Genomic DNA, 115,343 nt, shown 5'->3' with positions numbered 1-115,343 from the left:
TTCGGTCGTAGCAGAATTTTCAATCCAATCATTGCGTGTGAAAGGACGAGGTAATGGCCAAACCGTTAGCGATCTACCATATGCGGTCTCGACGTGGGTAGACAGTCTAAACAAACTAAAGGCGCGGCCATTACCGGCTGAAGAACCAATGTCGCTGTCAATGACACCAGTCTCGTTTGGTAGTGTGTCAAAGTCATACGGTCAGGCAAGTCGAACAGCAGCACTGCCCGGCACAGGCATTTTGACAGTACAGGGGAGTATTTTGAAATCCTGGGCGGTGCAGCTTCGACTGGCGCGACCATTTACGAATTGGCTAACCGGACAAGTTGTTTCACCGCAGTTGATTGCGAATCAACAAATCATAACGGAATCGTTTCAAGAGATATTGAGTGGCAATGTGGGGCAGACGCATGCAACGCGTTTTGAGATGCAAATCGGTGACCACGATGTGATACCGATCGGCGACTATGACGCCGAGCTTGAGATTAAATTGGTCGCAGGACCGTAGAGATATAAGATGGGGGAATGTTACATGATGATGTTTAAATGCCGGGCAACGTTGGCAGTGTTGACAGTTGGGGTCACGATGCTGACTGGTGGATCGGTCTTTTCAGCTGAAAAGGATCAAACGGCAACTGTGCCAGCAACAGTTAGTTTTGCTGGGGCGGAAGAGCCGATTGCAATCGATCGCGTGAATCCAGCTGACGCGACAACCAAAGATCCGGCTGCACCGGCAAATATGCGCAAGGCGGGGATGCCGCTGACGATTGATTATGCGTCACCTTGGCGTTTCAAGACCCAGAAAGTGAGTTTGGTGGATCGCACTTATGTGGCCGAACGCGATTTGTTTGCTGGTAAAGAAGTTGCCAATCACGTGCAGGTTACTGATCAACGCGAGAAACTAGATGGCTGGGAATTGCAAATTCGCCAAGCGAAGCCGTTCACCCATACATCGGGTGCTGAGTTGAAGGGCGCAAAGTTGCATGTGGGGGCAACATCTGTGAAGTCAGCGGTTGAAGGGACTTTGGTGATGCCATCAAAGAGCGCAATTACGCTGAATGATGAGTTTGCCCGTTTAGCGAGTGCGAAAGCTGGGGATGGTTACGGGACCTCATCTTTGTCAATGGCGGATGTTAAGTTAACGGTGCCGGGTCAGGTAAAAAAGTTGGCCGGTAATTATTCAAGCGAGGTAGTTTATAAGCTCCTTGCAGCACCAACAGGAGCATAAAATAAGATGAAATTGGTTTGGGGAGTAGTTGTAATGATGTTGGCGGTGATGTTTGGGGAAACACCAGCGTCAGCGAATGAAATGCCGTTCGGCGTTCGCGTGATGGCAGTTGCTGAACAGCGTCCAGAAACGACGGGGTATTTCGACTTAGTTTTGGCACCTAATCAAGTGAAGGAAGTCCAAGTTTTATTGACGAACGAAACGGAGAAGCCACTCACGGTTGATATCACATCAGCCCAGGCGACCACTAATCGCAATGGGGTAGTCGATTATGAAACGGCGCAGTCAAAAACTTGGCAACAACTGGTTTCGGTGCCTAAAAGCATTACACTACCACCGCATGGACAAGAATTAGTAACAAGTACGATTCGTATGCCAAAAAACCAATTTGATGGGATAAAAGCAGGGGGCTTAACGTTCACTGAGCACAAAACACCAAATGATTCGGGGGAATCTGGTGTTCAAATTAAGCAGTCATATGCATATACGGTGGCCGTCTTAGTCCGGAATCACGAGGGGGATATCCCGGTTAAGATGAGTTCTGCGGGGGCAAAACTTAAAATGGTTGCTGGTGATAACATGTTACAAACGACGCTTGTAAATCCAATGCCGGCATTTCAACATGATATGCAGGTGCGGACACGTTTGTATCGGGGCGATAAGTTGATTTTGGATAAAACGCAAGCGGGGTTGCGTTTTGCACCAGATAGCCAGTATCAACACATGACAGTGCTTGATCAGTCATTAGCAGCCGGTCGGTATCGCGTGGTAACAGATGTGAAGACGGATCAAGGTAAGTGGCATTTCAATGATGGGGTGACCGTGACGGCTAAACAACAAGTCGGTGGGACGGTTGCCGAAGTGACACGGATGCCAATTTGGTTGAAGATTATGTTGGGCATTATCGGGGGATTGCTCATAATTATCCTTTGGCTAATCGTTTTGGTGCGACGTCGTCAGAAAAAATAGTAGATCATAGCGGTCGAGACACTCAGTGTCTTGGCCGCTTTTTTTGTTCACACAAATGAAATATTTGCCGTATTCTGTTCGGACTTTTAATGCTGTTTTGCCGTTGTTTTATTGCGCTGGTATCATATTCGTTTTTTATACTGGCGGTATCACAAGAAAATTAGAGTATTAGTGGGGATTTGAAATGAAATCAGATTTTAAAGGAGAGGTGCCACTGTTTAAAGCGGGCAGTGAAGGGACCCAAAAGAAATGGTTGATAAAGGGGATTGCAACCATCGCGATGCTAGGAGGGATTGCAGCAGCAAGTAACGCAAGCGGTGTTTCAGACAAAGTTGATGACATGTTCGAAGCGGCTGTTCACATGGCATTGGAGCCGGCGTCAGCAGCAACGGTTGCAAACACGACCATTGATAAGGCGACGGCGGTGCCAAGCCGTTCAACGACGTCAACTGGAAAAGAAACCGCCGATTATATCGTTAAGGGAAGTGCGAGCTATCAATCTAGTAATTCGAACAATGACTATTCGTGGTACAGCTTGTCGAATGGAAAACAGCAAACTGGGTTGGTTGTTTATAATACGGCGCTGGATACTAAGAACGACTTTACTGCCAGTGGGTCGTTTTACGTTGCAAATTATGGTGCAAATGCGGCTGATTACAACGGTATTCTATTGTCATCAATTTTGCCGGATACGCTTGGAAGCGGTACCGGTGGTGGAGGACTTGGAATTCAAGGAATTAAGAACGCCATTTCGTTTGGTATGGATATGTATTCAAACGTTAATGACTACAAAGACGCCAGTGGTACGTACCCGATGGTTGGTATTCGTACCACGGATTCAAGCGGTAATCTGACGCAAGCAACTGTGGATAGTTCATTGACGTCAGGAAGCGGTGTGTCAAGTTTGCCAGCCAGCAGTAAACCTGATGGTATTAACTCGGGAACAGGTGCCGCTTGGTCAGTAAAGTACACCGCCTCGACTAAAACATTGACGTTTAGTTTGGGAGGCAAAGTTACCAAGAGTATGACTATTAATACGACAACGATGCCGTATTTGTCATTTGCTCTAATTGGATCGGCTGGAGATAACACAACTGAAATGACGTCATCAATTCAGTCGGTATCAGGAACTAAGGCGTCAATGACAGTGCCAGTTACCTATAAAGACACGGCCGGTAATACGTTGTTGACTAGCACGAAATTGGACGTTGGTGACGGTCAGTCGGTTGGAATCAATGGTGCTTCTCCTAAAGCGTCAAGCGATACGTTTAGCTATGATGCACCAGCTGTGCCTGGTTACTACATTAAATCTGCAAATGATATTTCTGTTAAGGTCGGTTCGGGCACGACGCCATCTTTGAATTTGGTGTACGAAAAGTCGCCACAACAAGCCACAGTCACTAGGACTGGATTAAATGCGTCGAATGCGGTTAAAAATGGGACTACCGTCGCTGCAAGCGGTGTAACGAGTGGGGCGATTGCCATTGCAGATGCTAGCTTGGCGGTTGCCAGCTATAGTTATGTCGTGACTGCGCCAGATGGTAAGCAATACAGTACGATGAGTGAAGCACTAGCGGCTGGTACAAATGGTGTCTATGACAGCACAACTAACAGTTCGGGTGCTTCGGATGCAGCTGTACAAAGCTTCGGCGTTTCTTACTCAGCTTTGTCACAAAAGGCCAATTTTAGTTATTCAGGCGGTACGCCACTTTCTGGTGCGCCAACAGTTGCTTCGGGTGTAACGGATGGCTCATTGCCAGGTTCGTTATTTGTTTATGCGCCAAGTGGGTACCGTTTGGACAGTGTAAGTACAACGCTGGCTTCAGGAATTGGTGTGACTTATGCAACAACAATGCGTAGTGCCACGATTACGGGTACATTTGATGCCGATACAGCAACTGATCAGAACTCAACGATTGTGTTGAAGGCCGATAAGCAAACCGCGACATTGAAGCAGGTTGTTAATGCCAAAACATCGGATGTGGAGTCGGTAACCGGTGGCACTGACAGTAAAATTGCGTTTGGAGCAACCGATGCGACGCTGGCTAAGACAGGTTATACCTACAATGTTACTGGTGCGGATGGTAAAACGTATGACACGCTATCAGCGGCACTGGCAGCGACGCCTAATTACGATAATACGAGTAACGACGGTGATACAGACGCTAAGGCTCAAGTGTTCACGGTTAATTACACAGATACGCAAGCACCTACCATTTCGACAGGTAAGGATAGTTATCAAGTGACGACTGGCGCAGGGACGACGGCGGACAGTTTCTTGTCAGCGATTAACGCACAAGTAACTGATAACCAAATGGATGGGACCACGACACTGACATCAAACTACGCTGATGTTGTGAAGGATGAGCCAGGCACGTACACAGTGACGTTGACGGCAACTGATGCCACCGGCTTGAAGACGACGAAAACAATTACGGTCGTGGTAACGGAAACGTCACCATACGACCAAGAATTGGCTGTGTCATCAGCCGCCTCAAACTTGGAAACAATTTCTAACGATCCAACCAAGACAACGGCTGATGTGCAAACAGCCCAAAAGGCGTTGGATGATGCGATTGCAGCTGCCAAGAGTGACCGTGAAACAGCGAAGACAAACGCAGAAACAGCCGAGAAGAACGCGACTGAGCAAGGCGTCGCTGACGATAGCACGGTCATGGCAGCGCAAAAAGCGTTGGATGATGCGATTGCAGCAGCTGACAACAACACTGGGACAACGCAAGCGATTGTTGATGCGACAAATGCCTTAGATCGTGCCGTAGCGGTTGCCTCGGCAAAGGCAGTGGCGACTAATCCGGTTAGTCAAGAAACCGCCGTTGAGTCAGCCAAGGATAATTTGGACAAGGTATTGGCGAATTCAGCGTCGACAACTGAACAAATCATTGCGGCCCGTGATGCGTTGAAGGATGCGGTAAATGATGCACTGGAAGCTCGTAATAATGCGTTAACGGGTGCTGATACAGCAATAAATAACGCCGCATCATCAACGGCAGCACTTGATCCAGATGTCATCGCTGCGCAAAAGGCGTTGCAAGACGCCGTGGCTAGCGCTAATGCTGACACAGGCACGACGGATGCGGTGACCAAGGCGACCGAAGCCTTGAATAAGGCCGTGGCTGACGCTGAAGAAGGCCAAGAAGCTGCCCGTGCAGCCGCTGCTGCGGCGATTGCGGCGATGACACCGGTCTCTAACGAAGCGAATATCTTAGCTGCATATAAGTCACTTCAAGATATTTTGGATAACCAAAATGCAACCGCTGACGAAATTACCAATGCGACGACCGCTTTGGCAAACGCGACGGAAACTGAGAAGGACACCCGTGAGGATGCGGTTTCAGCTGCTAACACTGCCATTACGAATGCCCAGACAGGTGATAACGCGAATGATGAAGGCGTGAAGGAAGCAATTGAAAACCTACAAAATGTCATTGCCAATGCAACGGCTGAGACGGCAGCTGCTGATGGTAAGGTGCCTCTAACGGATGATATTGAAGCGGCGACGCAAGCACTTGCCCAAGCAATTTCTGATGCTGCGTCAGCGCGTGAGGATGCAGTGACGGCGGCCCAAGACATGATGAATGATACAGCGCCGGTTTCATTGGAACCTGATACAGCAACGGCTAAGGACGCGCTACAGAAGGTTTTGGATGATCCAAAGGCGACGGCAACCGACATTGAAGAAGCGATGCAAGACTTTAAGGATGCCATGGATATTGTGCGTGATGAGCGAACAGCAATCGATGGCGAGGCGACCTCTGCCATTACAACGGCTCAAAATTCGGATTATGCCGATGAAAAGGGCGTGCAGGATGCGATTGCGGCCTTAAAGGAAGCACAAGAAAATGCAGCGAACGATACTGGAACGACTGCTGACATCACCAACGCAATGAAGTCGTTGCAAGATGCGCTAGATGCAGCGAAGTCTGAGCAACAAAAGGCCATCGATGATGCGGAAGCGGTGGCAACGTCACCAGTAAGTCATGAGGCAGATGTTGTTGATGCGCAAAAGGCGCTTGACGACTTGATTGCTTCAGCTGAATCTGGTGGGGACGTGTCAATTGCGGATATTAATGACGCAGCTCAGGCACTACAAGATGCGGTCGACGCAGCTTCTGATGCACGTGACGATGCTAATGACGCGGCTGACCAAGCGGTGACTGACGCTGAAGCAACTAACCAAGCTGATGAGCAGAGTGTGCAAGATGCCATTCAAGCGTTGCGTGATTTGCAAGATGCCGCTAGTCAAGATGATGAAAATGCCCTAACGGCGGATATCGAAGCGGCAACCAAGGCCATCGCTGACGCTGTCGAAAAGGCTGCAGCTGATCAAGTGGCGGCACGTGATGCTGCTGGTAAGGTAGAGACAGCGCCGGTTTCGAATGAACAAGGTGTTAAGGACACCCAACAAGCATTGAATGATGTGCTTAACGATCCAGCATCGACGGTAGCAGAAATTGAAGCTGCCCAACAAGCACTTGAGGATGCTGTTAAGACAGCTCAGGATAATCGTGATGCGGCCAATAAAACGGCTGACAGTGTGATGGCCAATGCGCAAAGTGGCGATCAAGCTGGTGAGCCAGGCGTACAAGATGCCATCACAGCCTTGCAAGAATTGCAAAACAAGGCAGCAACAGATGACGCTGGGGCATTGACGGCCGATATCGAAGCGGCAACTAAGGCGGTGACGCAAGCAATTGCTGACGCCAAGGCTGCTCAAGATGCTGCTCGTGATGCAGCTGGTCAAGTTGAGACGGCACCAGTGTCAAATGAAGCGGGTGTTAAGGATGCCCAATCAGCTCTGGATAAGGTGCTGAACGATTCTAGTGCAACAGTCGAAGAGATTGAAGATGCGACAACGGCACTAGAAAATGCGGTGGATGCGGCCAATGAAGCCCGTAATTCTGCAAACACCAATGCCGATACAGCCATTTCACAAGCTCAAGGTACACCACAAATTAACGAACCTTCTGTGCAAGAGGCAGTTGAGAAGTTGCAAGAGTTGCAACAGAATGCGGCTAACGATTCAGCTTCCGCTTTGACACAAGACATTTTGGATGCCATTCAGGAACTTTCAGATACAGTTGCCGAAGCGGCACGTGATAAGCAAGAAGCTGTGCTGGCCGCTGAAAACGCGTTGAGCCAAACAAAGCCTGTTTCAAACGAATCGGCAACGGCTCAAGCAATTGCTGAGTTGCAAGCCTTGTTAGCTGATGATAATTCGACTGCTGAGGCGGTTCGTGACGCCACGAAGGCGTTGACTGCAGCGACTGCGAGCGATACGACCGAACGTAATGCGACGAACACTGATGCAGCGGATGCCATTTCGGCAGCCCAAGCGTCAACGGTTGCCACTGATGAATCAGTGTTGACGGCTATCCAGAATTTGAAGGATGCCCAAACTAAGGCAGCCAACGAAACGGTTGATGATGCTGGTCATGCCTGGGTGTCACAAGATATCGTGGATGCGATGCGCGCTTTGCAAGAGGCAGTGAGCGTTGCAGAACAAGCGCAAGACACAGCTCGTGACGAAGCATCGGCATCGATACAGGATGATAGCAAGACAAGCCCGGTAACGAATGAACCGTCTATCACGGATGCAAAGTCAGCTTTGCAAGATGTGATTAATGATCCAAACGCGACAGCAGCCGACTTGAACGATGCTATGGCGGCTTACCAAGATGTTATCGATCAAACGAAGACGCAACGTGACAACGCGAAGGACACTGCGACGGATGCCATTACGGCAGCGCAGAACAGCGATTTGTCAGCTGATCAAGGCGTGCAAGATGCGATTACCGCATTGCAAGACGTTATGAATCAAGCTGACGCAGATAGCGCTGATGCGTTGACAAGTGATATTCAAGACGCGATGAAGGCATTGCAAGATGCGCAAATTGCAGCGGTTGAATCACGCAATCAAGCAGCTGAACTTGCAGATCAGGTGAAGGGTCAAACGGCGCCGGTTTCACAAGAACCAGGTGTGCAACAGGCGGTCAGTGATTTGGATACATTGCTTAACGATTCAACTGCAACTGCGGACCAAATTAATAATGCCATTAAGTCATTGCAAGACGCCGTTGCGGAAGCGAACGATGAGCGCGATACAGTGAATCAGGCGGCAAATGATGCCGCCACAGCTGCTACGAATAGTGATCAGAGCCAATCACAAGCAGTTCAAGATGCGATTGCAGCATTGCAAGAGGCGCAAAAGAATGCTGCGGATGACCAAGGTACGAGTGAAGCGATTGCGACCGCAACAAAGCAACTGCAAGATGCGGTCGCTCAGGAAGCGGCGGACCAAGCGACTGAACGTGACAATGCTGCAGCTGCGATGGATGCAACAGCACCAGTTTCAAACGAAACAGCTGTGGCCACAGCGAAGAATGCATTGGAAGCGGTTTTGGGTGACCCTAAGTCAACGGCTGATGAGATTGCAGATGCAGTGAAGGCACTGACTGATGCAACGACGAGCGAAAAGGCGAACCGAGATACAGCTAACACAGCAGCGAACGACGCCATTACGAACGTGCCAGCCGAAGTGGCAAATGAGCCACAAGTTGCGGAAGCGGTCGATAATTTGCAACGATTGATGGATGAAGCCGCTAATGATTCAAGTGGTGCTTTGACAAAGGATATTGCTGCAGCGACTGAGGCGCTTGCTAAGGCCCAAAATGATGTTGTTGGTTACCGTGAACAAGCCCGTGATGCGGCCGCGGATGCGTTGACGCAGACAGCACTAGTCAGTCATGAGCCAGCCACGGCAGCAGCTATTGATGCGTTGAACGCCTTGATTAATGATCCAAACGCCAATTATGCAGACATTAAGCAAGCAACGGAAGACTTGTTGAAGCAAGTCGCTACGGATACACAAGAACGTGACGCAACGAGTGCTGCTGGAAATGCTTTGTTAGACCAAGCTGCGCAATCGGACTTGGCAAATGATCCATCGGTGGTTGAAGCTATGCATACGTTGCGTGATGCGATTGCAAATGCCGCGACCGATAGTAGCGATGACTTGACGGCTGATATTAAGGCAGCGATGCAAGCGTTAACTGATGCAATGACGTCACTAGTTGATGATGCACGCGAGCAAGCGCAACAAGCCATTGCAGATGCGAAGCCGGTTTCAAATGAGAAGGGTGTGGCTGATGCGATTAAGAAGTTGCAAACGTTGATTAATGATCCGAACGCCACACGGACGGCAATTGAAGCGGCGATGGACGCACTTAAAAATGCGGTTGAACCAGCTAAGGAAAGTCGTGAAAGTGCGAATAATCAAGCTGAGCAAGCCCTCCAAGCTGCGCAAAATAGTGCGGTTAGTGATGATCCCGCTGTTCAGGCAGCGATGCAACGTTTGCAAGATATTCTTGCAGCGGCGGCGACAGATAATCCGGATAATCTAACGGCAGATATTTTGGCAGCGATGCAGGCTTTGCAATCGGCAGTTGCAAAGGCGGAGGCAGCCCAAGCGACAACTAGCGCTGTGACAGCCCAAGCACCGGTACCAACGGCTGGTGGTCTAACGGATTCCTCAGTGCCAGCAGCAGTTGTCTCGTCGGCAACAGGAGAGGCACCGGCCACGCAAATGTTGTACGGCACGGCGCCAATTTATCAGAACGGTGGTTACCCAATCGTTGTTCCCGGCGTGCTACCATATACTGGGTATGAGGTAGGTAGTTCGTGGATATCTGGTGAAACGCCTGTAATGAGTCAGGTATTACCCTATCAAGCGACTGCGCCACGTACGTTGGCTGGCGATACTGAAGGGCGTCGAATTTTTGATCAAATTCGTCATCTAGATGGTCAACGCGTAAGTCGCGCTGGTCTTGATACAGCGATTGCCCATGAAAACAGATGGTTGCCAATTGGTATCTTCCTATTCTCATCAATCTTGCTGTTGCTTATCGCAAAGCGACGTAAGCAAGACGACAAGTAAGGTGTAAATTCTAGGAGAGTGATGTTTCTGAAAAATCAGAGATATCACTCTCTTTTTATTTGTGGTGGTCCTTCATGGTAAACTTAAATCAGATGACTTTTAACTAGATGCAAAAGGAGTGTCGACGAAATGTTTACTGATAAAAACATTGTGCTCATCGTCAGTGGGGGCGTTGCAGCATATAAGTCAGCCATTTTTGCCCGCTTGTTAATGAAGCAAGGGGCAAATGTAAAGGTCGTGATGACCCAGGCGGCAACTGAATTTGTAACCCCAAAAACATTTGAGGCACTAACGCAACACTCAGTTGTGACTGATTTGTTTGATGACCACAATGAAAGTATGATTGCGCACGTTAGCTTGGCTGACTGGGCGGATTATATTTTTGTCGTACCGGCGACTGCGAATATTTTGGCAAAGATGGCTGCGGGTATTGGGGATGACGCGGCAACGTCAGTGTTGTTGGCCCGCCACACGCCAGTGATTGTCGCACCGGCAATGAATGTCAATATGTATGAGAATCCAGCAACGCAACGTAACCTAAAGACGTTACGTGAAGATGGTGTCATCATCATTGAACCGGCTGAGGGGATGCTTGCTGAAGGATATGCCGGCAAGGGCCGTTTGCCTGAACCAGATGAAATTTTGGCGCTTGCTGATTTGAAGCTCCGTCAACAAACTGGTCGTTTGGCTGGTAAGAAAGTCGTTGTGTCGGCTGGTGGTACGGTGGAGCCGATTGATCCAGTTCGATTCATTACGAATCGTTCATCAGGTAAGATGGGTTATGCGTTGGCACAGGCAGCGGCTGAACAAGGTGCAGATGTGACACTTGTATCATCATCTGAGTTGCCAGCGCCGGTTGGCGTGGCGATGGTACCGGTGCAATCCGCCCGCGACTTGTTGGCAGCAATGACGGAGCGCTTTGAAGACACGGATGTTGCGATTATGGCGGCAGCGGTGTCTGACTACCGTGTTGCGACACCTGCCGATCAAAAGATGAAGAAAAACGCTGACCACGCTGGTTTGACGATAGATTTAGTTGAAAATCCAGATATTTTGGCGACTTTGGGACAACAAAAAACGACGCAATATTTGGTTGGCTTTGCCGCCGAAACGCAAGATTTGTTGACGTATGCGCAAAACAAGTTGGAAAAGAAGAATGCCGACATGTTGGTTGCGAACGACGTGTCTAAGGCGCAAGTTGGCTTCGGACATGACACAAACGAAGTGACGTTGTTGCAACGTGATGCTGCACCAGAAAAGCTACCGCTACAATCTAAGTTAGCTTTGGCCCGAGATATTATGAGTCGTATTGCAACGCAAGTGGAAGGAAAATAAGAAATGGCAGTAATTGGAATTGATAAGATGAGCTTTTTCTCACCCCACCAATACATCGATATGGTGGATTTGGCAAATGCTCGCAATGAAGAACCGGATAAGTATTTGATTGGTATTGGTGAAACTGAACAAGCGGTTGTGCCGCCAACTCAAGACGTGGTCACGATGGCAGCTAATGCGGCTGACCAATTGTTGACGGCGGAAGAGCGTACGGAAATTGACACGATTATTTTTGCTACTGAATCAGGAATTGATAATTCAAAGTCAGCCGCAGTTTATGTACAACGCTTGTTGGGTTTGAATGAATATGCACGCACGATTGAAATGAAGCAAGCTTGCTACGCTGGTACGTATGGTTTGATGCAAGCCCGTGACTACGTGGCCTTGCACCCAGGTTCAAAGGTGTTGGTCATGGCATCTGATATTGCCCGTTACGGTTTGCACACACCAGGTGAAGTCACGCAAGGTGCAGGTGCAGTTGCCATGTTGGTAACTGAAAATCCACGGATTCTTGAATTGAACCGCGATAACCAGTTTATGTCACGTGACGTGATGGACTTCTGGCGTCCAGTGTATGCCGAAGAAGCTTTGGTTGATGGTAAGTACTCAGCTGAAGTTTACCGTGAGTTCTTCCGTGATTTGTGGTCGCGTTACAAGGAGAAGACGGGACGTTCAATCAACGATTTCAAGGCATACGCATTCCACTTACCATTCACGAAGATGGGTTTAAAGGCATTGCGCGACATTTTGCCTGAGGCGGATGAAGCCAAGCAAGCCGACTTGTTGAATGAATTCGAAGCAAGTCGTGTGTACAACAAGCGCATTGGTAACTTGTACACGGGTTCAGTTTACTTGAGCTTGTATTCGTTGTTGGCCAATTCAGAAGAATTGGCTGCGGGAGACCGTTTGGGAATCTTCTCATACGGTTCTGGTGCTGAAGGTGAGTTCTATTCAGCTATCTTGCAACCTAACTTCCGTGATGGCTTGATCGCCGGTCAAATGGATGCTTTGTTTGAGAATCGTGAGTATTTGACGATTCCAGCATACGAAGAAGTCTTTATGGCTGGTTTGCACGGTTCAGAAGATCGTGAGTTTGATATTACGGCTGACCCAGCCAAGTTTGTGTTGGCTGGTTTGAAGGATCAACAGCGCCAATACGTGGCACACTAACTCCGAGAAAAAATCAATAATTATGCGTGGCTTCATCAAACGCGCTGGGTACACTAATCGCAAAGACTAGTACAGGGGGAAGTGCCTATGCAAGATTATGAGTTACAAGTTGGCGACTTGGCCCATTGCGATGAAGCAAAGGGCATTGACCGGCCATTCATTGGGAAAGTGGTACGCTGTGAGGGGCAGACGTATGACATGGAAGTGGTGTATATTCCGGATTTGACGCACGCCAATGCATCGTTGCTACACACGCAAGTTCAGGTGGCCAAAACGGCGTCAGCGCCATTTGCTAATAAGGCGGACGCACCATTTATGTAGTTGTTGCTTGTTCGCTATTCGTCAGGTAAAATTATTTAGTAAGACTAAATAATAAAAGTTAGATGAAGAGGGAATTTTATGAAGCGCGTCTACCTAGCCGGTCCATTTTTTGATGATGACCAAATTGATCGTATTGAACGTATGGAAAAGGCTCTAGCAGCCAATCCAACGGTTTCAGAGTTCTTCAGTCCACGTACTGAGCAACACGATGAATTTGAATTTGGTTCAAAGGAATGGGCAAAGGCAATTTACAAGGGTGATAAGGATCACTTGGATCCAGCCGAAGTTGTAATTGCTGTGATTGACTATGAGGGTGAGCACGTTGATCCAGGTACTGCCTGGGAGATTGGTTACTCAGAAGCAACGAAGAAGCCGGTTATCTTGGTCAAGGAAAAGGAAGGCGGCATCAACTTGATGATGTCAGTGCCAGCTCATGCCTTCATCACGGATGTTGCGGACGTTGCCACGTATGACTTTGATGCATTGCCATCAAACGAATGGGAAGGTAAGACTTTCTAATTCGGGTTTTACCTAAATAGAAGACCTAAATAAAACGGCACTCACAAAAAGTGGGTGCCGTTTTTTGCTCGAAATAAGGTAAACTGTTTTAAGACATTAAAAAGAGAAAGGACATGACAACATGCAAAAACTAGGCCGGTTAATGTTGGCATGGTTTACAAAGTTCTGGGTGCCGTTGGCGATCACTGTCGGGATGTTGGCGGTTGCGGTTTCCGTCACGACGGTGATGCTCTATAAGCAACAAATTACGGTGCAGATTCCAAACCTAACGCTGCGTGAAAATCGCGGGGTAACGAGTACGCCAATTTCAGTACTTAAGCAGGGTGAACACTTGCAGATTTTGCAAGAAAACGACGGTTGGTATCAAGTGCGTCGTGAAGATGAATCAACCGGTTGGGTAGCTAGTTGGTTGCTGGAACGCACCAAGCCGTTAGATAAGGTGACACCGTTGTCAGAGGCCACAATTGTTTTGGACCCTGGTCACGGAGGAAATGACCCTGGTGCGGAATCAAATAGTGGTAAGTTTGAAAAGACATATACATTGCTGTTAGCTCAGCAAGTGGCGAAAACGCTACGTGCAACTGGTGCGCGTGTCATCATGACGCGTGATAGCGATAAACTAGTGTATTTGTCACAAATTCCAAAGGTAGCTGAAAATGCGAACGCGGATGCATTTATCTCATTCCACTTCGACTCTGTCACTGAGGCAAATGGTGCAAGCGGTTATACAGCTTACTATTACCATAAGGAAAACGGATCGAAAGATTTGGCGCAAGCGCTTAATGATGCGATGAAACCGAACATGCCATTGGAAAACCGTGGTGTTGAAAAGGCGGAATACGTTGTTTTGATTGATAATAAAGTACCTGCTGCGTTGCTTGAGAATGGGTACATCAACTCAGACCGTGATTTCAAGAAAATCAAGAGTCCGTCTTATCGCAAGTTAATTGCGCAAGACGTTGCGCAAGGTTTGGAAACGTATTTTGACAATCGGGTAAAAACCGTTAATTAATCACAGGTTCTTAGGGGTTATTGATAGAATTATTCGCGAAATTTCGATACCATTTCTTTGATGGGGAATGTGTTTAGAAATGAGGCATTTAATATGACAGCGATCAATACTGATAACGAGATTGCAATGGAAGTCATGCGTCTAGCTGGCGTTGTGGATGAAATTGCTTATCATCTAACGAATGTGATGTTTGGGGATGACCCAGTGAATTTCGATAAGGCGGCAGTTACAGCAGCCTTAGGTGATCTAGGCATTCAATTGCGTAATTTTGTGGACGCTGAAGTTGGACAGACACAAGAACATAGTTTAACCACGTTGAAAAATCAAATTAATGATATGAGTGCTGCGTTCTTGCAATTTGATAATGCAGCTGACTGGCAGGCCGTTCCGGCAGTATCCAATCGCGTAACTGAAATGGAACGTTTATATGCCCGTCTAATGTGCTATACGGTGGCACCATAGACCTTGACGCAATTTACTTTCTATTGGATAATAAGTCCCATAGATAAACCGATGAGAAAGCAAACTTGTGGTTGGTAGAAGAAAGCGAGCAGGGTCTGGTGCAAGCCTGTGGTTACTGAAGCAAGGGGACACTTTTTAGGTCGCAGCAATGCGCGTGTTGCCACGTTACGGCATGAGACCAAATTCAAGGTGGTACCGCGCTAAAAGGCGCCCTTGACGATACATGAAGTGTCGTTGAGGGTGCCTTTTCGTTTTGCACCATCGGAAACATGAGAGGAATTTTAAACATGGCTAAGCAATCATTCCAAAAGCCAAAGGGAACTGCTGATTTGCTCCCTGGTGAATCATTGAAGTGGCACTACGTTGAAGAAACGGCGCGCCTTTTGTTCGGCGACTACCAATACTCAGAAGTGCGTACGCCAATTTTTGAAAGCTTTGATGTTTTTGCCCGTTCTGCTGGTGATACATCAGACGTTGTGACAAAGGAAATGTATGACTTCAAGGACAAGGGTGACCGTCACGTTGCTTTGCGTCCAGAAGGGACTGCCGGAGTTGTTCGTGCGTTTGTTGAAAACAAGTTGTTTGGACCTGAGCACCAAAAGCCATACAAGATGTTCTACATCGGACCAATGTTCCGTTACGAGCGTCCACAAGCTGGCCGTATGCGTCAATTCCACCAAATTGGTGTTGAAGCATTGGGTTCAGATTCACCTGCTTTGGATGCTGAAGTTATCGCAATGGCAGTTGATTTGTTCCAAACGTTGGGTGTGACAAACTTGAAGGTTAAGATTAACTCTTTGGGTGACAAGGAATCACGTGAAAACTACCGTAATGCTTTGATTGACTTCCTGAAGCCACACTTTGACGAGTTGTCTGCTGACTCACAAACGCGTTTGGAGAAGAACCCATTGCGTGTCTTGGATTCAAAGGATGAAAAGGATCAAGCAATTGTTGCTGATGCACCATCAATCTTGGATTACTTGACGGCAGATGCCCAAGCGCACTGGGAAAAGGTGCAAGCCTACCTTGAAGCAATGGGAATCGATTACGAAGTTGATGCCAACGTTGTGCGTGGGTTGGACTACTACAACCACACGATTTTCGAGGTTATGACACAATCAGCAGCGCTAGGTCGTGGTTGGACGACGATCACTGGTGGTGGTCGTTACAACGGTTTGGTTGAAGAGTTCGGCGGACCTGAAATGCCAGGTGTTGGATTTGGTATCGGACTTGAGCGTTTGATGTTGTTGCTTGAAGCCGAGGGTGCAACGTTACCTGAACAAGCACCATTGGATGTTTACGTTGCAAACATGGGTGAAGGTACTGATGTTGCGGCGATGCAAATGGTTCAAGCAGTTCGTTCATTTGGTTACAGCGCAGAACGCGATTACCAAGATCGTAAGCTAAAGGCCCAATTTAAGACAGCCGACAAGCTTGGTGCCAGCTTCATTATCACGATTGGTGAGCGTGAATTGGCTGAGCAAACGGCAAACTTGAAGAACATGACGACTGGTGAAGAAATCACGGTGAAGCTGGCTGAACTTTACACGGGTCTGCCAGAGTTTATTGAAGTTGAAGAAGACGTAGAAGAGGAAAACTAATTATGAAGCGTACTAACTATGCTGGCTTGATTGATGAAGCCTACCTTGATCAAACTGTCACGCTACAAGGATGGGTGCAAAAGCGCCGTGACTTGGGTGGTTTGATTTTCGTTGATTTGCGTGACCGTGAAGGTATTGTTCAACTGGCCTTCTCAGAAGAATTTGGTGCAGATGCTTTGGCAGTTGCTGAAAAGATGCGTTCAGAATTCGTTATCGAAGTTGAAGGTGTTGTTCGTTCACGTGCTGAAGGTGCGGTTAACGACAACTTGAAGTCAGGTAAGATTGAAGTGCAAGTTGCTAAGGCAACGATTTTGTCAGAAGCTAAGACGACGCCATTCTACATTGAAGACGACATCAACGTCTCAGACGAATTGCGTTTGAAGTACCGTTACTTGGATTTGCGTCGTCCAGAGATGCAAAAGAACTTGCGCATCCGTTCAAAGATTACGGCTGCTACGCACGAGTTCTTGGATGCCAACGGTTTCATCGACATCGAGACGCCATACTTGGCTAAGTCAACGCCAGAAGGAGCTCGTGACTACCTAGTACCATCACGTGTTTACCCTGGTTCATTCTACGCTTTGCCACAATCACCACAATTGTTTAAGCAATTGTTGATGGGGGCCGGCTTTGACCGTTACTACCAAGTTGCCCGTGCCTTCCGTGACGAAGATTTGCGTGGTGACCGTCAACCAGAATTTACGCAATTGGACGTTGAAACGTCATTTATGACGCAAGACGAAATCATGGCATTGGTTAACGAATGGGTTGCCGCTATCATGAAGAAGACGGTTGATGTTGATTTGGATACGGCGCAAATTCCAGTATTGGATTACGCTGATTCAATGAAGCGTTTCGGAACTGACAAGCCTGATATGCGTTTCGGTATGGAATTGCAAGATTTGTCAGCGTTGATGGCTGATTCAGAATTTGGTGTCTTTGCTAACGCGGTCAAGAACGGTGGCCAAGTAAAGGCAATCGTTGTCCCTGGTGGTGCTGATCACTACTCACGTAAGGACATTGATAAGATGGCCCAATACATCGAGCGTTTCGGTGCCAAGGGGTTGGCTTGGTTGAAGGTGACTGATGAAGGCATCACTGGCCCAATTGCTAAGTTCTTGACGACGAAGGGTGACGACTTGTTGGCCCAAACTGAAGCTAAGGCAGGCGACTTGATTTTGTTCGCGGCTGATTTAGAAGGTGTTGTTTCAGCAACGTTGGATGCTCTGCGTCGTATGACGGCTAAGGAAATGGACTTGATTGACAACAGCAAGTGGGCTTTCGCTTGGGTTGTTAACTGGCCATTGTTTGAGCACCAAGCTGAGGAAGATCGTTGGATTGCGGCGCACCACCCATTCACAATGCCAAACGAAGAAGATTTGCCATTGTTGGAGACGACGGAAGGTGCTCACCAAGCACACGCCCAATCATACGACCTTGTGTTGAACGGATACGAGTTGGGTTCAGGCTCAATCCGTATTCACCGCATGGACATTCAAGAAAAGATGTTGTCAGCACTTGGTTTCACCAAGGAAGCAGCGCACGACGCATTTGGCTTCTTGCTTGAAGGTATGGAATACGGCTTCCCACCAATGGGTGGAATCGCCCTAGGATTGGATCGTTTGGCTATGTTGTTGGCCGGACGTGACAACATCCGTGAAGTGATTGCGTTCCCTAAGAACTCAAAGGCGACTGAGCCAATGACGGAAGCACCAACGCCTGTTGCCAAGGCACAAATCGTTGATGACTTGGGCTTGACGGTACCGGTTTACGCCGATATCGAAGCGCCAAACATGTCAGAAGAATAATCAATTCTTAATCGAGCGAGATTGCAGTTTTCTGTAAACTCGCTCTTTTTTGTTCATAAACCTTCTTTATAATTTATTTGCGCTGGCATTTTCGTGATAAAATCATAAAGTACAAATTGAAAGAAGCGAGAAAATGGACCAGATAGAACAGTATTTTAATCGACACCAGTACTCAAGTCGCATTGGTAGTGCGATGGTATATGCAGTCGCATCAGCGATTGCGTTGAACTTTTTTTGGACGCCCGGACACATTTATTCTTCTGGATTTACAGGGCTAGCCCAGTTACTAAACACATTGCTTGAACGTTTTGTGGGCTGGCATGTGCCGGTTGGTGTCTTATTGGTGCTGATTAACGTGCCATTGATGATTACTGCCTACCGCGCAATTGGTAAGCGATTCGCGATGTTTACGGCATTAGCTTTGTTGCTGGCCGCAATTGCCATGCGTTTAGTTTCGCAACCAGAGCAATTGTGGACGCACGATCCACTTGTCATGGCCATCTTTGGTGGTGCTGTTAACGGATTCGGAACGGGATTAGCGCTACGTAATGGACTCTCAACTGGTGGATTAGATATTATTGGTATTCTGGTACGTCGCAAGACTGGCATGAAGATGGGAGCGGTGAACTTAACGTTTAACTTCTTCATCTTGTTGGCCTCAGGATTCTTGTTTGGTCCACAATATGCGTTGTATACCGGTATTGGTCTGGTTATCAACGCCCGCGTCATCGATTTGGTTTATACACGTCAACAAAAGATGCAAGTGATGATTGTGACAGAAAAGCCTGATTTGGTTATCGAAGCCATTCAGCGTGATATTCGTCGTGGTATTACGATTGTGCACCACGCTGAGGGTGGATATAACCATCACCACAAGGAAGTGTTGTTCACGGTTATCTCAATGTATGAACAATATGACCTACGTGATGCCATTTACGAGGTTGATCCACAAGCTTGGGCATCACTCTGGCGCATCGATCGCACGTTCGGTCGTTTCTACGAGCCAAAGTTATAAACTAACGGTTTGTTAGGTACAAAAAGCTTAGGTACAAACATTTTAGGTGAGACTAAGTGAAGAGTGATAACAAATCGTCAGCAGTTTTGTATAAAGCGTTGACAACAGGTTCAATTCTGGTAAACTATTAAAGAACAAAAGTGTGCGACATATATAAAAGTTGGAAACTTCACACGGGAAGGGAGGGTAAACATTATGGCAAAGACTGTTGTTCGTAAGAATGAGTCTCTTGATGATGCTCTCCGTCGCTTCAAGCGTGGTGTATCAAAGGATGGTACCTTGCAAGAGTACCGTAAGCGTGAGTTCTACATCAAGCCATCAGTACAACGTAAGTTGAAGGCTGAGGCTGCTCGTAAGCGCAAGAACAAGAAGAGCCGTTAATTCGACTCTTGCCGGGCTACCTGCTGGTGGTCCGGTTTTGTTTTATATTCAAGTAATTAAAGGAGATTATGATTATGAGTTTGTTGGAACAATTGACTAACGACATGAAGGAAGCAATGAAGGCTAAGGACAAGGTGACTTTGGGCGTTGTTCGTATGGTAAAGTCTTCTGTTTCTAACGAGCAAATCAAGTTGGGTCACGACTTGACTGCTGACGAAGAATTGGCTGTTTTGTCACGTGAGATGAAGCAACGTGTCGAAGAGTTGGAATCATACAAGGATGCTGATCGTGAAGATTTGGCTGAAGAAATCCAAGGTCAAATCGACGTTTTGAAGCGTTACATGCCTGAGCAAATGTCTGAAGAAGAAGTCGTTGCTGTTGTTAAGGAAACGATTGCTGAAGTCGGTGCATCATCAAAGGCTGATTTGGGTAAGGTAATGGGCGCTTTGATGCCTAAGGTTAAGGGTAAGGCTGACGGTAAGTTGGTTAACCAAACTGTTCAATCATTGTTGGGCTAATTTAGGTCGAACTCTGATACGGGGGATGCCCCCGATACATATATATTTGCGGTATAATAGTAACCGTAAGAGAATAATTCGAATTAGAGGGATTACATTTTTGGCAGCACAAGTTGAAAAAGTTTATCGTTTTGAAAATGCTGAGCAAGAAATTGGTTTGGTCGGCGCACAAGACAGTAATTTGAAGTTAATTGAAGAAGGCATGCATGTTGCATTGTCTGTGTTTGGGGACCAACTAACGATTAAGGGTGAAGCTGACGCCGTTGATGCTGCTGAGGCAATCATTGCTGAATTGGCCGCTTTGATTAAAAAGGGCGTGAAGCTAAACGCAACTGATATCGTGTCAGCAATGAAGATGTCAGAACGTGGCACATTGGAATACTTTGGCGATATGTATACGGAAACGTTGATTCGTGATGCCAAAGGACACCCAGTTCGTGTTAAGAACTATGGTCAACGTCGCTACATCCAAGCCATTCGCAATAATGATATTACGTTTGGTATTGGACCAGCTGGTACTGGAAAGACGTATTTGGCTGTTGTCATGGCCGTGGCTGCTTTGAAGCGCGGTGATGTGGAGAAGATTATCATTACTCGTCCGGCTGTTGAAGCTGGTGAAAGTCTTGGTTTCTTGCCTGGTGATTTGAAGGAAAAGGTAGATCCTTACCTACGACCAATTTATGATGCGTTGCACGCTATTCTAGGTGCTGAGCACACGGAGCGTTTGATGGATCGTGGTACGATTGAAATTGCCCCATTGGCCTACATGCGTGGTCGTACGTTGGATAATGCCTTTATCATCTTGGATGAAGCGCAAAATACAACGCCACAACAAATGAAGATGTTCCTAACTCGTTTGGGATTTGGTTCGCACATGGTGGTGAACGGTGACGTCTCACAAATTGATTTGCCAAGTAAGGTGCGTTCAGGTTTGATTCAAGCCCGTCGTGTTTTGGTGAATGTGTCACATATCGAATTTATTGAGTTTGCGGCAGATGACGTTGTACGTCACCCAGTTGTCGGAGCGATTATTAATGCGTATGACGCCTTTGATGCAGCACAAGAAAAGGCAAAAGAAGCAAAAGAGAAGAAGGATTAAGATTATGGATTTGGCAATTATTGACCAATCAAAGCCCGGCGTTCCTGCCGAGCAAATTGAACTCGTTGAAAAGGTGTTGGACTATGCTGGTGAGTATATGAAGCTACCAGCAGATACCGAGATGTCAGTAACATTCGTTAACAATGACGAAATTCAACGTTACAACCGCGAATACCGTGGTTTGGACAAGCCGACTGACGTCATTTCATTCGCTATTGAAGAAGATGGTGATGACTTGCCATTGATGATGGATGAAGAAATGGCTGAAGATTTGGCTAAGAACATTGGTGACATTATCGTTTCTGTCGATAAGATTGGTGAACAAGCTGAATACTTGGAACACTCATATGAGCGTGAGCTAGGATTCTTGGTTGTACACGGATTCTTGCACTTGAATGGTTACGACCACATGCGCAGTGATGAAGACGAAAAGATTATGTTTGATTTGCAACGTGAGATTTTAGATAGTTATGGACTTACACGATAAGAAAAAGGCTGCTACACCAGAGCCACAAATTGAAAAAAATACGCACTTCCTCCAAGCCCTTGGTCATGCCTTAGAAGGTATTGGTCAACTTTTGGTTCGTGAACGAAACATGCGTTTTCATATTGTTGCGGCGATTGTAGTCTTACTTGTCGGCATCTATGTTAAACTAGGACGTTCAGATTGGTTGTGGATTTCAGTTGCCGTCTTTACGGTTATCATGGCTGAGTTCGTGAATACCATGGTCGAAGCAATCGTTGATTTGATTGTGGGTGAGCAATATCACCCGCTAGCTAAGGTGGCAAAGGACGTGGCGTCCGGTGCCGTATTGGCGGCGGTGGCTTTTGCCATTGTGATTGGTGTTTTGATTTTCCAACCCTACATCTTGCCAAACTTGCAGATGATTATTAAATAAGTTAGTTGTACGCGCGATGCGTGGATTATAGAAAGAATAGAGAATAATATACATGAGTGAACAAGGATTTAAGTCAGGTTTCGTTGCCCTAGTTGGTCGTCCAAACGTTGGTAAGTCAACGCTTTTGAACAAGATGATTGGTGAAAAGATTGCCATCATGTCACCAAAGGCACAAACGACACGTAACAAGATCCAAGGAATTTACACGACTGATGAAGGTCAAATTGTGTTCATGGACACACCGGGAATTCACAAGCCACACAACTCATTGGGTGACTTCATGGTGAAGACAGCGATGTCAGCTTTGCGTGAAGCTGACATGGTGTGGTTCTTGGTTAACGCCGACGAGCCACGTGGTGCCGGTGATGACTTCATTATCAACCGTTTGAAGGATACAAACACACCAGTTTACTTGATTATCAACAAGATTGATTTGGTAAACCCATCAGATTTGTTGGCAATCATTGCTGATTACAGCCAACAAATGGAATTTGCTGAAATCTTCCCAATTTCAGCTTTGAAGGGTGATGGTGTGCCTGAGTTGTTGGACTTTGCCATGGACAAGATGGAAGAAGGACCACAATACTATCCAGCTGACCAAATCACAGATCACCCAGAGCGTTTCATCATGAGTGAGTTGATTCGTGAGAAGGTCCTACAATTAACGCGTCAAGAAGTGCCACACTCAGTTGCCGTTGTGATTGATAAGATCGAACGTCAAGATGAGAACCACTTGCACGTGCAAGCCACGATTGTTGTTGAGCGTCCAACGCAAAAGAACATCGTTATCGGTAAGCAAGGTGCGATGATCAAGGAAATCGGTGTTCGTGCCCGTAAGGATATCGAACGCTTGCTTGGAGACAAGATTTTCTTGGAGACGTGGGTTAAGGTTGAAGAACGTTGGCGTGATAAGCCACAAGCCTTGCAAACTTATGGTTACAAGGAAGATTTAGATATTTAATGATGTGAAAAAGAGACTGACTAGTCTCTTTTTTATTAGGAGGCGGCATGGCGGAAGTATTTGAAGCGATTGTCATGTATCAACGTGACCACAAAGAAAAAGATTTGATGGTTAAAATGCTGACTAAAACGGCCGGCAAGCGCATGTTTTACATCAAAAATGGTAAATCAAAGCGCTATCAGTTTGCGGCAGATGTTCAACCAATGACGATTGCAACCTTCGAAGGCACCCTGAACCAAACGGGGTTGAGTTTCATCAATTCGGTGAAAGAGAGTCACCATTCGCGTGAGTTGATGATGGATGTCGAAAAGAATGCCTACATGACATACATTTTGGGATTGATTGACGCGGCCTTTGTGGACAATCAGCCAATCGAAAAATGGTTTAACTGGGCGAAACTGGCGTTGGAAAAGCTAGAAGAAGGACTCGACCCACAAGGTTTAGCGAATTACTTTGAAGTCCAGCTACTACCCGCATTTGGTCTAGATCCAACTTGGGGTGAATGCGCAGTCTGCGGTCGTCGTGATTTGCCACTTGATTTTTCTGAGAAATTGAATGGGACCATTTGCCAGATTCACTGGGACCAAGATGAAAATCGCATGAACGCAAATCCGCGGTCAGTTCGTATTTTGTCACAACTTGCCAAAGTTGACTTGAAGCAACTTGGCACGTTAAGTCTGAAGGCTGAAACAAAGCAAGATATGGCCCGTGTGATGGACAAGTTGTATGACGATCAAGTTGGGGTGCATTTGCGTGCAAAATCATTTATTCAACAGTTATCAGGCTGGCAAGCACGGCTAGCGACTCGCAATAATTCCGAGGGTCAAAATGAGACTTCTGCGGATTAATCACTTATAATAAATGTGTAGAAGAAAACGTTTTCAGATAGGAGATGGTTCTATGGACATTAATTTAGATGATTTGAAGGACAAGGCAGCTGACGCACTAGAAGGGGCTGACTTGAACGAGTTGAAGGATAAGGCCGGCGAGTTGCTCGGCGACAAGGCTGACATGCTAGATAACGTTGATATGGATGACGTGAAGGATAAGTTGTCAGGATTGCTTGGTAAAGAATAACAGTTAATTGACGACATGCTCAATTGGGTGTGTCGTCTTTTTTCGCATCCCGAACACCAACTAATTACAGTCCTGTGACATTATGCACAAACGATTAGTTAATGTGGTAATCTATTTCTTAGTGTTTTAGTTTTAGGGAGTAGTAGAAAGATGCAGAATTTGAAGCGAGCTTTGCGCGAGGCAACGTCACCAGCTAATATCCGGCGCGACTTAGCGCTAATGAATCGATTCCAGCGTGTGTACATGGTTGTCATCATGGCGGTCACGATTTGGGCGTTTGTTTACACGGGTGACTATTCATCATCAGGTTGGACGAGTTTGATTACCGGCCTTGTGTTGGCGTTCTATCTAATTATGCTAGCTAGTGGGCGTTTGACAAATTTCTTCTGGGGTTTGTTGACGAATGGTATTTGGCTGTTGATGTCAATTCACAATCACTTGGTTGGGGATATCTTGAACCAAGGATTCTTCTTTGTGATGCAATTCGTGGGGATGGCCGCTTGGTACAAGCAACTATCACAACAAGCTGATCATAGCCAAATTCAAGCTAAGCGTATTGGTCCGAAAATGATGGGGTGCCTAGTCGCAGGGGCAGTCGTCGTCTATGGCATTGTATTGACGGTTGCGAAGACAGCCCATGGCAATCAAGTTTACCTGGACTCATCACAACTACCACTTGGTATGCTGGCTCAAATTTTGGCAACGTATGGTTATTTGTCACAATGGATTGTCTGGTTGTTCGTTGATGCCGTGGGTTTGTTACTTTGGTGGAATCAAATTCAAGCCGGTGGTTCAGGTGCATTGGGGATGTTTGTCCTCATGATTGTGAAAACATTTAATGCGTTCTACGGCATGTACTTGTGGTCAAAGACTACTGAATATAAAGATTAATCGGCTCTACGATTTTTGGCGGTGTGAGAAATCATAACCGCTTTTTACGTTTTTTTCACCATAGCCTGTTTATATTACGCAATGAAATTTGCGGACGTTTTGTAACGATGATAAACTTAAAGTGTGGTCTATTAAAATACCAAAGCAGGTATTAATCACATGTTTTACATTGGACCAATCATCGGAATAATCGGCGTATTGTTGGCCGTTACACTTAAAAACCAAAACAAACAGCTTGGTCTAAAAGCACAAAGTGCCATCAGCTTTGTTGGTGGAGTTGTCATGCTTGGAATCGATTATGTGATTAATCCAGTTTTAACTAACGTCGATTTTGTTTTTCCTACCTTGTTCTTTGTAGGGGGCCTTACCTTGTTGGTTATCTCAATTGTCAAACCTAACAAAGGTTAGAAAGGGAGAACCTCAAACAAACGAACTCCCGATGATTTTATTAAAAATCAACTATTAATCATGACCGACTGGCAACATTTTGTTGTCAGTCTTTTTTTGATTTGGTCGGCGTCTGTTCACAATGACTAGCTATCATTATGTAAAATTAGGGATGCTAGTGGGAAAATGTGATGACAAAAAAATTTGATTTGAAGAAAGCCGAACAGGCGAAGTTGCAGTTGAGTGATCGCTACTACGCACAGCCAACAGTCAATCGACTGAACGGCTTAATTGATGCCGTTTTGGCGATTATAGCAACCATCATGGTGTTGGCATTGAGATTGCCAATAAAAGGGGCACATGATTGGACGACGATTCAACCCGTTCTGATTGGGATTGCGATATTTGTGGTGAGTTTTATCGTGGTGGTGAATCAATACGTGACGAACATGCGTATGTTTAATTTGATTCACAAAATTAATCCAGTTGGCATGTTGTTAGTCTTTAGCTGGTTAGTTGTGCTAGCGCTTTTGCCTTTTTTCACACGTTGGATGTTTGAGGATTGGCATAACCGGTATGCGGTGTTGGGGTACGGTATTATTTATGTCTTGGCAAGTGTGCTACAACAGACGTTATTACTGAATTTGGTTAAGACGAATTTTAATCCAGATGAAATGTCGACGGCAGCGAATAATTCATTGGCCCAGGTGTACTATTTCGCATTTAATAATCAAGCGCGCGTTACTGCTATCAGTGCGATTATCTTGCTAGTTGTCGCAACTATCTGGCCAACGTGGGGGTTCTGGTTGTTTATCTTGGTTCCGATAATTAGTTTCGTCCAGACAGTGTTCGAAGGTGAACTGAAGGACCGCATTAATGATCAAACAGCACGTTGGCAACCTGAAGAACAAGCCCACATGCAAGATATGTTGAACGCGGCTGACGAATCAATCAATGAAAAGTCGATGGCGATGCAAGAAAAAGTTTTGCAACGTTTATTCTGGCGTCGCTTGTCACCAGAAAAGCGCGCTGACGCACAAAAACGATTTGATGATTGGCGCGATGAACAACGCCGTGAGCAAGCTGAGGAACAAGCACAAGAAGCAGCTGAGCAAGCCCGTGAGCGTGCTCGAAAAGAAGCACATCGTCGTTCTTAATTAATCAGTCATGCGCGTTGACTTTTAAACGCTGAGTGATAAACTTATTACATGTAATAAGCGATGAAAGCAGAAGAATTGCGTGAACTCAGTCCAGCAAGTCACCGGTGATGTGAGGGTGATCTGAAAACGCGCAAGGGGCACTGCCGGAGCACAATTTAATCCAATGAAGCTGCTAGGAGTTTTCCTAGAAGTAGGGTGGAACCGCGAATTATCGTCCCTACATCAATCATTTTTAAAGGTGATTGGTGTAGGGCTTTTTATTTGCTCGAAGCCAACCACGAGAAAGGAATTTGTCAACATGAGTGCAAAAATGAGTGTGCAAGACATTATTTTGACGTTGCAAAAGTTCTGGGCTGATCAAGGCGCAATGCTAATGGAAGCCTACGATACAGAAAAGGGTGCTGGTACGATGAGCCCCTACACGTTCCTACGTGCCAATGGTCCTGAGCCATGGAACGCAGCTTACGTAGAGCCATCACGTCGTCCAGCTGATGGACGTTACGGGGATAACCCAAACCGTTTGTACCAACACCACCAATTCCAAGTGGTTATGAAGCCATCACCTGACAACATCCAAGAGTTGTACTTGGATTCTTTGAAGGCCTTGGGAATTGATCCTTTGGAACACGATATCCGCTTCGTTGAAGATAATTGGGAGAACCCTTCAATGGGTGCCGCTGGTATCGGTTGGGAAATCTGGTTGGATGGTATGGAAGTGACGCAATTTACGTACTTCCAACAAGTTGGTGGAATCCAAGTTGACGCCGTAACATCAGAAATCACATATGGTTTGGAGCGTTTGGCTTCATACATCCAAGACGTGCCAACGGTTTACGATTTGGAATGGGGTAACGGTGTCTTGTACGGAGATATCTTCAAGGAGCCTGAGTACGAGCACTCAGTTTACTCATTCGAAGAGTCAGACCAAGAAATGTTGTTGCGTCACTTTAACGAGTACGAAGCTGAAGCCAAGAAGGCCTTGGAAAAGGGCTTGGTTCACCCAGCATACGACTACATTTTGAAGTCATCACACACGTTTAACTTGTTGGACGCGCGTGGAACGGTTTCAGTTACTGAGCGTGCAAAGTACCTTTCACGTATCCGTAACATGGCCCGTTCAGTTGCGCGTGCCTTCATTGATGAGCGTAAGAAGCTTGGTTTCCCATTGTTGAAGGACGAAGCTTTGCGTGCGAAGTACTTGCCTGCAGATGAGGAGGAGAACTAAGATGGCTAACTTTTTGCTAGAAATTGGTTTGGAAGAAGTTCCTGCCCACTTGGTTACGCCCGCAATTAACCAATTGGTTGAGCGTGCCGAAAACTTTATGAAGGATGAGCGTTTGGCTTACGAGTCAATTAAGCCATTCTCAACGCCACGTCGTTTGGCAGTTTTGATTTCAGGTGTGGCCGAAAAGGCTGAAGACTTTACTGAAGAAGTAAAGGGACCTGCTAAGAAGGCTGCTTTGGACGCTGAAGGTAACTACTCAAAGGCTGCCCAAGGATTCGTACGTGGTCAAGGTATGACGACAGACGACATCACGTTCAAGGAATTTAACGGTAACGAATACGTTTACGTGACGAAGTTCGAAGCTGGTCAACCAGCTGCTGCTGTTTTGGCAGGCTTCAAGTCGGTTGTTGAGGCAATGACGTTCTCAACGACGATGAAGTGGGGCCGTCACACGTTCGAATACGTTCGTCCAATTCGTTGGATGGTTGCGTTGTTGGATGATCAAGTTGTGCCATTCGATATTTTGGGTGTTGCAACGGGTCGTTCATCACGTGGACACCGCTTCTTGGGTCACGATGTTGAAATCGCATCTGCTGACAAGTACGAAGAAGCGTTGACGTCTGTTTTCGTGCAAGCTGATGCTGAAGCACGTAAGGAAAACATCCGTGCACAAGTGCGCCAAATTGCCGCTGACAACAACTGGCAAGTGGTTGTTGACGATGATTTGCTTGAAGAAGTTAACAACATCGTTGAATACCCAACGGCCTTTGCTGGCGGCTTCGACGAAGGTTACTTGGAAGTTCCTGACGAAGTATTGATTACGTCAATGAAGGAGCACCAACGTTTCTTCCACGTTGTTGATGCTAACGGTGCTTTGTTGCCACACTTCATCTCAGTTCGTAACGGAAACGCTGAACACATCGACAACGTGATTGCCGGTAACGAGAAGGTGTTGGTTGCCCGTTTGGAAGACGCTAAGTTCTTCTACCACGAGGACCAAAAGCACGACATCGACTTCTACAACAACAAGTTGGAAGTTGTTTCATTCCACGCTAAGTTGGGATCAGTTGCTGCGCACACGCGTCGTGCCAAGGCATTGGCTGCTATCATTGCTAGTCGCTTGAACTTCTCAGCTGACCAACAAACGAAGTTGGCCCGCGCTGGTGAGATTTACAAGTTCGACTTGATGACTGGTATGGTCGGTGAGTTCGATGAATTGCAAGGTATCATGGGTGAGAAGTACGCCAACTTGTTTGGTGAAGACGCTGATGTGGCCCAAGCAATCCGTGAACACTACATGCCAATCTCAGCTGATGGTGAATTGCCAGCGTCAGATTTGGGTAAGGTTTTGGCTTTGGCTGACAAGCTGGATAGCTTGTTGTCATTCTTCGCTGGTGGCATGGTGCCATCAGGTTCAAACGACCCATACGCTTTGCGTCGTGCCGCTTCAGGTGTTGTGAACATCTTGGCTGACAACAAGTGGGAGTTGGATATTGACGGTATCTTGTCAGATTTGATCGATGACATCAATGCCGATGCTGCTAAGTTCGGTTTGCCAGAAGACGTGATGGCTGAGTTGCAAAACAATGTGGCTGCTGTTGTGAACTTCTTGACGGACCGTGTTGTGAAGGCGTTGCAAGATGATGGTGTTCGTCGTGACATCATCAACGCGGTAACGAAGAACGACTTTGCTGATACGACACAAATGTTCGAATCAGCCCAAGTTTTGGCAGCTCACGTGGCTGACGATAACTTCCGTGAAGGTGTTGAAGCTTTGACGCGTGTCATGCGCTTGACGACGAAGAACGCGACTGACGCTGTTGTTGATGTGACGTTGTTCGAGAACGATGCTGAAAAGGCTTTGTTCGAAGCTGTTTCACCAGTTGCTGAAGTTGCCGAAACGGATGCCAAGTTGGTTGCTTTGTTGAACTTGCAACCAGCCGTTGCAGCTTACTTCGACGAGACGATGGTCATGGTCGAAGATGAAGCGGTTAAGAACAACCGTTTGGCTACGTTGCACGCCGTTGCTAATGAAGCAACAAAGGTGGCTAACTTCCTCGAATTGGACGTTAAGTCAAATTAATTATTGATTAATGTGAAAGACCAGGCGCATTTTGTTGCCTGGTCTTTTTGTATTTATCAAAGTGGTTAGGATCGTTTGAAACACATTATCAAAATGTTAGTAATAGTATTACGATGAGAATTCGGTTAAAATATCTTTATAGTCATCGCGGACCAAATTGGTGGCCCGAGACGTATCTATTTATAAGAAAGTTGAGAAATACATGGAAGTTGGTATAGGTTATTGGATTGGTTTCTTCGCCTTTGTTTTGGTGATGTTGGCACTTGATTTGGGTGTCTTCCACAAGAACAATGAGGCACCAACCATGAAAGAATCATTGTTGTGGAGTGCCTTTTGGATTGGGCTAGCCTTCATTTTTGCAGGAGGCCTTTGGTTCTTCACCGGTGGTGATCATGCGCTTGATTTCGTGACGGCATATTTGCTTGAAAAGTCATTGAGTATTGATAACTTGTTTATCTTCATTTTGGTATTTGGCTTCTTCGGTATTGAATTGAAGTATCAACACCGTTTGCTATTCTGGGGTGTCTTTGGTGCCCTAGTGATGCGTGTGATTTTCATTTTTGGTGGCGCAGCCTTGCTACACCATTTCGCCTGGTTGATGTACATCTTCGGCGCGTTTTTGATTGTCACTGGTGTGAAGATGCTCTTCGAAAAGGAAGAAGCGCAAGATTTGAATGATAGTTTCATTATCAAGAGTTTGCGTAAGATTTTGCCATTGAAGGAAGATGTGGCCGAACCACATTTCTTGGTTAAGGAAAATGGTAAGCGCTACGCAACGCAATTCTTGTTGGCATTGTTGTTCATTGAAGCATCAGATTTGCTATTTGCCGTTGACTCAATTCCAGCTGTTTTGGCTGTTACGCAAGATACATTTATCGTCGTGACGTCAAACATTTTTGCGATTATGGGATTGCGTTCTTTGTACTTTGCATTGTCTGGTATTTTGCCAATGTTCCGTTACATTAAGTACGCGTTGGCGGTTATCTTGGCCTTTATTGGTGTCAAGATGGTCTTGAACGAATCAGCGAAGGCGTTCGATTGGCATTTCCACATCTCAAATGTGGTGTCATTGACGGTTATCGTTGGATTGTTAACACTATCAATTATTGCCTCAGTGATTGTATCGCGTGTACAAGAACGTCGTAAGTTTAAGGCTGAATAACAGCTTCTGGATCTACCTTTCGAGGTAGGTCCTTTTTTAATTCCACAAGCGATTTTTGCGCGTATACTGACGATATTAAATTTGTAGGGGATAAGAAAAATGACAAAGCAAATTATCACAACGACTAACGCACCAGCTGCAATCGGCCCATATTCACAAGCTGTTTTGACGAACGGAACGTTGTACGCTTCAGGACAAATCGGTTTGATTCCTAGCACCGGTGAATTTGCCGGGGAAACGATTTTGGCTCAAGCGACGCAAGTTTTTGAGAACATTGATGGTTTGTTGGCTGCGGCCGATATGACGCGAGCAGACATTGTTAAGGTGAGTGTTTACCTTGCTGATATGGCTGATTTTGCACCGGTGAATGAGTTGTACGCCGACTACTTTAGTGATGTTGACGCATTCCCAGCTCGTTCAGCTGTGGCAGTGGCAACGTTGCCAAAGAACGCCCGCATTGAAATTGAAGTAATTGCGAATAAATAGGTAACGAAAGCGTATGTGTCTGTTGATGCATACGCTTTTATGTTATAATGTAAGCGTTTACTAAAAAGATATATAATGAATGAAAGCGAGATCAACCATGGCATTGGAAAAGATTTTATTTGGTACTTATACGCGACGTGTTTCAAAGGGGATTTACGAAGCAGCATTGAACACGGAGACTGGTGAGTTGCAAGATGCCAAGTTGGTTGCTGAAGTTGGTTCACCAACATACCTTGCTTTGAGCAAGGCTAACAAGTTGTACGCGGTTGACAAGAACGGCGACCAAGGTGGTGTTGGTGTATTCGACTTTGCCAATGACGAAGCAACATTGACACAAGAGGTTTTGGCTGAAGGCGCTTCACCTGCGTACGTCGCTGTTGATGAAGCGCGTCAATTGTTGTACTCAGGTAACTACCACAAGGGTACGTTGGAAGTCTTCGCGATTGCAGGCGATGGGTCATTGACGTTGACTGATTCATTCCAATCAGAAGGATCAGGTCCACGCCCAGAGCAAGGCTCATCACACGTCCACTGGAACAACTTGACGCCAGACAACCGTGTGGCAGTCGTTGATTTGGGTGCCGACAAGGTGTTGACGTTTGATGTGTCTGACGAAGGTAAGTTGACGTTGGTTGCAACGCTTGAGACGGAAGCTGGCTTCGGTCCACGTCACTTGCGTTTTAGCCCAGACGGTCAATACGCATACTTGTTGGGTGAATTGTCATCAAAGTTGTCAGTTTTGAAGTACAACGCTGACGGATCATTCACATTGTTGCAAACTGTTTCAACGATTCCTGCTGATTGGACTGAGCACAACGGTGGTGCAGCTATCTACTTGTCAAACGATGGTAAGTTTGTGTACACGTCAAACCGTGGACACAACTCAATTGCGGTCTTTGCGGTTAAGGACGGCGGCGCATCAGTTGAACACATTCAATGGATTTCAACTGAGGGTGACTTCCCACGTGATTTCGCTTTGAACACAAGCAACGAGTTCTTGGTTGCAGCCAACCAAAACACAGATAACGTGACGGTTTACCGTCGCGATGCTGAGACTGGTGAATTGACGTTGTCACAAAAGGACTACGAAATTCCTGAAATCAGTACGTGTATTGTTCATCTAAGCTTGATACAATAAAGTCAGTTGCCAGCTGGTAACTGGCTTTTTATTTTTGGGGGATAGACTATATGAGCAACAACCAAAAACACCGGTCGATTTTGTATCGCTGGCTGTTAGATAATAAAATCATTTCAACGATGCTGGTTATTTTGCTGACGTTGGCCATTATTTATATGTTAAAGAAGGTTGATTTCATCTTTGCGCCAGTCGCTGGTTTGTTCGGCGCAGTGGGGGCACCGATTATTATCGCAGGTGTCTTTTACTACTTGCTAAATCCAATGGTTGATTGGGCCGAACGACGCTTTAAGTTACACCGCGCTGTGACAATTACGATTCAATTCGTTGTCTTGGCGCTGTTGATTATTTGGGGATTGGCCGTATTCATTCCGTGGATTACGGATCAGATTGCTGGATTGATTAAACACTGGCCAGAATACTGGCGCAGCATTGTTAAGACCGTTGATCATTTAACGTCAGATAAGCGATTCATGTCGGTCAATAAGTGGTTTAACGAGACGAATAATGACTTGACGACTTGGTTCAAAAACTATTCAGCTGAGTATGCAAGTAAGGGAATCAAGGGTGTTTCTTCAGTTGTTGGGACAGTAACAACGGTTGTCATCACCTTGTTAACGTTCCCATTCATGCTATTCTACTTGTTGAAGGATGGGCACCAAATGCCAGGCTACATGGCGAAGTTTTTGCCACCACAGGCACGACCATCTTTCCTGGAAACAATTGGTGAAATTAACAACCAAATTTCAAATTACATTCGTGGTCAATTGTCAGTTGCTTTTGCCGTTATGGTGATGTTTGCGATAGGCTATACGATTATTGGTTTGCCCTATGGCTGGTTAATTGCAATTGTTGCGGGCGTACTAAACTTGATTCCGTTCCTAGGATCGTTTTTGGCGATGGTGCCAGCAATTGTCGTTGGACTATTCGTTTCACCGATGATGTTAGTTTCAGTACTGGTGGTCTTTATGATTGAACAGACTTTGGAAGGTCGACTCATTACGCCAAAACTGCTTGGCAATTCGTTGCAGATTCACCCAGTAACGGTGTTGGTTATCCTGTTATCAGCCGGAAATATTTTCGGTTTGGTCGGTGTTATCTTCGGAATCCCGGGTTACGCCATTATGAAGGTGTTGTTGTATCGCTTGTACAAGTGGTGGCAAGAAAACTCCGGTCTATTTACGGAAGAAAACGAGTAAAGCATTTAATAAGGTTTACTAAGTATAGCGTGGTCATTTATCAGACCATGCTATACTTATTTTTGTATGCAATTAAACGCGTTGGGGGAGGGGAGCCTCCCCAGAATAGGAGATAATCATGAGCACGAATCACATCGTATTATTTGAGCCATTGATGCCAGCAAATACTGGAAACATTGCCCGTACCGCAACGGGAACTAACACAAAGCTTCACTTGATTGAACCTTTGGGATTCAAGTTGGACGACAAGCACGTTAAGCGCGCTGGATTGGACTACTGGGATACAGTTGATATTACAATCCACGAAAACTTGCCAGCCTTTATGGCTAGCTTGAAGGAGACGGACGAATTGTTCTTGATTTCAAAGTTCGCACCACGTGCTTATCACGAGGCTGATTACACAAACCCTGATCACGATTACTACTTCTTGTTTGGTAAGGAAACGACTGGTTTGCCAGAGCCATTTATGAAGCAACATCCTGAAAAGGCATTGCGTATCCCACAAAACGATGACCACATTCGTTCATTGAACTTGTCAAACACAGCCGCTATCGTTATCTATGAAACATTGCGCCAACAAGGGTTCCCAAACCTAGATTTGACGCACGAATACGACTACGACAAGTTGAAGTAAAAATAAATGAGTGTTTATTCACTTAAGAAGGGAGACTAATATGGCGGCGACAGCAAAAAAGCGTCCGACTACCAAGCGTAAAACAACGCCGAAAAAGTCGACGTCTGCCAAAAAGAAAAAAGCAACCCAACAGAATTGGTGGCTGGAACGAGGACCACAACTCATTGGTCTGTTTGCAACAATTCTGACAGTGATTGCCATTGCCAAGGTTGGTTTAGTTGGTAAGTTTTTGGCCAATATTATTCGCCTTGTAGTAGGTGGGTCTTACCAGTTCCTGTTACTGGTGCTTTTAATTCCGCTCCTCGTGGTTGTGGCTTATGGCCAGTGGCCAAAGCGTTTTAAGTGGCAACAATATGTTGGTTTCACCCTCTTTTATGTTGGTATCATGCTGGTTGGTTCAATCCTGCTGTTCGATAAAATGAATGTGCATGAAGCGTATGCGCAAACCATTCAAACATTAATCAACCAAGATATGAACAATAAGGCAGTCACAACCCCGGTTGGTGGTGGTTTAATTGGTGCCATGATTTATAGTGGCACATACATGGCGATGGCCGATTTTGGCTCATGGCTAGTGGCAGTCATTCTATTGATTGCTGGACCAGTGATGTTCTTCAATTTGCCAATTCGTGATGTTTTTGATAACTTCTTTAATCTGGCTGAAGGTGCGGGTGATTTGGTTCAAACGCAAGCTTCGACCGCCCATGAAAAGGTGACCGAATCAATTGAAAGTTTCCGCACACGTCAAAAGACGGCGATGCAAGAATTTTTCAATGAAGATCCATTTGCGCCAGAGGGTGACCGAGCGGCAAAGATGGCAGATATCTTACCGGAGGCATCTGCGTCGAATGAAGCGCCGATTAAGGCGAAGAAGGCTAAGACACCTACGACAGTTGTGGATGATGAACCTGAAATTGACGCAACGGCTACTGAATTTGTCATGCCAGAAATTGTAGCACCGGCGCCATTTAAGCCGGAAGCACCGGTCGATGAGGCGACATTTGCGGCAGCAGAGCCAGTGACGAATGAGTTCACACCGCTTCCTAGCGAAGATGATGCGCTAGTTGAAATGGCGTATGATCCAAGCTTTAATCCAGATGCTGTTATTCAAGCCCAAGACGCAGCGATTGAGCCGGTCGTTTATGGCGAGGATTTGCCAGATGATGAACTGTTGCCTGGTCAAGATGTGCCGTTGACGCACGCTGATATTCTTGGTCACAATGACGCGCAAACGTCACCAAAGACAACGGCACACCAATCAAATGTTGGCCACGTTGAACCGTCAACGATTTCAGAACCAACGGCCGACGTGGATGCGTCTGGCTTGGGTACCTTGATTGATGATAAGGATTACGTGTTGCCAACGACTGATTTGTTGCAACATATTGGTTCAACTGACCAGTCAGCTGAACGTGATGCGTTGAACGATAAGGCCCGTATCCTGCACGAAACGTTGAAGAGCTTTAACATTAATGCGACGGTCGAAAAGGTGGTCCTCGGACCAACAGTTACGCAATACGAAATCAAGCCAGCAGTTGGGGTGAAGGTGTCAAAGATTCAAAATCTTGCAGACGACTTGGCTTTGGCTTTGGCTGCTAAGTCATTACGTATTGAAGCACCGATTCCTGGTAAAAACGTCGTCGGAATCGAAGTCGCCAACGATCAACAAGCAACAGTTGGCTTCCGCGACATGGTGGAAGAGGCTGGCATCGATACGACGAAGCCATTGGTTGTCCCAATTGGTCGTGGTGTCACAAGTGGGGTTGTGAAACTTGATTTGACCAAGATGCCACACTTGCTGATTGCCGGTTCAACTGGTTCAGGTAAGTCGGTGGCCATTAACGGTATTTTGGCGTCAATTCTTTTGCAGGCCAAGCCATCACAAGTTCGTTTGATGTTGGTTGACCCAAAGAAGGTGGAATTGTCAGTGTATAACGACATTCCACACTTGATTACACCGGTTATCTCAGACCCTAAGAAGGCGTCACTTGGCTTGAAGAAGGTTGTCGCTGAAATGGATCGTCGTTTCAAGTTGCTGGCCGAAGAAGGGGTGCGTAACATCGATGGTTACAACCGCTTAGTCGAAAAGCGTAATGCAGCTGATTTAAGCACAGTGTTGCAAAAGATGCCATACTTGGTTGTCATTATTGACGAGTTGGCCGACTTGATGATGACGTCGGCCGTTTCTGGTGACGTTGAAAACTCAATTGTGCGTATTGCACAGTTGGGTCGCGCCGCTGGTATTCACATGATTGTTGCGACACAGCGTCCATCAGTTGATATCATCACCGGTTTGATTAAGGCGAACGTGCCATCTCGAATGGCGTTTGCCGTCTCATCTGGTGTTGATTCACGTACGATTTTGGATAGTAACGGTGCCGAAAAGCTATTGGGGCGTGGTGATATGCTATTTGCCCCAATTGGTTCAAACGGTCCACAACGTGTCCAAGGTGCCTTTTTGACTGACGAAGATGTTGAGTCATTGACGGACTTCATCAAGAATCAAGGAGAAGCCCAATATGATAAGAGCATGGAAGTGTCTGACGAAGAAGTGAACGCGATTGATAATCCTGGTTCAGAAGGTGATGAGCTAGATGAACGTTGGGATGACGTGCTTGAATTTATCTTGCGCGCTGGTGGCGCTTCAACGTCATCAATTCAACGCCACTTTGGCATGGGTTATAACCGTGCTGGTCGTATCATGGATGCGCTCACGGATCGTGGTTTGATTGGTGAGCAAAACGGGTCTAAGCCACGCGAGTTGAAGTTTACACCCGAAATGCTTGACCGCTTCCGCCGTGAAGCACTAAAATAACGCATACGATTAAATGAGATGGAGGCCGTCAGATGATTCGTTATGATTTAACAAATCCAGCAACGGACGTCGAATTGGTAGCAATGTACCGCGCTGATTTTGATGTCGATGTTGGTCGTCTATACACGTATGTGCCAGAGCTCAAGGGATTCCAATTGCACTATGACCACGACGTTGTGTTGTCACCTGCAGAGATGCGTGATGACGCTGACGTTCGTTTCTACTTGCAAGTTCATGGGCAAAACCCAACTGGACGCGCACGTATGGCAAATATTGATTTCCAACTTGTGCAACGAGATGAAATTAACTGGGCATAATGCCTAATGGAGGTCGCATTCCTTTCGGGGGATGCGACCTTTTTTATTTGAACTGTGACAGTATTTTTCTAACAAAAGAATAAAGTTAATACAATTATTCATAGGGCTTGGGTACAATGGTATTAACATGTCAGACAAATAGGGAGTAGTTTACATGATTGAATTAAAAAACCTGAACAAGCAGTTTGGTGATAAATTAGCAGTTCGGGATATGAATATGGTAATCAAGCCGGGTGAAGTTATGGGCTTGATTGGCCAAAATGGGGCGGGGAAAACAACCACGTTCCGCATGGTCTTGGATTTTATTGAGCCGACGAGTGGTGAAATCACTTGGGATGGTCACAAGATTACGTCAGCTGACAAGCAACGCATCGGCTTTTTGCCGGAAGAACGTGGCTTGTATCAAAAGTTAACGATTGAAGAACAAGTGATGTACTTTGCTGAGCTACACGGCATGAAACGTGCTGATGCGAAGGCGTCTTTGCAAGACTGGATGAAGCGTTTGGATGTCGTTGGTAAGACGACTGACAAAGTCCAAAAGCTCTCTAAGGGTAATGCGCAAAAGGTCCAGTTAATTTCGACCGTTATTTTCCACCCAGAATTTTTGATTTTGGATGAGCCGTTCACAGGGCTAGATCCGGTGAACACGGAATTGATGATGAACGAGATTAAGCACTTGAAGCAAGACGGCGCAATGATTATTTTCAGTTCGCACAATATGTCCGGAGTTGAAAAGTTATCTGACTACCTCACAATGTTGCGTCATGGCGAAACGGTTTTGAGTGGTGCAACAAATGAGATTCGTGAATCATTTGGGCGTACAGAAATCTATATTGAGTCACCAGTGTCAGATGCGGATTTGTTGGCAATTGATGGTGTGGTGTCAGTGGAGCCGCAAGGTATTGGTCGTCAGGTACTTTTGACGGACGCTGAAGTTGGTCGCCAAGTGTTTAGCACAGTGGCACAAGATGGTTATGTGCCAGTGTTTGCCCAAACGGCGCCAACCCTTGATGAGATTTTCCGTCGTGAAGTGCAAGGAGGTGGCGTAAATGACTAGTCGACAATTATTCTTAGTAGCTCGCCAAACCTACCTAACGCGTATTAAGTCATTTGGTTATTGGGCATTAGTCTTGGCACCGGTATTGATTGTGGGTGTTATCGCAGGAATCACCTTTATCATTACGGCTACGCAAAGTCACAAGACACCGGTTGTTGGGGTGGTTAATCAACCAGCACTAACGACTTATTTGAAAAAAACAGATGGTCTGGGTGCAAAGGTAAAGTCAGTGGCTTCTGAGAAACAAGCTAAGACTGACTTACGCAAAGGTAAGCTTGATGCGTACTTGAAGGAGACTGGCGAGACAAAGTTCCAATTGGTTGCGTCAGCGGACGGTGAATCAGTTTCAGAAACGAAGTTGAAAGCCAACTTGACGAGCTTTTCAATGTTGAACACAGCGGCTGAAATCAACTTGTCAGGCGCGGATTTGCAAAAGTTGATGACGCCACCGGTGTTGAAGACCACGACGCAAAGTGACAAGGGGCAATCAGCGGGTGGTGCGGTTGCCAATTCTGCCAACACGGCTTTGGCATCGGCCATTGGTATTTTGATTTTCGTGTTCTTGACGTCATACATTAGTATGATTGCGCAAGAAATTGCTAATGAGAAGTCATCGCGTATCATGGAAATCTTGTTGGCTGCGACATCGCCAGCCGTGCAATTCTTCGGTAAGTTGAGTGGTATTGCCGGTTTGGCGTTGACACACGGTTTGTTGTATGTGATTGCCGGTTTGCTAGTTAACGTCTTTGCGCCACACTACAAGTACTTGAAGATGATTAAGGAATTGTTGGCAGGCGTTGATGCTGGCTTTGCCATTATGACCTTGCTAATCGCACTGGTTGCCATCTTTATGTACATGGTGCTTACAGCGATTGTTGCAGCAATGGTAAATGACTTGAGCCAGGTGCAACAAGCGGTCGCACCAATCACATACTTGGCGATGATTGGTTATGTGCTAACGTTTACGTTGTCAGGTCAACCAAACAATACGTTCTTGAACATCTTGTCATACGTGCCATTCATTTCACAAACGCTGATGCCAGCTCGTCTCGGTTTGCAATATGCGACGATGGGGGATGCCGCGATTGCGTTGGTACTTGAGGTGATTGTGTTGGTATTCATCAGCATGTTTGGCTTGCGTGTCTACAAGCGCAATGTGTTGACTTACAACGACGGTAATATCACGAAGGCGGCTTTGGCTAGTCTGAAGGGCTTGTTCGTTAAAACAAAAGACTAAACAAAAAACGTCGATGACCGATTATGGTCATCGACGTTTTTTCGTGAGCAGATTATTGCTTCAATTGCTCTTCTTCCTTCTTACCCAAGAAACGATCCTTTTGATCATCCTTAACTTCGGGCATAACGAACAAGTCATCAAATTGCTTGCTCAATTCATCTGTACGCTTAGTTTGCAATGGCATTTAGCTTTCCCCCATCAAATATCGTTGCCAATAGTATACCACGTTTACCTGGGGGCTTGTCGTCAAAATAAATTCATTTTTTTGCCGTTAGATAGGCGTCACTTTTGTTTATGATAGAGGGGCAAAAGTGATTTCATGGGGGTAGGAAAAATGCAGATTCACGTTGCAAAAACAGGAAATAATCATCACGACGGGACAGCAGAACGTCCGTTGTTGACGATTAATCACGCTGCGCAAATTGCGCAACCAGGTGACACGGTCATCGTTCACGAGGGGGAATACCGTGAATGGGTGAATCCAAAGAATGCTGGGTTAAGCGACCGACGCCGCATTGTTTATCAAGCAGCGCCACGCGAAAAGGTGGTTATCAAGGGCTCAGAAGTGGTTACTGAGTGGGAAGAGATTGCTGGTTCGGTCTATAAGGCAATCGTGGATAACAAGGTGTTTGGCGAGTTCAATCCGTTTGACGATGAGCTAAATGGGGATTGGCTCATTTCAAATTTGAACCGCAAGACGCACACGGCGGACATTTATATTGATGGGGTTTCAATGTACGAAGCGCAATCATTGGCTGAGGTTGATGCTGGTGAAGAGCGTAATCACGTGCATGATTTTATGACCGATGAGGAAATTGCGGAACCGTATCCAGCGCGTACCAAGTACAAGTGGTTTGCGGAAGTGACAGATGACGTCACAACCATCTATGCGAATTTTCATGACATTAAGCCGTCAGAGCATTTGATTGAAATGAACGTGCGTCCATATGTGTTCTATCCAAGCCAAATTGGCCGTAATTACATCACGGTGCGTGGTTTCGAAATGGCTCAAGCGGCAACACCTTGGACGCCACCGACTGCAGAGCAACCTGGCTTGATTGGTGCGCATTGGAGCAAGGGTTGGATTATCGAGAATAATCGCATCCACGATGCTAAGACCAGTGGTATTTCGCTTGGTAAGGAACGTGCATCAGGCGATAACTACTACACGCATCGTCGCGATAAGCCAGGCTACCAATATCAATTGGAAACGGTGTTTGAAGCAATTAATAATCATGGTTGGCGCAAGGAAACAATTGGGTCACACATTGTCCGAAACAATGAGATTTATGACTGTGGTCAAAATGGTATCGTGGGCCACTTAGGTTGTGTCTTCTCAACGATTGCAGATAATCATATCTACAACATTGGCTTGAAGCGTGAATACCACGGCTGGGAAGTTGCTGGCATTAAGTTGCACGCTGCGATTGATGTGCAACTGACGCATAATCACATTCACAATACGGTTTTGGGAACGTGGTTGGATTGGCAGACGCAAGGTACGCGCATTAACCGTAACGTTTATCACCACAATAATCGTGACTTCTTCGTTGAAGTGAGCCACGGACCATTCATGGTTGATCATAATGTCTTCGGTTCTGAAAATGCGGTTGATGAATTTGCCCAAGGTGGCGCGTTCGTCAATAACCTGATTGCTGGTGCGATGAAGCGTCAAAAGGTCCTTAACCGTACGACGCCATATCACACACCACATTCAACTCAGATTGCTGGCTACGCTTGTGTGTATGGTGGGGATGACCGTTTTTATAACAACGTGTTTATTGGAACACCAAACAAGGCGTGGGAAGTGCAAGGTACGGCCCAATTCGCCGAAGCGCCAACAACGCTTGAGGCGTACATTGATGCGGTACACATGACGCGCCCAACTGATATTGAGCAATTCGAAACCGTTGAGCAACCGATGTATGTGTCACATAACGTTTATTTGAACGGTGCCCGTGCAACGACTGCGGAAAAGACAAACGTGATTGACGAAATGAACCCACACTTTGATGTGGTGAAGCAAGGTGAGGCTTATTACCTAGAATTGTCGGTACCAGAGTCAGTGACGAATTTTGTCGCGCCAACCCAGACGTCAGAAACGTTGGGCAAGGTACGCTTGGTAGATGCGGAGTTTGAACAACCAGATGGATCCGACTATGTCTTGAATGAAGATTTGGTTGGTGACAAAATCGAACGTGAATTAGCCGGACCAGTTGGTAACTTAGTCGTCGGTGAAAACCGTATTCGCATTTGGTAATAATGAGAACGTTTTCAAGTTCATAAATAATTCAAAAACGAACCGTAATATACAACTTCGGAAGCAATTATTTATTTAAAGGGGAAAGAACAGATGAAGTTCGCACAACAAGCATCACTTGCGATTGCAGGTACGGTATCAGGATTGTGGTTGATGGCCGAAGAGGGATTGGCTGCAACGACAGCAACAACAATGGCACCATCTTCAACCGAGACAGTCGAAGTGATTGCTGGATTGTTGATGACGTCACTAGCCGTAATGATTTACGTCTACAAGACAAAGTAAACCCTTAAGCCACTAGGAAGTGAGAGATTTCCTAGTGGCTTTTTTGTGCAGTTTTTAGTTGGTAGTGAGTGTCGACGCGTTGCGTCGAGGCATGGCAGTTCGGGACTATCTAGTAGCCGGCTTACATCCTTCAAAGGATGCCGGCTACACTTCCTTTACGGAGCGAGCTCCGTTACGGTCGCGGCCATTTCAAATTGGGGCAACCGAATGGCGCGGACGCCATTCAGCGGGACAAATAATTCTCCCTAATCCTTCTAATCCTGAGGGGCTTATCTGAATAGCGCCGGCCATGCGGCATGTTGCCCTGATTTGAACGCTCCGATAGTCCCGAACTGCCATGCTAGCAGCCAAGATATACTAGTCTGTTTGTGATTTACATCTACCGGAAAACAAATGGGTGAACTGTTCACCTTGAAATAACACGGTGGATGAAAATCAAACAATCAAAGTATTACTTGGCTGCTGTGACCTGCCCCGCCGAGCGTATAGACCCAAGTGGACCTTGACCCGTGGGTGTGGGTTCTTAGCGGGTTTCCCGCTTAGAGCCACGAGGAGGTAAAGGTGTACGCTGCAACGCAGTGGACTCCGCTCCCCACAGGTCATGGTCCGCTTGGGTTAGCGAACCTACAGAAGGGGCAGGTCACTCCGGCCGATAGGACGGACACAGACCACAAACTACTTAACCGAACCCAATCTCCGGGGTTAAATTAAACCGAATTTCGGCGTATAATGAAGTAAATACTATTTGAAAGGAAAAGCGAATGGCGTCAGAACATATTGAACAAAAACTTGCGCTATTACCAGATTTGCCCGGCTCATACCAAATGAAGGATGTGAATGGGAAAATCATTTATGTTGGTAAGGCCAAGAACCTAAAAAACCGTGTGCGTTCTTACTTTAAAAGTGAACACACTGGTAAGACAGCCCAGCTGGTTGAGAATATTGCGGACTTTGATTTCATTGTCACGAGTTCTGAAAAGGAATCATTGTTGCTTGAAATCACGTTGATTCAAAAGTATCAGCCGTACTATAACATTCGCTTGAAGCGTGGAACTGGCTACCCTTACATCAAGATTACCCACGAATCAGATCCAAAGCTTGAATTGGCCAACGACGTCAAAGAAGACGGTGCCCAATACTTTGGCCCCTATCCAAACGTGTACGCCGCGCAGGAAACCTTGCATTTCTTGCAAAAGGTTTATCCATTACGTCGTTGTAACGGATACCAAGGACGTCCATGTTTGTATGCCAACATGGGTCAATGCTTGGGTCCTTGCTATCGTAAGGTGCCATTCACGGAGTACTTGGATCAAATCAAGAAGATTCAACGCTTCTTGGATGGGGATACAAAGGAAGTGACGAAGGTCTTGCAAGGCAAGATGGCTGACGCGGCTGAAAAGCTTGAGTTTGAGCGTGCCGCCGATTTGCGTGATCAATTGAAGTTCATTGAGACAACTGTTGAAAAGCAAAAGATTATCTCAAAGGATGGTACGCCACGTGACTTGTTCAATTTCTATATGGACAAGGGGTGGCTATCTGTACAAGTATTCTTTATTCGCCAAGCGCGTTTGATGAAACGTGAGAAGCGCACCTTTGCCATAGTTGATTCCGCTGAAGAAGAATTGACGAGTTTTATTTTGCAGTTCTACAACCGTAAGAATGCCGTGTTGCCAAAGGAAATTTTGGTGCCGGCGGGGGTGGATAAGCAAATTATCTCTGAAGTGTTGAATGTGCCCGTGCGCACACCGCAACGTGGGGAAAAGCGTGACTTGCTTGATTTGGCGGAAAAGAATGCCAAAATCGTGTTGGATGAAAAGTTCCGTTTGATGGAGATGAATGAGTCGAAGACGAACGGGGCGATGCAAGAAATTGCGGACGCGTTAGGCCTTGACCACGTTCACCGTATTGAGGCGTTTGACCACTCACACACCCAAGGTGAAGAAATGGTTTCGGCCATGGTTGTCTTTGAAGACGGAGTGCCAAACAAGAATAAGTACCGCAAGTACAAGACCAAGACGGTTGATCACGCGGATGAACGCGCCGAAACGATGGAAGTTATTCGTCGTCGCTACACGCGCTTGCTTAAGGAACATGCTGAGATGCCAGAGTTGATTTTGATGGATGGTGGCGTTATTCAGTTGAATGCTGCCCGTGAAGTCATTGAAGATGAACTTGGTTTGGCGATTCCGGTTGCGGCGATGGTTAAGAATGACCAACACAAGACGGCTGACTTGTTGCGTGAAGAGGGTGAGCCACACGTTAATTTGGATCCAAAATCGCAAGGATTCTTCCTACTGCAACGTATTCAAGATGAAGTGCACCGCTTTGCCATCACGTTCCACCGTCAACTCCGCTCAAAGAGTTCTTTGGGATCGAAGTTGGATGAAATTGCCGGTGTGGGACCAAAGACACGTCAGAAGTTGTTGACTAAGTTTGGGTCACTTAAGAAGATTGCCAATGCGTCGATTGAAGAACTGCGCGAAGTCGGTGTTTCCGAGAAGGTAGCCAACGCTATTAAGATTTCACTGCAAGCAATTCAACACAGTGATGATTAAAGGTGGTCAAACTGAGCTAAGTACTGTAAAATGATAAGCGTCAAATTGCGCTTATATTTTAAGAGCTTTAATAAAGAAAGTGAGGTCATAAACGATGGCGTTTGTCGACCAAGTTAAAATTTTTGTAAAGGCCGGTAAGGGTGGCGATGGTGCCGTTTCTTTCCGACACGAAAAGTACATCAACATGGGTGGTCCTTTTGGAGGTGACGGTGGTCACGGTGGATCTGTTGTGATGGAAGTGGATGAAGGACTACGTACCTTGATGGATTTCCGTTACAAGCGCCACTTTAAGGCCACGCCAGGTGGTAACGGTGCCACAAAGGGAATGACTGGAAAGTCAGCCGATGATTTGATTATCAAGGTCCCACAAGGAACAACGATTACTGATGCTGAGACGGGTCGCGTTATTGGTGACTTGACTGAGCAAGGTCAACGATTGGTCGTGGCTCAAGGTGGACGTGGCGGACGTGGTAACATGCGTTTCGCTTCATCAACGAACCCTGCTCCTGAAATTGCCGAAAATGGTGAGCCAGGAGAAGAATTGGACATTGCCCTTGAATTGAAGGTTTTGGCCGATGTTGGGTTGGTTGGTTTCCCATCTGTTGGAAAGTCAACGTTGTTGTCAGTTGTAACGGCTGCTAAGCCAAAGGTTGCGGCTTACCACTTTACGACGCTGGTTCCTAACTTGGGAATGGTGCGTTTGGAAGATGGTCGTGATTTTGTTATGGCTGACTTGCCTGGATTGATTGAAGGCGCCTCACAAGGTGTCGGTTTGGGAATCCAATTCCTTCGCCACGTTGAGCGTACGCGTGTTATCATGCACATGATTGATATGTCAGGTATCGATCCAGAAGAAGATCCATACGAAAACTACGTTAAGATTAATACTGAGTTGGCCGAGTACGATCCAGCACTGTTGGAGCGTCCACAAATCATCGTGCCAACGAAGATGGATATGCCAGACGCCGAAGAGACATTGGCAGAATTCAAGAAGAAGTTAGCTGCTGATCCAGATGTCCCAGAAGATGTCGAGATTATGCCAATTTCATCATTGACGCGTCAAGGTTTGGAACCATTGATGCAACGTACAGCCGACTTGTTGGATGAGACACCTGCCTTTATTCCTAAGGGTATGGAACCTGATGAAAACGAGACTGCTTTGTACGAGTTCACCGAAGACCGTACGCCATTTGAAATCGATCGTGATGAAGATGGTACTTGGATTTTTTACGGTGATGAAATCGAACGTTTGTTCAAGCGTACGAACACGAACTACACGGAATCAATGATGCGTTTTGCACGTCAATTGCGCTTCATGGGTGTCGACGAAGCCTTGCGTGATGCAGGTGCTCGTGGTGGTGACACGGTTCAAATTTTGGACTTTGCTTTCGAATTCGAAGAGTAAAATCAAAAGTCAGATGCTTGCATCTGGCTTTTTGTGTGAAAAGGAGAAAATGATGGCCGGAAATCAAACTGAACACGTCAGCAATCCAGATCAGTATGTCACGATTGCGGCGGATGAATATACTTGGGAACAAGTCATTAAAAAGTCTCGTTTTATCGTTAATATGGCGCGTGTGACTTCTGAAGAAGAGGCGCGCGAATTTATTGACCGCATTAACAAAGAGCACAATAAAGCCACTCACAACGTTTGGTCATACATGTTGGGTGACCGTGACCAAGTGCAACGTTATTCTGATGATGGTGAACCAGCTGGTACTGCCGGAGTCCCAATGCTAGAAGTGTTGAAGAACAACGAAGTGCACGACGTCGCAGCTGTCGTGACGCGTTACTTTGGTGGTATTAAGTTGGGCGCCGGTGGTTTGGTACGTGCGTATGCGGGTACGGTTGCTGGTGGCATTGCAGAACTTGGCTTGGTGCAACGTATTCAACGTCACAAGATGTCGTTGCGCATTGATTATAAGAATTATGAGCCGCTAAAATATTGGCTCGAGCAACATGAATATGTTATTTTGGATACACAATATGATACTGGTGTGACGTTGGTCGTGCCGGTATCTGATGAAGATATGACGAGTTTCGAGACTGACGTGACTGATTTGCTATCAGGTCAAGTGACGGTTGAAGTCGGGGATGTCGATTTGTTTGAGGTGCCGTACGAAAAGCGTGTCACTGCACAAACGTCGTCACTAAAGTGAACGTTAAAGTTTGGCTAGCTTTAATGTTGACGTCGTATACTTAAAAATATGATGTTTTAAAGGATTGGTGAGAAATGTGAAGCGGGGCATAGTTGAAATTCATATATTGGTGGCACTGTTCATGCTGACAGTGTGGCTGTTTCCGACGAATTTCATGTTTTTAATATGGAATGTCTTTTTAGCGTTAATCCCGTTTGATTTATCGCTGTTAATTAAAAATCGCCAACTAAAGCGTTGGATGGTGGTTGTGCTAACGTTGGTTTGGCTAATTTTCTTTCCAAATACCATGTATATGCTGACGGACTTCAGTCATTTGTCATCGATCGGGACAGGATTGATGACCGAGACACAGTTCTTCAACTATGCGCTGTTGGCTAGTGGTGTGATGATTGGTACGCTATTGGGTGTTTCATCTGCACATATCATGGCGGTACGTTTTCTTGGTGAAGATGCCAGAATTGAGGCGGTGGCATTTTATGCCGTGTTATCACTGGTATCGGCATTTGGAATTTATCTTGGCCGATTCTTGCGTCTGAACTCATGGGATCTTGTGACTAATGGTCACTCAGTTATCCAGGAAGTCACACAAGCCTTTACCATGCACAGTTTTGTCTTTGTGATGTCATTCGGGGCTTTGCAGTTGGCATTGTTGTTGATGTACCACATTCTTAGAAAAATGAAGTAAAAAATAAGGTCGATGATACTCAATCTTGAGTAACATCGACCTTTATTTTTTAGTCGTTGACGTCATCATCGTGACGCAAGAAACGTGTATTGGTACCGAAGATAATGGCGTTAACCACAATCAAAGCGGCGCTAACCATGAAAATACCGTTGTAATCAAAGTATGTTGCAACTAGCGTACCAAGCATTGGTCCGGCAACCGCACCAAGTGATTGGAATGACTGGTTGTACGCAAAGATACGTGAGGTGATTTCACGTGGTGTTGACTTCGACAGCATCGTTTGCACGGCAGGCAACATCGTCGCATCAGAAATACCAATCATGAAACGTAGGATGACCAATTGCCATACTGCCGTCACAAAGCCGGTTGGTAGCATAAAGATGAACGCTAATGCAAAACCAATCATAATCATGCGATTTGTCCCAATTCGATCCCCGATGCGACCGAAGCGCGGTGCGGCAATCATCGTCGCAATTCCAGGCATCGCCGCAACCAAGCCGGCTAAGAAGGTTGTGCTTGATGCACCGTGGTTAAGTTCGCGGACGAACAAGGCCACAATTGGACTGATTGATTGGTTGACCATTTGAATAATCAACGTGGTGGTGAATAGGACAATGGTAAGCTTTGGAAACTTCAACATTTGGAAGACTTCCTTACGAGATGGCGAAGCGCCACGCTCGATTGGTGTGAATTCTTCCTTGACCATTGTCAGTGTTAGGGTGAAAACAAGTAGGAAAATAATACCAGTAATAACAAATGAAATACGGTAGCTAACCAATGAAGCTAGCACACCCCCGAGGAACGGTCCTAACAAGTTTCCACCGGTCACACCAGTAACCAGCAGACCCAAAGCATAGCCGGAGCGTTCCTTTGGTGTTTGCGTGGCAATCATGGCGTTTGCATTTGAAATGAAACCACCAAACAATCCTTGCAAGGCTCGCAAGAAAATCAATTGCCAAATATTCTGTGCTGCTCCCATGAGCAAGAACACAATCGCCATTCCTAATGAAGCACGGAGCAACATTAGCTTACGGCCTTTACTGTCAGCGAGCTTACCCCAAAATGGTGAGACAATGGCCGTCATCAAAAAGGTAATCGCAAAGGCGGCACCACTGTAGAACGTCAATTGGTTCTTAGTGAAGTGCCCCAACGTGTCGACGTAAAGGGAGAGGAATGGCATGACTTCACTGAAGCCAATTCCGGTCATGAAAACCCCAAACCAAAGGACGTACAAATTACGTTGCCAGGTAGGGAGACCAGAAAGTCGTCGCTGAATCATGATGACCTCCTCAATCGCTATTTATTTTTTACAAGTAACTATTGTACGCTCATTTTTCGGAATAATCACGCAGTTTGCTGGCCGTTAAACTGTTAACCGAACGTAAAATCATATTAAAACTATTTTATTCGTATCTAGGGCTTGCAATCTGTCATAAGTCGTGTAGTATATTCAACAATAACTTTTTCAAAAAAGACATTTTTGTCCTTGCAGATTTAATTGCTGGAAAATGGCCAGCGAGTTTCTACCGCCTACCTAAAGTGGCGACAATCCGCAAATGACTAACAAGAGAAAACCCTCTTCGTAAGCATTTGTGGATCACTGTATCCAGAAATGCTTTTTTGTTACACAAAATTCGGAGGTTCTCATGTCACACTTTTCAGCCACAAATAAGTTCGTTCCTATGGGATTGACGTTTGATGACGTTCAATTGGTAAACAACACCACTAACGGTTTATCACAAAGCGATATTTCTTTGGCAACGACGCTAACACCAACTTTGCACCTCAACATCCCCATGTTGTCAGCGGCAATGGATACGGTAACTGAAGCCCGTTTGGCAACACAATTGGCTTTGCTTGGTGGTATGGGTGTCGTTCACAAGAACATGTTGATTGCTGACCAAGCAGCTGAAGTTGCTAAGGTCAAGGCAGCCGAAATCGATGCAGCCCGTTACCCACAAGCAGCGGTTGATTATAATGGTCGCTTGTTAGTGGCTGGTGCGGTTGGTGTGACGTCAGACACAGTGACGCGTGTTGGTGCCTTGGTCGACGCTGGTGTCGATGCAATCGTGCTTGATTCTGCTCACGGTCACTCAGAAGGTGTGTTGCGTAAGGTTAGCGAAGTGCGTGCTGCATTCCCAGAATTGAACATCATCGCTGGAAATATCGCAACTAAGGCTGGCGCCGCTGCCTTGTACGATGCGGGTGCCGACGTCGTTAAGGTTGGTATTGGACCTGGTTCAATTTGCACGACGCGTGTTGTGGCTGGTGTAGGTGTCCCACAAATTTCTGCTATTGCTGACGCCGCTGAAGTGGCCAAGCGATATGGCAAGGCAATCATCGCTGACGGTGGTATTAAGGATGCTGGTGATGTTGTGAAGGCTTTGGCGTCTGGTGGTAACGCGGTAATGCTTGGTTCAATGCTTGCCGGTACCTTGGAAGCGCCTGGGGAAGTCTTTACTGATGAACAAACAGGTCACCAATACAAGTCATACCGAGGCATGGGTTCAATTGCTGCGATGGAAAACGGTTCAAAGGATCGTTACTTCCAAGGTGAAGTTAATGAAGCCAACAAGATGGTGCCAGAGGGTATCGAAGCACGTACAGTTTACAAGGGTGCGTTGACGGATGTATTGAACAACGTGCTGGTTGGCGTTCGACGTGGCATGGTAAATGCTGGTGCAACAACGATTGATGAAATGGTCAACCAAGGACACTTGGCTAATATGAAGGAAGCGGTTGATTACACGCGCTTGCCACAAGTACCACGCATCGTTGTCGCACAAGCCTAGGGGGAGAGTTTAAACATGATGGAAACAGAAGTAGCTGGATTGAGTTTGGATCAAGTATTGTTGGTACCAAGTGAATCAAACGTTTTGCCAAACGCCGTGTCATTGGCGACGAATTTGTCAGCTGATGTGCAAGAGGCTTTGCCGGTGATTGGGGCGCCAGCAATGACTGATTTGGGGATGGCACAAGCATTTGCTGCAAACGGTGCACTGGCAGTCTTGCCAGCTGGGGGAACGCAATTACAATATGTACAAGCGATGGTCGCTGATGATGAAGTGACACTTGTTGGGGTCGAAGTTTTAAATGAAGTTGATGCGTTTGAGACGGCCGTTATGCTCCACGCAGCTGGTGCAAAGCTAATTGATTTCGTATTGGATGACAATCTTGACCAAGCAATCGACACATTGCGTTTGTTGGCGCAACAAGTCCCACCATTGACGATTATGGCTGGACCAGTTGCTGATGCCGAGACAGCCCACCGATTGTTTGAAACAGGCATCGATTTGGTTAAGGTCGCACCTTTGCCAGGTCAACCAGTTTATACGGTCACGACAACGATGGCAGTTGCTGAAGTTGCGAGTGAATTTGATGCTGGCGTTGTTTTGGGCGCTGGTATTCGCTACTCAGGTGATATCGTAAAGGCCTTGGCTGCTGGTGCAGTGGCTGTTATGGTCGACACAGATATTATTGGTGATACACCTGCTGATGATTTGTTCCAAATTGCTGGTGGTCTCCGTTCAGGCATGGGCTACACTGGTTCAGCAACGATTGATGATTTGCGCCTTAACGCACAATTTGTCCAAATCACAGCGGCTGGTTTGGCTGAAAGTCACCCACACGATGTGGAGTTGACAAAGTCAGCACCGAACTACGCCAAGCAATAGAACAGTTAAACCGAAAGTGCGGCTTGCCGCACTTTTCTTGTATACATAGGGGTAATGAAATGACAGTAACGGCAGATTGGCATATCACGAATGCCAAAGTCCTTGATGTTTTTAATCAAAAATTTGTTGAGACAGATCTTTGGGTAACTGGTGACAAAATTGTTTTCTTGGGTACACCAATTGACGGTATTGCAACTCAAACGTATGATGCGCAAGGTCAGTACCTGATTCCAGGCTTGATTGATGCACACATGCACGTTGAAAGTACGACTTTGGCGCCGACAACTTTGGCGAGCGTCTTTATGGACCGCGGCATTACCCGGGCTTTCATTGATCCGCATGAGATTGCAAGTGTTGCTGGTGCACCAGCTATTCAATACATGTTGGATGAAGCTGGTCGTACACCGTTTCACTACCATGTGATGCTGCCGTCATCAGTGCCGGCCACCAATTTCGAACGAACTGGGGCAGCATTGCATGCGGCTGACTTGAAGCCGTTTTATGATCATCCAGATGTCGGCGGGTTGGCCGAGGTGATGGATTATCCAGCAGTGGCGAATGCAGATCCAGATATGATGCAGAAAATTGCCGATGCGTTGGCTGCACATAAAACGGTTGATGGACACGGCGCTGGTCTAACGTCTGAGCAAATTGCGGATTACTGTAATGTAGGTATTGATACTGATCACGAAGCGGTTAATGCACAAGAAGCTGCTGAACGAGCAGCACTAGGCATGCACATCTTGATTCGCGAGGGCACGGTCGAACAAGATGAATTGGCAATTTTGCCAGCGATTAATGCGCAAAATCAACGGCAATTCTCATTTGCAACTGACGACAAGACAGCAGTGGATATTGCAGAAAATGGTGGGGTTGATCACAGCGTACGTGTTGCGATGAACGCGGGGATGTCGCCAGAGTTAGCCCTAACCATGGCGACATTGAATGCTGCTGAAGCACATCACCTCACTAATGTTGGTGCGTTAACGGCAGGGTATGTGGCTGACTTAGTTGTGGTGAGTGACTTAAAGACGCTGAAGCCAACGCGTACAATGGTCAATGGTGAATGGATCGATGAGCATGAACCGGTGCAACCACGACCATTCGCAACTAACTTGATGAATGTTTCATTGGTTGAAGCTGATTTGGTATTGCCACTAAAGACGGGCCGTGCTCACGTTATAGACGTGAAGCCTTTTCATATTGATACAGAACACAGCATTGTTGATGTACCAATGAATGAGGCGCATGAATTTGTCCCAAATGCAGAATTTGCAAAGATTACGGTGGCAGAACGTTACCATGATTTGGGTAATGGGGTTGGTATTATTCGCGGTCTGGGTATTCGTGAAGGTGCCGTTGGGACAACCTTCTCAAATGATTCGCATAATGTGGTGATTGCTGGGGCTAGTGATGAAGCGATTGTTCAGGCAGCTGATGCGTTACGTGAAATTGGTGGTGGTATGGTTGTTGTTGACGGCCAGGGGGGTGTTACGGCATTGCCACTTGAAATTGGTGGCTTAATGACAACGGCATCGGTTGAAACGACGGTTGCCAAGACCCGCGAACTACATGCTAAGATTTCGCAACTTTGCAATGTTGACTTTGACGTTTTCCAAACATTGTCATTTATGGCATTGCCAGTTATTCCAAGTTTGAAGATTACGGATCAAGGATTGTTTGATTTTGACACATGGTCATTCATCGGTATTGATGCTGAATAGAAAATGATGGTAAACAAAAATGGACCGAGTCGGGAAGACTTGGTCCATTTTTGCTGTAGGTTTATAAGAGATATGTTAATTGAGTAGATTCGCTTGGGAAAGCAAAATCAATCGCCATGTGGGTGACGAATCAACTTGCAGAATTACATGGGTTTGTAATTCGGTTAACATCAAGTCGATATACTTATAATAGCCACCACTTGTGAACGAATTGTGAAAGAAAACTAGGAATAATAGTTTTGACTAACTAAAAGTATTTTCGGTGTGTCATATTTGATACAACAACATTCGGATTATGATGCCAAGTTGGCGCAACACCTTTAAACTGTTGGATTTGTATCTTCTTGTTCGGGAAAACTTAATTTCTGGTACAATATGAATTAAGTAAATGAACAGGGAGAAGATAGATGTACGAGTATTTGAATGGTGTGATTACTGATATTGCGCCAAATTACATCGTTGTGGAAGTTGGTGGCGTTGGCTATCGCGTCTTAGTTGCCAATCCATACGCTTTTCCATTGAATGAATTAGAACGCGTTTACGTTGAACAAATTATTCGTGAAAATGAGCAATCGTTGTATGGCTTTATTACGGCTGATGAAAAATTGCTATTTCAAAAGCTATTAAACGTGTCGGGTATCGGGCCGAAGTCAGCCTTGGCTATTTTAGCAAATGCTGACCATAGTGGTTTGGTAAGCGCAATTGCCAATAACGACGTGAACTTCTTGATTAAGTTTCCAGGAATTGGTAAGAAGACGGCGCAACAAATCATCTTGGATTTGCAAAACAAGCTCGGTGATTTGCCATTTAATGATGATGCTGATCTTGGTTTGATTTTGCCAACGCAACCAGCTAATGACGACAACCCAGAGCTGACGGATGCTTTGTTGGCGCTTGAAGCGCTTGGTTATGCGAAGAAAGATGTTAATAAGGTTGAAAAGGCACTGGCTAAAGAAGCACCAATGGATACGGCGGCGTATGTCAGTGCAGGTTTGAAGTTACTACAATAATAGGCCGAAAGGAGGCTGTTAGATGGCTGACGATATTTTACGTGACACGGCGGCTGATTTCGGTGAGGAAATGATTGAAAAGTCACTTCGCCCATCAACGTTGAGTGAGTACATTGGTCAAGAACCATTGAAGGCTCGTTTGCAAGTTTATATTCAAGCGGCGCGCCAACGTGAAGAGCCACTTGACCACGTTTTACTATATGGGCCACCCGGACTAGGTAAGACGACATTGGCGATGGTAATTGCGAATGAAATGGGCGTGGGTTTGCGTACCACGTCAGGACCGGCGATTGAAAAGTCGGGTGATTTGTTGGCCTTGCTAAACGAATTACAACCGGGCGATGTGTTGTTTATTGATGAAATTCACCGTATGCCTAAGACAGTTGAGGAAATGCTTTATTCAGCGATGGAAGATTTCTACGTCGACATTATTGCTGGTGAAGGACCAACTGCCCGACCAATTCACTTCCCATTGCCACCATTCACATTGATTGGTGCAACAACGCGTGCTGGTATGTTGTCACAACCGTTGCGTGATCGCTTTGGTATTGTGGAACACATGGCGTATTACACAACAAGTGAGTTAGCAGAGATTATTCAACGATCAGCTGATATCTTTAATACGACGATTAAAGAGTCGGGTGCGATTGAATTAGCACGCCGATCACGTGGTACGCCACGTGTCGCAAATCGTTTGCTTCGTCGTGTGCGTGACTTCGCAATGGTGAAGCAACGTGATGACATCGATGACGCAATGGTTAACTTCTCGTTGGATTTGTTGAAGGTTGATAGTGCCGGATTAGATGAAGTTGACCACAAGATTTTGCGCACAATGATTGAGTACTATCAAGGTGGCCCGGTGGGTGTGAATACCATTGCAGCTAATATTGGTGAAGAAGTTGATACGATTGAATCAATGTATGAGCCGTACTTGCTGCAAATTGGTTTCTTGCAACGTACACCGCGCGGACGTGTGGTGACGCAAGTAGCGTATGAACACTTAGGACTACCGTTTGTTGAGAAGAAGGGTTAATTGAGATGACAGAACAACACTATACACTTGAAGATTTTGATTATGATTTGCCACATGAGTTGATTGCACAAACGCCATTGAAGCAACGCGATGGGTCACGTTTGTTGGAATTGAATGCAGAAACGGGTGAAGTACACGATCGACACTTCTATGATATTTTGGATTACTTAAATCCTGGGGATGCGTTGGTTATGAATAACTCACGTGTTTTGCCAGCACGTCTTTATGGTGAGCGCCCAGGAACTGGTGGTCACGTAGAAGTTTTGTTGTTGCGCCAAGATCATGGTGATGTCTGGGAGACGTTGGTAAAGCCAGCTAAGAAGTACCCAGTCGGTCAGGAAATTGTCTTTGGTGACGGTGCGTTGAAGGCAGTGGTTACTGAAGAACTTGAACACGGTGGCCGTATGATTGAGTTCAAGTACGATGGTATCTTCTTGGAGATTTTGGAATCACTTGGTGAAATGCCCTTGCCACCATATATTAAAGAGAAGCTAGATGATAAGGAACGTTATCAAACGGTCTACTCAAAGGTTAATGGATCAGCTGCAGCACCAACGGCTGGGTTGCACTGGACACCAGAGCTATTGCAAAAGGCTGCTGATAAGGGTGTTAAGTTAGTTGAATTGACGTTGCACGTTGGTTTGGGAACGTTCCGTCCAGTTGAAGAGGAGAACATCGAGGATCACAAGATGCACTCAGAGTTCTACCAATTGTCAGCTGAGGCAGCCCAAACGCTGAACGACGTGAAGGCCAATGGTGGGCGTATTGTGGCAACCGGTACGACATCTATCCGTACTCTTGAGACAATTGGTTCAAAGTTTAATGGTGAACTACGCGAAGATTTAGGTTGGACGGATATCTTTATCAAGCCTGGTTATAAGTGGACGGTCGTTGATGCGTTCATTACAAACTTCCACTTGCCAAAGTCAACTTTGGTGATGTTGGTTGCAGCATTTACGGGTCGTGAGAACATCTTGAATGCCTACCAACACGCTATTTCTGAAGGATATCGCTTCTTTAGTTTTGGGGATGCGATGTACGTTCACAAGTAGAAAATAAAACGAATTCAAACTTCTTTTAAAAAAGGGGTTGACGATTCATGAATGGATGTGTAATATATATTATGTTGTTGAGGCAACAAGTTATATAAAAGCATTCATGCGGATGTAGTACAATGGCTAGTGCTCCAGCCTTCCAAGCTGGGAATGCGGGTTCGATTCCCGTCGTCCGCTTTGTAGATCATTGAAAACTGAATATCGTTTCGATGAAACAAATGTGTAGGGTCATCAAGCTAAGCTTGATGCAAAAACATTTGCGAAGTCAATTCGCTAGTAAATTCGTTTAACTTCTGTTAAACAACAAAAATTGAGTTATACTCAAACTTCAAATTGAGAGTTTGATCCTGGCTCAGGATGAACGCTGGCGGCGTGCCTAATACATGCAAGTCGAACGCTTTGTGGTTCAACTGATTTGAAGAGCTTGCTCAGATATGACGATGGACATTGCAAAGAGTGGCGAACGGGTGAGTAACACGTGGGAAACCTACCTCTTAGCAGGGGATAACATTTGGAAACAGATGCTAATACCGTATAACAATGACAACCGCATGGTTGTTATTTAAAAGATGGTTCTGCTATCACTAAGAGATGGTCCCGCGGTGCATTAGCTAGTTGGTAAGGTAATGGCTTACCAAGGCGATGATGCATAGCCGAGTTGAGAGACTGATCGGCCACAATGGGACTGAGACACGGCCCATACTCCTACGGGAGGCAGCAGTAGGGAATCTTCCACAATGGGCGAAAGCCTGATGGAGCAACGCCGCGTGTGTGATGAAGGGTTTCGGCTCGTAAAACACTGTTGTAAGAGAAGAATGACATTGAGAGTAACTGTTCAATGTGTGACGGTATCTTACCAGAAAGGAACGGCTAAATACGTGCCAGCAGCCGCGGTAATACGTATGTTCCAAGCGTTATCCGGATTTATTGGGCGTAAAGCGAGCGCAGACGGTTATTTAAGTCTGAAGTGAAAGCCCTCAGCTCAACTGAGGAATTGCTTTGGAAACTGGATGACTTGAGTGCAGTAGAGGAAAGTGGAACTCCATGTGTAGCGGTGAAATGCGTAGATATATGGAAGAACACCAGTGGCGAAGGCGGCTTTCTGGACTGTAACTGACGTTGAGGCTCGAAAGTGTGGGTAGCAAACAGGATTAGATACCCTGGTAGTCCACACCGTAAACGATGAGTGCTAGGTGTTTGAGGGTTTCCGCCCTTAAGTGCCGTAGCTAACGCATTAAGCACTCCGCCTGGGGAGTACGACCGCAAGGTTGAAACTCAAAGGAATTGACGGGGACCCGCACAAGCGGTGGAGCATGTGGTTTAATTCGAAGCAACGCGAAGAACCTTACCAGGTCTTGACATCCCTTGACAACTCCAGAGATGGAGCGTTCCCTTCGGGGACAAGGTGACAGGTGGTGCATGGTTGTCGTCAGCTCGTGTCGTGAGATGTTGGGTTAAGTCCCGCAACGAGCGCAACCCTTATTACTAGTTGCCAGCATTTAGTTGGGCACTCTAGTGAGACTGCCGGTGACAAACCGGAGGAAGGTGGGGATGACGTCAAATCATCATGCCCCTTATGACCTGGGCTACACACGTGCTACAATGGCGTATACAACGAGTTGCCAACCCGCGAGGGTGAGCTAATCTCTTAAAGTACGTCTCAGTTCGGATTGTAGGCTGCAACTCGCCTACATGAAGTCGGAATCGCTAGTAATCGCGGATCAGCACGCCGCGGTGAATACGTTCCCGGGTCTTGTACACACCGCCCGTCACACCATGAGAGTTTGTAACACCCAAAGCCGGTGGGGTAACCTTCGGGAGCCAGCCGTCTAAGGTGGGACAGATGATTAGGGTGAAGTCGTAACAAGGTAGCCGTAGGAGAACCTGCGGCTGGATCACCTCCTTTCTAAGGAAAATCGGAAACCTACACATTCACGAAACGATATTCAGTTTTGAGTGACTTACACTCAATTAAATACATCATGGGGAATTAGCTCAGCTGGGAGAGCACCTGCTTTGCAAGCAGGGGGTCATCGGTTCGATCCCGATATTCTCCATTGAAACCTACGGGTTTCAATATTAGATCTTTGAAAACTGAATCATAATTGTAAATTTTTAAATTCATTTAATATTGTTAATCAATATAAATTGAGCCGAAAAAATACACCGCGTAATTTTTTGAGTTTTTTAAATTAGTTTAAAATCGCTTGTGGCCTTGAGCCACATACTCAAACTTATATCATCAACGTCAGTTGATAGGTTAAGTTATTAAGGGCGCATGGTGGATGCCTTGGCACTAGGAGCCGATGAAGGACGGGACTAACACCGATATGCTTCGGGGAGCTGTAAGTAAGCTTTGATCCGGAGATTTCCGAATGGGGGAACCCAACTTGTTATGCAAGTTATCACCTAATGAATATATAGTTAGGTTGAAGGTAGACGTTGTGAACTGAAACATCTCATTAGCAACAGGAATAGAAAGAAAAATCGATACCGTCAGTAGCGGCGAGCGAAATCGGTAGAGCCCAAACCAAAGTGCTTGCACTTTGGGGTTGTAGGACTGACATTGTGGAGTTACAAAGTTAACATTTAGCAGAATCAGCTGGGAAGCTGAGCGAGACAGGGTGACAGCCCCGTATGCGAAAAGTGTTGACCTCCCGTCAGGATCCTGAGTACGGCCGGACACGTGAAATCCGGTCGGAATCCGCGAGGACCATCTCGCAAGGCTAAATACTCCCTAGTGACCGATAGTGAACCAGTACCGTGAGGGAAAGGTGAAAAGCACCCCGGAAGGGGAGTGAAAAAGTTCCTGAAACCATGTGCCTACAAGAAGTTAGAGCCCGTTAATGGGTGATAGCGTGCCTTTTGTAGAATGAACCGGCGAGTTACGATACCATGCAAGGTTAAGGTGGAAAGACCGGAGCCGTAGCGAAAGCGAGTCTGAAATGGGCGAATTAGTATGTTGTTGTAGACCCGAAACCAGGTGACCTACCCATGTCCAGGGTGAAGGTGCGGTAAAACGCACTGGAGGCCCGAACCCGTGCATGTTGAAAAATGCTGGGATGAGGTGTGGGTAGCGGTGAAATTCCAATCGAACTTGGAGATAGCTGGTTCTCTCCGAAATAGCTTTAGGGCTAGCCTCGGAATGTAGCGTGTTGGAGGTAGAGCACTGTTTTGGTGCGGGGCCCATCTCGGGTTACCAAATTAAGATAAACTCCGAATGCCAATCACGTATGTCCGGGAGTCAGACAGTGAGTGATAAGATCCATTGTCGAAAGGGGAACAGCCCAGATCGTCAGTTAAGGTCCCTAAGTGTGTGTTAAGTGGAAAAGGATGTGGAGTTGCATAGACAACTAGGATGTTGGCTTAGAAGCAGCCACCATTTAAAGAGTGCGTAATAGCTCACTAGTCGAGTGATTCTGCGCCGAAAATGTACCGGGGCTAAACACACCACCGAAACTACGGGTGCCACGTAAGTGGCGCGATAGGAGAGCGTTCTAAGGGCGATGAAGTCAGACCGTGAGGACTGGTGGAGCGCTTAGAAGTGAGAATGCCGGTATGAGTAGCGAAAGACAGGTGAGAATCCTGTCCACCGTATGACTAAGGTTTCCTGGGGAAGGCTCGTCCTCCCAGGGTTAGTCGGGACCTAAGGCGAGGCCGAGAGGCGTAGTCGATGGATAACAGGTTGAGATTCCTGTACCAGGTGAACATGTTTGAACGATGGAGGGACGCAGAAGGCTAACGGATCCCAGCTGCTGGATATGCTGGGTTAAATAATGAGTCTTAGATCGAGTTAAATGCTTTATCTTTTAAGGACAAGTTATGATGAGGACCGAAATAAAGTAGGGAAGTCCGTGATGTCACGCTGCCGAGAAAAGCTTCTAGTTAGTGTTTACCTGCCCGTACCGCAAACCGACACAGGTAGTCGAGGAGAGCATCCTAAGGTGAGCGAGTGAACTCTCGTTAAGGAACTCGGCAAAATGACCCCGTAACTTCGGGAGAAGGGGTGCTCAGCGAAAGCTGAGCCGCAGTGAATAGGCCCAGGCGACTGTTTATCAAAAACACAGGTTTCTGCAAAATCGTAAGATGACGTATAGGGGCTGACGCCTGCCCGGTGCTGGAAGGTTAAAAGGAGTGCTTAGCTTCGGCGAAGGTACGAATTGAAGCCCCAGTAAACGGCGGCCGTAACTATAACGGTCCTAAGGTAGCGAAATTCCTTGTCGGGTAAGTTCCGACCCGCACGAAAGGCGTAACGATCTGGGCACTGTCTCAACGAGAGACTCGGTGAAATTTAAATACCCGTGAAGATGCGGGTTACCCGCGACAGGACGGAAAGACCCCATGGAGCTTTACTGTAGCTTGATATTGAGTGTTTGTGCAGCTTGTACAGCATAGGTAGGAGCCGTAGATACCGGGACGCTAGTTTCGGTGGAGGCGTCATTGGGATACTACCCTCGTTGTATGACCACTCTAACTCGCACCACTAAGCGTGGTGGAAGACAGTGTCTGGCAGGCAGTTTGACTGGGGCGGTCGCCTCCTAAAAGGTAACGGAGGCGCCCAAAGGTTCCCTCAGAATGGTTGGAAATCATTCGCAGAGTGTAAAGGCACAAGGGAGCTTGACTGTGAGACTTACCAGTCGAGCAGGTACGAAAGTAGGGCTTAGTGATCCGGTGGTTCCGCATGGAAGGGCCATCGCTCAACGGACAAAAGCTACCCTGGGGATAACAGGCTTATCTCCCCCAAGAGTCCACATCGACGGGGAGGTTTGGCACCTCGATGTCGGCTCATCGCATCCTGGGGCTGTAGTCGGTCCCAAGGGTTGGGCTGTTCGCCCATTAAAGCGGTACGCGAGCTGGGTTCAGAACGTCGTGAGACAGTTCGGTCCCTATCCGTCGCGGGCGTAGGAAATTTGAGAGGAGCTGCCCTTAGTACGAGAGGACCGGGGTGGACGTACCTCTGGTGTATCAGTTGTTCCGCCAGGAGCATCGCTGAGTAGCTATGTACGGATGAGATAAACGCTGAAAGCATCTAAGTGTGAAACTCGCCTCGAGATGAGATTTCCCATTCTTTATGAAGTAAGACCCCTCAGAGATGATGAGGTAGATAGGCTAGAAGTGGAAGTGCGGCGACGCATGGAGCGGACTAGTACTAATGGTTCGAGGACTTAACCAAGTTGAAAACGTGGTGTAAGGCTCAAACGAAGTTTGATTTACAAATTATGATTCAGTTTTGAGAGAGCTAATATTTTCTCAATTAAATACCGTGTCGTGACGATGGCATTGAGGCCACACCTGTTCCCATACCGAACACAGAAGTTAAGCTCAATAGCGCCGAAAGTAGTTGGAGGATCGCTTCCTGCGAGGATAGGACGTCGCGATGCACATGGACGTTTAGCTCAGCTGGGAGAGCACCTGCCTTACAAGCAGGGGGTCACAGGTTCGATCCCTGTAACGTCCATCCTAACCACCAGTTATCTGGTGGTTTTTTTGTACCATCAAACATCACAGTTTACACATAAAGTTCATTTATTCTGGAAATTGCGCCTAAGACGGGCGTTCTTTCTGATATAATAGTTCTTAGTTAGTTTTTATTTACCGCTTTAGTTAGCGGGTGAAAATAGTATGCTAGCACATTTAACAGATGTGTCAGGAAGGAAGTCGAAACATGTCAGATTATGCTGTGAAGTACGAATTGCTTCACGTTGAAAAGCATACTGGTGCACGTTTGGGTAAGATTACAACGCCACACGGTGAAGTAATGACCCCAATGTTCATGCCAGTTGGTACACAAGCAACCGTTAAAAATGTCTCACCTCGTGAATTGAAGGAGATCAAGTCTCAATTCATTTTGTCTAACACATACCACTTGTGGGTACGTCCTGGTGATGAATTGATTGCTGAAGCTGGTGGCTTGCACAAGTTTATGAATTGGGATGGCCCAATTTTGACTGATTCTGGTGGTTTCCAAGTTTGGTCATTGTCAGAGCGTAACAACATTAAGGAAGAGGGAGTTACTTTCCGTAACCACGTCAATGGTGAAGAAATGTTCCTTTCTCCAGAAGTTGCGATGCGAATCCAAAACAACTTGGGTTCTGACGTGATGATGCAATTGGATGAAGCGATTCCATACTTCGAAACGTATGACTACGTGAAGAACTCAGTTGAGCGTACTTCACGCTGGGCTGAGCGTGCGATGGCAGCGCACCGTCGTCCTGAGGATCAAGCATTGTTTGGTATCGTGCAAGGTGCTGGTTTTCGTGAACTACGTAAGCAATCAGCCCGTGATTTGGTATCACTTGATTTGCCTGGTTATGCGGTTGGTGGTTTGTCAGTTGGTGAAACGAAGGAAGAAATGAACCGTGTACTAGACTTCACGGTGCCATTCTTGCCTGAGAACAAGCCACGTTACTTGATGGGTGTGGCAGCACCAGACTCATTGATTGACGGTGCTATCCGTGGTATCGACATGTTTGATTCAGTTTTGCCAACGCGTATTGCGCGTAAGGGAACTTTGATGACATCTAAGGGTCGTATCGTGATTACGAACTCAAAGTACAAGAATGACTTCTCTTTGATTGACCCCGAGACGGAAGACTACGGTTCACAAAACTTTACCAAGGCTTACTTGCACCACTTGTTTAAGGCTGATGAGTTGTATGCACAAAACATCGCCTCAGTGCACAATTTGCGTTACTTGTTGAAGCTGATGGAAGACATGCGCCAAGCAATTGCGGAAGATCGACTACTTGAGTTCCGTGAAGAGGTTATGGCTAACTACGGTTATAACAACGCAAACGCCCGTCTGTTCTAATTACTGTTATTAAAATTTTAGGAGATTTACTACTATGTCAATGAACATTTTGATTTTGATTGTCTTCGTGGCAGCCATGTACTTTATCATGATTCGTCCTCAACAAAAGGCACAAAAGACGCGTCAAGAGATGATTAACAACGTACAACCAGGTGCTGAAGTGGTTACTATCGGTGGTTTGCACGGTAAGATTGCTGCTGTTAACAAGGAAGCTAAGACTTTCGACTTGGATGCTGAAGGTGTTATCTTGGTATTCGAGTTGTCAGCTATCCGCCAAGTTGTTAAGGCTGCTGAAGCTAAGACTGAAGCTGTTGAAGCACCAGTTGCTGAAGAAGTTAAGGCCGACGAGACAGCTTCAGAAGACGAAAAGTAATTTTTTAGAATTCGAGTTGCAGGGTGCAGCTTGAATTCTTTTTATTAGCTCGGAAGAAAGGAGATTATCATGGCTGATTTGCTAGAGATACCAGTACATTTAAAAACAGATCGACAAATTATTCACGTGGATATGGATGCGTTTTATGCCCAAGTGGAAATCCGTGATAATCCCGCTCTTGCAAATGTGCCATTAATTTTGGCGCATGACCCGCGTAAGAATGGTGGCCGTGGTGTGGTGGCGACAGCTAACTATGTTGCACGAAAGTTAGGTGTCCATTCAGCGATGAGTGCAGCTGAAGCATTACGATTAGCGCCAAACGCAACATTCTTGGATCCTAACTTTGAAAAATATCGTGCTGTGTCACAACAGGTTCATGATATTTTTCATCGTTATACAGATAAGGTTGAACCTATAGCGTTCGATGAGGCTTATTTGGATGTGACCGAGAATAAAACGGGACATACGAATGCGGTGGCGCTGGCTCATGAGTTGCAACAAACGATTTTTGCAGAATTGTCGTTGACGAGTTCAGTTGGGATTTCATTCAATAAATTCTTAGCGAAGTTATCTTCTGAGCATAACAAGCCGGTTGGCCTCACAGTTGTCCGTGAGGCGGATATTCGGCCATTTTTAGATGCGCTACCAATTGAAGACGTGCGTGGCGTGGGAGAGAAAACAGCCATAAAGATGCACGAACTTGGTGTGGATACGGGGCGTGACTTATACGAGATGGATCAAACAACATTAACCCAGCACTTCGGTCGGATGGGTTATGATTTTTACCGGCGTATTCGTGGCGTTGATGACCGTCCGGTTGAATGGCAACGTGAGCGTAAGTCGATTGGTAAAGAACACACGTACGGGCCATTTTTGGACACTGAGGAGCAGATTGAGGCGGAGTTTAAACGATTAGCCGAGCGACTAGAACAGTCGCTTAAACGACGCGGTATGCACGGTAAAACACTGGTCTTGAAAGTACGTGACGAAGATTTTGACACAGAGACACGTCGCTTTACACAGACGGACTTCTTGCCAAATGATGCCACAGAATTTGTGCGATTAGCACAAGACATTTGGGAAGAATTAGGTGGGTATCAAAAGCCGATTCGCTTGCTTGGCTTAACGATGACGAATCTGGCGCCGTTGACGTTTGAAAATATTCCGTTGAATCTGTATGATAACTAACCACAACGCGTTTTTACGGCCATTTTCTGCTATACTAATAAAAGCAACGTAAGTAAACTAGATAGAATAGAGAAAGCAACATGACAGCGCAAACAGCAATTTTAGCGCAAATTAAGGCGGCGGATACAATCATTATTCACCGTCATCAACGTCCAGACCCCGACGCATTTGGTTCACAACTTGGTCTTGCTGAATTGATTAAGACATCATTCCCGAATAAGCATGTCCACGTTGTGGGGAAGCAAGTGCCTAGCTCGGCTTGGATGGGTGACATGGAAGATATTCCAGACTCACTTTACGATAACGCCTTAGTTATTGTTACCGATACGGCTAATGAACCACGTATTGATGACCGCCGTTTTGATTACGGTAAGACGTTAGTTAAGATTGACCACCACCCAAATGAAGACCCATATGCAGATTTTAATTGGGTTGAAGAGGGTGCGTCATCAACATCAGCTTTGATTTACGCCTTCTACAAGGAATTTGAAGACGAATTGAAGTTGTCTGATGCGGGTGCGTCATATTTGTATGCTGGAATTGTCGGCGATACAGGCCGCTTTTTGTATGCAACAAAGTCTGAAACGATGCAGGTTGTGGCAGATTTGATGAAATACGATTTTGATTGGTTCGAGATTAACCAACGAATGGATACGATTTCACTTGAAGCTGCCCGTGCATCAGCTTACGTTTATAGCAATATGGTCATGACTGAAAATGGCTTTAACTATATTATTTTGACGAATGAAGTCGTAGAGAGTTTCAATCTTGGCGAATTTGGTACCGCATTTATCGTGCCATTGCTAGGAAAGATTAACACGGCGAAGGCCTGGGCTGTTTTTGAGCAGCAAGATGAAGGGTACTTCCGCGTACGACTCCGTTCACGTAACACGGTGATTAACGAAATTGCTAAGCGTCACGGCGGTGGTGGACACAAGTTCGCCTCTGGTGCCTTAGCAAAGGATATGGATGAAATTAACGATATCATTCGTGAAGCCGATCAAACATTGAAGGAGCAAACAGAAGCATAATGGCGAAGTTTACTGACTACAACCTACGATCAGAAATTTACACAGCGTTGGAAGAAATTCGTTTCACAACGCCTACAAAGGTGCAAGAACGCTTGATTCCAGTTGTCATGCAAGGACGTTCAGTCGTTGGACAATCACAAACGGGATCTGGTAAGACACACACATTTTTGATTCCTATTTTCCAAAAGTACGACCCATCAATTCAAAAGGTGCAAGCCGTTATTACAACGCCTTCACGTGAATTGGCGCAACAAATCTATGCAGCGGCAAAGCAATTGGGCACTGGTTTCCCAGTTGACCAACAACCACGCATTGGTTTGTACGTTGGTGGTACTGACAAGGCGCGTCAATTGCATCAATTGGAAAGCTCACAACCACAAATCGTTATCGGAACACCTGGTCGTATCAAGGACTTGTACACGGCTGGGGCATTGGATATCCACACGGCAGACACATTGGTTGTCGACGAAGCGGATATGACGATGGACTTGGGATTCTTGCCTGAAGTTGACGCAATCGCTGGTGCAATGCCAGAAGACTTGCAAATGTTGGTCTTCTCAGCAACAATTCCACAAAAGTTGCAACCGTTCTTGAAGAAGTACCTCACAAACCCAGTTATCGAAGAAATCCCAACGGAAACGGTTATCGCTCCAACTATCACGAATTTGTTGGTTGGTACGAAGGGAATGAAGAAGGACGACTTGGTTTACGAGTTGTTGACGATGGGTAACCCATACATGGCTTTGGTCTTCACGAACACGAAGGAACGTGCCCGTGAGTTGACCAAGTCATTGCGTAACCGTGGTTTGAAGGTTGCTGAAATTCACGGTGGTATCCAACCACGTGAACGTAAGCGTACCATGCAACAAATCCAACACTTGGATTACCAATACGTGGTTGCCACTGACTTGGCTGCTCGTGGTATTGATATTCCTGGTGTATCATTGATCATTAACGATGGTATTCCTACTGAATTGGAATTCTTCGTGCACCGTGTTGGTCGTACTGGCCGTAACGGTATGGAAGGAACAGCGATTACGATTTACAACCCTGATGAGGAAGATCGCGTGCAAGCGGTTGAAGCCATGGGAGTTGAATTCGAGCCAATGACGTACTCACATGGTGAGTTGAAACCTGGTTACGACCGTCGTCGTCGTAAGCAACGTTCAAAGTCAACGGTTAAGCTTGACCCAACGATGATCGGAATGGTCAAGAAGAAGAAGAAGAACGTTAAGCCTGGTTACAAGCGTCAAATTAAGGCAGCGATTGCCCGCGACGCAAAGTACAAGAAGCGTCTCGAAGAGCGTCAATCACTCCGCGCCGCTAAAAAGGCGAAGAAGAAGGCGAACGAAAAGTAAGCCTTGTTCGTAGCCCGCCACAACCGAAGCGAGTCTATAAAAAAAGAAGTTCTGATTTGGCAATTTTAGCCGAATCAGAACTTTTTTATTTGTTAGAGCTGGCGGTTAATCCGTACCACTTAACGTACTGATAATGCCGTTCGACATAATGCCGTCCATTGTTGTGGCGACGGTTTCGATGGTCATGTCTTCATGACTCAACCAATAACGAATGAGACCGATGATGCCGTTTGCCATAAATTGTAGTGTCAATTCGCGCGAGTCGGTTGTTTCGTCAATGTTGACACCAAGGGCCGCTAAGCCGATCCGCGAGAAGTTACGCATATGAATAATTAATTGCGATTCAAAGGTTAAATCGCCGTTGGTACTAAGCATTGCACTGATAAACGGCGCATTATCTTTCAAAATACCTAGTAGTTCTAAACGATATGAGCTAAATTCTATTTGCGAGATCGATTTAATTTTACCGTTTAAGATGTTTTCATGCAGTGATGCTTCAATGCGGTCAAAAATCAATTTTTCCGTCTTTTCAATTAAGTCTAGCTTATCGTCGAAATAGCGATAAAATGTGCCACGATTGATTTGTGCACCGGTCGTGATGTCGTTAATCGTAATTTTTGACACATCTTTCTCCCGAACGAGTGCCACGAATGAGTCTAAAATTTGTTGCCGAGTTTGGTTTTTTTTGTGTTCGTACATCCTTTATTTACCTCAATTTCTAACAAATTAGGACACTGTGTTGAAAATGCAACATATCGTCGCAATTTGTGTCTGTTCGATAACTACCAGTAAGCATATACTACTCATTGTTCAAGAGCAACAGCGTGTCGCAAATTGAACAGCATGTTTAAAATTTGGTGGAAATAATGATGTAGGAGTTATTGATATGTTCAAGAATAAGTTTCACGTTATTGCGTTGGTTGTGGCCCTAGTGATGGGGGCATTGTTGATGGTTGCACAAATTCCGACGACGCACACGGCACCTAAAAATTTGCCAATTGCGATTGTCGATGCAGACAAGTCAACAACGAGTCAGGCAATTGTTAAGCAATTGACGAGTGTGACGACGACTGGTGGTGCGAATGCCACGACCATTAAGTGGACCGTTGTTAAAAGTGAGCAGGCTGTTAAGCAAGCGATGGATGATCAAAAGTATTATGGGGCTTTGGTTATCGAACCTAATTTCGCTCAAAATGTGATGACATTGGCGACACCAAACCCAACGAAGCCAGAAATGCGAATTATTGTAAATCAAGCCAAGAATGCAACGGCTGCAGCAGGTGTTCAGAATGCTTTGACGATGATGACAACTAAGGTTGGATCAGCAATGGGGACACAAGTGCTTGATAAAATGCAAGTGATGAATATGCCTGTGCCAGCCGCTACTGCTAAGGTGTTGGCCCAACCGGTTGCCGTATCAACAAAGGTGATGCACGCCACGACTAACAAGCCAACTGCCAGCACGGCATTTTTCCAACCAGTTTGGATGGGCGCTTTGTTGGGGTCAGTGATGCTACTCTTTGCACAAAAGGGGATTGCGACGGACGACTTTAAGCACGCTTGGCGCAACAAAGGAGTTGAAGTACTGGTCATGGCCGTCGTTGCCATTGCTTCTGGTTTCGGAACCACTGAATTTGCGCATGTTATTTTGAACTATAACTATGATAACTTTGTGACTGTTGCGTTTTATGCGTCACTTGCTTCGTTTGCATTCCAACTTTTGATGCTTGGTGTTATGTCATGGCTCGGCATGGCAGGTGTCCCGGTATTTGCCTTGTTGATGTTGTTTGCCGCACCACTTATGACGCTAGCACCAGAGATGTTGACACATTTCTACTCAGCATATGTTATGCCATGGTTGCCAATGCGCTTCTTGCTTGATGGTATGAAGGGCATCGTTTATTACAACGTGAACTTCTGGAATGGCAACACTCAAAATTTGCTTTGGCTAGCATTAATTGGGGCAGGATTGTTATTCACCTCAATCTATAAGCCAACCAAGCAAGCGATTGCTTAGATAATAAAATCAGAAGCGGCCGGATTACACCAGTCCCTGTCGGGTTGACAGATGAAATAATAAATTTGCATTTATGACATAAAGTCAGAAAAAACAATGGCCTCGTTCCGATATTCGTACGGTGTGAGGTCATTGTTTTTGGGCTGATAAATCTGATTAAAATAGTCAATATTACTTTGGTTCAAAGACCTGTTTTAATGCCACATTAAGTTTTTCGTAGTCTGCAAGTGAGAACTCAAGATAGATTTTTTCTAAGTACTGACCCTGGCCATCATCACGGTATACAACCTGCATATGATAGATTGGGCCGTTTACCTGGCTAATGTAATTATTAATTGCCTGTAGTAAATCGAATCCTTGAAAATAGTTATCTCTAGCAAATAAACGAGAGATATGAACGAATTTAGAATCATTTAATTTGGCTATCCGAACTGTATTTGTGGGGATGTTGTTCATTTCTTGATAGCTAGTTATTAATGATTTGAAATAATCCATCTAAATGACTCCTTATAGGTCGTAATAAAATATAAGCAACTATTTTTTTGAGTCCTTAGAAGCCAATACAACAATGACAATAATTGCAATTGCAGACGTTGACTTAACCAAAAAGTGCCATAATGAAGGCCAGGTAGGGTTTATAAAAATATCGATTAGGAAATCGATAACCAATATTAATGCCCAAAATAAGATGGGTTTCATTATTTTGCCCCTTTGGTTACGCGATATTCTTTGTATGTATAACCGATTAGGACGGCAACCCAAAATACGAGTAAATAGATTTTGCGGCAGTTAGTTAACTCGGTTATGCCTGGGAAAAAGAGACCCAAAATCAGCATTGCTAAAAACAAAGTACCCATGACTGTTGCGCTTTTACGTAAACTGTATATGAACCACATTTAACGACTCCTTTGTCTTGCTAAATCATACTTAAACAATATCAAAAGGAAGTAAAATGTAACTATGTATTAATTAACACGAAGTGAATAGAAAGTTATGCGTATAAAAAAGCACCGCGACTGCTCGCGGTGTTGAATGTCTAACTAAAGGGTGAAGAGTGACGCATAATTTGGTACGTTCGGTGGTTTGGCTTATGGTAGGTCTTGCTGATATTAGCGCTAATTGGCTTAGGCACATCGGTTAAATCGATCCAACGCGATGCTTTCACGTAAGAGCCTCGATGCTGCAAGACGATAATATTGTCTTTATGTGGTGAGTCAATCAAGTCCATTGTTACGCTTACAATTTCTGTGTTTTCACCAAACGGATCACTAATTGCTTCGGTCGCAAATTGTTTACCTGGTGTTGACCAGTGTTTTGGACCTGTTGCATATGAAGTTTTCATGGGTAAGAATGGATTAAATCGATCGATTAAACCGATTTGGAAATATCGCCCCATTGATAGCGTAATCAAAAATGCGGCAACAACGCTAACTATCAACCAAAATCCCAGTCGGTACCACTTTGAGTGCTTAATATTTGTGTCGATTTTGGTTGCAGTTTGGTATGCATCGGATTTGAAGAGTTCGCTGATTTCAACAGCGTATGCATCTGCTATTTCAATTAAAGTCATCAAACTAGGCGTATCTTTGTTATTCTCCCAACGCGAAATTGCCTGGCGCGTTACGTGTAATTTTTCGGCGGCTTGTTCTTGTGAGAGTTGATTCGCCAAGCGTAACTCTTTCAACTTTGTCCCTAGTTCCATAATGTCCTCCTGATATATCACTTACTGATTAACAGTCTGTCGGAATGACGCATATAGTACAAGCAAGTAATAAGTTACGTCGTTGACCAGCCTTGATTTGGCGCGGTTTTCGGATTACGATTAACCCAGTGAGGAAATGATATGAAATTTGTAATTGCACCAGATTCATTCAAAGAGAGCATGACAGCGAAAGCGGCGGCTGTAGCAATTCAGGCCGGTTTACAAAAGATTTTTCCAGATGCGGAATATGAATTAGTGCCAATGGCTGATGGCGGTGAAGGAACTGTTCAATCCCTTGTTGATGCAACGGAGGGCGAAATTATCACTGCCGATGTCCAAAGCCCATTGGACGAGACCGTTTCGGCCTTTTACGGTATTTTGGGTGACCAACAAACGGCTGTAATCGAAATGTCGGCCGCATCAGGTATTCAATTCGTGACGACAGAAACGAAGAACCCATTGATTACGACCACTTACGGTACGGGGCAATTGATTAAAGATGCGTTGGACCGTGGCATGCGTCGCTTCATTATTGGGCTGGGTGGCTCTGCTACTAACGACGGTGGTGCTGGCATGGCTGAAGCTTTGGGTGTTCGATTCCTTGATGCAAATGGGCAGCAAGTTGCTCGCGGTGGTGCGGCACTAGCAACGTTGCATGAGATTGATATGAGCAATCTTGATCCTCGTGTTGCCGAATCTGAATTTTTGATCGCGTCAGATGTTACTAATCCTTTGGTTGGTGAAACGGGTGCGTCAACGGTATTCGGACCGCAAAAAGGGGCCACACCAGCAATGGTTGCCGAATTGGATGCGGCTTTGACGAATTATGCCGTAGTTATTAAGTCCCAACTGGGCATTGATTTGGCTAACACACCAGGTGCTGGCGCTGCTGGCGGGCTGGGTGCTGGTATGTTGGCATTCACTCAGGCTAAGATGCAGTCAGGCATTAGCTTGGTTGTTGAAGCAACGGATTTGGTTGCTAAAGCTGCTAATATGGACGTTGCATTTGTTGGCGAAGGCGCAATTGATTTTCAAACCCAATATGGCAAGACCCCGATAGGTGCAGCGCAAGCAATCAAGCAAGCCGCACCAAATGCGAAGGTGATTGGGTTAGCTGGCTACGTTGGGGATGGCATTGAAGCATTGTATGAGTTGGGAATCGATGCCGTGTTCAGCATTGTGCCGGGTGCAGTCGATTTGCCAACAGCGATGAAGACCGGTGAGGCAAATCTAACCCGAACGGCTGAAAACATCGCCCGATTGCTAAATACCAAATAACTTTTACAAAAACATTTCAAGCAAACAAAAACGGTTATTAGAAGTTCTTAATATGTTACAATAATGAACAAGGACATATCATTTAAGGTTTGAGAGCCGGCAGAAACGTTGTGGATGATGTAAACAACGCTCAACCTTTTCTGATGCTACCTTCTAGCTGCTTGTGAAAACAAGCCGTGCGCCCGCGTTAACGGCATCCTAAGAGGTAATGATGCAGACCATCATTGCAAGCAGAGTGGTACCGCGTGTTAGCGTCTCTGTTATGCAATGGCGGTCTGTTTTTATTTAGATATTTATTTAAGTGAGGATTGGAAAGATGAAGCCATTATCATCAGCTGAGATTCGCGATATGTTTCTACGTTTCTTTGAGAGTAAGGGACACAGCATTGAGCCATCTCAATCATTGATTCCAAAGGATGATCCAACATTGTTGTGGATCAACTCAGGTGTCGCAACTTTGAAGAAGTACTTTGACGGTACGGTTGTACCTGATAACCGTCGTATTACGAATGCACAAAAGTCAATTCGTACGAACGACATTGAGAACGTTGGTCACACTGCTCGTCACCACACGTTGTTCGAAATGATGGGAAACTTCTCAATCGGTGACTACTTCAAGCCTGAAGTTATTCCTTGGGCATGGGAGTTGTTGACGAGCCCAGAGTGGTACGGCATGGAACCTGAAAAGTTGTATGTCACGGTTTACCCTAACGATGAAGAGGCAAAAGATATTTGGTTGAACGTGGTTGGTTTGCCAAAGGATCACTTGTACGAAGAGCCAGATAACTTCTGGGATATCGGTGAAGGACCATCAGGACCTGACACTGAAATCTTCTACGATCGCGGTGAAGAATTTAACTCAGACGATCCAAAGGAAAACTACCCTGGTGGTGAAAACGAGCGTTACTTGGAAATCTGGAACATCGTGTTCTCACAATTCAACCACTTGCCTGGTTTGACTGACAACAAGGACTATCCTGAGTTGCCACACAAGAACATTGATACGGGTATGGGACTAGAACGTGTTGTCTCAGTGTTCCAAAACGCTAAGACGAACTTTGAAACGGACTTGTTCTTGCCAATCATCCGTAAGACGGAAGAGATGTCAGGTCAATTCAAGTACGGCGAGGATCCTGAAAAGGACATCTCATTCAAGGTTATCGCTGACCACGCACGTGCCGTAACGTTCGCTATCGGTGATGGTGCTTTGCCATCAAACGAAGGTCGTGGTTACATTATCCGTCGTTTGCTACGTCGTGCTGTTTTGCACGGACGCAAGCTTGGTATCAGCAAGGTCTTCTTGAAGGACTTGGTACCAGTTGTCGGTGAGATCATGAAGTCATACTACCCAGAAGTTTTGGAGAATGCAGACTACATCGCTTCAGTTGTTGAAGCTGAAGAAGTTCGTTTCAACAAGACGTTGGCTGATGGTTTGTCATTGTTGGATGGTGTCATCGAAGAAGCTAAGGCTAACGGTGGTGTTATCGACGGTGCCGTTTCCTTCAAGATGTACGACACGTACGGATTCCCATATGAGTTGACGGAAGAATCAGCAGCTGATGCTGGTTTGACAGTTGATCGTGCTGGCTTCGATGCTGAGATGAAGGCGCAACAAGAACGTGCTCGTGCGGCTCGTGGTAACACAGCTTCAATGGGTGTTCAAAACGCTTTGTTGACGGACTTGAAGACGGAATCAAAGTACGTTGGTTGGTCAGAATTGACGGTCGATGCCGCTAAGTTGACGGACTTGATTGTTGATAACGAATTGGTTGACTCTGCTAAGGATGGCCAAGCTGAAGTTATCTTCGACGTAACGCCATTCTATGCTGAAATGGGTGGTCAGGTTGCTGACCGCGGTGTTGTCATCAACGCGGCTGGTGAAGTGGTTGCCGAAGTGGTTGACGTGCAAAACGCACCAAACGGACAACACTTGCACACGTTGAACGTTAACGCTGAAATCAAGGCTGGCGAGACTTACAAGCTTGAAGTGAACCGTGCTTACCACGCTGCTGTGTCAAAGAACCACACGGCCACGCACATGCTTGACCAAGCTTTGCGTAACATCTTGGGTGAGCACACGACACAAGCTGGGTCATTGGTCACTGAAGACGGATTGCGTTATGATTTTACTTACAACGGAGCTGTTTCAGCTGAAAAGTTGCAAGAAATCGAAGACTTGATCAACGAAATGATTATTGAAAACTTGCCAATTTCATGGGTTGAGACGGATATCGAATCAGCTAAGAAGTTGGGTGCTGTTGCCGTCTTTACTGAGAAGTATGGCGAGACAGTTCGTGTCGTTTCAATCGGTGATTTCAACGTCGAATTCGACGGTGGAACTCACGCAAACTCAACGGCTGAGTTGGGAATGTTTAAGATTGTGAGCGAGCAAGGTACTGGTGCCGGTGTTCGTCGTATCGAAGCCGTTACTGGTAAGGGTGCAATGGACTTGTTCAAGCAACATGATGCTTGGTTGAACGAAGCCATGGCACAAGTTAAGGCACCACAATTGTCAGAAGTTAACGACAAGATTGCTGCTTTGCAAGCGCAATTGAAGGATGCTGAGCGTCAAGTTGCATCATTGGAGCAAAAGTTGGCTAACCAAGCTGCTGATGCTGCCTTTAACGATGTTCAAACGGCCGGTAACTTCACGTTGATTGCAACGGAAATGGCTGTTGAATCAATGGATGCCTTGCGTGCAACGGCAGATAACTGGAAGCAAACAACACCATCAGACGTGCTTGTTTTGGCTGCTAACTTGGGTGAAAAGGTTAACCTATTGGTTGCCGCTTCACCTGACGCTATCGCAAAGGGTGTTAAGGCCGGTGATTTGATTAAGGCCATTGCACCTGCTGTCGGTGGTGGCGGTGGTGGTCGCCCAGACATGGCACAAGCTGGTGGTAAGAACCCCGCTGGTATTAAGGATGCCTTTGCACAAGCCACTGAATGGTTGGCTGCAAAGTAGCATTTGATTAGAGGATAATTCCTCAGAAGGAGGCTGCATATGAGTTCATTGGATAATACAGCTGTTTTTGATTTTGGAAACAACCAAGATCACGACGTGCGTAAGACGCTTGAAATTGTATACGCCGCATTGGAAGAAAAGGGTTATAACCCAATCAACCAAATCGTTGGTTACTTGATTTCAAACGATCCAGCGTACATTCCACGTGTTAATGATGCACGTAACTTGATTCGCAAGTTCGAACGTGATGAAATCATTGAAGCGCTTGTGAAGGATTACTTGGCTAAGTAGTCTGATTCAGAAAGGAATGGTCGATTAATAATGGGACGAATTATGGGACTTGATGTCGGGTCACGCACTGTTGGTGTGGCGGTATCTGATCTACTTGGTTGGACGGCACAAGGTGTTGAAATCATTCGCATTAACGAGGATGAAAAAGAGTTCGGTATCGACCGTATGAAGGAACTGGTAGCCCAATTTGAGCCAACTGGCTTTGTACTTGGTCTACCAAAGAACATGAATAATACATCTGGTCCGCGTGTTGAAGCAGCGCAAGCCTATGGTGAATTGCTAACGGAAACTTTCGGGTTACCAATCGATTTCCAGGACGAACGCTTGACGACGGTTGAGGCAGAACGTATGCTTGTTGAGGAAGCCGATGCGTCTCGTAAGAAGCGCAAGCAGGTGATTGATAAGTTGGCAGCTGCCTTGATTCTCCAAAACTATTTGGATCGCAAAGGCCCACTTGTAAAGTAAGAGGTAAATTGAGATGGACGAAGAGCAAGACATTATCACGTTGATCGATGACAATGGCGATGAGCAACTTTTCGAAGTGTTGTTCACGTTTAAGTCAGAAGATTACGGTAAGTCATACATCGTTTTGTACCCAGCTGGTGCAGGCGAAGACGAAGAAGTAGAGATGTTGGCATACATCTTTGACCCAGACGAGACTGCAGAGTCTACTGAGGGTGGTTTGACGCCAATCGAAGACGACGATGAGTGGTCAATGGTTGAAGAGCGTTTGAACCAATTCTTGGACGAACAAGAAGACTAATTTTAGTACAATTGATGGCCGGTGATGAATCGGCCATTTTTTGTTAAGTACGAAAGGAATGCAACATGAATGAAGCTGAATTGTTTATCTTGACTGACGAAGAAGGTAACGAGCACGAATTTATTGAGTTGTTCTCTTTTGATTCAGAAGACTTTGGTAAGTCATACATCATCCTTGGTCCTGCTGATGCAGCCATGGAAGGTGATGACGATGAAGAAGTTGGTATCATGCCATTCATCTACAACAAGGATGACGAAGAAGGTATGCTGCAACCAATCGAAACAGAAGAAGAGTTTGATATGGTTGAAGAAGTGATGAACACGATTTTCAACGATCCAAACTTGCAATAGAAATTATTTGCGACGAATTTTGCGATTCGTCGCATTTTTTTTGGACTTTTTGTCGGTTTTCGCCTCTTTATTACTGGAGGGGAAATAAATGACGACTTTAAAAGCACTTTATTATCGGTTCCAACACGTGATTTTCTTCTTTAGCGGGCTGGTGGCAGTGGGCATCGGCTTGATTATTTGGTGGCAGTGTTCACAGACAAAACCGGTCTTGCCTCGTGATGTTTCGCCGAGCATCGCGGCAGATCAATCTTCGCAAATAACAAGTAGTGTTAGTAGGTCAGCAAGTACAACAACCGCCAAAGTAGTGATTGATGTCAAAGGGGCCGTGTATCGACCGGGAGTTTATAAATTTAGTAATGGCCCTATTATGGCTGAGGTTCTAGAAAAAGCAGGTGGTACATTGCCGACGGTTGACCGAACGCGGTTGAATTTAGCGGCACCGTTAGCTAATGCTCAGGTATTATATGTGCCGAACGGAACGGAAGACGTCCCTGAGCAGTACCCGTTGCCTGGTCAAGCGACGGCAACGACTGCGACAAGTGGAGATGCAAGCAACGAGACGATCAATCTAAATACGGCGACGCTGGCAGAACTACAACAACTACCTGGCGTTGGCGCTAAGCGAGCACAGGACATTATTGACCAACGAGAAACGATGGGCGGTTTTAAAACGGTCGCTGATTTACAAGAAGTGTCCGGGATTGGTGAAAAAACGTTTGCGAAATTAGAACCATTGGTCACGGTGTAATGAACGGCTATTGGTTAGTGACTGGATTGCTAGTTGGCGCATTAAATGTCATGATTTGTCATCAATTTTGGTGGGCCGTGCCAATGTTTGCATGGTTGCTGATTTTATTGGTGACTCGTTTTAAAAAGCGAGTGTGGTTGACCGTTTTGATTATGGGAAGTTATGGAACGTTTTTTGGTACACATCAGATTCAACTGAATCAACTTGGCGACCAGCCAATCGGTGATGTTAAAACAACAGTTATGGTGCATCCAGACGAATTACATTTCACAGGTACGACAATTGCTGGCTTTGCTACATTGCCAAATAAAGAACGCGTTCGATTGACTTGGTTCTGTAAGGAAGAAAAACCGTTTCGTGAGTTACAACGGCGTCATGATGCCGTTGTGATATCGGGTAGCGGACGATACGAAAAGACTGCACCTCGACGTAATGCATACACTTTTGATCCAGTGGGGTATTGGCGAAGCCGTGGTATTATGCATCAGCTTGTTTTGACGCAAGGTGAGATAAAACGGGCTTATGTACCGACGAATGCGGGTGAATTCTTTGTAGGCCAAATTCGAACTTGGCATAGCAGGTTAGTGCAGTGGTTTGAACAGTTGCCGCCTGGTCTACGTGATTACGGTGAGACGTTGTTTCTTGGTTATACCCGCCGTGACTTTTACGATGATAATCTGGGCATTCAGAAAATGGGATTGGTTCATTTGTTTAGTATTTCCGGTTTTCAAGTGGCCGGTTTGTATGTGATTTGGCGTCGCATTGGCCGGTGGTTAGGTGTTACGCGCGAACGGTCGTTGTTAATTGTGCAAGTGCTTTTGTTGGGCTTGCTACTATTTGCTGGTGGCGTGCAATCATTAGTTCGAGCTGTTTTGTTGGCCCTGACCCAAGCGTGGCGAGAGTTGGGATGGTTACGGTTGTCAGCAGTCGATGCCTGGGGAATTGCACTACTGGGTGGCCTTATCTTAGAACCGGGTGTGTTGCATAACCTGGGTGGCCAACTGTCCTACTTGTTGACGTTTGGCTTGTTATGGCTTGAAGGTAAACCGGGATGGTGGCAATGTGTCTTCTTGTCGTTGCTAATTTTGCCGTTGTTGCTGTGGCACACATATGCTTGGCACCCAATTGGTATCTTAGCGAACTTGATTGCCATGCCACCGTTCACATGGCTTGTGATTCCCGTTTTAACCGTGGGCATACTTGCAGCGTGGTTGAATATTACGGTGCTAACTAACTGGTGTAATGCATTTATTGATGGGGTACGTTGGACGATTGCACAAACGGAAGGCTTGCCAGGTGAATTAACGTTTGGACAGCCACCGATGTTGTTATGCGCGATTGTTTTAATCGGCACGCTAGTTTGGTTGGCCGTTCGACGGCGATGGTTATTGGGCATTTTAGGCACTGTTTACGGCATTATGCTCTTGTTGCCTAATTTGCTGCCGGGCGGGTTTGCGACATTTGTGGATGTCGGTCAGGGCGATGCAACTATCATTAAACAACGCGCTAATCAAGTGATGATGGTTGACGTCGGGGGTAAGTTGCAGTTGCCTCAACCAGATTGGGCAGCACCCCGCAAGACGGATTTTCAAGCACAACAGTTGGCACAGTATCTAAAAGGTAACGGTATCACTAAAATTCAGCAGTTAGTGCTGACTCACAAGGATGTCGATCATATTGGTAACTTGCCGCATTTCCTGAAATTAGTGCGGGTTGAGATGATTTATGTACCGTTGGGGATGCAACAGACCGACGCATACAAACGATTGGTTGTACCTTATCTCGGAACGACTAAAGTGCGAGAAGTTCGCGTTGGTATGCGCCTAAATGAATGGACAACAGTACTGCATCCACTTGAAGCGGGAACTGGCGAGAATGAAGATTCGGTTGCATTGCTCGTGAACGTCGGTCCAAAGCAGCTAATGATGACAGGCGATTTGGACCAGGCCGGTGAGGAACGAATTATCCAGAACAACCAATTCCGACAAGTGGAACTTCTTAAGTTTGGGCACCACGGTTCAAAAACGAGTACCGCACCATCATTTGTGCAGGCGTTAAAGTCGCAAATTGGTATCGTTTCTGCGGGTGTGAATAATCGATTTGGGCACCCAAACAAAGAAACATTGGTCACGGCCAAACAGCAGGGTATGGTGGTGTTTAATACAGCCGAAAGTGGCATGTTACAGTACCGCTGGCGTGGAAATCGAGATTGGTGGCAAGCTGAAATCAAGTAGCTATTCACGTTCAGGAGGCAACATGATACAGTAGAGATACGATTAAAACGAGGAGGCGTGGGCATGGCTTATACGCTGAAAGATGTGCAACAAGATGTTGCAAAGCAAACATTACAGCCAATCTACCTCATTCAAGGTACGGACCAATATTTGCTTGATCAAGTTCGTGCGGCGTTTGTGAGTCTGATTCCGGACGAGGACCGCACGTTGAATTTGGCGCAATTTGATATGCGTGAAACGGCGTTAGGAATTGCAGTTGATGATGCACGGTCAGTGCCGTTTTTCGGTGACCGCCGCGTCGTGATTATCGATGATGCCTACTTCTTGACTGGGGAAATCCAAGGACAAAGGTTGAACACCACGTCGAAGACTTGTTGGCTTACGTTGAGCATCCCGAACCACAAACGGTCTTGGTGATTTTTGCGCCATACGAGAAGCTTGATAGTCGCAAGAAGATTGTTAAGTTGCTTAAAGAGAAAGCGGCGTATCTAGCATTTGGTGACTTAACTGAAAAAGATGTACGCAACATGATTAATGACAAGCTGCGCCAAGGTGGCTTTGAAATGTCTGGACCTGCCATGCAACTGCTAATTCGCTTGACGAACATGTCATTAACACAGATTATGTCTGAGCTTGATAAGTTGATGCTATATGCCTACGACACGAAGCAAATTGACGAACAAGCCGTTGATGCCTTGGTAACGCGTACGCTGAGCGAAAACATCTTCGACTTGATTAATGCGCTATTGAACCGTAAGCTAACGCGCGCAGTGGAGTTGTATCATGAATTGGTCGAGAGTGGTGAGGCACCATTGCGATTGCACGCAGCGTTGCTAGGACAATTCCGCTTGTTGTTGCAGGTGAAGTCATCGACTCAAAGTGAATCAGGTACGGCATCGATGTTGAAGGTAAATCCATACCGTGTGAAGCTTGGCCGTCAGACGGTCCGTCGTTTCAGTTATACCGCACTAGCTAAGGCTTATCTTGGGCTAGTTGATATGGAAGAACAGCTTAAATCAACGGCACGCGATCCTGAATTGCTCTTTGAATTATTCGTGTTGCGTTACCAAGCTGATATTGCCTAGGATTTCTACTTGCATCAAGTTAGAAAGTTTAGTATTATATTTGAAGTGCAAAAGCACACGACCTTTTACGATGTTTGACGGTTCACCGTCGTCCTACGTTGTTTTAGGCGACTATATATTAAGAAAGGTGGATATCCAACATGGCTATTTCTGCACAACGCAAGAATGAAATCATCAAGGAATTCGCACGTCACGAAGGTGATACTGGTTCAGTTGAAGTTCAAGTTGCAGTTTTGACTGCTGACATCAACGAATTGAACGCACACATGTCAGAGCACAAGCACGACTTCCACTCACAACGTGGGTTGATGAAGAAGATCGGTCACCGTCGTAACTTGTTGCGTTACTTGCGTGACAACGACGTTCAACGTTACCGTGAGTTGATCCAAAAGCTTGGATTGCGTCGTTAATTTTTACATTAACAACGTACGTTATTTTGACATTTATCATCGGAGGGAAAAGCGATGCCAATTATTGAGTCATCAATCCAACGTGCCCGCTTGAACAAGGTGCAACGCGAGCGTAACATCTCACAATTGAGTGCATACCGTACTGAAGTGAAGAAGTTCCGTAAGGCTGCTGAAGCTGGTGCAGACAACTTGCAAGAGTTGTTTGTTAACGCTACGTCAGCTATCGATCGTGCCGCATCAAAGGGCTTGATTGCTAAGAACAAGGCTTCACGTGACAAGTCACGTTTGGCAGCTTTGTTGAACAAGTAATTTATTACTTGCGATAGCAAACTGAAAAAAGACCAACATCTTTGGGTGTTGAACTGAACCCCATGAGTTGGAGCAAATCTAACTCATGGGGTTTTTGTATGTTTTCAAAAGAAATTCAAATAGAAGCAGTTTCTCTGTACCTCAAAGGTGTACCGACTGTTGAAATACGCAAGAAATTCGGAATTAAGGGATCATCAACGCTTGGAATCTGGGTGGACTCCATAAAACGTGACGGAGTATATGGAATTAAAGATTCCCATAGAAAGCAGACAAGTTATCCGTATTCCTTTAAAATCAAGGTAATTAATTGGCGACTTACACATCACGCGTCTTATCCTGTAGCAGCGAAAAAGTTCAGGGTGACTAGCCCTTCGTTGATTTGGCAGTGGGAACGTGCGTTGGAGTCTGGTCGGCTAAAACCTGATAAACGAAGGCGGAAACGAACTATGAATAAGCAAGAACACGACAAGATCAAGAAGCTCGAAGAAGAGAATGAACTACTTCGAATTAAGGTAGCCTACTTGGAAAAACTCGAGGCCTTAGCTCAGGAAAAGAAGAAATTACAAACCAAGACAAAGCGGTAGTAATCACTGTGCTAAGGCAAGAGTTGAAGTGCAAGTTGAAGCTGCTTCTTCAAGTAGCCGAGATGTCTAGCAGTAGTTATCATGACGCGTGCAAGCGTGCGTACAAGGAGTATCCACGTGAGTTAATTGATGAGATTATATCAATTCGTGATGACAACCCGGACTACGGTTACCGTCGTGTCACACAAGAGCTTCGTAATCGTGGCTTCAACACCAACCATAAGGTTGTGCTGAAAATTATGAAGATGAACGGGCTTCTCTGTACTGCTTTCAACCGTCTGACACGGAAGTACAATTCTTACGCCGGCACTGTCGGACATATCTCACCGAATCGTGTAAACCGTCGGTTCACAACGGATCGACCATATCAGAAGGTTCTCACCGACGTCACTGAAGTCCGTTGGGGATCAGGCACGATGGCTGAACGTGCTTATTTCACCGCCTATATTGATGTTTATAGTGGTGAGATTCTCACTTGGAATATCGATATTCATCCAACTGTCGAGTTCGTCACAAAGCCATTAGATGAGCTTCTACAAAATAGGCCAGAATTGAATTATCGAATGACAATTCACTCTGACCAAGGTTTCCAATATCAAAATTATGAGTATGTATCACGGCTAAAGACTAACCGTGTGTTCCAAAGCATGAGTCGCAAAGCGACATGCCTAGATAACGCAATGGCTGAGAGTATCTTCCACATCTTGAAGGTAGGAACGGTACATAACAACCACTATCAAAGTTATGACGAATTAAAGTCCGCCATAACTAACTATGTCTATTACTACAACAATAAGCGGATAAAAACAAAACTGGCCGGAAGAACTCCGGTTCAATACCGAAATCTTTCCGACCAGTTAGCCGCTTAAACTTCACTCCAATTTTTGGGGTTCAGTTCATGTTGGTCTTTTTTGTTGTCTACAGATATATAATAAGTTTGTAACATTAATATTAATGAGGGGGCCGTAGTTATTAAATTACGGTATGGGTAAATAGTATGAAAAATCAAATTGATAAGATGTCATGGGTGGTTCTGCCAGTGGCTGTTGTGTTGTTTGTTTTAAGTGTGATTTACCAAGGGTGGTTTAACGTTGCTTTCAATGTACTAATGTCGGTCATGTTTATATACGCGGCTAAGAAAAGTGGCCAGTCTTGGAACCTATTTGTAGGTGTTGTTTTTGGATTGTTGGCGTTGTTGGGCATATGGCAGGGGTTAAGATAATTATTGTTGGGCGATCAATCGCCTTTTTTGTTGCATGCATATAATCCAAAATATATTTTCTCGTTGTTGGTAGGGCAGGCATTGTGTGGTAAACTTGTAATAAATCATACAAACGTTTGGGTTGTGCTGACCCGTGAAATATAACGAGAATAGGAACATTATGGCTACGACATTAAGTATTATGCCGTTCGGTGGTGTACGTGAAAATGGAAAGAACATGTACGCAGTTACCGTCGGTGAAGACATTTTTATTTTGGATGCAGGGTTGAAGTACCCAGAAAGCGATTTGCTAGGAGTTGACGTTGTCATTCCTGACTTTGCCTACTTGGTAGAGAACGCAGATAAGATTGCCGGTGTCTTTTTGACACACGGACACGCGGATGCAATTGGTGCATTGCCTTACTTGTTGAGTGAGGTTAAAGTGCCGGTCTTCGGATCAGAACTAACGATTGAATTGGCTAAGTTGGCTGTGGAAGCAGAGCCTGAAGCAAAGGGGTTTGATGATTACCACGTGGTTCGTGGTAACTCAGAAGTATCATTTGGGGATGTGACCGTTTCATTCTTTGAGACGACACACACGATTCCAGAATCACTTGGAATTGTTATTGAGACGCCAGAAGGACAAGTCGTCTACACTGGTGATTTTAAGATTGATACAACGGCATTGCCATATTACCGTACTGATTTGGCGCGTTTGGCACAAATTGGTGCTAAGGGTGTTATCGCTTTGCTTGCTGATGCAGCAGGTACAGCTAGCTACGGTTTGGCAGCCCACGAATCTGAATTGGGTAGCTACGTTTTGGATACGTTCCGCGGTCACACTGAGGGTCGTATCATCGTTGCTGCGGTTGCTTCAAACATCCAACGTATCCAACAAGTTATCGACGCTGCCTTTAAGGTTGGTCGTAAGATTGTGATTTCTGGAAACGACTTGGAAAAGGTTGTTCGTACAGCTTTGCGTTTGAAGAAGTTGCACTTGCCAATGCCTGAAAATGAACTATTTGTTTCTTTGAAGAACTTGGGCAAGTTGGAGCCTAACGAGACAGTTATCCTTGAGACGGGTAAGATGGGTGAGCCAATTCGTCACTTGCAACGCATGGCGCAAGGTGATGATCGCAACATCCAAATCCAAGAAGGTGACTTGGTCTTCATTACGACGACACCTTCAACGGCTATGGAAGGTTACGTGGCACGTACGCGTGACATGTTGTTCCGTGCCGGTGCAACGGTTAAGCAAATTTCAACCGATAAGAAGTCTTCAGGTCATGCATCTAAGGAAGATTTCCAACTCTTGTTGAACTTGTTGAAGCCTAAGAATGTTATCCCTGTACAAGGTGAGTACCGCGTCTTGAACGCAGCTTACAAGGCTGCTGAACAAGTCGGTTACGATGATAACCACGTATTCTTGCTTGCTAAGGGTGACAATCTTCGCTGGGATGGTGAAGAAATGTACTTGGGTGGTTCAATCCAAGTTGGCTCAACGATGATCGACGGATCTGGTGTCGGTGATATCGGTTCTATTGTGTTGAACGACCGTCGCATCCTGTCAGAAGACGGTGTATTCATCGCCGTTGTGACGATTGATCGTAAGAAAAAGAAGATTATCTCAAAGCCGAAGATTGATTCACGTGGATTCGTTTATGTGAAGACATCACGTGATTTGATTCGCGAGGCTGGTGACTTGGTTGAAACGACCGTTGCTGAAGGCATCAAGAACGCCAAGGAATTCGACTGGGGTAACCTTAAGAACTCTGTTCGCGATGCATTGGGTAAGTTCTTGTACGAGCAAACACGTCGTAAGCCAGTGATTTTGCCAGTTATCATGGAAGCTAACCAAAACGGTCGTCGTCGCAAGCGTTCAGCAAGCAAGACGAACGCCAAGAAGGCTGATGCTCCTGAAGCAAACAAGTCACAAAAGCAAAATAACAAGCCAAAGAAGAAGCAGAACGCAAATGCTAATAAGCCGGCGCCTGCTAAGAATAATAATAATCAACCTGCTAAGCCAGCTGAAAACGGGGCGGAGGTCGCTAAGAAAAAGAAGCGTCGTCCACGTCGTCGCAAGCCAAAGGCAACGCAAGGTTCAGACTCAGCACCATCAGCTGAATAAAACACAAGCGTCGATTCTAACGGGTCGACGCTTGTTTGTTAGGAAGGATGCCTCATGAACGAAGAACAAACGCAACGTTACGAGCTGCTACTAGCAAAGGGAACAGAAGCGTATGAAAACCATGCATTCGGTCCAGCACTGGATGCATTTGACGAAGCATATGATTTGCAACAAACGCCAGAACTTAATCAATTGATTACGCGTGTGCTATTAGCGGATGGTCAATTCAAGACAGCGCAATTGTTTGCGGATGAATTCATTGATTCATATTTAGAAAGTGCCGAATTGGCTGAACTATATGTCACGGTGGCATTAAAGAATCAACAATTTATCGCAGCACGTGAATTTGTGACGTGGGTGGCGCCAAATGTTGCGACTGCATTAGTATCAGATATCGAAACTGCTGAAGAAACGTTTAGAACAGAACAAAAGGCGACGTTGAACACGATTGCACGTCAGTTCTATCACCTTAGTGACGGGGATGCCATTAATCAAAAGGAACGCCTAATTGCCGCTGACAAGTTACCGCTACGTGAGTACCTGGTTGGCGCACGATTTGCATTAGTTGACCCGTTCTTACCAGCGATTTCTCGCGTAACAGTTCTAGATAAGTTGCGTCGTTTGAAGGTGACCGAGTCGGTTGAGATGACGTGGTTAGATGAAACGACGATGACACTTGTGCCGAATGAGTTGCAGTCACTAGATGAAATGGCTCTTTTTCAAACGATTGTGTCGACATTATCGGGGTATGAACACGAAATTGGCCCAGCCACGGTACATGCGTTAGTTGAACAAGCGCGTTTGATGTTGATGATTGCTTATCCAGCAATTGATCGCGTTGTTGAGAACCCGCGCGCTTGGGCAGCTGGTTTAATGGCGGAGGCGATGGGTGAAAATGCCCCAGTGGAGCCGGTTGAACAACAATCTTGGCGGGCAAAATTAGGGCAAGAAATGATGGGATTAATGCCTTAAAAAAACTATTTTGAAATTGATAGTCGAATTTAGGTAAAAAATATTTACAAAAATCGCCAAGTTATATATAATAATTCCAGTCTCATATAGAGAAATTACAAAGATTTTCGCACCAAGTTGTTTTAGTTCTGTAAGGAATGTAGTATAATACTATTTAAGCAATAAGGGTTAGCCCATTTAAGGGCTAACATGCGAATATTAGGAGGACAAGCTTTTGGCTAAGGAAAATTTCGAGCGCACTAAGCCTCACGTTAACATTGGAACTATCGGTCACGTCGACCACGGTAAGACTACTTTGACTGCCGCTATCTCAAAGGTATTGGCTGACAAGGGATTGGCTGAGCAACAAGACTTTGCTGCTATCGACGCTGCTCCTGAAGAGCGTGAGCGTGGTATCACGATCAACACTGCTCACATCGAGTACGAGACGGAAGCTCGTCACTACGCCCACATCGACGCCCCTGGTCACGCGGACTACGTTAAGAACATGATCACTGGTGCTGCCCAAATGGACGGTGCTATCTTGGTTGTTGCTTCAACTGACGGTCCTATGCCACAAACTCGTGAGCACATCTTGTTGGCTCGCCAAGTTGGTGTTGACTACTTGGTTGTATTCTTGAACAAGGTTGACTTGGTTGACGACGAAGAGTTGATTGACTTGGTTGAAATGGAAGTTCGTGAATTGTTGTCAGAGTACGATTTCCCTGGGGACGATATTCCAGTTGTCCGTGGATCAGCTTTGAAGGCTTTGGAAGGTGACGCAGAACAAGTTAAGGTTATCGAAGAGTTGATGGACATCGTTGACTCATACATTCCTACTCCAGAGCGTGACACTGACAAGCCATTCTTGATGCCAGTCGAAGACGTATTTACGATCACTGGTCGTGGTACTGTTGCTTCAGGTCGTATCGACCGTGGAACTGTTAACTTGAACGATGAAGTTGAAATCGTTGGTTTGCACGAAGACGTTCGTAAGACTGTTGTTACTGGAATCGAAATGTTCCGTAAGTCAATGCAACAAGGTCAAGCTGGTGACAACATCGGTGCATTGTTGCGTGGTGTTGATCGTAAGGAAATCGAGCGTGGTCAAGTTTTGGCTAAGCCTGGTTCAATCCAAACGCACACTAAGTTCTTGGCCGAAGTTTATGTTTTGACTAAGGAAGAAGGAGGCCGTCACACGCCATTCTTCACTAACTACCGTCCACAATTCTACTTCCACACGACTGACGTTACGGGTGTAGTTCAATTGCCAGAAGGCGTTGAAATGGTTATGCCTGGTGACAACGTAACATTCGATATCGAATTGATCGCACCAGTTGCCATCGAAAAGGGATTGAAGTTTACGGTTCGTGAAGGTGGACGTACTGTCGGTGCCGGAACTGTTTCAGAAATCAAGGACTAATTTTACGGTTAACGTAAAATTTTCCAATGTAGCTTAGGCTGCTCAAAAAAGAGAGTTATGACATATTCGTATGTCATAACTCTCTTTTTGTTTATCACAGCAGCTTTTGGTCTTACGCCTGATAAGGGCGACTTGGTCACGTTGGAGGCCAAAAAACCTCCGACACTCTCAGTCTGCTTTACCTAGGCATATTGTTGGGACTTTCGTCTCGTGAATGGTATTCTGACGGTAAATACTAGGTACTGGGGGAAATGATCATGGCGAGACCAAAGACCAAAGCGGAGTTGTTAACTGCATCAGAACAGCAATTTGAGAAGATGTGGCAGTTAATTGATGCCATGTCGGATGAAGAACAAGCAGCCACCTTTGCATTTGGTGCAGAGATGGGTAAGGAAGCGCATTGGGGACGCGATAAGAATATCCGAGATGTGTTGGTTCATCTTTATGAATGGCACCAGCTACTACTGCGGTGGGTGAATGCCAATCTAAATGGTGATCAGCAACCATTCTTACCAGCGCCCTATAATTGGAAAACGTACGGTGAGATGAACGTTGGTTTCTGGGAAAAGCACCAAGCGACCACGTTAGCGGATGCGAAGGCCATGCTACATGATAGCCATGACAAAGTGATGGCACTTATAGCAGAGTTTTCTGACGAAGCATTGTTCACCAAACAATATTTCTCATGGACGGGTACCACGACGCTTGGTAGTTATTGTATTTCAGCCACAGTTGCACATTATGAGTGGGCAATAAAGAAGCTTAAAGCGCATAAGAAAACTTATCAGGCGTAATGACTGGTATGACAAGGCTCTTGGTATTCATATGAATTCAAGAGCCATTTTTCTGCAAATTTTGTTGCTCACGACCAACGCAAATGTGATAGAGTAGCTTATACACTTTTTTCAATGAAGAGGAGCTTTAAACAATGCAAATTTATTTGGCAGCACCATTCTTTAGTGATGAGCAAATTGATCGTGTCGCACGTATCGAGGCAGCCCTAGAGGCTAACCCAACGGTGACGGATTTCTACTCACCACGCCACCACCAAAAGACAGATAACCCAGAATACACGCCAGCATGGGCAGCAGAAGTATTCCGTCGTGATGTCACACAAGTGTTGGACGCTGACGCATTGGTTGTTGTTGCTGATTTCCGTGATGATGATGCTGATTCAGGTACAGCCTTTGAAGCAGGTATGGCATGGGCATTGAAGAAGCCAGTAATCATGGTCGAAGAGACGGACTACAAGACTAACTTGATGTTGACGGAATCGTTGACGGCCTTCGTTAACAAGGCTGAAGATTTGGCAACTTATGACTTTAAGAACTACCCAGAGTCAAAGTTTGAGGGTCAACTTTTCTAAGTTCGTTTTTGTCGGAAAAATGTCGTGTTTTGGCCTACATTTATTGCCAAATACCGGTTTTTCCGGTAGACTTATAAAGTATGTAAAGATAATATATGTCGTCGGTCTTTAACCGGTGACTATTGGAGGAATAAACATGGCAAACGCAGTTTTCACTAAGGGTGAAGGCAACAAGGGAACGATCAAGTTCGAAGTTCCTGTTGACGTATACGAAAAGGGTATCGACGCCGCATTTAACGACGTTAAGAAGCAAATTACGGTTCCTGGTTTCCGTAAGGGTAAGATGCCTAAGCAAGTCTTTTTCCAAATGTACGGTGAAGAGTCATTGTACCAAGACGCTTTGAACGTTGTATTGCCAGATGTATTTGCTGATGCAGTTGCTGAAGCAGGTGTTACGACTGTTGGTCAACCAAAGATCGACGCAGAGTCAATGAACAAGGGTGAAGCTTGGGTTTTGACTGCTGAAGTTGAATTGGCACCAGAAATCGAATTGGGCGAGTACAAGGGTGTTAAGGTTCCTGCATCAGACGTTACTGTTTCTGATGAAGAATTGGACGCTGAAATCACTCGTTTGCAAGAAGGTCAAGCAGAATTGGTTTTGGTTGACGCTCCTGCAAAGAACGGCGACACGGTTGTTATCGACTTCGTTGGTTCAGTTGACGGTGTTGAGTTCGACGGTGGAAAGGGTGAGAACTACCCACTTGAATTGGGTTCAGGCTCATTCATCCCTGGCTTCGAAGACCAATTGGTTGGTGCCAAGGCCGAAGACGTTGTTAACGTTAACGTAACGTTCCCAGAAGAATACCAAGCTGCTGACTTGGCAGGTAAGGACGCTTTGTTCGTTGTTACTGTGCACGAAGTTAAGGCTAAGGAAGTTCCAGCTTTGGACGACGAGTTCGCAAAGGACATCGACGAAGAAGTTGAAACTTTGGCAGAATTGAAGGACAAGGTTAAGGCTCGCTTGACGACTTCTAAGGAAGACGCAGCTAAGGATGCCAAGGAAGATGCAGCTATCGCAGCTGTTGTTGACAACGCATCTGTTGAAGGTGGTCAAATTCCTGACTCAATGATTCACGAAGACGTTCACCGTCAAATGAACCAATTCTTTGCTTCAATGCAACAACAAGGTATCTCACCAGAGTTGTACTACCAAATCACTGGTTCATCAGAAGATGATTTGCACAAGCAATACGAAGAAGGTGCTGAGCGTCGTGTAAAGACGAACTTGGTATTGGAAGCTATTGTTAAGGCAGAAAACATCAAGCCATCAGCTGACGATATTGCTGCTGAAGTAAAGTCATTGGCTGACCAATACGGTATGGACGAAGCTGCTGTTCGCGGTGCTTTGTCAGACGACATGTTGTCACACGACATTGCTATCAAGCAAGTTGTTGACATGATCGTTGATAACGCTGTTGAAGCTTAATTCAATTAAACGTTAAACAAAAGAGGTTAGACTTTTTCGAGTCTAACCTCTTTTTGCAGTGTTACACTATATAAGGTCTAAGAATATCGTATTAAAAAACACAAAATCTCTGGTACAATAGTAGGTAACTTACGTTTAGTCTAACGTTTAAAAACTTACAGGAGGTTGAACAGTGTTTAATACAACCGATAATTCAAACGGCATTGCCTACTGTTCATTCTGTGGTAAGGCTTCTACTGAAGTGAAGAAGCTTATCGCAGGGCCTGGCGTATACATTTGTAACGAATGTGTGGCTTTGGCACAAGATATTATTAATGAAGATTTGCAACAAGATGCATTGGAGCGCACATTGACTTTGAAAACACCACGTGAAATTGTCGATAACTTGAATTCTTATGTTATCGGACAAGACGAAGCTAAGCGTACTCTTGCAGTTGCCGTCTACAACCACTACAAGCGCGTTAACGCGATGTTGACGGGCGAAACTGGGGCTGAAGGTGTTGAACTGCAAAAGTCAAACATCGCCATGATTGGACCTACTGGGTCTGGTAAGACGTACATCGCACAATCAATGGCTAAGCTATTGAACGTGCCATTCGCAATTGCGGATGCCACGACTTTGACTGAAGCTGGATACGTCGGAGAAGACGTTGAAAACATTCTTTTGAAGTTGATCCAAGCCGCCGACTACGATGTCGAGCGTGCTGAAACTGGTATCATCTACATCGACGAAATTGACAAGATTGCCAAGAAGGCCGAAAACGTTTCAATTACCCGAGACGTTTCTGGTGAAGGTGTGCAACAAGCCCTTTTGAAGATGCTAGAAGGTACGATTGCTAACGTTCCACCTCAAGGAGGACGTAAGCACCCTAACCAAGAGTTCATCCAAATTGATACGACGAACATTTTGTTCATCGTCGGTGGTGCCTTTGCAGGTATTGAACAAATGGTTAAGGAGCGTGTTGGTGCGAAGGTTATTGGATTCGGAACGGATTCAAAGACGCAACAATTCAACACGTCAGACAAGTCAATCATGCAACAAGTTGTGCCTGAAGACTTGATGAGCTTTGGTTTGATTCCAGAATTCATTGGTCGTTTGCCAATTTTGACAGCTTTGGAAGAATTGACTGAAGATGACTTGGTTCGCATTTTGACAGAGCCTAAGAACGCTTTGGTTAAGCAATACCAAGCTTTGTTGGCCCTAGAAGGTGTTGCTTTGACGTTCACGCCTGAAGCTTTGAAGGCGATGGCCCACTTGGCTATCGAGCGTGAGACGGGAGCCCGTGGCTTGCGTTCAATCATCGAAGAAACGATGCGTGACGTGATGTTCGACGTGCCTTCACGTGATGACGTTAATGGCGTTATTATTACGGAAGGTGCCGTGTTGAACCACGAGCAACCTGAATTGGTCACTGAACAAGCATAATTAAACGGAGGATTTATCATGGAAGTACACAATGTCGAAATGGTAATGTCTGCCGTTCGTGCGAGCCAATACCCAACTGATGGGTTGCCAGAGGTGGCTTTTGTTGGTCGTTCAAACGTTGGCAAGTCATCATTGACGAACGTTTTGATTAACCGCAAGTCATTTGCTCGTACGTCATCACAACCAGGTAAGACGCAAACATTGAACTTCTACAAGGTAGAGGATCAAATTTTCTTCGTCGACGTGCCTGGTTACGGTTATGCCAAGGTGTCAAAGAAGGCCCGTGAAGAATTCGCTGTAATGATTGGTGAATACTTGCGTACACGTGAGCCTTTGAAGGGAATCGTACAACTGGTTGATGCCCGTCACATGCCTTCTAAGGAAGACATCGAGATGTACAACTGGTTGACTTCAGATGACATTGGTTTGCCAGTGCTTGTTGTTGCGACGAAGGCCGACAAGATTTCACGCGGTAAGTGGAACAAGGCTGAAGCTGACATCAAGCGTGGGTTGCAATTCAACCCCGATGTTTCTGACTTTGAGATTTTCTCATCAGAAACGAAGTATGGTAAGGACAATGTTTGGGATTGGCTAGAAGCTCGTATGCTAGATGGTACGGACTTCGATCCTGAAGATTACGAAGACTAATAATAAATAATTTTTGGAGCGTTGATTTTTCAACGCTTTTTTTATACCCGCGAAACACTAGTCAGGGCGCCGTATTTGAATGGATTTTTCAAAATATTTTGACTAGCGATATTTATTTGATTGGGATAGGTAGCTGATTAGGTTTATTGTAATTCTGTGTAAAACCTAAGCAGGTCACGAATTTAGTAAATATATCGAGGGGAGAAATATTTATGTTTATTAAGAATCGCAATTATAATCCAGAAACTGGCCGACGTGCTGCATCAACTCGGCTATATAAGGCAGGAAAGTTTATTATTTCTGGTATTGCAGGTTTGATGATATTCGGCGGTACAACCATTGTCGCTAATGCTGATAGTGTTACAGCGCAAACAAATTCGGAAATGGTTTAGCAAGACAATGTTAAGCCGGTCCAAAGTCAGACGAAGTTATCAGAAGCAACCACTACGGTTTTAAGTGCAGATGACAGCAATGCGTCAAGTGCCGCAGTGTCTTCCGCCGTAATCAGTAGTGCGGTTAGTTCAAGCTCGGCTGTTAGTCTAACTTCTTCAAATAATGCGGATACAAGTTCTGTAACAGTTGCAAGCAGTGTTGCAAGTATAAATAGTACTGCAGCTAATCAAACTAGTTTAGTAAACGAGTCAGCTTCATCTAGTGTCGTATCAAATGCAAGTCAGACAGTCTCCTCATCTAGCAGCGTTGCTTCCTCTGTTGTGCAGCCTAAAAGTGTCTCTTCAGATGTCGTGTCAGCAACGAGTTCAGCCTTGTCGCAATTAACGGCAGTCAAGGCAAGTGATGTACAAACAAAAACGGATATTCCGTCATTGGCCGAAGATAAGAATATCAAGACACACATGGACATGATTAATAATTTGATTTACTTGCCTTCATTCTGGCAATCAATGGGCATGAGCGTTACTCAGTGGGCGTCATATCAAAACCCGACAGAGTTGGCCAACGAAATGCGTCAATCTATGTTATTCCCAGAGGCAACAATCAAGGCGTTCATTAACTCACTCGTAACAGATTATAATTTCTGGTCTCAAATGCAAGTGAAGAATGTGACCGCCAAATTATTTGATTCGGGTTCATTGGTGCACTACTTTACAATGATGTATAAGAATGATGAAATCATCGCTTATCAAGGTACGAGTGGTGACGATGAGTGGCTGGACAATGCCAAGGGGATTACACAAACAGATACGGTTGAACAAGGAACGGCACAATGGTATTTCGATGCCATTCAACAAACGTATAACGCAAATCATGCAAAGAAGGTTTATGTGACGGGTCACTCAAAGGGTGGTAACAAGGCCATGTATGTTGGTGTTACACGTGGTGATCAAATCGAACACGTCTATGCTTTTGACGGTCAAGGGTTTGGTAAGGATTTCTTCCGCAAGTACTCAGACCAAATCGTTAAGAATCAAAGCAAGATTACCTTGATTTCTAATAGTGAAGACTACATCAATATTATGATGTGGCCAATTGCGGGTGAGAAAATTTACATCAAGTCACAGGCGACCTTTGGATTAGCAGATTTGCAAGCGTTGATCGGGTTGAAGAGTAATAACGTGTTTGGGTTGTTGAATGAAATCGGCCACAATATGCTGATGGACCGCTTTGGCGCTATCCACTCACCTGTTTCGATGCTGACTGTGGACGCCGCTACTAACACCGTGAAGATGGCGGATGCTACGTCGCAAAATGCAATGATTAGTATGTTGCATCAATTCGTGGAAACCGGCATGATGTATTTGGATAAGGACCAGTTGAATTATTTTGCTGAAAAGGCGGTTTCTTTGTTCATTTCGCCCGCGGGAGCTGTTCGCTTAGGCATTGATAAATTAGTAAAACCGGCAGGATTTGACTTCAATATGGGATTGACGGTTGCAGCCTTTATGCATGCGTTGACGCCATCTGAGTTGTTGTCAGTTGCTGAGTCTTTGCCAGAATTTGTTGCGAAGTTCTAGCTGAAAAGCCGTCATTATACCCGTGTCGATTATCGGCATGGGTATTTTTTGTATGTAAAATTGTTAGGTTGCAACCGTTTTCAGATACAAATCCGATGAATTAAGAGCTATTCTTTGTATTAATACTCACTCGGCGGTAATATTTAGGCATCGCTTAGGAGGGTATTTGAGTATGAATAAAGTAGTTAAGGGAGCAGCGCTTGCTTCAGCAAGTCTAATTTTGGGATCAATCGTGGTACCAACGGCAACGCAGGCCGCCACGTACAAGACAATCAACTGGACGGAGACGGCCGAAGTTGGCACGATGGATCAATCAAAGTCATCGGCCGCTGTTGATTTTGATGCGATGCAGGCCATTGGGGCCGGTTTGTACCGTAATGATAAGAACAGCACACCACAATTGGCGTTGGCTGAATCAGTTGAAAAGTCAGATGATGGTTTGACGTATACGTTCAAGCTACGTCCAAATTTGAAGTGGTCAAATGGGGATGCTTTGACAGCTAATGATTTCGTTTACGGTTGGCAACGTACTAACAATCCAAAGACGGCTTCAACGTATGCCTACCTATTTTCAGGTATTAAGGGCGCTGATGACATTCAATCAGGCAAGGATAAGAACTTGGATGATTTGGGCGTAAAGGCGCTGGACGACACGACTTTGGAAGTCACGCTAGAAAAGCCAATGCCACAGTTGGAATCAATTTTGACGATGGCACCATTCTTCCCACAAAATAAGGCCTTTGTTGAAAAAGCGGGTAGCAAGTATGGTACAACCGCTAAGTATACGTTGTCATCAGGACCATTCGTGATGAAGGATTGGAACGGCTCAAATAGCAAGTATACGTTGGTAAAAAACAAGCAATATTGGGACGCGAAGGCGGTTAAGACACCTAAGATTGTGGTGCAAGCTATCAAGGACCAGAATACTGGGTACAACTTGTATAAGGCCGGTAGCGTGGACTTCACGAACTTGTCACCTGACCAGGTGAATGCGTCAAAGAACTCAAAGGCTTACAAGGTGATTCCATCAGCGACGACTGCTTACTTGGAATTCAACCAAAAGGATAATCCAGTCTATAAGAACTTGAAGATTCGCCAAGCGATGTCATATGCTATTGATCGTAAGACCTTGGCAAATAAGATTTTGACGGGGACAGCTACGCCAGCAACGACTTTCACGGCAGCTAAGTTGGCCAAGGATCCGAATACGGGTGAAGATTTCGCCAAGTCAGCGGCTGTCCCCGGGGCAATTGCATATGACAAGACTAAGGCTAAGCAGTTGATGAAGGAAGGCCTCAAGGAGACTGGTAAAAAGAAGTTGTCTGTCCAATTGTTGGCTGATGACACAGACGCCTCAAAGCGTTTGGCCCAGTTTATTCAAGCGCAATGGCAAAAGTTGGATAACGTGAAGGTGACAATCAAGGTTGTGCCATTCAAGCAACGTTTGGCTTTGTCAGAAGCCAAGAAGTTCGAAGTTGTCATTGATCGTTGGGGCGCTGATTATGCGGATCCATCATCATTCTTGGATTTGGCAACGACTAATTCAGATTTCAATTACGGTAGCTGGAGCGACCAAGCGTATGATGATGCCGTGAATGCTGCAAAGACAACCGATGTGAATGATGTTAACAAGCGTTATGAAGACTACAAGACAGCTGAGCAACAGATTGAAAAGCAAGTTGGTGTCGCACCACTTTACTACCAATCATCAGCCACGTTGATGCGCCCATCAGTGAAGAATGTGGTGTTAAACCCAGTTGGGTCACCATATGACTGGAAGTGGGCCTACAAGAAGTAACTAGCTTTAAATGGTATACTGGTATCGAGAAGAGGGATTAGCTACCGTAGAAAGTAGGTAACGATAATGCAAGCGAAGCATGGTACACAAATTGTGGATGTGTGGCAAATTTCAGATGACATGACGCCAGCAGTTTGGGTGCAAGATGCATTCAAACAAGGACTTCTTCACTGGGATGCACGTGAAGAAAACACCTTGATGCTCAATGCGCCTTGGTCGGTTGCAATGGGGGCATGCGGTGACTTTTTGACGCGTGATGGTCAGGAATTGCGCATCGTGAATGAAAATGAATTCGAAAAAGATTATCAGGTAATCGATAATCAATAGCATCGACCGGAAAGCGCTGAAATATCAGCGCTTTTTTGCTATACTGGTAGTTATGAATAAACAAGAAGAGGAAAGACAACATGGCAGAAAAGACACGTTTTAAAGGCGAAATTCTAGGTAAAGAAATCACGATTACAGCGGCTGAATCACAAGCGCACATGAAGGCTGTTTTTGAATTGGCTAACCAACAATTGGACCAAATGAAGCAATTGGCACCCAAGTTGTCAGATGACCAACTCCTAACCTTGTTGGCTATCAACGCCTTGTCAGACCAATTGAAGATGCAAGCTGAGAAGGATCGCGCTGAATAATGAACTTGCTGTCAATTATTATTGCAGTATTGCTTCTGGCGGCGGTACTACGTGGCCGATACTTAGGTTTCGTCCGCAGTTTATTGTCATTGGGCGGTCGCTTTGTGGTTTATGCAGTAGCTGTCTTGATGTCACACCGCTTGGGAAGCTGGATTCATGAAACGTTTTTGATGTCCGTGCAAGCGCGTTGGGCCGCCAACGGTGTACCAGAACTTGTTTCGGACAAGGCTAATGAATTTCTGGCATCAGGGTTAGCGTTTGGGCTTATTATGGTGATTGGGACGTTCATCGTGCGTTCAATTGAGCGTAGTTTGCGTTTCATTAATAAAGTGCCTTTGCTTGGAACAATGAATCGTTTGGCTGGTATGCTTGTTTACGGCCTTTTAGTCTACGTTGAAATCTTCTTTGTTTTACAATTAACACAGACATGGGAAATCTCTTGGTACCACGATGCGATGGTTCAGTCACCTATCGCCCAATGGATTTTGAATCAGACACCTTACTTCTCAGATGCCATCTATCAATGGTGGATTCTCCAGTAGGGATTAATAAGAGATATTAGAGGTTAAGACACATGAATAAGAAAGTCTTAGCAACCCTTGAGTATGAAGCGGTAAAGGCCCAATTGCGACCATACCTCTCAACGGCTGCTGGTGAAAATGAGTTGCGCAACTTGTTGCCAACTGCAGATGCCAACGAAATGCAAACATGGTTGGCAGAAACGTCAGACGCAGCTAAGGTGCTACGCTGGCAAGGTGGGATTAATATTCCAAAGTTGGCGGATGTTAAGCCTCACATGCAACGTTTGAAGATTGATGCGTCATTGAGTGGGACAGAATTGGCGCAAGTCGGACGCGTGTTGTTTACAACTGGACAAATGCGTTTGTTCTTCGAAAACTTGGTTGAAGATCGCGGTGAGCCATTGGCTGCTTTGCGTCCTTATTACACGCGTTTGGTTGTCATGCAAGATTTGACACGTCGTGTGAATACGGCGATTGATGGGGATGGTCGTGTGACCGATGAAGCCTCACCAGAATTGCATCGTGTGCGCCAAGCCATTACGTCAACTGAAAATGCCATCCGTCAAAAGATGCAAGATTACACACGTGGTAAGTCAGCACAATACTTGTCTGACCCAATCGTGACAATCCGTAATGACCGCTATGTTATTCCAGTTAAGACGGAGTACCGTAGTCACTTCGGTGGTGTTGTGCACGACCAATCACAAACGGGGCAAACGTTGTACATCGAGCCTGGTGATGTGGTTGATATGAATAACCGATTGCGTGAGCACTACATCAAGGAGCGTCACGAAGAAGAGCGCGTTTTGGCAGAATTGTCAGCCATGTTGCGCCCTGAAGCTGACAACATTCAAAAGAATGCCGAAGTTTTGGGTCACTTGGACTTTGTGAACGCCAAGGCACGTTATGCTGCGGCAACAAAGTCACAAGAGCCTGAGTACAGCCCAGAAAACCATGTGCGTTTGTTGCAAGCACGTCACCCATTGTTGGACCCACAAAAGGCGGTGGCCAACGACATTATTATCGGTAAAGATTACAAGGCCATCATCGTCACGGGTCCTAACACCGGTGGTAAGACGATTACCTTGAAGACATTGGGCTTGTTGCAATTGATGGCCCAATCAGGGTTGTTCATTCCGGTTGCTGAGTACTCAACAGTTGGTTTGTTCAAGGAAGTCTTCGCGGACATTGGTGATGAGCAATCAATCGAGCAATCATTGTCAACGTTCTCATCACACATGGTCAACATTGTTGAAATCTTGAAGCAAATTGACGCTGATTCATTGGTGCTTTTCGACGAATTGGGTGCCGGAACTGATCCGCAAGAAGGAGCAGCTTTGGCCATGTCAATTTTGGATGCCGTGGGTGCCAAGGGTTCATATACTGTTGCCACGACTCACTATCCTGAGTTGAAGGTTTATGGCTACAACCGTGTCGATACTATCAACGCTTCAATGGAGTTTGACGTCGAAACGTTGCGTCCAACGTACAAGTTCTTGTTGGGTATTCCTGGTCGTTCAAACGCCTTGGAGATTTCTAAGCGTTTGGGCTTGGATCAAAGCATTATTGATGCCGCTGCCTCATTGACGACAGAAGATTCACAAGAATTGAACGATATGATTGCTGACTTGGTTGAACGTCGTAATGCCGTTTTGGCCCAACAAGTGCAATTGGCCCAACAAGTCATCGAAAATCGTCAAATGAAGAACGATTACGAGCAAAAGCTTGAAAAGATGGAAACCGAGAAGGCCCGCACGCTTGAAGAAGCCAAGAAGGAAGCGAACCACATCGTTGCCGATTTACGCAAGAAGGCTGATAAGATTATCGCTGATTTGCGTAAGATGCAACTTGATGGGGTGGCTGTTAAGGAAAACAAGTTGATGGATGCGAAGGGTGCCTTGAACGCGATGCGCCAAGAACCTTCAGCTGAAAACAACCGCGTTTTGCGTAAGGCTAAGAAGGCGAAGAGCCAAAACATTGAAGCCGGCGATACGGTTTTGGTGCGTGAGTACGGTCAACAAGGTACGGTTAAGCGCAAGCTCAAGGACGGCAAGTTTGAAGTCCAAATGGGTATCTTGAAGATGGTGCTTGCTGAAGACGAAATCGAGAAGCAAAACGTTGCCGAAGTGAAGTCAGAGCAAAAGGCTGCGCCAAAGCCCCGTGTTAACACCAGTAAGGCTGTTAACCGTGCGAACGCGTCAGCGACGCTTGATTTGCGTGGACAACGCTATGAAGCTGCGATGAGCGAACTGGATCAATTTATTGATCGCGCATTGCTAAACAACTTACCTTCCGTTGAAATTATTCACGGTAAGGGAACTGGTGCAATCCGCCAAGGTGTGCAAGAATACTTGCGTTCACACCGTGCCGTGAAGAACTTCAACTTCACAGGTCCTGATCAAGGTGCCACGTACGCTGAACTAGGTTAATAATAAATGAAGAAGGCTAGCAACGACTTGTTGCTAGCCTTTTTGCTATAATCAATTTAATGATGTGGGTGTGGTATTGAGGGCATTTGTATGGAATGGATATGGACAACGCAGGAACAGCATCGACTTTCTGTGTTTCGTTATATGGTTAGAAATAAAGTGACACGATTGTCTGACCTGATGGCAGAATTTAAATTTTCACGTTATATGGTGATTTCGGTAGTTGATCAATTGAATGAAGACATTGCAAAATTAACTGGTCAAACAGGTGTGTTGGATATTGAAAAAGGGAATGTGATTGTATTTGACGCGCCGTTAAATCTGCTACCGATAGACGAGTTGAAACAATATTATTTGTCAAAGTCAACCAGAGCACAGATTATTGAACACTTAATTGCCGAAGATTTTGAGTCGTGGGAAGACTTGGCATTTGATTTAGGAATTTCAACGCCCACTATCTATAAAGAAAGAACAATTGTGCAAGAAAATCTGGTAGTTCAGGGTATCGAAATAACCAAAGATTATCGATTAGTAGGGCAGGAGGAAAATATTCGATTTCTAAAATTTGCCTTACTAACGGTATATAATGGGCAACGCACGGCCGATGTTGCCGATGAGATTAAAAATGCGGCTAATTACTATATTAGTCATGTCATCACGCCAATTTTTGGTGAACTAAAAGATTCCCAGATTAGTATTATTTGGCATATGGCTGCGATTTGGACAAATCGTTTCTCACAACGGCACTTCGTATCCAATCGTTTTACCAACCAGTATCTAAACGCAACGACTGAAATGTCTGAACAGGCGCAACGACTTCTGAACCACGTGAAAGTCTTGATGGCTCGTAATGGCAAAATGTCTGACGAAGAATTAGATAATGAGGCGCGTTTTATTATCTTAATCTTGCATAGTTTAGGACTGTTTTCGACCATTCAAACTACGCAAGATGTCACGGCTAATGTAAAGCAATGTTGGCAACGTTTTGATGAGAGTATTCAAACGAGTTATAAGTGTCTATTCCGTTTGTCGATGACACCTGTCGACTCTAGAAAGTTAACGTATAGTGTTGGACATACACTATTTCAATTTTTAATCTATCCATTTGGGATTAGTTCAGGGATTTATGATTTACAACATTTTGAAGAATTTTCAGAACGATACCCATTGGCGTTTCAGTTGGGGACTGAAATAGTGAATGATTTTGCGCAAAGACAAGAACTCGATGCTAGTAAACTGAAAACGGCCCTCTTAACCGATCTTGTCTCAGCTTTGGCAACAGGCGATTATATCTACCAAAATATTCCAAAGGTCAATATTGTGTTGGACTTTGGTAATCATGTGAATATCGAAAATCTGCTACTGGCCCAGTTTGGCCCGGTAACCAAAGCAAAGATTGCGACGTCACATAGGTTGGACAATCACACAGATATATTGTTAACAGATGTGCCTCGAAAACCAGTGACTAATGAACTAGTGTACGTTTGGCAAGGAATTGAATCTGATCGTTATCTGAATCAACTGATTGCAGATAACGATCAGATTAGTTCCCAAAAATTTAATGCCTGGCGCCGACAAAATTAAATATGAGAACAAGCTTCATTATTGGACGTTAATCGTTTGATATGAAGCTTTTTTCATTATTAAAAGTCTGATAAATAGGAATGTTTTCTATTTTTTCGGTCTTTTTTTAAAACGAATTTTATTAAAGACCATTTCAAAATGTGCGAATATGGTTATCGTTTACTTTTAGTCAACGAAGGGAGATAGCGAATGTCGACAAGAAAAAACTTAATTAGTCGGAGTAGATTTTATATTTTTGGATTCGCAACAGCCTTAATCATACTCATTTGGTGGGCCAGTCTTTATTCCAGTGTGGTTCAAATCGCAACAGCATCCTTAGTGCTGCTAGGTATATTTACAAGTTTGGTTCTGCCAGGTTTGCTCATCACGTGGTTAGGATTGATTTATTTGGTGGTTGGTGTGTTAACACTGATGATCGGATCGTTTGTCATGGGCATACCAGAAAAAATACTCTTGTTAATTGCTTTTCCGGCATCGTTATTTTTGACGAACGGACGTCGGACAATTGTTGGTGACTTAAGTTGGCTAATGGCCAACGAACGACATGTTGCGTCATTTACCAAGAATTATCATCCTGGTTTGAATCTCCAGCGCTCATATAATGCCAACAAAATTTTTGAAAAGTCAGTCAGTCGTTTTGGTGCATATCCTGGTTTAGCCAATGTTTGTATGGACGTGACTGGTATTCAATGGGCGCACAGTGAACAGTACCGTCAGTTTAATGCCAATCAATACGATGCTGTTATCCACGCAGTAGCGAGCGTATTGAAGCAAAAGCGCTTGCCATCTGAATTCCTTTACATTTTAGATGATGATATGTTTTTGATTTTGTCGTTCAGGTTGCCACGAGAAACAGTTACTGGTTTGACTGATGAGACGAAGATGGCGTTGTCAGAAATTATGGTTGGTGATTACAAACCCCAATTTCAATGGGGACACACGTTGATTACAGAGGATAACGCTGAAAAATATCAAACGTTACCAGATGCATTGAAACACATTCGACGTGAAATGGAAACCGATCTTGTAACGGAATATATGAAGAAGGAGATCGAACATGATTAATATCTTTTTTTGGATTGCGCTAGTGATTAGTGTTGTATTTTTGGTGCTTGCGGCAGTATTATTTGTTGCCCAATGGACCATTTATTCACGCGTTGAAGCAACAATGTGCAAGTTATGGGGACAAGAAAGTGAGGCACAATGATACACCAATTTTTATTGATTACAACGTTGTTTTCGATATGGTTGTCATTAACGATGGCAATGGTTACGTTGTTTGGGGCCGTTCACTTTTGGCTTAAAAACAGTACAAAAGAGACAGAAATAACACCGCTAAAACGTTACCCCACGATATCTATTGTCGTCCCAGCTCACAACGAAGATGTTGTTATTGCGCAAACAATGACGGCGCTCTTGAACCTGAATTATCCACCAGAAAAGGTGGAACTGCTGTTGTATTCAGATAATTCGACGGATCAAACGGCAACTGAGATGCGTCGTATCAAAGATTTGCCTGAGAATCAAAACCGCAATATTGTCATTGTCGAGCGAACGGGAAAAGGCGGCAAAGCCGGTGTGTTAAATGACTCTCTACAGGTGGCAAACGGTGAATTCATTGCAGTTTATGATGCAGATGCCATGCCAGAACGGAATGCATTGTACTTCCTGGTTCGTAAAGCATTAGAAGACCCGGAGCGCCATGTGGCAGTCTTTGGGCGCAACAAGACGCGCAATGCGAATCAAAATTTATTGACGCAATTTATCAATCAAGAGATTGTTGTGACGCAGCGCATCCAGCACATTGCGATTTGGCATTTATTTAAGATTGGTCGTATTCCAGGCACGAATTTTATTATTCGAAAAGATTATGTGACCGAAATTGGCGGTTGGCGAGATGGGGCATTAACGGAAGACACGGATATTTCGTTCAAGATTATGCAGAGTGGTAAGCTAATTGCTTTGGCCTATAATTCTGAGGCTTTTCAACAAGAACCTGAGCATATCAGAGATTACTATCATCAGCGACTGCGTTGGGCCAAAGGTAACTATCAAGTGGTGATTAATAATATTAAGCATCTCTTCGATCGAAGTAACTGGCGCGTCAAAATTGAAACGTTTTACTACTCCGCAACGTTCTTTTGGTTCAATGCCGCAATTCTGTTGTCGGATATCTTGTTTGCGGTAAATGTTGTGTTTTACGTTATTGGTTTGTTCAATCCAACGATTACGATACCGTTCACGTTTGGCACGACGAATGTCTTACTGGCGCAAATTTTATTATGTAATTGGGTCTTGATGATTTTGTTATATGTTTTGCAGATTAATATTGCCATGTCTACCCAGTTCGGTCAGGCGACGACAAAACAAATCTGGTTATCATTTTTGTCGTACTTTACCTATACACAACTATTCATGGCGGTTTCAGTGCATGCAGTTGCGCAAGTTATCGGCGACAGTCTTTTCCATCGAAATGGTAATGTCTGGGTTAAGACAAAGCGATTTAATGATTAGTTAGTGAGGTTTAAATGGTATTACATAGAAGATTATGGTTGGCAGTATTGGCGGTTATTTTGGCGTTTTCAGCCATTTTGGTTTATGTTCGCGTTAATAATGAGCAGGCGGTTGCACGTGATACCTATGAAACCTGGCGTGAAACATTCGTCGTGAAAAATCACGGGGGTGCATCCTATGTGAATGCGGGTACGGCTAAGCAACCGGTGGCAATGTCAGAAGCGCAAGGAATGGGGATGCTGATTACTGCGCGCGCAGGCCGTAACGGTTGGTCAAAGCAAGCGGACTTTGACAGTTTGCTGGCTTATTATCAACGACATCGCGATGGTGATACGTACTTAATGAGTTGGCGTCAGCAACTCAAGCAAGGTGAATGGCATAACAATCAAAATAGTGCCACTGATGGTGACTTGTATATTGCGCAGTCGTTGATAACGGCGGCTAAAACTTGGCCCAAGGCAGCTGGAGAATATCACCGGCTGGCCCGAAAAATTGCAGCTGATATTTTGCGTTATGAATATAACGACACAGCAAAAATGGTTACCGTCGGAAATTGGGCAACTGCGGATAGTTGGGCTTATGATGTGATGCGCTCATCTGATGTGATGCCAACGGTCTTTAATGCGTTAGCTACCACGACAGGTGATGACCGTTGGCGAGCGATTTCAAATAGTATGTTGGATAAATTGCAGACGTTGAGTGACCAACATCAGCAGGGTTGGTACCGGATTTTTCTATTATTGAAAAAGATCGCATTCGCCCAGCCCAACGTGACGAAGTATCAACTAAGGCTGATGGTACGTATGACTATAACGCAGCGCGGGTTCCGATGATGCTGGCCAACGCAAGCGATGCCCGTGCCCGTAAAATTAAGGGCCGAATGATGCACTTCTTTGCGCAACAACAAACGTTGGTAGCTGGCTATCGTTTGAATGGCCAAGCGACAAAAAAATATGAATCATCGGCCTTCCAAGCGCCAATTTTCAATTTGGCTACGAACGCTAACACCGCAGATGCTGAAGTGCTGTACCGCAATACGGCAACTGTTTTAAACAAATCGGTGGCGCAACAACCTTATTATGATGCAACGATCACAGCACTAGTGGCTGTAGGAGGATTTAGAAATGATTAAAGTGATGACTGTTTTTGGCACCCGGCCTGAAGGAATAAAAATGGCGCCGGTTATCAAGGCGCTTGAAAATGATGATACAGTGACACCAGTGACGGTTGTGACTGGTCAGCATCAAGAAATGTTGCAACCCATTTTAGATATTTTCGATGTTAAGCCGGATTATGATTTGGCAATTATGGAGCCTAAGCAAAGTTTGGCTAAAATTACGAGCAAAGTTTTGCTAGGGATGGACGACATATTAACAGCTGAAAAACCAGACGTCGTTTTAGTTCATGGTGACACGAGCACGACGTTAGCGACAAGTATGAGTGCGTTTTTCCACCACATCCCGGTGGGCCACGTCGAGGCTGGGTTGCGAACGTGGGATAAGTACTCACCGTTTCCGGAAGAAATTAATCGCCAAATAACAGATCGCATTGCAGATATGTATTTTGCACCAACGCGATTAAGTGCCAATAATTTGATTCAAGAAGGTGTCGAGACAGATAATGTTTTTGTGACCGGAAATACCGTGATTGATGCCTTACATTACACGTTAAATAGAGATTATAAAAACCCTGTTTTGGACCAAATTCAGCCTGAACAAAAAATGGTGCTACTAACGATGCACCGACGAGAAAATCAAGGGGCGCCAATGGCTCGTGTCTTTAGAGCAATTCGGGATGTCGTGCTTGAAAACCCTGAAGTTGAGGTTGTGTATCCAGTGCACTTGAGTCCAGCTGTGCAATCAGTCGCAACTGAAATTTTGGGTGATATTGACCGGGTACATTTAATTGATCCATTAGATGTTGTCGATTTTCATAATTTAGCTGCCCGAAGTTATCTAATTTTAACGGACTCAGGCGGCATTCAAGAAGAGGCGCCTTCATTGAATGTACCGGTACTTGTTTTGCGAGATACAACTGAACGACCAGAGGGGGTCGATGCGGGTACATTGCGCTTAGTTGGTACGGACTACCAGACAGTTAAAGATGCCGTTGAAGGTCTCCTTCATGATGAGACACAATATCATGACATGGCAGATAATACGAATCCTTATGGGGATGGTCATACCGCTGAACGGATTGTGCATCTTATTAAGCAGTTTATGATGTAAGTGTGTTTAATTCTTAAACCCACAGTAAAACATACCGAATCCAGGTGTTTATATCAGTTTTTCATTTAAGAGTTAGTTATAATAACCACAAGGAACTAACTAAAGGGAGTAATGAACTATGACAGAAGCAAATTTGGATACCAAAGCATTGTTGGAGAAGTACTTGCGTGATTCACACGTTTTGAACTTGGCAACAGCTGTTAACAACCGTCCATCTAACCGTGACGTCTTCTACTTGACGCCCGATGAGTTGACGGACTACATTTACATCACAACGACGCGCAACTCAAACAAGATGGCTGAAATTGAGGCTAATCCATTTGTTGCGTTCACGACGGTGCCAACTGATGAGGACAATGGGGTAGTCACATCAAACAAGGCTGAAATTCATTTAACGGACAAGTCAATTGATGACGTCGCAGAATTGATTGAAAACCAAATTCCAAACTGGATGGATGTTGCTGGAGAAGCAAAGGACAGCTTTGTCGTATTGAAGTTGTCATTCAGCTCAGTTAAGATTTTCGGTGATCAAGGCATCAGCTCTTTGTTGTTGAACGAAGAAGGCGTTGCTGAAGAAGCAATGTAATAACGTATTGAAAAGGATGTCCAACTGGGACATCCTTTTTTGATTAAATGCCTATTCGACAAATCGGACACTTGGCGTTATACTAACCTTACATTAGAAAATAATGAGGGAGGAATGCTAATTATGGCGGTTCAAGATATTACGGATGCAACATTCGACAAAGAGACAAATACAGGGGTAACGTTGACTGATTTCTGGGCAACGTGGTGTGGTCCTTGCCGCATGCAATCACCTGTTGTTGAAACGGTGGCTGAATCAATGCCTGAAGTAAAGTTCAACAAGATGGATGTTGATCAAAACCCTGCCACGGCCCAAGAATTTGGTATCATGGCGATTCCAACGCTCCTTGTAAAGAAGGACGGCGAAGTAGTTGAACGCTTGACTGGTTTCACACCAGCGCACCAACTAGAAGCAATTTTGGCAAAGTATGCCTAACAATTAACGAGATGCATCAAGCATCTCGTTTTTTAATGCGGTAAAATAATCTTATCTATTAAAGATTGGACAATACTGATGAAACCACTGAATGAAACTGAAATTGCACGTTTAGCAGCGCTAGATATCTTTGACAAAATTGATCAAGGTGACTGGTACCAATATGGCAAGGAACCGCAACTGCAAGCCATTACACAAGGTGCTTTCCAAAAGGTGCAACTGATGAATGACGTTGCGAAAACGGATATGGGTGAAGCAACACATTTGTTGCATGAATTTTTGCCAGGCATGGCTGCATCAGCTTCAATTACGTTCCCCGTGAATACCATCGAGTATCCAGAACAGTTGGTTCTCGGTGAAGACAGCTTCATTAATGCCAATCTGCAAATTGTCAGTGCTGGTAAAGTAACGATTGGTAAACATGCCTTCATCGGTCCGAATGCACAATTTTTCACGCCAAATCATCATCCACATAACGTGGCTTTACGTCGCGAAGGGTGGCAGTATGATTCCCCAATTACAATTGGGGATGATGTGTGGTTTGGTGTGTCGGTGATTGTCCTGCCGGGTGTGACGATTGGTGACAATGTCGTCGTTGGTGCTGGCAGTGTGGTAACGAAAGATGTGCCAAGTAATACGATGGTTGCGGGTAATCCAGCCCACGTCATCAAAGATTTAACGCAAGAATAAGCAAAAGCCGGCGGTATCTCGTAATTGATACCGCCGGCTTTTGATTTAGTTTGTCTTTGCCCAAACGAATCCCTTGCTGGTAATGTTCGTTGGTTGTGGAATTTGAATGTTCGGATGATCCGCGATGTAGTCACCGATTAAATCAGCCGTTTCGATTTGCACTTCACGGACAACCTTGTCGATGCTGTACATTTTGTAGTTACCCGTACCAGTTGCACGGTAGTTGTTCATCGTGACCTCAAATGTATCCGTCATCGACATTGGTTGGTTGTTAACCTTCAATGCCGTCACGCGGTTGCCGGCAGGACGACTGAAATCAAAGGTGTAATCAATACCACTCCAAATATCATAGTTGTAGTGTTGTACTTTAGGTTCGAGAAAACGTGGATTAACAATCAATTCACCATCTACCGTGACATCAAAGTAGCGCCCACTAATTTCCAGGGCATCCTTGATATCCTGGCCGGTCAACTTTTCAACGACTAGCGTATTTGGATAAATGTAATTGGTCATGACATCACGACGCGTCACTTCATTAGGTAGCCCACGGACTTCGTCATTGAATAACGCGGTGTTTGAAATATGCGTACCAGTCGCAGCCATTTGCACTTGATTCACTAATTCAATGAACGGGTGATTATTCAAACGCGCTTCGAAGTGCTTGGTAACCTGCATATTGTCACCAACCGTACCAATCGCGGTATCCAACCAGTCGTTAACTTGGTCGTTCAATGGTGCGACCAAATCAAGAATGGTCGGCTCCTCCTTGAAGTTACCCGTCGCAATTAGCTGGGCATTGGCGTGATTAATGTGTAATTGTTCATCCAAATCAAGTTGAATGGCGCCCACATATTCCGCACGATATCCAGGTTGGGTAGTTGGCACACCGTCAACAACTTCAGCAATCGCACGGTGTTGGTGGCCAGTAATCAGCGCATCGACCCCTGGCATTTTCAAAAGCTCATAACCTTGGTTTTCTGTCGTCAAATGCTCCAAAGCAGCGCCAGTCTGCAAATCACGTGAGAAACCACCGTGATAGGCAATCACCAGCACATCCACGTTGGGACGTAGCTCAGCCACATAGCGTTCAGCCGTTTTAACTGGATCAGCAAAGACCAAGCCACGGATATTATCTGGGTGCTCCCAATGTGGAATATAAGACGTCGTAAGACCAATGACCCCAATGCGGACATGGTTGCGGTTGATGATGGTGTAGGGCTTGCCGATAAAAGGTAGGCCAGTTGTCTCATCGAGAATGTTGGCGTTCAACAAATTTCAACGTCAGTCATCGCTGACGCTAGGTAATCACGGCCGTAATTAAATTCGTGATTACCTAAAATGCGAACATCAAAACCAGCAGTGTCCGCCAAGTGCTTGTAGATTGGCAAATCAGCGCGGTCCATTTTTTCAATATAGTTGGTCAACGGTGACCCTTGGATAAAATCGCCGTTGTCGATGGCAATTACCACGTCATCCGGCGCAGCGTGTGTCCGCAACTCATTCATCACAGTGACGGCGCGAGACAAACCTAGGCGGGTATTCAAAAGTGGTCGGCGAAAGTCATCAGCACGGAAATAACCGTGAACGTCTGATGTTGAAACCAACGTGACATGCATGATAATGCCTCCATTAAAATTTGTGTTACTTAATAATCAGAATACCGCAAATGCGACTAATTTAAAATACATAAGAGCAACTAACGCTAAGGTGTTATTTTTCGGACGAAATACTTTGACCAAGTTTGACCTGTTAGGGCTAATCATTGGTTAACTTACTTTAAAGATAGGCGTTTCGGGTCAGTGACACACATAACGTCCGTTACGTAACGAACAAAAAATAAGAAAACACTTTCGAACGATAATTATCATGCTATACTAACGGAAAGTTAGGTTGATGACGACAATGTCATTACTAAGATTATGTTGAGGTATGGGGGAACAATCGTGGAAGTAAGGTTTGAGCATGTCACGTTAACGTACAGCAATGGGGTTGAGGTGCTACATGATATGGATTTTGAGCTACCGGATGGTGAATTAATTGCCCTGCTAGGACCAAGTGGTGGTGGAAAATCGACGACCTTGAACTTGATTTCAGGTTTGCTACAAGCGACGACGGGCCGAATTTATTTTGGTACGAATGACGTCACTAAAAAGGATGCCTTGCAGCGTGGTGTGGGGATGGTATTTCAAAATTACGCCCTTTATCCGCACATGACGGTGTTGGATAACATCATTTTCCCGATGAAGATGGCGAAAGTTGATAAGGCGACGCGTGAAGCCAAAGCAAAGGAGTTGGCCAAGTTGGTCCGCGTGGATGATCAACTGAACAAGAAGCCCGGTGCACTATCTGGTGGGCAACAACAGCGTGTCGCCATTGCCCGTGCATTGGCAAAAGAACCAACGGTCTTGCTCCTTGATGAGCCATTGTCTAATTTGGATGCGCGTTTGCGTGTTGAGATGCGTGAAGAAATCCGCCGTATTCAACAAGAAACCGGTATTACCACAGTATTTGTGACACACGACCAAAGCGAAGCGATGCACGTGGCTGACAAAATTATGGTTTTGAATGATGGGGTGATTCAACAGTTCGATTCACCACAAACGCTGTACCAAGACCCAGCCAACCAGTTCGTGGCCCGCTTTATTGGTGATCCAGTCATTAATGAAGTGCCAGCAACGGCCTTGCGTGATGTCCTGAGTTTGCCAAACAATGCTGTCACGGTTGGTATCCGTCCTGAGGCCATTCAAGGGCTTGTACCCGGTCAGCCAACGTTAGCTGTTGAAGCGCAACACGTACGCGCATTCGGCCGTGACCGTCAAGCAACCTTGCAACTCGGCGAACATAAGTTGGTCTCAACGGAATTGACGATCGCTACCAACCAAGTGTCATTGAATCCACGGGGGGTATTCGCCTTTGATGCACAAGGTGTTCGCTTGCCATTAGGGGGTGAATAGGCATGATGAATCAAACCAAGCCAACGTGGCGTGATAATTTAAAGGCGCTGGCCTACTTGGCTCCTATGCTGCTGATTATTGCGGTGTTCAGCCTGTATCCGATTATCAAAAGTTTAGCGATGAGTTTTTACACCGACTATAACTTTTTCACAAATCAGGTCAACGCAGTGGGGTTCGATAACTTCCAAACACTGTGGCAAGATAATGATTTTCATCTCGCCGTTTGGAATACGATTATTTTCGTCGTTGGTGTTGTGCCGGCTGAAATTATTATTTCGTTGGTTATCGCGGTGTTATTGAATCAAATCAAGCGCTTAGCTGGCTTTTTCCGCACGCTGTACTTCATGCCATTCGTAACCAGTGTTGTAGCCATCTCGATGGTTTGGCGTTGGATTTACAACAAAGATGCCGGCCTATTAAACTATTTGCTCGGTTTCGTCGGTGTGCACCCAATTGATTGGTTGAATGATCCACATTATGCCATGCCAGCGTTAATCATTTTGGCAATCTGGAAGGGACTCGGCTTTAACATCTTGCTCTTCTTGGTGGCACTCAATAACGTAGATAAGCGCTTGTACGATGCGGCCATGCTCGATGGTGCGAACAGCTGGCAACGTTTCTGGCACGTCACACTCCCAATGATTTCACCAATGACATTTTTGGTAACGGTGAATGCAGTGATTGGATCATTCAAGGTGTTTGATGAAATTTTCGCCTTGTTCGGTGGTCAACCTGGCCCCGGCCACAGCACGTTAACGGTCGTTTACTACTTGTATCAAATGTTCTATGAGCAAAACAAGTACGGCCTCGCCGCAGCTTCTGGTGTTGTCCTGTTTGTGATGATTTTGGTGGTCACCTTGTTCCAACTTTGGTGGAGCAAGAAGCACGTGCACTACTAGGAGGGCGCCATGAAAACAAAGAAAACAATTGTTTATGTCATTTTGACGCTTGGTGCCATCACGATGTTGTTGCCGTTCTTCTGGATGGTATCAACGGCATTCAAAACCGGCTTTGAAGCCTTACAAACGCCACCAACATGGTTGCCTAAGCACATGCAATGGTCCAACTGGGTGCGTGCATGGCATGCAGCCCCATTTGCCACGTACCTCGTGAACTCAGTTGTCGTTTCACTAACGACCACCGTTGGTCAGTTGGTGACGTCAATTCTGGCGGCTTTCGCGTTTGCCAAGTTGAATTTCTCAGGTAAGAAAGTCTTATTCACAATTCTCTTGGCGACGATGATGGTGCCAGGTGAAATGTTAATCATTCCAAACTTCGTCACGTTGTCAGAAATGCATTTGGTCAACACGTATGGGGCGTGATTGTGCCATGGTTGGCATCATTCTTCTCGGTATTCACGCTCCGTCAAAGTTTCGCCAGTGTGCCGGATCAGTTGTATTACGCCGCACGATTGGACGGTGCCAGCGATTGGCAATTCCTCTGGCGTGTGTTGGTGCCAAATGCTAAATCAACCATCACGGCCATCGGATTGTTGCAAATCATTGGTAGTTGGAATTCATTTATGTGGCCATTGATTGTGACGAACACTGAGGGGATGCGTACGCTACCGGTTGGGTTGCAAGCTTTCTCGAGCGATTCTGGGGTGCAATACCCAGAACTCATGGCGGCCTCAACGTTCGTTATTTTGCCAATGGTCATCATGTATTTATTGTTGAACAAGTACGTGGTTGCCGGCATTTCAAATACAGGTATTAAAGGTTAAATAACCGACTGTTCACAGCATGTTTGTGAACGGTTTAGTGATGAGAAACAATTGTTATCACTAAACTGTTCAGAAATATCACAAGGGCCCTGTGGTATGCCTGACAGTCATTAATTGTTAGTTATGTGGGAAAAAAGGGGAACTTTTAACATGAAGACTTGGACAAAATTGTTCGCAGGTTCAGCTGTATTGGCATTGACATCAGGCGCATTCGCAACGGCGGTTCCAACGGTTGCCAGTGCTGCATCAAAGCCAACGAAGATTACATTCTGGCACGCCATGACGGGAAACTACGCCAAGGCATTGGACGAACAAATTAAGGCATTTAACGCATCACAATCAAAGTATGAGATTGTTGCAACTGCCCAAGGTGACTACACAACGTTGAACCAAAAGGTCATGGCGGCTGCCAAGTCAAAGACCTTACCTGACATGGCTCAAGCAACATACACCCAAGTGCCGGACTACGCCAAGAACGGTATCGTGACAAACATGGATAGCCAAGTTAAGGGCAAGGATGGTCTTTCAAAGGCTGATTTGAAGAACATCTACCCTGGATTCTTGGAACAAGCCAAGTACAAGGGATCATATTACGCAATGCCATTCTCAGCATCAGTGCGTGTGATGTTCTACAACAAGTCAATCTTGGATCAATACGGTTTGTCAGTGCCAAAGACTTGGGATGATGTAGCGAAGATGGCGAAGGTCTTGAAGCAACACAACATTGCCGCCGTCGGTTATGACAAGTCATTTGATATGGAATGGAACTCAATGGTTCGCGCTGCCGGGGTCAAGTTGGTCACGCCTTCTGGTAAGGTCAACATCAACTCAAAGAAGGCTGTCGCAGCCGCCAAGACAATCACGGATATGGTCAACAATGGGGAAGCGTTGACCGCTGGTTCTGACATTTACGGTACGACAAACTTCGTCAATGGTAAGACGGCCTTGTCATTCTCATCATCAGCTGGTATTTCAGCAACTAAGGCTGCAGCACCACAAGGCTTCGATTGGGGTACGGCAGTGATGCCATCATACGAAGGTAAGAACGCTACGATGTTGGCTGGAAACAACTTGGTCACGACGGCCCAAGCGTCAAAGAAGGAACAAGTTGGTGCGTTTGCCTTTATGAAGTTCTTGGCATCTGATAAGCAAACTGAAAAGTGGGCCGAAGACACTGGCTACTTGCCAATTACGAAGAAGGCTGCCAAGTCAGCGTCATACAAGGCTTACTTGAAGGCTAACCCATTAGCGAAGGCTGCTTCAGATTCATTGCCAGGGGCCTTTTCTGACACGGCCTTCTTGGGTTACCAAGAGTACCGCACGGACTTGTTGAGCGCCACTGATGCGATGCTGACGAAGAAGACGGCGCCTAAGGATGCCTTGGATACATTGCAAAAGCAAACGCAAAAGATTGTAAAGGAAAGCAAGTAACATGACGACCACGGTAACAGTACTAAACGGTGTTGATACCATCGGTGGAAACGTGGTGTCCTTTGAGACGGCCCAAGCGCGTGTGATTATGGACTTCGGTATGAACTTTGCGCCGGCCGACACACGCCCAGATGATTTGCTGGCGAGCGGCGTGTTGCCCGATTTACCTGACTTATTTTCAGATGCAAAAGCAACTGACCAGGAAACGGCCATTTTTGTGTCACATCTCCATTTGGATCACATGGGGGCGTTGCAATATTTGACCAAGCCAACGCCGGTGTACATGAGTCCAGAGTCGGCCAAGTTGTATGCTGAGTTGATTCGTCAAGGTGTTGAATCAGCACCGAATGCGCAAATCAAAGTGATTATGACTGAGGCGCCAGTTAAAATCGGGGACTTGTCAGTGCAAGCATTCTTATCGGACCACGATGCCATGGGGGCTTATATGTTCGAAGTCACCGACGGCAAGCACCGCTTCGTGCATAGTGGGGATGTTCGTTATGATGGTTGGCACCCAGAACGTGTGACGGCCTGGACCAACTATTTGCACGAACATCAATCAGATTTGTTCTTCATTGAAGGGACCGAGTTCTCATTCGACGCTGACCCAACCCGGCAACGTCGTACCGAAGCGAATGTATTGGCTGACCTGTCAGCGGCCATGACGCAAAAGGAACTGGTGGTAATCAATCCCTATGAGCGCAATGTTGAGCGGTTGATGCGCCTGCAAGCGATTGTTCATGATTTCGGTCGCGAATTGGTGTGGGACGCACGCTTTGCGGGGATTCTAAAAGCGATGGGACGCGAGGATGTCGTGACATTTGGTGAAGATGTCACTCTCAATGAGATTATGGCGAACCAGCAACATTACGTACTGCAAAACCGCTTTGATGACATCGCGTTGCTCGACCATTTCGACCGTTTCAGCTATTTACACATGAATGGTGAACCGCTGGGTGATTACGATCCGCGTTATGCTGAGCTAGTCGCCTATCTCGAAAAGCGTGGTGTCGCACTACAAATTGCCGGTGCAAGTGGTCACGCGACAACGGATGACTTGTTACGCGTTGCAGCTGAAGTGAACGCTAAGGTCACGTTGCCTTGGCACTCGTTCAAGCCGGAACGTGAAGCGCAAGCGTTGCATAATATGGGTCTTGAAACCTATCTGCCAAAAAAGGGCGAGACGTTCACATTTGAATAATAACGAAATGCTACG

102 protein-coding genes, 3 tRNA genes, 3 rRNA genes, 2 pseudogenes and 1 riboswitch (1 of these 111 running past the window's edge) are annotated in these 115,343 nt (G+C 45.5%); of the genes and pseudogenes, 103 read left to right on the top strand and 7 right to left on the bottom strand.

Translation table 11 applies throughout. The features are described 5' to 3' along the window. From OIT45_RS01260 to OIT45_RS01090, 35 genes are all read left to right on the top strand, one after another. Positions 1-508, top strand: partial view of a hypothetical protein gene (locus OIT45_RS01260; RefSeq protein WP_264339777.1) — the 3' end only. 995 nt of this gene lie to the left of the window's left edge; 508 of the gene's 1,503 nt are visible here — the last part of the coding sequence; the start codon falls outside the window, past its left edge; its stop codon occupies positions 506-508. 24 nt (positions 509-532) lie between these two features. Then, the gene (locus tag OIT45_RS01255; protein WP_199404170.1) at positions 533-1,228 is read left to right on the top strand and encodes a WxL domain-containing protein; all 696 of its coding nucleotides are present in this window, start codon (positions 533-535) and stop codon (positions 1,226-1,228) included. 6 nt (positions 1,229-1,234) lie between these two features. Further along, entirely contained in the window at positions 1,235-2,197 is a 963-nt protein-coding gene (locus tag OIT45_RS01250; protein ID WP_199404169.1) for a DUF916 domain-containing protein, read from the top strand. 184 nt (positions 2,198-2,381) lie between these two features. Further along, a complete protein-coding gene (locus OIT45_RS01245; protein ID WP_264339776.1) occupies positions 2,382-10,151 on the top strand; it encodes a lectin-like domain-containing protein in 7,770 nt (2,589 codons plus the stop codon). A 129-nt stretch (positions 10,152-10,280) separates the two neighbouring features. Then, complete coding sequence (gene coaBC, locus OIT45_RS01240) at positions 10,281-11,486, top strand: bifunctional phosphopantothenoylcysteine decarboxylase/phosphopantothenate--cysteine ligase CoaBC (protein ID WP_199404167.1); 1,206 nt, start codon at positions 10,281-10,283, stop codon at positions 11,484-11,486. A gap of 3 nt (positions 11,487-11,489) precedes the next feature. Further along, positions 11,490-12,656: a hydroxymethylglutaryl-CoA synthase gene (locus OIT45_RS01235; RefSeq protein WP_199404166.1), complete on the top strand. Its 1,167-nt coding sequence runs from the start codon at positions 11,490-11,492 to the stop codon at positions 12,654-12,656. Positions 12,657-12,743: 87 nt separating this feature from the next. Then, positions 12,744-12,977, top strand: coding sequence for a hypothetical protein (locus tag OIT45_RS01230; RefSeq protein WP_135797566.1), 234 nt, complete (start codon positions 12,744-12,746; stop codon positions 12,975-12,977). Between the two features lie 78 nt (positions 12,978-13,055). Then, positions 13,056-13,496 carry a nucleoside 2-deoxyribosyltransferase gene (locus tag OIT45_RS01225; RefSeq protein WP_003610440.1) on the top strand — a complete coding sequence of 147 codons (441 nt, stop codon included), beginning with the start codon at positions 13,056-13,058 and terminating at the stop codon, positions 13,494-13,496. 121 nt (positions 13,497-13,617) lie between these two features. Beyond that, a complete protein-coding gene (locus tag OIT45_RS01220; RefSeq protein ID WP_199404165.1) occupies positions 13,618-14,508 on the top strand; it encodes an N-acetylmuramoyl-L-alanine amidase in 891 nt (296 codons plus the stop codon). A 93-nt stretch (positions 14,509-14,601) separates the two neighbouring features. Beyond that, entirely contained in the window at positions 14,602-14,970 is a 369-nt protein-coding gene (locus OIT45_RS01215) for a hypothetical protein (protein WP_135797568.1), read from the top strand. Positions 14,971-15,257: 287 nt separating this feature from the next. Beyond that, positions 15,258-16,571 carry a histidine--tRNA ligase gene (hisS, locus tag OIT45_RS01210; protein WP_199404164.1) on the top strand — a complete coding sequence of 438 codons (1,314 nt, stop codon included), beginning with the start codon at positions 15,258-15,260 and terminating at the stop codon, positions 16,569-16,571. A 2-nt stretch (positions 16,572-16,573) separates the two neighbouring features. Beyond that, entirely contained in the window at positions 16,574-18,379 is a 1,806-nt protein-coding gene (gene aspS, locus OIT45_RS01205; protein ID WP_264339774.1) for an aspartate--tRNA ligase, read from the top strand. Between the two features lie 133 nt (positions 18,380-18,512). Beyond that, a complete protein-coding gene (locus OIT45_RS01200; RefSeq protein WP_003610428.1) occupies positions 18,513-19,394 on the top strand; it encodes a YitT family protein in 882 nt (293 codons plus the stop codon). 195 nt (positions 19,395-19,589) lie between these two features. Continuing rightward, positions 19,590-19,775 (top strand): 30S ribosomal protein S21, encoded by a 186-nt coding sequence (gene rpsU, locus OIT45_RS01195; protein WP_003610426.1) that lies wholly within the window; start codon positions 19,590-19,592, stop codon positions 19,773-19,775. 74 nt (positions 19,776-19,849) lie between these two features. Further along, positions 19,850-20,293, top strand: a complete 444-nt coding sequence (locus OIT45_RS01190) for a GatB/YqeY domain-containing protein (RefSeq protein WP_003610424.1) — start codon at positions 19,850-19,852, stop codon at positions 20,291-20,293. 100 nt (positions 20,294-20,393) lie between these two features. Then, complete coding sequence (locus OIT45_RS01185; protein WP_199404162.1) at positions 20,394-21,392, top strand: PhoH family protein; 999 nt, start codon at positions 20,394-20,396, stop codon at positions 21,390-21,392. Positions 21,393-21,396: 4 nt separating this feature from the next. Beyond that, positions 21,397-21,879, top strand: coding sequence for an rRNA maturation RNase YbeY (ybeY, locus tag OIT45_RS01180; protein ID WP_135797572.1), 483 nt, complete (start codon positions 21,397-21,399; stop codon positions 21,877-21,879). Then, positions 21,863-22,291, top strand: coding sequence for a diacylglycerol kinase family protein (locus tag OIT45_RS01175; protein ID WP_135797573.1), 429 nt, complete (start codon positions 21,863-21,865; stop codon positions 22,289-22,291). Before ybeY ends, OIT45_RS01175 begins: the two co-directional genes overlap by 17 nt. 52 nt (positions 22,292-22,343) lie before the next feature. Beyond that, positions 22,344-23,252, top strand: a complete 909-nt coding sequence (gene era / locus OIT45_RS01170) for a GTPase Era (RefSeq protein WP_264330230.1) — start codon at positions 22,344-22,346, stop codon at positions 23,250-23,252. Between the two features lie 47 nt (positions 23,253-23,299). After that, entirely contained in the window at positions 23,300-24,100 is an 801-nt protein-coding gene (recO, locus tag OIT45_RS01165; RefSeq protein ID WP_199404161.1) for a DNA repair protein RecO, read from the top strand. A 52-nt stretch (positions 24,101-24,152) separates the two neighbouring features. Then, positions 24,153-24,329: a hypothetical protein gene (locus tag OIT45_RS01160; RefSeq protein ID WP_199404160.1), complete on the top strand. Its 177-nt coding sequence runs from the start codon at positions 24,153-24,155 to the stop codon at positions 24,327-24,329. A gap of 150 nt (positions 24,330-24,479) precedes the next feature. Next, entirely contained in the window at positions 24,480-25,220 is a 741-nt protein-coding gene (gene pnuC, locus OIT45_RS01155) for a nicotinamide riboside transporter PnuC (protein WP_135797575.1), read from the top strand. A 159-nt stretch (positions 25,221-25,379) separates the two neighbouring features. Beyond that, the gene (locus OIT45_RS01150; RefSeq protein ID WP_135797576.1) at positions 25,380-25,628 is read left to right on the top strand and encodes a hypothetical protein; all 249 of its coding nucleotides are present in this window, start codon (positions 25,380-25,382) and stop codon (positions 25,626-25,628) included. A gap of 170 nt (positions 25,629-25,798) precedes the next feature. Further along, on the top strand, positions 25,799-26,764 hold the full coding sequence (locus OIT45_RS01145; protein ID WP_199404159.1) for a TMEM175 family protein: 966 nt from the start codon (positions 25,799-25,801) through the stop codon (positions 26,762-26,764). 301 nt (positions 26,765-27,065) lie between these two features. After that, entirely contained in the window at positions 27,066-27,992 is a 927-nt protein-coding gene (glyQ, locus tag OIT45_RS01140; protein ID WP_003610409.1) for a glycine--tRNA ligase subunit alpha, read from the top strand. Between the two features lies 1 nt (position 27,993). Continuing rightward, positions 27,994-30,075: a glycine--tRNA ligase subunit beta gene (glyS, locus tag OIT45_RS01135; protein WP_199404158.1), complete on the top strand. Its 2,082-nt coding sequence runs from the start codon at positions 27,994-27,996 to the stop codon at positions 30,073-30,075. 202 nt (positions 30,076-30,277) lie between these two features. After that, positions 30,278-31,237, top strand: a complete 960-nt coding sequence (locus OIT45_RS01130; RefSeq protein ID WP_003610730.1) for a TerC family protein — start codon at positions 30,278-30,280, stop codon at positions 31,235-31,237. 99 nt (positions 31,238-31,336) lie between these two features. Then, positions 31,337-31,723 (top strand): Rid family detoxifying hydrolase, encoded by a 387-nt coding sequence (locus OIT45_RS01125; protein WP_199404157.1) that lies wholly within the window; start codon positions 31,337-31,339, stop codon positions 31,721-31,723. A gap of 97 nt (positions 31,724-31,820) precedes the next feature. Further along, positions 31,821-32,861 (top strand): lactonase family protein, encoded by a 1,041-nt coding sequence (locus OIT45_RS01120; RefSeq protein WP_264339773.1) that lies wholly within the window; start codon positions 31,821-31,823, stop codon positions 32,859-32,861. Between the two features lie 50 nt (positions 32,862-32,911). Then, entirely contained in the window at positions 32,912-34,057 is a 1,146-nt protein-coding gene (locus tag OIT45_RS01115; RefSeq protein ID WP_135797581.1) for an AI-2E family transporter, read from the top strand. A 118-nt stretch (positions 34,058-34,175) separates the two neighbouring features. Beyond that, positions 34,176-34,691, top strand: coding sequence for a tRNA (cytidine(34)-2'-O)-methyltransferase (locus OIT45_RS01110; RefSeq protein WP_003610726.1), 516 nt, complete (start codon positions 34,176-34,178; stop codon positions 34,689-34,691). 40 nt (positions 34,692-34,731) lie between these two features. Beyond that, complete coding sequence (locus OIT45_RS01105; RefSeq protein WP_264339772.1) at positions 34,732-37,506, top strand: DNA translocase FtsK; 2,775 nt, start codon at positions 34,732-34,734, stop codon at positions 37,504-37,506. Between the two features lie 32 nt (positions 37,507-37,538). Next, complete coding sequence (locus OIT45_RS01100) at positions 37,539-37,823, top strand: hypothetical protein (protein WP_056972908.1); 285 nt, start codon at positions 37,539-37,541, stop codon at positions 37,821-37,823. Between the two features lie 154 nt (positions 37,824-37,977). Next, a complete protein-coding gene (locus tag OIT45_RS01095) occupies positions 37,978-38,880 on the top strand; it encodes an ABC transporter ATP-binding protein (protein ID WP_199404154.1) in 903 nt (300 codons plus the stop codon). Continuing rightward, on the top strand, positions 38,873-40,117 hold the full coding sequence (locus OIT45_RS01090) for an ABC transporter permease (protein ID WP_135797584.1): 1,245 nt from the start codon (positions 38,873-38,875) through the stop codon (positions 40,115-40,117). Before OIT45_RS01095 ends, OIT45_RS01090 begins: the two co-directional genes overlap by 8 nt. A 52-nt stretch (positions 40,118-40,169) precedes the next feature. Here the strand turns inward: OIT45_RS01090 and OIT45_RS01085 are convergent, their stop codons facing one another. Next, positions 40,170-40,301 (bottom strand): hypothetical protein, encoded by a 132-nt coding sequence (locus tag OIT45_RS01085; protein ID WP_264330235.1) that lies wholly within the window; start codon positions 40,299-40,301, stop codon positions 40,170-40,172. A gap of 150 nt (positions 40,302-40,451) precedes the next feature. Here OIT45_RS01085 and OIT45_RS01080 point away from each other — a divergent pair, with 150 nt between their 5' ends. The 6 genes from OIT45_RS01080 (at position 40,452) to OIT45_RS01055 (ending at position 48,061) form a co-directional block, all read left to right on the top strand. Next, positions 40,452-42,377, top strand: a complete 1,926-nt coding sequence (locus tag OIT45_RS01080) for a right-handed parallel beta-helix repeat-containing protein (protein WP_199404153.1) — start codon at positions 40,452-40,454, stop codon at positions 42,375-42,377. Between the two features lie 93 nt (positions 42,378-42,470). Further along, on the top strand, positions 42,471-42,662 hold the full coding sequence (locus OIT45_RS01075; RefSeq protein ID WP_003610714.1) for a hypothetical protein: 192 nt from the start codon (positions 42,471-42,473) through the stop codon (positions 42,660-42,662). A 761-nt stretch (positions 42,663-43,423) separates the two neighbouring features. Further along, positions 43,424-45,217, top strand: a complete 1,794-nt coding sequence (uvrC, locus tag OIT45_RS01070) for an excinuclease ABC subunit UvrC (protein ID WP_199404152.1) — start codon at positions 43,424-43,426, stop codon at positions 45,215-45,217. A gap of 94 nt (positions 45,218-45,311) precedes the next feature. Then, entirely contained in the window at positions 45,312-46,622 is a 1,311-nt protein-coding gene (gene obgE, locus OIT45_RS01065; RefSeq protein WP_264339771.1) for a GTPase ObgE, read from the top strand. Between the two features lie 52 nt (positions 46,623-46,674). Next, positions 46,675-47,376 (top strand): YigZ family protein, encoded by a 702-nt coding sequence (locus OIT45_RS01060; RefSeq protein ID WP_199404150.1) that lies wholly within the window; start codon positions 46,675-46,677, stop codon positions 47,374-47,376. Between the two features lie 154 nt (positions 47,377-47,530). Further along, on the top strand, positions 47,531-48,061 hold the full coding sequence (locus tag OIT45_RS01055; RefSeq protein ID WP_242458262.1) for a DUF1361 domain-containing protein: 531 nt from the start codon (positions 47,531-47,533) through the stop codon (positions 48,059-48,061). Positions 48,062-48,110: 49 nt separating this feature from the next. Here OIT45_RS01055 and OIT45_RS01050 read toward each other — a convergent pair whose 3' ends face one another. Beyond that, positions 48,111-49,340, bottom strand: coding sequence for a multidrug efflux MFS transporter (locus OIT45_RS01050; protein WP_199404149.1), 1,230 nt, complete (start codon positions 49,338-49,340; stop codon positions 48,111-48,113). Between the two features lie 191 nt (positions 49,341-49,531). After that, positions 49,532-49,630, top strand: a riboswitch (purine riboswitch). Positions 49,631-49,707: 77 nt separating this feature from the next. Between OIT45_RS01050 and guaB the strand changes: the two genes are divergently transcribed. From guaB to OIT45_RS00965, 17 genes are all read left to right on the top strand, one after another. Continuing rightward, on the top strand, positions 49,708-50,853 hold the full coding sequence (gene guaB, locus OIT45_RS01045) for an IMP dehydrogenase (RefSeq protein WP_199404148.1): 1,146 nt from the start codon (positions 49,708-49,710) through the stop codon (positions 50,851-50,853). A gap of 15 nt (positions 50,854-50,868) precedes the next feature. Then, positions 50,869-51,735 (top strand): IMP dehydrogenase, encoded by an 867-nt coding sequence (locus OIT45_RS01040; RefSeq protein ID WP_199404147.1) that lies wholly within the window; start codon positions 50,869-50,871, stop codon positions 51,733-51,735. Positions 51,736-51,794: 59 nt separating this feature from the next. Then, positions 51,795-53,459: an adenine deaminase gene (gene ade / locus OIT45_RS01035; protein WP_199404146.1), complete on the top strand. Its 1,665-nt coding sequence runs from the start codon at positions 51,795-51,797 to the stop codon at positions 53,457-53,459. Between the two features lie 407 nt (positions 53,460-53,866). Next, positions 53,867-54,469: a Holliday junction branch migration protein RuvA gene (ruvA, locus tag OIT45_RS01030; RefSeq protein ID WP_199404145.1), complete on the top strand. Its 603-nt coding sequence runs from the start codon at positions 53,867-53,869 to the stop codon at positions 54,467-54,469. A gap of 22 nt (positions 54,470-54,491) precedes the next feature. Beyond that, positions 54,492-55,502 (top strand): Holliday junction branch migration DNA helicase RuvB, encoded by a 1,011-nt coding sequence (gene ruvB, locus OIT45_RS01025; RefSeq protein ID WP_199404144.1) that lies wholly within the window; start codon positions 54,492-54,494, stop codon positions 55,500-55,502. A 5-nt stretch (positions 55,503-55,507) separates the two neighbouring features. Next, a complete protein-coding gene (queA, locus tag OIT45_RS01020; protein WP_264330237.1) occupies positions 55,508-56,554 on the top strand; it encodes a tRNA preQ1(34) S-adenosylmethionine ribosyltransferase-isomerase QueA in 1,047 nt (348 codons plus the stop codon). A 108-nt stretch (positions 56,555-56,662) separates the two neighbouring features. Further along, positions 56,663-56,734, top strand: a tRNA-Gly gene (locus OIT45_RS01015). A 152-nt stretch (positions 56,735-56,886) separates the two neighbouring features. Beyond that, a 16S ribosomal RNA gene (locus OIT45_RS01010) occupies positions 56,887-58,463 on the top strand. Positions 58,464-58,541: 78 nt separating this feature from the next. Then, positions 58,542-58,614, top strand: a tRNA-Ala gene (locus OIT45_RS01005). A gap of 201 nt (positions 58,615-58,815) precedes the next feature. After that, positions 58,816-61,730 (top strand): 23S ribosomal RNA (locus tag OIT45_RS01000). A gap of 91 nt (positions 61,731-61,821) precedes the next feature. After that, a 5S ribosomal RNA gene (rrf, locus tag OIT45_RS00995) occupies positions 61,822-61,938 on the top strand. Together the 16S, 23S and 5S rRNA genes with 3 tRNA genes alongside form the textbook arrangement of a ribosomal RNA operon. A gap of 4 nt (positions 61,939-61,942) precedes the next feature. Continuing rightward, positions 61,943-62,015, top strand: a tRNA-Val gene (locus OIT45_RS00990). A gap of 207 nt (positions 62,016-62,222) precedes the next feature. Next, positions 62,223-63,368, top strand: a complete 1,146-nt coding sequence (tgt, locus tag OIT45_RS00985) for a tRNA guanosine(34) transglycosylase Tgt (RefSeq protein WP_003610002.1) — start codon at positions 62,223-62,225, stop codon at positions 63,366-63,368. A 34-nt stretch (positions 63,369-63,402) separates the two neighbouring features. Further along, on the top strand, positions 63,403-63,741 hold the full coding sequence (yajC, locus tag OIT45_RS00980; protein WP_199404726.1) for a preprotein translocase subunit YajC: 339 nt from the start codon (positions 63,403-63,405) through the stop codon (positions 63,739-63,741). A 66-nt stretch (positions 63,742-63,807) separates the two neighbouring features. Then, positions 63,808-64,929, top strand: a complete 1,122-nt coding sequence (gene dinB, locus OIT45_RS00975; protein ID WP_199404727.1) for a DNA polymerase IV — start codon at positions 63,808-63,810, stop codon at positions 64,927-64,929. An 80-nt stretch (positions 64,930-65,009) separates the two neighbouring features. Then, a complete protein-coding gene (locus OIT45_RS00970; protein WP_199404725.1) occupies positions 65,010-65,960 on the top strand; it encodes a DHH family phosphoesterase in 951 nt (316 codons plus the stop codon). Continuing rightward, on the top strand, positions 65,960-67,318 hold the full coding sequence (locus tag OIT45_RS00965; protein ID WP_199404724.1) for a DEAD/DEAH box helicase: 1,359 nt from the start codon (positions 65,960-65,962) through the stop codon (positions 67,316-67,318). Before OIT45_RS00970 ends, OIT45_RS00965 begins: the two co-directional genes overlap by 1 nt. Before the next feature lie 105 nt (positions 67,319-67,423). On the opposite strand, the gene OIT45_RS00960 is transcribed toward OIT45_RS00965, so the two are convergent. Continuing rightward, positions 67,424-68,017, bottom strand: a complete 594-nt coding sequence (locus OIT45_RS00960; protein WP_199404723.1) for a TetR/AcrR family transcriptional regulator — start codon at positions 68,015-68,017, stop codon at positions 67,424-67,426. 187 nt (positions 68,018-68,204) lie between these two features. Between OIT45_RS00960 and OIT45_RS00955 the strand changes: the two genes are divergently transcribed. Next, positions 68,205-69,335, top strand: coding sequence for a YhgE/Pip domain-containing protein (locus tag OIT45_RS00955; protein ID WP_199404722.1), 1,131 nt, complete (start codon positions 68,205-68,207; stop codon positions 69,333-69,335). A 171-nt stretch (positions 69,336-69,506) separates the two neighbouring features. On the opposite strand, the gene OIT45_RS00950 is transcribed toward OIT45_RS00955, so the two are convergent. Next, on the bottom strand, positions 69,507-69,830 hold the full coding sequence (locus tag OIT45_RS00950) for a hypothetical protein (RefSeq protein WP_199404721.1): 324 nt from the start codon (positions 69,828-69,830) through the stop codon (positions 69,507-69,509). Between the two features lie 541 nt (positions 69,831-70,371). Next, a complete protein-coding gene (locus OIT45_RS00945) occupies positions 70,372-71,037 on the bottom strand; it encodes a helix-turn-helix transcriptional regulator (RefSeq protein WP_199404720.1) in 666 nt (221 codons plus the stop codon). A 141-nt stretch (positions 71,038-71,178) separates the two neighbouring features. Here OIT45_RS00945 and OIT45_RS00940 point away from each other — a divergent pair, with 141 nt between their 5' ends. The 39 genes and pseudogenes from OIT45_RS00940 (at position 71,179) to OIT45_RS00750 (ending at position 108,019) form a co-directional block, all read left to right on the top strand. Further along, positions 71,179-72,315, top strand: coding sequence for a glycerate kinase (locus tag OIT45_RS00940; RefSeq protein ID WP_199404719.1), 1,137 nt, complete (start codon positions 71,179-71,181; stop codon positions 72,313-72,315). Positions 72,316-72,631: 316 nt separating this feature from the next. Beyond that, positions 72,632-75,280: an alanine--tRNA ligase gene (gene alaS, locus OIT45_RS00935; protein ID WP_199404718.1), complete on the top strand. Its 2,649-nt coding sequence runs from the start codon at positions 72,632-72,634 to the stop codon at positions 75,278-75,280. 39 nt (positions 75,281-75,319) lie between these two features. Further along, complete coding sequence (locus OIT45_RS00930; RefSeq protein WP_003609984.1) at positions 75,320-75,571, top strand: IreB family regulatory phosphoprotein; 252 nt, start codon at positions 75,320-75,322, stop codon at positions 75,569-75,571. 30 nt (positions 75,572-75,601) lie between these two features. Then, positions 75,602-76,036, top strand: a complete 435-nt coding sequence (gene ruvX / locus OIT45_RS00925) for a Holliday junction resolvase RuvX (protein ID WP_039968505.1) — start codon at positions 75,602-75,604, stop codon at positions 76,034-76,036. Positions 76,037-76,049: 13 nt separating this feature from the next. Next, on the top strand, positions 76,050-76,334 hold the full coding sequence (locus OIT45_RS00920) for a DUF1292 domain-containing protein (RefSeq protein ID WP_003609979.1): 285 nt from the start codon (positions 76,050-76,052) through the stop codon (positions 76,332-76,334). Positions 76,335-76,399: 65 nt separating this feature from the next. Then, on the top strand, positions 76,400-76,684 hold the full coding sequence (locus OIT45_RS00915) for a DUF1292 domain-containing protein (protein ID WP_135797603.1): 285 nt from the start codon (positions 76,400-76,402) through the stop codon (positions 76,682-76,684). Positions 76,685-76,772: 88 nt separating this feature from the next. Next, complete coding sequence (locus tag OIT45_RS00910; RefSeq protein ID WP_199404717.1) at positions 76,773-77,432, top strand: ComEA family DNA-binding protein; 660 nt, start codon at positions 76,773-76,775, stop codon at positions 77,430-77,432. Continuing rightward, a complete protein-coding gene (locus tag OIT45_RS00905) occupies positions 77,432-79,666 on the top strand; it encodes a ComEC/Rec2 family competence protein (RefSeq protein WP_199404716.1) in 2,235 nt (744 codons plus the stop codon). The genes OIT45_RS00910 and OIT45_RS00905 overlap by 1 nt, the downstream gene beginning before the upstream one ends. Positions 79,667-79,729: 63 nt before the next feature. Further along, a pseudogene (gene holA / locus OIT45_RS00900) lies at positions 79,730-80,751 on the top strand (DNA polymerase III subunit delta). Between the two features lie 140 nt (positions 80,752-80,891). Continuing rightward, positions 80,892-81,161, top strand: a complete 270-nt coding sequence (gene rpsO, locus OIT45_RS00895; RefSeq protein WP_003609971.1) for a 30S ribosomal protein S15 — start codon at positions 80,892-80,894, stop codon at positions 81,159-81,161. 54 nt (positions 81,162-81,215) lie between these two features. After that, a complete protein-coding gene (rpsT, locus tag OIT45_RS00890) occupies positions 81,216-81,470 on the top strand; it encodes a 30S ribosomal protein S20 (protein ID WP_003609969.1) in 255 nt (84 codons plus the stop codon). Between the two features lie 98 nt (positions 81,471-81,568). Beyond that, entirely contained in the window at positions 81,569-82,054 is a 486-nt protein-coding gene (locus OIT45_RS00885; RefSeq protein ID WP_264330220.1) for a helix-turn-helix domain-containing protein, read from the top strand. 8 nt (positions 82,055-82,062) lie between these two features. Continuing rightward, positions 82,063-82,923 carry an IS3 family transposase gene (locus tag OIT45_RS00880; RefSeq protein ID WP_264329911.1) on the top strand — a complete coding sequence of 287 codons (861 nt, stop codon included), beginning with the start codon at positions 82,063-82,065 and terminating at the stop codon, positions 82,921-82,923. 128 nt (positions 82,924-83,051) lie between these two features. Beyond that, complete coding sequence (locus OIT45_RS00875) at positions 83,052-83,276, top strand: hypothetical protein (RefSeq protein WP_199404426.1); 225 nt, start codon at positions 83,052-83,054, stop codon at positions 83,274-83,276. Positions 83,277-83,436: 160 nt separating this feature from the next. Further along, the gene (locus OIT45_RS00870) at positions 83,437-85,383 is read left to right on the top strand and encodes a ribonuclease J (RefSeq protein ID WP_199404427.1); all 1,947 of its coding nucleotides are present in this window, start codon (positions 83,437-83,439) and stop codon (positions 85,381-85,383) included. Between the two features lie 54 nt (positions 85,384-85,437). Next, entirely contained in the window at positions 85,438-86,355 is a 918-nt protein-coding gene (locus OIT45_RS00865) for a hypothetical protein (RefSeq protein WP_199404428.1), read from the top strand. Positions 86,356-86,569: 214 nt separating this feature from the next. Next, positions 86,570-87,757 (top strand): elongation factor Tu, encoded by a 1,188-nt coding sequence (gene tuf, locus OIT45_RS00860; protein WP_195226865.1) that lies wholly within the window; start codon positions 86,570-86,572, stop codon positions 87,755-87,757. 257 nt (positions 87,758-88,014) lie between these two features. After that, positions 88,015-88,551 (top strand): ClbS/DfsB family four-helix bundle protein, encoded by a 537-nt coding sequence (locus OIT45_RS00855; RefSeq protein ID WP_199404429.1) that lies wholly within the window; start codon positions 88,015-88,017, stop codon positions 88,549-88,551. Positions 88,552-88,685: 134 nt separating this feature from the next. Continuing rightward, entirely contained in the window at positions 88,686-89,123 is a 438-nt protein-coding gene (locus OIT45_RS00850) for a nucleoside 2-deoxyribosyltransferase (RefSeq protein ID WP_003609953.1), read from the top strand. A gap of 136 nt (positions 89,124-89,259) precedes the next feature. Continuing rightward, a complete protein-coding gene (gene tig / locus OIT45_RS00845) occupies positions 89,260-90,549 on the top strand; it encodes a trigger factor (RefSeq protein ID WP_199404430.1) in 1,290 nt (429 codons plus the stop codon). Positions 90,550-90,721: 172 nt separating this feature from the next. Next, complete coding sequence (clpX, locus tag OIT45_RS00840) at positions 90,722-91,975, top strand: ATP-dependent Clp protease ATP-binding subunit ClpX (protein ID WP_003609945.1); 1,254 nt, start codon at positions 90,722-90,724, stop codon at positions 91,973-91,975. Between the two features lie 18 nt (positions 91,976-91,993). Further along, positions 91,994-92,623 carry a ribosome biogenesis GTP-binding protein YihA/YsxC gene (gene yihA, locus OIT45_RS00835; protein WP_135797613.1) on the top strand — a complete coding sequence of 210 codons (630 nt, stop codon included), beginning with the start codon at positions 91,994-91,996 and terminating at the stop codon, positions 92,621-92,623. Positions 92,624-92,835: 212 nt separating this feature from the next. Beyond that, positions 92,836-93,015: a hypothetical protein gene (locus OIT45_RS00830; RefSeq protein WP_199404431.1), complete on the top strand. Its 180-nt coding sequence runs from the start codon at positions 92,836-92,838 to the stop codon at positions 93,013-93,015. Between the two features lie 321 nt (positions 93,016-93,336). Next, entirely contained in the window at positions 93,337-94,596 is a 1,260-nt protein-coding gene (locus tag OIT45_RS00825) for a DUF2974 domain-containing protein (protein WP_264330239.1), read from the top strand. A gap of 172 nt (positions 94,597-94,768) precedes the next feature. Then, positions 94,769-96,394, top strand: coding sequence for a peptide ABC transporter substrate-binding protein (locus tag OIT45_RS00820; protein ID WP_199404433.1), 1,626 nt, complete (start codon positions 94,769-94,771; stop codon positions 96,392-96,394). Positions 96,395-96,460: 66 nt separating this feature from the next. After that, positions 96,461-96,721 carry a hypothetical protein gene (locus OIT45_RS00815; RefSeq protein WP_135797614.1) on the top strand — a complete coding sequence of 87 codons (261 nt, stop codon included), beginning with the start codon at positions 96,461-96,463 and terminating at the stop codon, positions 96,719-96,721. 80 nt (positions 96,722-96,801) lie between these two features. After that, a complete protein-coding gene (zapA, locus tag OIT45_RS00810; protein WP_199404434.1) occupies positions 96,802-97,032 on the top strand; it encodes a cell division protein ZapA in 231 nt (76 codons plus the stop codon). Continuing rightward, positions 97,032-97,574, top strand: a complete 543-nt coding sequence (locus OIT45_RS00805) for a CvpA family protein (RefSeq protein WP_199404435.1) — start codon at positions 97,032-97,034, stop codon at positions 97,572-97,574. The genes zapA and OIT45_RS00805 overlap by 1 nt, the downstream gene beginning before the upstream one ends. A 32-nt stretch (positions 97,575-97,606) precedes the next feature. Beyond that, positions 97,607-99,982, top strand: coding sequence for an endonuclease MutS2 (locus OIT45_RS00800; protein WP_264330240.1), 2,376 nt, complete (start codon positions 97,607-97,609; stop codon positions 99,980-99,982). A 90-nt stretch (positions 99,983-100,072) separates the two neighbouring features. Next, positions 100,073-101,566: a helix-turn-helix domain-containing protein gene (locus tag OIT45_RS00795; protein ID WP_199404437.1), complete on the top strand. Its 1,494-nt coding sequence runs from the start codon at positions 100,073-100,075 to the stop codon at positions 101,564-101,566. A 378-nt stretch (positions 101,567-101,944) separates the two neighbouring features. Next, positions 101,945-102,631 carry a hypothetical protein gene (locus tag OIT45_RS00790; RefSeq protein ID WP_264339770.1) on the top strand — a complete coding sequence of 229 codons (687 nt, stop codon included), beginning with the start codon at positions 101,945-101,947 and terminating at the stop codon, positions 102,629-102,631. Then, a complete protein-coding gene (locus tag OIT45_RS00785; RefSeq protein ID WP_199404439.1) occupies positions 102,624-102,773 on the top strand; it encodes a hypothetical protein in 150 nt (49 codons plus the stop codon). The genes OIT45_RS00790 and OIT45_RS00785 overlap by 8 nt, the downstream gene beginning before the upstream one ends. Then, positions 102,770-104,080 carry a glycosyltransferase family 2 protein gene (locus OIT45_RS00780; RefSeq protein ID WP_199404440.1) on the top strand — a complete coding sequence of 437 codons (1,311 nt, stop codon included), beginning with the start codon at positions 102,770-102,772 and terminating at the stop codon, positions 104,078-104,080. The genes OIT45_RS00785 and OIT45_RS00780 overlap by 4 nt, the downstream gene beginning before the upstream one ends. 38 nt (positions 104,081-104,118) lie before the next feature. Then, positions 104,119-104,913, top strand: coding sequence for a glycosyl hydrolase family 8 (locus OIT45_RS00775; protein ID WP_264339769.1), 795 nt, complete (start codon positions 104,119-104,121; stop codon positions 104,911-104,913). Next, positions 104,910-105,212, top strand: coding sequence for a hypothetical protein (locus OIT45_RS00770; RefSeq protein WP_264339768.1), 303 nt, complete (start codon positions 104,910-104,912; stop codon positions 105,210-105,212). The genes OIT45_RS00775 and OIT45_RS00770 overlap by 4 nt, the downstream gene beginning before the upstream one ends. Beyond that, a complete protein-coding gene (gene wecB, locus OIT45_RS00765) occupies positions 105,205-106,308 on the top strand; it encodes a non-hydrolyzing UDP-N-acetylglucosamine 2-epimerase (RefSeq protein ID WP_199404442.1) in 1,104 nt (367 codons plus the stop codon). Before OIT45_RS00770 ends, wecB begins: the two co-directional genes overlap by 8 nt. A 118-nt stretch (positions 106,309-106,426) precedes the next feature. Continuing rightward, positions 106,427-106,894 carry a pyridoxamine 5'-phosphate oxidase family protein gene (locus OIT45_RS00760; protein WP_199404443.1) on the top strand — a complete coding sequence of 156 codons (468 nt, stop codon included), beginning with the start codon at positions 106,427-106,429 and terminating at the stop codon, positions 106,892-106,894. A 123-nt stretch (positions 106,895-107,017) separates the two neighbouring features. Then, entirely contained in the window at positions 107,018-107,329 is a 312-nt protein-coding gene (gene trxA, locus OIT45_RS00755; RefSeq protein ID WP_135797623.1) for a thioredoxin, read from the top strand. A 78-nt stretch (positions 107,330-107,407) separates the two neighbouring features. Continuing rightward, positions 107,408-108,019: a sugar O-acetyltransferase gene (locus OIT45_RS00750; RefSeq protein ID WP_199404444.1), complete on the top strand. Its 612-nt coding sequence runs from the start codon at positions 107,408-107,410 to the stop codon at positions 108,017-108,019. A gap of 45 nt (positions 108,020-108,064) precedes the next feature. Here OIT45_RS00750 and OIT45_RS00745 read toward each other — a convergent pair whose 3' ends face one another. Then, entirely contained in the window at positions 108,065-109,288 is a 1,224-nt protein-coding gene (locus tag OIT45_RS00745) for a bifunctional metallophosphatase/5'-nucleotidase (protein ID WP_264339767.1), read from the bottom strand. After that, positions 109,285-109,635 carry a metallophosphoesterase gene (locus tag OIT45_RS00740; RefSeq protein ID WP_264339766.1) on the bottom strand — a complete coding sequence of 117 codons (351 nt, stop codon included), beginning with the start codon at positions 109,633-109,635 and terminating at the stop codon, positions 109,285-109,287. Before OIT45_RS00740 ends, OIT45_RS00745 begins: the two co-directional genes overlap by 4 nt. Positions 109,636-109,962: 327 nt before the next feature. Between OIT45_RS00740 and OIT45_RS00735 the strand changes: the two genes are divergently transcribed. From OIT45_RS00735 to OIT45_RS00715, 5 genes and pseudogenes are all read left to right on the top strand, one after another. Next, a complete protein-coding gene (locus tag OIT45_RS00735; RefSeq protein ID WP_135798645.1) occupies positions 109,963-110,973 on the top strand; it encodes an ABC transporter ATP-binding protein in 1,011 nt (336 codons plus the stop codon). Positions 110,974-110,975: 2 nt separating this feature from the next. Then, positions 110,976-111,872 carry a carbohydrate ABC transporter permease gene (locus tag OIT45_RS00730; RefSeq protein WP_199404446.1) on the top strand — a complete coding sequence of 299 codons (897 nt, stop codon included), beginning with the start codon at positions 110,976-110,978 and terminating at the stop codon, positions 111,870-111,872. 9 nt (positions 111,873-111,881) lie between these two features. After that, positions 111,882-112,696, top strand: a pseudogene (locus OIT45_RS00725) (carbohydrate ABC transporter permease). A 150-nt stretch (positions 112,697-112,846) separates the two neighbouring features. After that, positions 112,847-114,127: an ABC transporter substrate-binding protein gene (locus OIT45_RS00720; protein WP_199404447.1), complete on the top strand. Its 1,281-nt coding sequence runs from the start codon at positions 112,847-112,849 to the stop codon at positions 114,125-114,127. Between the two features lies 1 nt (position 114,128). Further along, positions 114,129-115,328, top strand: a complete 1,200-nt coding sequence (locus tag OIT45_RS00715; protein ID WP_199404448.1) for an MBL fold metallo-hydrolase — start codon at positions 114,129-114,131, stop codon at positions 115,326-115,328. Positions 115,329-115,343: the final 15 nt, after the last annotated feature.

This window comes from Weissella sp. LMG 11983 (assembly GCF_025908495.1).
In the GTDB taxonomy this organism is placed as follows: domain Bacteria; phylum Bacillota; class Bacilli; order Lactobacillales; family Lactobacillaceae; genus Weissella; species Weissella fermenti.
The sequence above is the reverse complement of the archived record's forward strand: the minus strand, read 5'-3'. Positions and strand labels throughout refer to the sequence as shown.

Excerpts from the sequence above, each read along its gene's own strand:
- trxA (WP_135797623.1), top strand. The coding sequence starts at position 107,018 with ATGGCGGTTCAAGATATTACGGATGCAACATTCGACAAAGAGACAAAT.
- OIT45_RS00805 (WP_199404435.1), top strand. The coding sequence starts at position 97,032 with ATGAACTTGCTGTCAATTATTATTGCAGTATTGCTTCTGGCGGCGGTA.
- OIT45_RS00865 (WP_199404428.1), top strand. The coding sequence starts at position 85,438 with ATGAACGAAGAACAAACGCAACGTTACGAGCTGCTACTAGCAAAGGGA.
- OIT45_RS00760 (WP_199404443.1), top strand. The coding sequence starts at position 106,427 with ATGACAGAAGCAAATTTGGATACCAAAGCATTGTTGGAGAAGTACTTG.
- aspS (WP_264339774.1), top strand. The coding sequence starts at position 16,574 with ATGAAGCGTACTAACTATGCTGGCTTGATTGATGAAGCCTACCTTGAT.
- OIT45_RS00815 (WP_135797614.1), top strand. The coding sequence starts at position 96,461 with ATGCAAGCGAAGCATGGTACACAAATTGTGGATGTGTGGCAAATTTCA.
- OIT45_RS00915 (WP_135797603.1), top strand. The coding sequence starts at position 76,400 with ATGAATGAAGCTGAATTGTTTATCTTGACTGACGAAGAAGGTAACGAG.
- OIT45_RS00820 (WP_199404433.1), top strand. The coding sequence starts at position 94,769 with ATGAATAAAGTAGTTAAGGGAGCAGCGCTTGCTTCAGCAAGTCTAATT.
- ade (WP_199404146.1), top strand. The coding sequence starts at position 51,795 with ATGACAGTAACGGCAGATTGGCATATCACGAATGCCAAAGTCCTTGAT.
- OIT45_RS00965 (WP_199404724.1), top strand. The coding sequence starts at position 65,960 with ATGGCGAAGTTTACTGACTACAACCTACGATCAGAAATTTACACAGCG.
- rpsO (WP_003609971.1), top strand. The coding sequence starts at position 80,892 with ATGGCTATTTCTGCACAACGCAAGAATGAAATCATCAAGGAATTCGCA.
- OIT45_RS01110 (WP_003610726.1), top strand. The coding sequence starts at position 34,176 with ATGAGCACGAATCACATCGTATTATTTGAGCCATTGATGCCAGCAAAT.
- OIT45_RS01145 (WP_199404159.1), top strand. The coding sequence starts at position 25,799 with ATGACAAAAAAATTTGATTTGAAGAAAGCCGAACAGGCGAAGTTGCAG.
- OIT45_RS00750 (WP_199404444.1), top strand. The coding sequence starts at position 107,408 with ATGAAACCACTGAATGAAACTGAAATTGCACGTTTAGCAGCGCTAGAT.
- OIT45_RS01175 (WP_135797573.1), top strand. The coding sequence starts at position 21,863 with ATGGACTTACACGATAAGAAAAAGGCTGCTACACCAGAGCCACAAATT.
- OIT45_RS00885 (WP_264330220.1), top strand. The coding sequence starts at position 81,569 with ATGTTTTCAAAAGAAATTCAAATAGAAGCAGTTTCTCTGTACCTCAAA.
- queA (WP_264330237.1), top strand. The coding sequence starts at position 55,508 with ATGACAGAACAACACTATACACTTGAAGATTTTGATTATGATTTGCCA.
- tgt (WP_003610002.1), top strand. The coding sequence starts at position 62,223 with ATGTCAGATTATGCTGTGAAGTACGAATTGCTTCACGTTGAAAAGCAT.
- OIT45_RS00875 (WP_199404426.1), top strand. The coding sequence starts at position 83,052 with ATGAAAAATCAAATTGATAAGATGTCATGGGTGGTTCTGCCAGTGGCT.
- OIT45_RS00800 (WP_264330240.1), top strand. The coding sequence starts at position 97,607 with ATGAATAAGAAAGTCTTAGCAACCCTTGAGTATGAAGCGGTAAAGGCC.
- OIT45_RS01215 (WP_135797568.1), top strand. The coding sequence starts at position 14,602 with ATGACAGCGATCAATACTGATAACGAGATTGCAATGGAAGTCATGCGT.
- coaBC (WP_199404167.1), top strand. The coding sequence starts at position 10,281 with ATGTTTACTGATAAAAACATTGTGCTCATCGTCAGTGGGGGCGTTGCA.
- obgE (WP_264339771.1), top strand. The coding sequence starts at position 45,312 with ATGGCGTTTGTCGACCAAGTTAAAATTTTTGTAAAGGCCGGTAAGGGT.
- hisS (WP_199404164.1), top strand. The coding sequence starts at position 15,258 with ATGGCTAAGCAATCATTCCAAAAGCCAAAGGGAACTGCTGATTTGCTC.
- OIT45_RS01190 (WP_003610424.1), top strand. The coding sequence starts at position 19,850 with ATGAGTTTGTTGGAACAATTGACTAACGACATGAAGGAAGCAATGAAG.
- pnuC (WP_135797575.1), top strand. The coding sequence starts at position 24,480 with ATGCAGAATTTGAAGCGAGCTTTGCGCGAGGCAACGTCACCAGCTAAT.
- OIT45_RS01115 (WP_135797581.1), top strand. The coding sequence starts at position 32,912 with ATGAGCAACAACCAAAAACACCGGTCGATTTTGTATCGCTGGCTGTTA.
- OIT45_RS00910 (WP_199404717.1), top strand. The coding sequence starts at position 76,773 with ATGACGACTTTAAAAGCACTTTATTATCGGTTCCAACACGTGATTTTC.
- OIT45_RS00720 (WP_199404447.1), top strand. The coding sequence starts at position 112,847 with ATGAAGACTTGGACAAAATTGTTCGCAGGTTCAGCTGTATTGGCATTG.
- OIT45_RS01220 (WP_199404165.1), top strand. The coding sequence starts at position 13,618 with ATGCAAAAACTAGGCCGGTTAATGTTGGCATGGTTTACAAAGTTCTGG.
- guaB (WP_199404148.1), top strand. The coding sequence starts at position 49,708 with ATGTCACACTTTTCAGCCACAAATAAGTTCGTTCCTATGGGATTGACG.
- OIT45_RS01250 (WP_199404169.1), top strand. The coding sequence starts at position 1,235 with ATGAAATTGGTTTGGGGAGTAGTTGTAATGATGTTGGCGGTGATGTTT.
- OIT45_RS01230 (WP_135797566.1), top strand. The coding sequence starts at position 12,744 with ATGCAAGATTATGAGTTACAAGTTGGCGACTTGGCCCATTGCGATGAA.
- OIT45_RS00930 (WP_003609984.1), top strand. The coding sequence starts at position 75,320 with ATGAGTTCATTGGATAATACAGCTGTTTTTGATTTTGGAAACAACCAA.
- OIT45_RS00730 (WP_199404446.1), top strand. The coding sequence starts at position 110,976 with ATGATGAATCAAACCAAGCCAACGTGGCGTGATAATTTAAAGGCGCTG.
- OIT45_RS01100 (WP_056972908.1), top strand. The coding sequence starts at position 37,539 with ATGATTCGTTATGATTTAACAAATCCAGCAACGGACGTCGAATTGGTA.
- OIT45_RS01200 (WP_003610428.1), top strand. The coding sequence starts at position 18,513 with ATGGACCAGATAGAACAGTATTTTAATCGACACCAGTACTCAAGTCGC.
- wecB (WP_199404442.1), top strand. The coding sequence starts at position 105,205 with ATGATTAAAGTGATGACTGTTTTTGGCACCCGGCCTGAAGGAATAAAA.
- zapA (WP_199404434.1), top strand. The coding sequence starts at position 96,802 with ATGGCAGAAAAGACACGTTTTAAAGGCGAAATTCTAGGTAAAGAAATC.
- OIT45_RS01080 (WP_199404153.1), top strand. The coding sequence starts at position 40,452 with ATGCAGATTCACGTTGCAAAAACAGGAAATAATCATCACGACGGGACA.
- era (WP_264330230.1), top strand. The coding sequence starts at position 22,344 with ATGAGTGAACAAGGATTTAAGTCAGGTTTCGTTGCCCTAGTTGGTCGT.
- rpsU (WP_003610426.1), top strand. The coding sequence starts at position 19,590 with ATGGCAAAGACTGTTGTTCGTAAGAATGAGTCTCTTGATGATGCTCTC.
- glyQ (WP_003610409.1), top strand. The coding sequence starts at position 27,066 with ATGAGTGCAAAAATGAGTGTGCAAGACATTATTTTGACGTTGCAAAAG.
- OIT45_RS01060 (WP_199404150.1), top strand. The coding sequence starts at position 46,675 with ATGGCCGGAAATCAAACTGAACACGTCAGCAATCCAGATCAGTATGTC.
- OIT45_RS00945 (WP_199404720.1), bottom strand. The coding sequence starts at position 71,037 with ATGGAACTAGGGACAAAGTTGAAAGAGTTACGCTTGGCGAATCAACTC.
- OIT45_RS00830 (WP_199404431.1), top strand. The coding sequence starts at position 92,836 with ATGTTTATTAAGAATCGCAATTATAATCCAGAAACTGGCCGACGTGCT.
- yihA (WP_135797613.1), top strand. The coding sequence starts at position 91,994 with ATGGAAGTACACAATGTCGAAATGGTAATGTCTGCCGTTCGTGCGAGC.
- OIT45_RS00855 (WP_199404429.1), top strand. The coding sequence starts at position 88,015 with ATGGCGAGACCAAAGACCAAAGCGGAGTTGTTAACTGCATCAGAACAG.
- OIT45_RS01160 (WP_199404160.1), top strand. The coding sequence starts at position 24,153 with ATGGACATTAATTTAGATGATTTGAAGGACAAGGCAGCTGACGCACTA.
- OIT45_RS00850 (WP_003609953.1), top strand. The coding sequence starts at position 88,686 with ATGCAAATTTATTTGGCAGCACCATTCTTTAGTGATGAGCAAATTGAT.
- ybeY (WP_135797572.1), top strand. The coding sequence starts at position 21,397 with ATGGATTTGGCAATTATTGACCAATCAAAGCCCGGCGTTCCTGCCGAG.
- OIT45_RS00795 (WP_199404437.1), top strand. The coding sequence starts at position 100,073 with ATGGAATGGATATGGACAACGCAGGAACAGCATCGACTTTCTGTGTTT.
- OIT45_RS01245 (WP_264339776.1), top strand. The coding sequence starts at position 2,382 with ATGAAATCAGATTTTAAAGGAGAGGTGCCACTGTTTAAAGCGGGCAGT.
- OIT45_RS01150 (WP_135797576.1), top strand. The coding sequence starts at position 25,380 with ATGTTTTACATTGGACCAATCATCGGAATAATCGGCGTATTGTTGGCC.
- alaS (WP_199404718.1), top strand. The coding sequence starts at position 72,632 with ATGAAGCCATTATCATCAGCTGAGATTCGCGATATGTTTCTACGTTTC.
- OIT45_RS01055 (WP_242458262.1), top strand. The coding sequence starts at position 47,531 with ATGTTTTTAATATGGAATGTCTTTTTAGCGTTAATCCCGTTTGATTTA.
- OIT45_RS00785 (WP_199404439.1), top strand. The coding sequence starts at position 102,624 with ATGATTAATATCTTTTTTTGGATTGCGCTAGTGATTAGTGTTGTATTT.
- ruvA (WP_199404145.1), top strand. The coding sequence starts at position 53,867 with ATGTACGAGTATTTGAATGGTGTGATTACTGATATTGCGCCAAATTAC.
- OIT45_RS00905 (WP_199404716.1), top strand. The coding sequence starts at position 77,432 with ATGAACGGCTATTGGTTAGTGACTGGATTGCTAGTTGGCGCATTAAAT.
- OIT45_RS01225 (WP_003610440.1), top strand. The coding sequence starts at position 13,056 with ATGAAGCGCGTCTACCTAGCCGGTCCATTTTTTGATGATGACCAAATT.
- tig (WP_199404430.1), top strand. The coding sequence starts at position 89,260 with ATGGCAAACGCAGTTTTCACTAAGGGTGAAGGCAACAAGGGAACGATC.
- recO (WP_199404161.1), top strand. The coding sequence starts at position 23,300 with ATGGCGGAAGTATTTGAAGCGATTGTCATGTATCAACGTGACCACAAA.
- OIT45_RS00920 (WP_003609979.1), top strand. The coding sequence starts at position 76,050 with ATGGACGAAGAGCAAGACATTATCACGTTGATCGATGACAATGGCGAT.
- OIT45_RS01125 (WP_199404157.1), top strand. The coding sequence starts at position 31,337 with ATGACAAAGCAAATTATCACAACGACTAACGCACCAGCTGCAATCGGC.
- OIT45_RS00960 (WP_199404723.1), bottom strand. The coding sequence starts at position 68,017 with ATGTACGAACACAAAAAAAACCAAACTCGGCAACAAATTTTAGACTCA.
- OIT45_RS01105 (WP_264339772.1), top strand. The coding sequence starts at position 34,732 with ATGGCGGCGACAGCAAAAAAGCGTCCGACTACCAAGCGTAAAACAACG.
- OIT45_RS00715 (WP_199404448.1), top strand. The coding sequence starts at position 114,129 with ATGACGACCACGGTAACAGTACTAAACGGTGTTGATACCATCGGTGGA.
- ruvX (WP_039968505.1), top strand. The coding sequence starts at position 75,602 with ATGGGACGAATTATGGGACTTGATGTCGGGTCACGCACTGTTGGTGTG.
- OIT45_RS01120 (WP_264339773.1), top strand. The coding sequence starts at position 31,821 with ATGGCATTGGAAAAGATTTTATTTGGTACTTATACGCGACGTGTTTCA.
- OIT45_RS01255 (WP_199404170.1), top strand. The coding sequence starts at position 533 with ATGATGATGTTTAAATGCCGGGCAACGTTGGCAGTGTTGACAGTTGGG.
- OIT45_RS00940 (WP_199404719.1), top strand. The coding sequence starts at position 71,179 with ATGAAATTTGTAATTGCACCAGATTCATTCAAAGAGAGCATGACAGCG.
- OIT45_RS00870 (WP_199404427.1), top strand. The coding sequence starts at position 83,437 with ATGGCTACGACATTAAGTATTATGCCGTTCGGTGGTGTACGTGAAAAT.
- OIT45_RS00970 (WP_199404725.1), top strand. The coding sequence starts at position 65,010 with ATGACAGCGCAAACAGCAATTTTAGCGCAAATTAAGGCGGCGGATACA.
- OIT45_RS00770 (WP_264339768.1), top strand. The coding sequence starts at position 104,910 with ATGATGCTGGCCAACGCAAGCGATGCCCGTGCCCGTAAAATTAAGGGC.
- rpsT (WP_003609969.1), top strand. The coding sequence starts at position 81,216 with ATGCCAATTATTGAGTCATCAATCCAACGTGCCCGCTTGAACAAGGTG.
- OIT45_RS01130 (WP_003610730.1), top strand. The coding sequence starts at position 30,278 with ATGGAAGTTGGTATAGGTTATTGGATTGGTTTCTTCGCCTTTGTTTTG.
- OIT45_RS00780 (WP_199404440.1), top strand. The coding sequence starts at position 102,770 with ATGATACACCAATTTTTATTGATTACAACGTTGTTTTCGATATGGTTG.
- OIT45_RS01050 (WP_199404149.1), bottom strand. The coding sequence starts at position 49,340 with ATGATTCAGCGACGACTTTCTGGTCTCCCTACCTGGCAACGTAATTTG.
- OIT45_RS00955 (WP_199404722.1), top strand. The coding sequence starts at position 68,205 with ATGTTCAAGAATAAGTTTCACGTTATTGCGTTGGTTGTGGCCCTAGTG.
- OIT45_RS01095 (WP_199404154.1), top strand. The coding sequence starts at position 37,978 with ATGATTGAATTAAAAAACCTGAACAAGCAGTTTGGTGATAAATTAGCA.
- OIT45_RS01040 (WP_199404147.1), top strand. The coding sequence starts at position 50,869 with ATGATGGAAACAGAAGTAGCTGGATTGAGTTTGGATCAAGTATTGTTG.
- OIT45_RS01085 (WP_264330235.1), bottom strand. The coding sequence starts at position 40,301 with ATGCCATTGCAAACTAAGCGTACAGATGAATTGAGCAAGCAATTTGAT.
- uvrC (WP_199404152.1), top strand. The coding sequence starts at position 43,424 with ATGGCGTCAGAACATATTGAACAAAAACTTGCGCTATTACCAGATTTG.
- OIT45_RS01075 (WP_003610714.1), top strand. The coding sequence starts at position 42,471 with ATGAAGTTCGCACAACAAGCATCACTTGCGATTGCAGGTACGGTATCA.
- OIT45_RS01235 (WP_199404166.1), top strand. The coding sequence starts at position 11,490 with ATGGCAGTAATTGGAATTGATAAGATGAGCTTTTTCTCACCCCACCAA.
- ruvB (WP_199404144.1), top strand. The coding sequence starts at position 54,492 with ATGGCTGACGATATTTTACGTGACACGGCGGCTGATTTCGGTGAGGAA.
- yajC (WP_199404726.1), top strand. The coding sequence starts at position 63,403 with ATGTCAATGAACATTTTGATTTTGATTGTCTTCGTGGCAGCCATGTAC.
- OIT45_RS00740 (WP_264339766.1), bottom strand. The coding sequence starts at position 109,635 with ATGCATGTCACGTTGGTTTCAACATCAGACGTTCACGGTTATTTCCGT.
- glyS (WP_199404158.1), top strand. The coding sequence starts at position 27,994 with ATGGCTAACTTTTTGCTAGAAATTGGTTTGGAAGAAGTTCCTGCCCAC.
- OIT45_RS00950 (WP_199404721.1), bottom strand. The coding sequence starts at position 69,830 with ATGGATTATTTCAAATCATTAATAACTAGCTATCAAGAAATGAACAAC.
- OIT45_RS01090 (WP_135797584.1), top strand. The coding sequence starts at position 38,873 with ATGACTAGTCGACAATTATTCTTAGTAGCTCGCCAAACCTACCTAACG.